Here is a 112735-nt window from a genome sequence, read left to right as displayed (position 1 = left end):
GGCCTGACCCAGATCCCCGGCAGCCTCTACGAGGCGGCGACGCTCGACGGCGCCAACCGTACCGAGCAGTTCCGCTTCATCACGCTGCCGCTCTTGCGCCGCACGCTGCTGTTTAGCGCCGTCATCGCCATCATCAATGCCGTGCAGGTGTTCGAACCTGTGGCGCTGATCACGCAGGGCGGTCCTGTCGGCTCCACCAATGTGCTGACCTATCATATCCGCCGTGTCGGCATCGAGCGCGCCCAGGGCGGATTGGGTTCGGCGATGGCGGTGATGCTGATGCTCTCGCTCATCGTCGTGGTGTGTGCGCTGTTTGCATTCATGAACCGGAAGGATGACGAATGAGCGTGGCTGCCGGATCGTCGAGCACCTTGCCGCGTCGCCGCCCCAGCGGGCGCAAGGCGCTGCTTGCCACGCTGATGCTGCTGGTGGCGGTCGCTTCCGCATTCCCACTGCTGTGGATGGTGCTGTCCAGCCTGAAGACGACGGCCGAAAGCATGCAGGTGCCGCCGGTGTGGATCCCGCGCACCCCGACCTTTGATGCCTATGAGAAGGTGGCGGGCGTGGTCAATGTCGGCCGCTCGATGTGGAACTCGCTCGTCATTGCCACCATCACCACCGCCGGCATCCTGGTGACTTCCATGATGGCCGGCTATGCCTTCGCCAAATACAGCTTTCCCGGCCGCACGCTGCTGTTCTCGGCGCTGCTCGCTACCATGTTCCTGCCGCCGATCGTCACGCTCATCCCTCTCTATCGCATGGTGGGGTCGATCGGCCTCAATGCCAGCCTTGCCGGCATCATCGTGCCCAACCTTGCCAACGCGTTCGGCATCTTCCTGATGCGCCAGTTCATTGCCGGGGTGCCGGACGACCTGATCGACGCCGCACGCATGGACGGCGCCTCGGAACTGCTCATCCTGTTCAAGATCGTGGCGCCCACCGTCGCGCCGGCCATCGCGGCGCTCGCCCTATTCGCCTTCGTCTACCACTGGAACAGCTATCTGTGGCCGCTCACCGTGCTGCAGGGCAATGCCGACAGCTATCCGATCGTCATCAGCCTCAGCCGGCTGCTGAGCTACAATCGCGGCGCGATGAACACAGGGTTGGTCATGGCCGGCGCCACGCTTGCCGTGCTGCCGCCGCTGATCCTGTTTGTCTTCCTGCAGCGCTTCTTCGTCGACTCGATCGTGAGTTCGGCGGTCAAGGGCTAACGGCCAGCCAACCGTCTGCTTGCCCGGTTTTTTCGAGCATTCACGATCTTGTGTTCGCTTTTCGGCTTCGGCTGAAATCTTCGGTCACAATGCCGACACACGCCTGAAAATAGGAGTTGCGCGAAAGCTGCGTCGATGAGACGGAGCCTTCGTTCACAATCATCCATTTCCCCTTCCTGTCGGGGGTGCGTCATGCCGGTCCAGAAATACGTTCCGCTGGCCATCCGGCGCTCGGTGCTGCCGAGTGCATGGGATATCATGGCGCTTCTCCTGGTGGTTGGTGCCATCGTGCTGATTGCCTATGGCGCGGAAGTCACCACCGAGCCGCTGTCGTCGCTCGATGCGACCCCGCTTTCGCTCGATCCCGCCAACCTGCCCGTCTATGCGCTGCGCACCACGCTGCGCATGCTGCTGGCGATCGTTCTGTCCACGGTCTTCACCTTCGTCTACGCTGCTGCAGCCGCGAAAAGCCGGCGCGCCGAAATGGTGCTGGTGCCGATGCTGGACATTCTGCAATCGGTGCCGATCCTCGGCTTCCTCACCTTCACCGTCACCTTCTTCCTCAACCTGTTTCCCGGCTCTGTGCTGGGGGCCGAGCTGGCCTCGGTGTTTGCCATCTTTACCAGCCAGGCATGGAACATGACTTTTTCCATGTACCAGTCGATGCGCAATGTACCGGCTGATCTCGAGGAGGCGACCCGCAGCTTCCATCTGACCGGCTGGCAGCGCTTCTGGCGCCTCGATGTGCCCTTCGCCATGCCGGGCCTGGTCTGGAACGCCATGATGTCGATGTCGGGTGGCTGGTTCTTCGTGGTCGCCTCCGAGGCCATCACCGTCGGCAACACCACCGTGACCTTGCCGGGCGTCGGCTCCTATGTGGCGCTGGCCATCCAGCAGCAGAACATCGCCGCTATCGTCTATGCCGTCATCACCATGCTGGTGGTCATCATCCTCTACGACCAGCTGCTGTTTCGCCCGCTGGTGGCCTGGGCCGACAAGTTCCGTTTCGAGACCACGGCCTCAGTGGAGGCACCGCAGTCCTGGATGCTGGATCTGCTCCGCCGCGCCCGGCTGGTGCGTGTCCTCGTCACGCCGCTTGCCTGGCTGGCGCGTGCGGTATGGACCCTGCGCCTGCCCGCAATGCCGACCTTTGGAGTGGCCAAGGGCGGAAACGGCGCGGTGCGCTCGCGCCTGCTCGACGGGCTGTGGGTCGGGCTGATTGCGCTGGGTGCTGCCTATGGCGCCTATGTCAGCATTGCCTATCTCGAGACCAACGTCGGTTGGCCGGATGTCGCTACCGTGCTCACCGATGCCTTGATCACCCTGGCGCGCGTCATCGTGCTGATGGCGCTGGCGACGCTGCTGTGGGTGCCGGTCGGTGTCTGGATCGGCCTGCGTCCGAAGCTTGCCGAGAAGGTGCAGCCGCTGGTGCAGTTCCTGGCCGCCTTTCCGGCCAACATCGCCTTTCCGGTGTTCGTGGTACTGATCGTTCATTACGACCTCAACCCGAACATCTGGCTGAGCCCGCTGATGATCCTGGGCACGCAATGGTACATCCTGTTTAACGTCATCGCCGGCGCCTCGGCCTTTCCGAGCGACCTCAAGGAGGCGGCGCGCAGCTTCCACATTGCCGGCTGGCGCTGGTGGTTCAAGGTGATCCTGCCTGGCATTTTCCCGTATTACGTCACCGGCGCCATCACGGCATCGGGCGGTTCGTGGAACGCATCGATCGTCGCCGAGGTGGCAAGCTGGGGCAACGAGCAGCTCACCGCGCGCGGCCTGGGCGCCTACATCGCCAAGGCGACGTCCGCCGGCGATTTCCCGCGTGTCGTGCTGGGCATCGTCGTCATGTGCCTGTTCGTCACCTTGTTCAACCGTCTGGTCTGGCGCCCGCTCTATGCTTTCGGCGAGCGCCGGCTGCGCCTTGCCTGAGCCAACAGAGATGATTGCCATGCTGGATCAAGTCGCCAAGAAGCCGCTCATCGACATCCGTCAGGTCTCCCGCTCCTTTCCGAAGGGCAGCGGCAAGGATGTGACGGTGCTGGAGAATGTCGACCTGAGCATCCGCGAGGGCGAGCTGGTCGGCCTGCTCGGCCGCTCCGGCTCTGGCAAGTCGACGCTGTTGCGCATCATCGCCGGCCTCGTCGCGCCGTCGTCGGGCGTAGCCGAGTGCAGGGGTTCGGAAATCCAGGGCCCGCCTTCGGGCGTCGCCATGGTGTTCCAGTCCTTTGCACTGTTTCCATGGCTCACGGTCCTCCAGAACGTCGAACTTGGTCTGGAGGCCCAAGGCATCGATCGTGTCGAGCGCCGCTCTCGGGCACTTGCCGCCATCGATCTCATCGGCCTCGACGGTTTCGAGAATGCTTTTCCAAAAGAGCTTTCGGGCGGCATGCGCCAGCGTGTCGGCTTCGCGCGTGCACTGGTGGTGCATCCCGACCTGCTTTTGATGGACGAGCCGTTCTCGGCGCTCGATGTGCTTACCGCCGAGACGTTGCGCACCGACATGATCGATCTGTGGATGGAGGGCCGCCTGCCGATCAAATCGGTGCTGATCGTCACCCACAACATCGAGGAGGCAGTGCTGATGTGCGACCGCATCCTCGTCTTCTCTTCCAACCCCGGCCGCGTCGCGCGCGAGTTGAAGGTCGACCTGCCGCATCCGCGCAATCGCCTCGATCCGGTCTTCCGGCAACTGGTCGATTCGATCTACGCGATCATGACGCAGCGCGCCGAACCGCGGACCCCTTCCAAGGAAGGCATTCCCGGCGCCGGCATCGGCTTGGTGCTGACCCATGTCTCGACCAACGTGCTGGCGGGTCTGATCGAGGCGCTGGCCGCCGCGCCCTATGAGGGGCGCGCCGACCTGCCGGTGCTGGCGGGTGCCCTGCAGATGGAGGCCGACGAGATCTTCCATCTCGGTGAGACCCTGCAACTGTTGCGCCTGGCCCAGCTCAGCGAAGGCGACATCGAACTGACGGACGCCGGAAAGCGTTTTGCTCATATGGAAACGGACGAACGCAAGCGGCTGTTTGCCGAGCACATCTCGGCCTATGTGCCGCTGATCGGCCTGATCCGTCGGGTGTTGGACGAACGCCCCTCGCATGTCGCGCCGATGGCGCGCTTCCGCAACGAGCTGGAAGACTACATGACCGAAGACTATGCCGATGAAACGCTGAAGACGGTGATCTCCTGGGCACGCTACGCTGAGTTGTTCGCCTATGACGAGCACAGCGAACTGTTCAGCCTGGAGAACCCGCAATAGGCGGCGCGATCCGTCTTGCGACTCAAATCCAGTCTTGCAACCATTTGAGGCCGAAAGCCCCGGGCGCGAGTATGCTGGCGGCCCACAGCATGGCTGATGTCACATTGGCAAGCTGGAAGGCGACGGGTGACATCTCGCAGATGCCCGCAACCAGTGGCATGGAGGCGCGCAGCGGCCCGGAGAAGCGACCGACGAACACGCCGAGCGTGCCCCAGCGTTCGAAGAAACGATGGCCCCGCTCGAGCAGGCCCGGATTGCGCGACAACGGCCAGTAGCGCACCGCGTCATGCTTCAGTCTCTGGCCGATCCAGAACGAGAGCCAGTCGCCGAAGAAGGCACCGATTGCCGCTGCGGCCCACAGTGGCCAGAACGAAATCCCGCTCTCTCCGACCAGGAAGCCGATGCCGAGCAGGATGACCGTCGCCGGCACCAGCAGTGAGATGAAGGCCAGGGATTCGCCAAAGGCCAGCGCCATGACGACCAGGAAGCCCCAGCCCTGATTGGCCCGGACAAAGTCGACTGCGGTTTGGGTCAGTGCGTGAAAATCCATGTCCTGCCCATAGAGCGTTTCCGTCTTTCACGGAAACGCGGAAACGCTCTAAAAGCAGGATAGGTTGTCACACCGCCGCGGAGTGGCGTGCGGCACCAGTCGCAAGATAGCTGTCGAAATGCGCCGCGATCGAGCGCACGAAAGGCTTGGCCTGCTCGGCGACGCTGAAGTCGCCGCCATAGGCCGCGAATCCGCTCGCGGGATCGCCGGCAAGGATGTGTGCGTCGCGCAGGACGGGTTTCGCGTCCTCGCCGAACAGCGCCAGAAGGTCGGCGCGCGAGAAGGCATGGTCACACATCAGCCGTTCGATCACCCAGCCGCGAGCCCGGTCCTGTGGCGTGAGTGCTATGCCGCGTACCGTCGCCAATTCGCCCTTCTCGACCAGTTTCTGGTACTCGCCGGTCGCCGGCATGTTCTGGACATAGCCTTGCGGCAGCCGGCCGATCGAGGAAGCGCCCAGCCCGATCAGCGCGTCGGCACCGTCCACGGTATAGCCCTGGAAATTGCGCTTGAGCGATCCGTCCGCCAGAGCCCGCGCCATGCCGTCGCCCGGCCATGCGAAATGGTCCAGCCCGATAGCCACATAGCCGGCGCCCGCGATCAGATCCGCTGCCAGTTGCGATTGGGCGAGGCGCTCGGCGGCATCGGGCAGGGCGGTCTCATCGATCATCTTCTGGTGTTTCTTGAACCACGGCACATGCGCGTAGCCGAACAGGGCGATGCGGTCGGGGCGCAATGAGAGCACCTGTTCGATGGTGCGGGCGACGGTTGTGATCGTCTGGTACGGCAGGCCGTAAAGCACGTCGAGATTGACCGAAGAGACTTCCCGCGCCCTGACGCTTTCGACCACCCAGCGGGTCTGTTCGAAACTCTGCTCACGGTTGATCGCCTGCTGCACTCTTTCGTCGAAGTCCTGTACCCCAAGGCTGGCCCTGGTCATGCCTATCGCCGCCAGCGCGTCGAAACGCCCATCGTCCATGTCGTTGGGGTCGATCTCGACGCTGATTTCTGAATCGGGATCGAACTGGAACGCCGTGCGCAATGCCGTATCCACCAGGATCATGTCTTGCGGGCTGAGCAGTGTTGGCGATCCGCCGCCAAGATGCAGCGCGCTGACTTTGCACTGATCATCGAGCAGCGCACCAACCGTCCTGATTTCCCGTCGCAAGGCATCGACGTAGCGTCGGACCGGCCCGTAGGAGAGCGTGTGTTTCGTGTGGCAGGCGCAGAACCAGCACAGCCGGTCGCAATAGGGTACATGGGCGTAAAGAGACAGCGTGCTGCCGGCTGGCAGTGCCGTCAGCCAATCACGATAGGTTTGCGCCGTGACGCCCTGGTGGAAATGCGGTGCCGTCGGATAGCTGGTGTAGCGTGGCACCGGAGCCGAATACCGGTTGAGAAGAATGTCCTGCATGGCAGCCTTCGAAATCATCGATTTCTCTTGGCGGTGATCATGACCTGCGCGCCGGATCTGGTTCTTGATCCAGGTCAATTGGCGCCGGAGACAAACTGACGCGGGATTTCCTGGACGGGACGGGGTAAAAGGAAAGGGATAAGCAACGCGGGGGCGCGAGCGGCATGAACCTGCGACAGGATGTTCATACGGCGGGGATTCCGGTTCTCTGCCAGGCATGCGAGGCACGCCATCGCGGTGTCTGCGGCGCACTCGACTCCGATCAACTGGTGGCGCTCGCCAAGGCTTCTTCCAAGCAGACTATCGAGCCGGGCGCCGAACTTGTCGGCGACATGGAGACGGTGGATCACTATTCCAATGTGCTCGCCGGAGTGGTGAAACTCACCAAGACCTTGTCCGATGGCCGCCAGCAGATCGTCGGCCTGCAATTCGCTCCCGATTTCCTCGGTCGTCCGTTCAAGACAGAAAGCGCCGTCAATGCCGAGGCTGCGACCAATGTTTCGCTGTGCAGCTTTCCGAAGGCCGCCATCGAGCGGATGATGAAGCAGAGCCCCGAGTTGGAAAACCGCCTGCTGCGCCAGACGCTGAAGGAGCTCGACGAGGCGCGCGACTGGATGCTGACGCTTGGCCGCAAGACGGCTTCGGAGAAGGTCGCGAGTTTCCTGCTGCTGATCGCCAACCACATCGACCCGACATTGGACGAAGGCGAGGAGAAGGTGACGTTCGACCTGCCGCTGACGCGCGCCGACATCGCCGACTTCCTCGGGCTCACCATCGAGACGGTTTCGCGGCAGTTCACCAAGCTGCGCGCCGATGGCGTCATCAGCATCGAGAACAACCGCCATGTCACGGTGGCGCGGCGTGAAAGACTGGAGGCCCGCGCTGGACGCTGAGACGTGTCGATGTGCCGGTATCAGCCGAGGATAGCCGGCAGAACATGCTCCCGCTCGAAGGCGATGTGGCGCCGCAGGGTTTCGAAAAGTCCCCGCAGCATGAAGCCCATGGCTTCGGCATTCGCGATCGGTTCGCCATGGCCGACGGCCAGCAGGATCTCGGTCACTTCGTCGGCAAAGCTCTCATCCTCGACATGCTCGACACGCAGGCGCTGGATGGTCAGATCGGCATCCGGCGCAGCCGCTGCGTACGCCGGAAAGATCACATCGTCCTCGTAAGCATGCGCCTCGCGTAGCAGCGGCACCAGCAGGCTGGCTATGCGCAGACATTCGGCCCGGCATACGCTTTCGGGCAGAGCGTCGGCTACTGCCTCGAGCGCCACGCAGAGCGCGAGCTTGTTTTCATGGACATGCCGCATGACCAGCGCAGGGCGCCTGGCTTCCAGCGGTTTTCTTCCTTCCATGTGCGGCGCAGGTGGCTCGTGGGCCACCTTCGTTCTCAACTGTCGTTCACCCCGCACAGACCGTCCTCCGCACCCTTGTCCAGCCGTCAAGACTGACAAGAAGCGCTTCGCGCGGCTTTGACCTGGATCAAGGCGGGCACTCTCGCTTTGTCGGAAACGGAGGCAGGAAAGACCGCATGGGGATGCAGTCTCGATGGTACCGAGGGATCGCTCGATGAGATATGGAGCCGAAATTGCTTGGATGAGCCTGGCGACGTTCCTGGCGTTGCTCGGCGCGGGCTTCGCTGCCGACGCTCCGTTCCGCGCGCATATGTGGGTGCTGTTCGCCGTGCTGGCCATCGGCACCATCGTGCTCTTGCGCAATGTCAGTTTCGAGCCGGAACAGCCGGTGGATCAGTCCGCCTATATGGATGGCCCCATTCGCTACGGCGCCATCGCGACCGTGTTCTGGGCGGTGGTCGGGCTGTTGGTCGGCGTCGTCATCGCGCTGCAGCTGGCCTTTCCGGACCTCAACCTGGAGCCCTGGTTCAATTTCGGCCGCATGCGGCCACTGCATACTTCGGCGGTCATCTTCGCCTTCGGCGGCAACGCGCTGATCGCGACCTCCTTCTATGTCGTGCAGCGTACCTGCCGTGCGCGCCTCTTCGGTGGCAATCTCGCCTGGTACGTCTTCTGGGGCTATCAGCTCTTCATCGTCATGGCCGCCACCGGCTATCTGCTAGGGATCACCCAGAGCCGCGAATACGCAGAGCCGGAATGGTACATCGACCTGTTCCTCACCGTCGTCTGGGTCGCCTACCTGACAGTCTTCCTCGGCACGATCCTGAAGCGCAAGGAACCGCATATCTACGTCGCCAACTGGTTCTATCTGTCCTTCATCGTGACCATCGCGATGCTGCACGTGGTCAACAATCTGGCGGTGCCGGCCTCATTCGTCGGATCGAAAAGCTACTCGCTGTTCTCCGGCGTGCAGGATGCGCTGACGCAATGGTGGTACGGCCACAACGCCGTCGGTTTCTTCCTCACCGCCGGCTTCCTCGGCATGATGTATTATTTCATCCCCAAGCAGGTGAACCGGCCGGTCTATTCCTACCGGCTGTCGATCATCCACTTCTGGTCCCTGATCTTCATGTACATCTGGGCCGGGCCGCATCACCTGCACTACACCGCGCTGCCCGACTGGGCGCAGACCTTGGGCATGGTGTTCTCGATCATGCTGTGGATGCCGTCCTGGGGCGGCATGATCAACGGCCTGATGACGCTGTCCGGCGCCTGGGACAAGCTGCGCACCGACCCGATCGTCCGCATGATGGTGACGGCGGTGGCCTTCTACGGCATGGCCACTTTCGAGGGGCCGATGATGTCGATCAAGGCCGTCAACTCGCTGTCCCACTATACCGACTGGACCATCGGCCATGTGCATTCCGGCGCGCTCGGCTGGAACGGGCTGATCTCCTTCGGGGCGGTCTATTTCATGGTGCCGCGCCTGTGGAACCGCGAACGCCTCTATTCCGTGCGCATGGTCAACTGGCATTTCTGGCTGGCGACGCTCGGCATCGTCATCTACGCCGCGTCCATGTGGGTGTCGGGCATCATGCAGGGCCTGATGTGGCGCGAATACGATGAGCAAGGCTTCCTGGTCTATTCGTTCGCCGAGTCCGTCGCCGCCATGCACCCCTACTACGTGATGCGCGCCTTCGGCGGGGCACTCTACCTCTCCGGCGTGGTGATCATGGCCTGGAACATCTTCATGACCATCCGCGGTCACCAGCGCGAGGAGGTGCCGACCACCGGCACCGCACCCGCCCTGCAGCCGGCCGAATAGGAGTTCTCACATGGCTTTGATGGACAAACACGCGCTCATCGAGCGCAACGCGACGCTGCTGCTCGTCGGCTCGTTCCTGGTCGTCACCATCGGCGGCATCGTCGAGATCGCGCCCCTGTTCTATCTCGAGAACACCATCGAGAAGGTGGAAGGCATGCGGCCCTACTCGCCGCTGGAACTGGCGGGCCGCAATATCTACATCCGCGAGGGCTGCTATCTCTGCCACAGCCAGATGATCCGGCCTTTCCGTGATGAGGTCGAGCGCTACGGCCACTACAGCCTGGCGGCGGAGTCCATGTACGACCATCCCTTCCAATGGGGCTCGAAGCGTACCGGGCCGGACCTTGCTCGCGTCGGCGACCGCTATTCCAATGAATGGCATGTCCAGCATCTCACCGACCCGCGCTCGGTGGTGCCGGAATCGATCATGCCGCGCTACGCCTTCCTGAAGACCGTGCCGCTGTCGCCGAAGGGCTTCTCCACGCAGCTCGTCGCCAATATCGATGTCGGCGTCCCCTATACGCAGGAGATGATCGACAACGCAGAAGTCGATCTTGTCGCCCAGGCCAACCCCAATGCCGACACCTCGGCTCTCACCAAACGCTATCCGAAGGCCAAAACAGGTGACTTCGATGGCAACCCGCAGCAGGTGAGCGAGATGGATGCGCTGGTCGCCTATCTGCAGATGCTCGGCACGCTGGTCGATTTCTCGACCTATGATGAAGCCGCCGGCTACCGCTGACGGGGGCGCGAGATGGAAACCTACACCGCCATGCGCCACTTCGCCGACAGCTGGGGTCTGCTCGGCATGACCGTCTTCTTTGTCGGCGTGGTGCTCTTCACCCTTCGCCCCGGCAGCAAGACGCACGCCGACGCCGCAGCCAGGATCCCGTTCGAGGACGACAAGCCATGACCGAAAAACACATCGATGAGGTTTCCGGCGTTTCGACCACCGGCCACGAATGGGACGGCATCCGCGAACTCGACAACCCGATGCCGCGCTGGTGGTTGTGGACGTTCTACGCAACGGTGATCTGGGCGATCGGCTACACCGTCGCCTATCCCGCCTGGCCGCTTCTGACATCGGCAACCAGGGGCGTGCTCGACTATTCGAGCCGGGGCGAGGTCAAGCAGGAGCTGGCCGCGGCCAGCGCCGCCCAGGAAAAATACATCGCCGCGATCAAGGCGAAATCGGTGGATGAGATCGAGGCTGACGGCAGCCTGCGCGATTTCGCCACCGCCGCTGGGGCAGCGACCTTCCGCGTCAACTGCGTGCAGTGCCATGGTTCGGGCGCGCAAGGCTCGCCCGGTTTCCCCAACCTCAATGACGACGAATGGCTGTGGGGCGGTTCGGCCGATCAGATCCACAAGACGATCGTTCACGGCATCCGCTTCGTCGACGATCCGGACACTCGCACTTCGGAGATGCCGGCCTTCGCCGAAATGCTCAACCCCGGCCAGATCGGCGATGTCAGCGCCTATGTGGCGAGCCTGTCGGGGCCGGTCAGTGATCCGGCAAAGGTGGAGCCCGGCGCCAAGGTCTTCGCCGACAACTGCGCCGCCTGTCATGGCGCCAACGCCAAGGGCAATCGCGACCTCGGCGCTCCGGACCTGACCGACGCGATCTGGCTCTACGGCTCCGGCGAACGGGCTATCGCCCAGCAGGTGCGAGCGCCGAAAAACGGCGTGATGCCTGCCTGGGGCGCACGCCTGGGCGACGTCAAGGTCAAGGAACTGGCTGTCTATGTGCATTCGCTGGGGGGAGGGGAATAGGGTCCGCCTAAAATCTGTTCCCCTTGGGGCCCAGCGACGGGACCCGCCGAAAGGCGGGTCCCGACAGCACATCGACCACTTGATCTCGGTCAAGGCAAATCCGCCCTGGCAGGCGCATGCAGGGTGAGAAGCGTGGGAATGCGTGATGCTTGATGTTGGAGAGGTCGAACGGCTGGAAGCGGAGGCGGTCAATTCCGCCAGGGTCCGCCAACCTCTCTATGCGGCGCGCAAGAAGATCTTTCCCAAGCGTGCTTCCGGCCAGTTCCGCCGCTTCAAGTGGATCGTCATGGCGATCACGCTGGGCATCTACTATTTGACGCCATGGCTGCGCTGGGATCGCGGCCCCTATGCCCCCGACCAGGCCGTGCTGGTCGATCTCGCCAACCGCCGCTTCTATTTCTTCTTCATCGAGATCTGGCCGCAGGAGTTCTTCTTCGTCGCCGGCCTGCTGGTGATGGCGGGCATCGGCCTGTTCCTGATCACCTCGACGGTGGGCCGCGCCTGGTGCGGCTATACCTGCCCGCAGACGGTCTGGGTGGATCTCTTCCTGGTGGTCGAGCGGGCCATCGAGGGCGACCGCAATGCCCGCATCAAACTGGACGGCGCTCCCTGGTCGGTTAGCAAGATGGTCAAGCGCGCGGCTAAGCACACTGTCTGGCTGCTCATCGCAATCGCGACTGGTGGCGCCTGGATCTTCTATTTCGCCGATGCGCCGACGCTGCTCGGCGAAGTGCTGACCGGACAGGCGGCTGCCATTGCCTATATGACCATAGCCGTGCTGACCGCCACGACCTACGTCTTCGGCGGGCTGATGCGTGAGCAGGTCTGCACCTATATGTGCCCGTGGCCGCGCATCCAGGCCGCGATGCTCGACGAGAATTCGCTCACCGTCACCTACAATGACTGGCGCGGCGAACCGCGCTCGCGTCATGCCAAGAAAGCGGCGGTGGCCGGCGAGAGCGTCGGCGACTGTGTCGACTGCAATGCCTGTGTCGCAGTCTGCCCGATGGGCATCGATATCCGCGATGGCCAGCAGCTCGAATGCATCACCTGTGCGCTCTGCATCGACGCCTGCGACAGCGTCATGGACAAGATCGGCAAGGAGCGTGGCCTCATCGCCTATGCGACGCTGAATGACTACAATGCCAACATGGCGCTCGCTACAGGCAACGGCGCGCATGCCATCGAACCGGCGCTGGTCAGACAGCCGGGCGGTCGCCTTGCGGACAAGGTTGCCCAGTTCCACCTCGGCAAGATCTTCAGGCCGCGCACCTTCGTCTACACCGCTGTGTGGGCGCTGATCGGCCTTGCCATGCTCTATGCCTTGCTGACGCGCGAACGGCTGCAACTCAACGTCCTGCATGATCGCAACCCGCAATTCGTGGTGCTTGCGGATGGCGCCATCCGCAACGGCTATACCGTCAAGCTGCTCAACATGATCCCCGAACCGCGCACCATCCGGATCACGCTGGAAGGTTTGCAGGGGGGCGCCATGAATGCAGTCGGCATCGAGCCGATGGAAGGCGAAACGCTCGCCGTTGAGGTCGAGCCGGACCGGTTGAAGTCGCTCAAGATCTTTGTGCGGCAACCGCGAGACCTGATGCGGCCGGGAAGCACGCCCTTCCGTTTCGTCGCCAAGGACGTCGCGGGCACCGAGACCGCCAGCTACGACGCCAACTTCATCGCTCCGGAGGCATCGAGATGACCATGCGCCGTCGCTCCACCGGCGAGTTCACTGGCCGGCATATGCTGGTGATCACACTCACCTTCTTCGGCGTCATCATCGCCGTCAACATGACGATGGCCACGCTGGCGCGGTCGAGCTGGACCGGGCTTGTCGTCCAGAACAGCTATGTCGCCAGCCAGCAGTTCAACAGGAAGGCGGAGGAGGGACGCGCACAGGCGGCGCTGCATTGGCAAGGCACGCTGACGGTTGCCGATGGTGTGATCCGTTACGCACTAGTCGATGCCGCCGGCAAACCGGTTCTGCCTGCCAGCGTGAAGGTGGCGTTCCGCCATCCCGCTTACGATGCCGAGGATCGCACGATCGACCTTGTGCCGGAACCGGGCGGAGCCTTCAGCGTGCGGCTAGCCGTGCGTGATGGCGCTTGGATCGTTGAGGTCGATGCCGACGTCGGCCGCGCCTTGCCTTATCGGCAGGTGCAGCGTGTGTTCGTTCGCAACGGGGCAGTTCAATGAGCTGTTGCGCACCAGGCGTCGAATCTTCGCTTGAGTTGGACCGCTCGGGCGCTCCATCAGTCGATGAGGTCAGGCTGGCAAGCCGTTCGCTTGGTGGCGGCCTTGCGCAGGTCGACTTCGCCGTCCCCGGCGTCCACTGCGGCGCCTGCATCCGTACCGTCGAGACCGCCCTGCAGAAACTGCCGGGCGTGGTCGGGGCGCGCGTGAACCTCTCGACCAAGCGGGTTTCGGTGCGGCTGCGCGAAGGGGAGTTTCCACCGCTGGTCGCGACGCTCTACGGACTCGGCTACGAGGCGCATCTGTTCGACCGCGAAAACGACAACGGCAAGGATCCTGTACTGGCCGAATTGATCCGGGCCGTTGCGATAGCCGGCTTCGCCGCCACCAACATCATGCTGTTGTCGGTCTCGGTCTGGTCCGGCGCGACGGATGCGACGCGCGACCTGTTCCACTGGGTCTCGGCGCTGATCGCCATCCCCGCGCTCGCCTTCGCCGGCCGCATCTACTTTCGCTCGGCTTGGAGCGCGCTGAGCCACGGCCGCATGAACATGGATGTGCCGATCGCTATCGGCATCACGCTCGCCTACGGTCTCAGCCTCTATGAGACGATCAACCATGGTCCGCATGCTTATTTCGACGCGTCGGTCTCGTTGCTGTTTTTCCTGTTGATCGGCCGCACGCTCGACCACGTCATGCGCGAAAAGGCGCGCACCGCCGTGAGCGGCCTGAGGCGCCTGGCAGCCCGCGGCGCCACCGTTGTTGCCGGCGACGGTACGCCGAGTTACGTGCCGGTCGAGGAGATCGCCAGGGGCGACGTGATCCTCGTCGCCGCCGGGGAGCGCGTACCGGTCGACGCGTTGGTCATGAAGGGGGCTTCCGAAGTCGATCGTTCGCTGGTCAGTGGCGAAAGCGAGCCGGAAACGGTCGACAAGGGCGCGATGCTGCAGGCCGGTACCTTGAACCTCACCGGCGCGCTGACGGTAGAAGCAACTGCCGCGGCAAAAGATTCCTTCCTCGCCGAAATGGTACGCCTGATGGAAGCCGCGGAAGGCGGGCGGGCGCGCTACCGTCGTATCGCCGACAAGGCATCAGCGCTTTATGCGCCGGTCGTGCACCTCACGGCGCTGCTCACCTTCTTCGGCTGGCTGCTCGTTTCGGGCGACTGGCATCGGGCGATGATCATCGCCATTGCCGTTCTCATCATCACCTGTCCCTGCGCGCTTGGCCTGGCCGTGCCGATCGTGCAGGTGGTGGCCGCCCGTCGCCTGTTCGAACAGGGCATCATGGTCAAGGACGGCTCCGCCATGGAGCGGCTCGCCGGCATTGACACGGTCCTCTTTGACAAGACCGGCACCTTGACGCTCGGCGCGCTCAGGCTGGCGAACGTCGAACGGATAAGTCCCGCCGATATGGTGATTGCCGCACAACTGGCCGCGCATTCCAGGCATCCCGTCGCGCGTGCCATCACGGAAACCAATCCCGGCGCGTCGATGCAGCCTCACCTTCTGGATGCGGTCAGCGAAGTGCCGGGTTTCGGACTGGAGGCGTCAATGAATGGTTCTGTCTGGCGGCTGGGCCGCGCGCAATGGGCACTGAAGGATGGCGCCGGGGCGGTGGGTACGGTCCTGTCGCGCGACGGCGTTCTGCGCGCCAGCTTTGTCTGCGAGGATCGATTGCGTGCGGGTGCTGCCGAGACAGTGACCGACCTGGCGGGGCAGGGGCTGGTGGTGGAGATGCTGACCGGCGATCACAGCGCCAACGCAAAGGTAATCGCCGCACAGGCCGGCATCGATGCCTATCGTTCCGGGATGCTGCCGGGTGAAAAGGTGGCGCGCATCGCGGCGTTTGCCGACAAGGGTCGCAAGGTTCTGATGATTGGCGATGGATTGAACGATGCACCTGCCCTGGCTGCCGCCCATGTCTCGATGGCACCGGCGACTGCCGCCGACATCGGCCGCAATGCTGCCGACTTCGTCTTCCTGCGTGAAAACCTCACGGTGATCCCCTTCGCACTGGACATTTCCCGCAAGGCAGGCCGGCTGATCCGGCAGAACCTTGCCTTCGCCATCGCCTATAATTTCGTCGCAGTCCCGATCGCCATCTTCGGCTATGTCACCCCGCTGATTGCAGCGATTGCCATGTCGCTGTCGTCGATCATCGTCATCGCCAACGCCATGCGGCTTGCCGGCGGCCGTTCGGTTGCGGAGGAGGAGCCACGTGTTGCCGTTCCGGCCAGGCTGATCGAAAGGCCGGTGCAATGAGCAATCTCATCGTCCTCATCCCGGTGGCGCTTTTTCTCGGTGCGGCCGGCCTCGTTGCCTTCCTGTGGGCGTTGCGCAGTGGCCAGTACGAGGATCTTGACGGCAGTGCGGAGCGCATCCTCATCGATGATGAGCGCGCCGATCAGACGTGATGCCGTTGGCGTTTCGGGCGTCATGCGGGTTCGGCCTCTTTAGTCTACGAATTTTGTAGGGTTAGCAAAAAATCGCGCCGATCGCGGGGCACGGCACGCGGGATTTTTCGCGTTCCGGTGTCAAAGGGATGGTCGTTCCTTTGATTTTGCCCATGCCGTTGCCACGCTTAGGGACCTGCCAAGAGGGCCTGAAAGTGAGCAAGACGACCGCCATCCAATCCATTCCGGTTCTGGATTTCTCCCTGTTTGAAACCGATCCGACCGCGTTCCTCAGCCAGTTGAAGCGCGCTTCCCGCGATGTCGGCTTCTTCTACCTCTCCGGCCACGGCATCCCGCAAAGCCTGATCGATGACGTGCTGGCGTCCTCGCGCCGCTTCTTCGCGCTGCCGGAAGCCGACAAGCTCGAGATCGAAATGGTCAACTCGCCGCATTTCCGCGGCTACAACCGCGTCGGCCAGGAGCTCACCCAGGGCCATCGCGACTGGCGCGAACAGATAGACATCGGCTCCGAAGCGCCGGCTCTGGCGTTCGGCAAGGACCAGCCGGCATGGACCCGGTTGCAAGGCCCGAACCTGTGGCCGGGTGCGCTGCCGGAATTGAAGCCGATCCTGCTCGAATGGCAGTCCGAGCTGACCAGGCTGGCGACGCGCCTGCTCAAGGCTTTCGCTGTGGCGCTGGAGCAGGACCGCGACGTGTTCGAGGCCATCTATGCCGGCCAGCCCAATCACCTGATCAAGATCATCCGTTATCCCGGCCGCGATGCCACTGGAAGCGAACAGGGTGTCGGCGCGCACAAGGACAGCGGGTTCCTCACCTTGCTGCTCCAGGAAAAGCAGAAAGGCCTGGAAGTTGAAACGGAGGATGGCCGCTGGATCGAAGCCGAGCCGCGCCAGGGCACCTTCGTCGTCAACATCGGCGAGCTGCTGGAACTGGTCACCGACGGCTATTTGAAGGCGACCGTGCATCGCGTCGTCACGCCGCCCGCCGGCACGGATAGGCTGTCGGTCGCCTTCTTCCTCGGTGCGCCGTTCGACGCCGAAGTGCCGCTGCTCGATCTGCCTTCTCACCTCAAGGCGCAGGCCGGCGGCATCACGCGCGATCCGCACAACCCGCTGTTTCGCAACTCGGGCCAGAACACGCTGAAAAGCCGGCTGCGCTCGCATCCTGATGTTGCTGCGCGCCATCACGCCGATCTTCTCGCTGCCCAGGCACGCACTGAGGCCGTGCCCGCCGCCTGAACCGCCAACCTCACGGACCGAAACAAGGAGCAGACGACATGACGCTGGAAAATCTCTCTGCCGAAACGCTCGCACTGCATGGCGGCAGCTGGCGCGCCGATCCCGCGACGGGTGCCGTGGCGGTGCCGATCTACCAGACCACGTCCTACCAGTTCCAGGACACCGATCATGCCGACCGGTTGTTCTCGCTCGATGAGGTTGGCCACATCTACACCCGCGTCTCCAACCCGACGCAGGATGCCTTCGAGCAGCGCATCGCCGCCCTGGAAGGCGGTGCCGCGGCGCTGCTTCTATCGTCGGGGCAGGCCGCGTCTGCCTATTCGGTGCTGAACCTTGCCGGCGCAGGCGACAACATCGTTTCTTCCACTGGCCTCTACGGTGGTACCTGGGCGCTGTTTGCGGCCACGCTCAGGCATTTCGGCGTCGAGGTGCGTTTTGTCGATGCGTCGGATCCGGAGAATTTCCGCCGCGCCACCGATGAGCGCACCCGCGCCTATTACGCGGAATCGCTGCCCAATCCGAAGCTGCAGGTCTTCCCGATCAAGGAGGTTGCGGACATCGGCCGCTCGCTCGGCGTGCCGCTGATCGTCGACAACACGGCTGCTCCCCTGATCATCCGGCCGTTCGAACACGGCGCGGCGGTCGTCGTCTATTCGGCCACCAAATATATTGGCGGCCATGGCACTTCGATCGGCGGTATCGTCATCGACGGTGGCAATTTTCCTTGGGAAGAGCATGCGGGGCGCTTCTCGACGCTGACCCAGCCGGACGCGAGCTATCACGGCAAGATCTGGGTGGAAGCGGCCAAGCCGCTCGGCCCGGTTGCCTATGTGCTGCGCATCCGCACCGTGCTGTTGCGCGATGTCGGTGCCGCGATCAGCCCGTTCAACGCCTTCCAGCTGCTGCAGGGGCTGGAGACCTTGCCGCTGCGCATCCGCCAGCACAATGAGAACGCGCTCAAGGTCGCCGAATATCTGAAGGGCCACCCCAAGGTGGGCTCGGTCATCTTCCCTCGCTACCAGGAGGGCGAGGACAAGCGCCGCGCCGATGCCTATTTCCGGGCTGGCAGCTATGGTGCGCTGGTAGGTTTCGAGCTGAAGGACGGGCGCGAGGCCGGCCGCAGTTTCATCAATGGGTTGAAGCTCTTCTACCATGTCGCCAACATCGGCGATGCCCGTTCACTAGCCATCCATCCTTCCACGACCACGCATTCGCAGCTCTCGGCCGAGGATCAACTCTCCTCCGGCGTGACACCGGGCTACGTGCGGCTGTCGGTCGGCATCGAACATCCCGACGACATCATCCGCGATCTCGAGCAGGCACTCGACGGCGCCGTCGGTGAACAGGAACTGAAAGCCGCCTAAAGCATGTGACTGGGGTACGCGAAATGAGCGTTCAGTCGAGAAGAATGGCCAAGACAGTCTTGCCGTGGCTTGAACTCGCCAGCGTTCTCCTGGTTGCGCTCAGCGTCCTGTGGTGGGCCGTCGTTTATGCGCAGGTGATGGCAAACACGGGCTTTTCCGCTGCGGGCACGCTGCCGTGTCTCCTCTACACGTCGGACCGTTGCTCGCTGGCGATGGCGCTGTGCAAGGATTGGCATTTTCTCGGCATCAAACGGTATTCGGCCGACCTGCTGTGGCTTGGGGTGGCCGCTGCGGCGATCGCAATCTTGGCGGGTGGGTTTTTCGGCAACACGGACAGACCGGAGGAATCCCGAACATGACCAGAATCGTACCTGTGCTCGATCTCAGCCGCCTGGAGCAGGGCGCGTCGGAACGGCGCACCTTCCTGGCGGATCTCAGGTCGGCGGCCCGCGATGTCGGGTTCTTCTATCTGGCCGGCCACGGAATCGCGGTCAGCGAGATCGAAGGGGTGCTCGCTTCGGCGAAGCGTTTCTTCGAACTGCCGGAGGACGAAAAGCTCAAGATCGCCATGGTCAACTCGCCGCAGTTTCGCGGTTACACGCGCACCGGCGGTGAACTGACGCGCGGCAAGGCGGACTGGCGCGAACAGCTCGACATCGGGGTCGAGCGCGAGGCAATCGCGCAGAAGCCGGGCACCGCCGCATGGACGCGCCTGCAGGGGCCGAACCAATGGCCACGGCTCTATCCGGATCTGAAGCCGGCGCTGCTGGCCTGGCAGGCGCAGGTGACCGACGTGGCGATCCGCCTGCTCAAGGCTTTCGCGCTGTCGCTCGAGCAGCCGGAGGATGCCTTCGACGCCATCTATGCCGGTGAACCCAACCACCGCATGAAGATCGTGCGCTATCCCGGCCGCGATCTCACGGGCAGCGAGCAAGGCGTCGGCGCGCACAAGGATGGCGGCTTCCTGACCTTGTTGCTGCAGGACCACAATGAAGGCCTGCAGGTCGAATATGACGAGCGCTGGGTGCCGGTCGATCCGATCGCCGGCACGCTGGTCGTCAACATCGGCGAACTGCTGGAACTGGCTTCAAACGGCTATCTGCGCGCCACGGTGCATCGTGTCGTCACGCCACCCACCGGTGTCGAACGGCTGTCGGTGCCGTTCTTCTTCAGTGCGCGGCTGGATGCTTCCATTCCGCTGCTCGACCTGCCCCCCAATCTGGCGGAGGAAGCGCGAGGACCGGCCAGCGATCCCGAGAATCCGCTGTTCCGCAATGTCGGCACCAATGTGTTGAAGAGCCGCCTGCGTTCGCATCCAGACGTCGCCAAGCGACATTATGCCGACCTGCTCGAAAGCGGCTTCGCTTCGGTAGCCGCCTGACCCGCATCCTACATCTTCTCACCTCGGCCGGGTTCTGCCCGGCCGCTCTTTTTTCGCAAAGGGGAGGCGCGCCGCTTCCACCTCCAAAGCCGCCGTTTTTCGGCAAAGCGCTTCCCGGAACGCCGCAATTTTGGATTGTCGTTCCTTAGTCTACAAATTTTATGGAGTTACCGTTTGTCCGGGTCGGCGAAAGGGGGCTGAGCGCGATCGTTTCGGGTCGGCCTGTTACAGATCAGGAGTTATCGAGATGACATTTTTATCGCAACCCGGCGGCCTGTGGCGCCGTGCGGTGGCGGCGTCGCTGGTCGTGGCTGCGACCGCGTTTTCAAGCGTGGCCGATGCCGGCCCAACGCTGGATAAGATCAAGCAGCGCGGCGCAATCAAGGTCGGCGTCGGCACCACCCCAGGCTTCTTCGCGCCGGGCGACGACGGCCAGTGGAAGGGCTTCTTCGTCGACTATGGCAAGGCGCTTTCCATCACCGTGTTCGGCACGCCGGACAAGGTCGAGTTCACCAACTCCTCGCCGCAGCAGCGCCTGCCGGCACTTCAGGCCGGCGAGTTCGACATTCTGCTGTCGGGTGTGACGGTGACCATCGCCCGTGCCCTGCAACTGGGTTTCCACTTCGGCCCGACCGTATTTTATGACGGGCAGGGCATCCTGGTCCGCAAGGACCTCGGCGTGACCAAGGCAGCGGAACTCGATGGCGCCACCATTGGTGTGCAGAGCGGCACCACCGGCGAGCTGAACATCGCCGACTTCTTCCGCAAGACCGGCAAGAAGTTCACGCCGGTGACCATCGAGGAGACCGGCGAATTCATCAACGCGCTGGAATCCGGCCGCGTCGATGCGATCACGCAGGACAGCTCCGATCTCGTCGGCAAGCGCACCCAGCTCAAGAAGCCGGATGACTACGTCATCCTGCCGGAGCGCCTGTCCAAGGAGCCGCTGGCTCCGGCCATCGCCGGTGGCGACGACCGCTGGCAGGAACTGGTCAACTGGACAGTCAACGTCACCATCCAGGCCGAGGAATGGGGCATCACCTCGAAGAATGTCGACGAGTTCCTGAAGTCGGAGGATCCGGCGATCCAGCGCTTCCTCGGCGTCGATCCCTCGCTGGCGCAGGCCACCAATCTCGACCCGAAATGGGCCTACAACATCATCAAGACGGTGGGCAATTACGGCGAGATCTTCGACCGCAACCTGAAGCCGCTCGGCTGGGAACGCGGCTACAACAATCTGTGGTCGAACGGCGGCTTGCTCTATTCGCCGCCTTTCCGGTGAGCTGACCGAGCTTCCCGAACCATGGCGACGACCGAAATCGTGCTGGGCCGCGATCGGCCCGGCCTGCTGAGCCGGCTGGCCGGCTGGTGGGGGCCGCGGCCCTTCATCCAGCTTGCCGTCTTCGTCGCGGTCGTCGCTTTGTTCTGGCTGCTGGGCGCCAATGTCGCCGACACCATGAGGCGCATCGGCGTCACGCCGGGCTTCGGCTTTCTCGAACGGTCGGCCAATTTCGAGATCGGCGAAAGCGTCATCGCCTTCAAGGCGGGCGATCTCTACGTCTGGGCAATCCTTGCCGGTCTCATCAACACCGTCAAAGTGGCTGTGTTCGGCTGCGTTCTGGCGACCATTCTGGGCGTGGCACTGGGTGTAGCGGGCCTGTCCGGCAATCTGCTGCTGGCGACGCTCGTGCGCTGGTATGTCGAGCTGATCCGCAACACGCCTCTGCTGCTGCAACTGTTCTTCTGGATCGCGCTCGCCAAATCCTTTCCGCCGCCAAGGCAGGCGTTGTCGGCCTTCGATGCGTTGTTCCTGTCCAATCGCGGCGTCTTCGTGCCGGGCATCATCGTAGACGGGTTTTCAAGCCGGACCGTTCTGCTGCTGGTCGCCATCGCCTTGTCCTACGGCCTCTATCTCTACACCGCGTATCGTCGCCGTCGCCTGAGGTCCGGCAACGGTTTGGCCGCGACGTTCGTTCTGCTGGCGGCCGCCGGCGCGGCATTCCCGGCGACGGGTGCGACGCTGTCTCTCGACATGCCTGTGCTTGGTGGTTTCAACATCCGAGGTGGCTACAGCCTGACGCCGGAGTTCGCCGCGCTGCTTGCAGGCCTCACCGTCAAATTCTCGGCAGCGATCGCCGAAATCGTGCGCGCCGGCATCCAGTCGGTCTCGCGCGGCCAGTGGGAGGCGGCGAGGGCGCTCGGCCTGCATCCGGGTCAGATCATGCGTCTCGTCGTGCTGCCGCAGGCGCTGCGCGTGATCACGCCGCTGATCACGTCGAGCTATCTCGACCTCACCAAGGATTCCAGCCTGGCGGTCGCCATCGGTTATCCGGACCTCGTTTCCATCATCAACACCACCGCCAACACCACCGGCCAGTCCTTCGAGGCGCTGGCCATCCTGATCGGCATCTATCTTGTCCTGAACCTGTCGGTGTCGGCGCTGATGAATGTCTATAACCGCAGGGTCGCCCTGCGCGGAGACGTTTCGCGATGAGCCTCGTCAATATCGCTTCCCTGCCGCTGATGCGCCGCTCCTTCGACTGGAAGCCGCTTTGGAATGGCCTGTTCGGCACCAGGCTGAACACGGCGCTGACCGTGCTCACCCTTGCCTTCCTCGCCTGGCTGCTGCCGCCGCTAGCGCACTGGCTGGTGCTCGACGCCACCTGGACCGGCACGGCGCAGGATTGCGCAGCGGCATCAGGCGCCTGCTGGGCCTTCGTGACGGCCAAGCTGCGCTTCATCCTGTTCGCCTTCTACCCGCAGGACCTGCAATGGCGGCCGACCGCGGCGCTCCTGCTTTTGCTCGGCCTGCTCGGCGTCACCGCCCTGCCACGCTTCTGGCGGCGCGAGCTGTTGATCGCCTGGCTGCTGGTCGTCGGTCTCTGCTGGGTGCTGCTCACCGGCACGCTGACCGGATCGCCGGTGCCGTCCAACCAGTGGGGCGGGTTGCCGGTGACCCTGCTGGTCTGGTCGGTCTGTTTCGGGCTCTCCGTTCCGCTGGCGGTCCTTCTGGCGCTGGCGCGGCGTTCGAAGATGGGCGGCCTACGGACGCTGGCGGTGCTGTTCATCGAACTGATGCGCGGCACGCCGATGGTGGCCATCCTCTATGTGGCGATGCTGATCCTGCCGATGGCCATTCCTGGTGGCCAGTTCGTCGACAAGACGGTCAGGGCCATCATCATGATCACCTTGTTCTGGTCGGCCTATGTCGCTGAAGTGGTGCGGGGAGGGTTGCAGACCATTCCGCACGGCCAGGAAGAGGCGGCCAAGGCGCTTGGCTTCGGCTATTGGCGCACCATGCAATTGATCGTGCTGCCGCAGGCGCTGCGTCAGGTCATCCCCGGCATGGTCAATCTCGCTATCGGTTTCCTGCTCGCCACTTCGCTGCTTGCCGTCATCGGCATCTTCGACCTGCTCAACGCGGCAAGGGCCTCAACCACTGACCCGAAGTGGCTTGGCTTCTACGACGAGGCCTATCTGGTCGCGGGCGTCATCTATTTCCTGTTCTGCTTCGGCGGCTCGCGCTACAGCCGCTGGCTTGAGGCACGGCTGAGGGCAGGCCAGCGATCGTAGCGCGTGCCAGTTCTCGCGCGACACGAAGGCTGAGGACGCACTCCGTCCAACCCCCCCTCATCCGACCTCGCCTTCAACGGCGGCTTAGCCGCCGGGTCTCGGCCACTTTCTCCCTCAAGGGGAAAAGGAATGTTTCGTTTACACCGCCAGTGCCTGCGCCAGATCGGCGATCAGGTCGTCGGCGTCTTCGATGCCGGCTGACAGTCTGACCAGAGAATCCGAGATACCGATGGCCGCCCGCTTTTCAGCGGGGATGGAACCATGCGTCATCAATGCCGGATGTTCGATCAGGCTTTCGACGCCGCCGAGGCTTTCGGCCAGTGCGAACAGGCGCGTGTGCTCGAGGAAGCGTTTGGTGCCGGCAAGGTCGCGATCAAGCTCCACGGTGATCATGCCGCCGAAGGCATTCATCTGCGCCTTGGCGACATCGTGCTGCGGATGGCTCTCCAATCCCGGATAGATGACACGGCGGACATCCGGCCGCGCTTCCAGCCAGCGCGCGATCTTCAGGCCGTTGGTCGAATGCCGCTCCATGCGTAGCGCCAGCGTTTTCAGGCCGCGCAGCGCCAGGAAACTGTCGAACGGCCCGGAAATGGCGCCGACCGCATTCTGCAGGAACTTCAACTGGTCGCGCAGTTCGGTATTGTCGCCCACCACGACGACGCCCCCGACCATGTCGGAATGGCCGTTCAGATATTTGGTCACTGAATGCACGACAAGATCGATGCCGAGTTCCAATGGCCGCTGGATGTAGGGGCTGCAGAATGTGTTGTCAGCAACCGCAATCAGCCCTTTGCGACGGGCCAGTGCGGCAACGGCGGCGAGGTCGACCACGCGCAGCAGCGGATTGGTCGGCGTCTCGACCCAGAGCAGCTTGGTCTCCGGCCGGATCGCCGCCTCGACGGCGGCGAGGTCGGTGAAATTGGCGAAGCTCACCTGCAGTCCGGCAGAGCGCTTGCGCACGCGTTCGAGCAGGCGGAACGTGCCGCCATAGATGTCGTCGGTTGCGACGATATGGGCCCCGGTGTCGAGCAGCTCGAAGATGTTGGCGATGGCCGCCAGGCCCGACGCGTAGGCAAAGGCCGCCGAGCCGCTTTCAAGATCCGCCACCGCACGCTCGAAGGCGAAGCGGGTCGGATTCTGGCTGCGGGCATATTCGAAGCCCTTGTGCACGCCGGGCGACTGCTGCGCATAGGTAGAGGTCGCATAGATCGGCACCATGACGGCGCCGGTGGTCGGGTCATGGCTCTGCCCGCCATGGATGGTGCGGGTCGAAAAAGCGAGCCTGTTCTTGCCCTGGATGGTCATCGGGTGCGCCTCAGATGGTTGATGAGATCGATGCGGGTGATGAGGCCGACGAATTCGTCGCCGTCGAAGACGATGGCCACTTCGTTGCGGTCGAAGACGGGCAGCAGCGCGTCCAGCGTCTGGTTGGCCTGCAGCGTGTGGAGTTCAGCGGTCATGGCCGTGTGCACAGGCTGGTCGAAGCGGTGCCAGCGGCCGTCATAAGGGCCATCGACTTTTCCGAGGATGTCGCCTTCGTCGATGATGCCGACCAGCCTGCCGTCTTCCAGCACCGGCAGTTGCGAGACGTCGCCACGCCGCATGCGGCCATAGGCGGTGAGCAGCGTGTCCTGCGGCCCCACGAACACCGTGCCGCCCTCGCGATGCGAACGGGCCACGAGGTCGGAGAGGTCGCCATGCTGCTCGCGCTCGGCAAGGCCTTGTTCGGCCAGCCAGAAATCGTCGAACACCTTGGAGAGATATTTGTTGCCGCTGTCGCACACGAAGGTGACGACGCGTTTCGGCACCTTCTGTTCGCGGCAGTAGCGCAGCGCCGCCGACAGCAGCGTGCCGGATGAGGAGCCGGCCAGGATGCCTTCCTTGGAGAGCAGGTCTCGCACCGCCAGCATCGAATGCCGGTCGGAAACCGAGTACGCCTTCTTGACCAGCGAGAGGTCGCAGTTCGGCGGCACGAAATCCTCGCCGATGCCCTCCACGGTCCAGCTGCCGGCCTCGATCATCTCGCCGGTCTTGACCAGCGGCGCCAGCACCGATCCGACCGGGTCGGCCAGCACCATCTCGGTCTTGGGCGAGACGCCGGCGAAGAAACGGCCGAGCCCGGACAAGGTGCCGCCGGAACCGACGCCGACCACCACGGCATCGACGTCACCGTCGAGCTGCTGCCAGATTTCCGGGCCGGTCGTGCTCTCGTGCGCCAGTGGGTTGGCCGGATTGGAGAACTGGTTGGCGTAGAAGGCGCCGGGAATTTCGGAGGCCAGTTTTTCGGCCATGTCCTGGTAATATTCAGGATGGCCCTTGCCGACATCCGAGCGCGTCAGCCGCACCTCGGCGCCCAGAGCCCTCAAATGCTGCACCTTCTCGCGCGACATCTTGTCGGGCACGATGAGGATGATGCGGTAACCGCGCGGGATGCCGACCTGGGCCAGACCAAGGCCGGTGTTGCCGGCCGTCGCCTCGATGATGACGCCGCCGCGTTTCAACCGCCCGTCCCGTTCGGCCTGATCGATCATGGAGCGGGCGATACGATCCTTGATCGAGCCGCCCGGATTCTGGCTTTCCAGCTTGATGAACAGCCGGCACTTGCCGGTATCGAACTTTTTCAACTCCACGATCGGCGTCTCGCCGATCAGGTCGAGCACCGATGCGACGGGCGGCTGCAGCCGCTTCATTGCACCACCGAATTCTGCCTCAGCCTTCGCGCTCATCGCAACGCTCCCTGAAGCATGATCCCGAAAAGTTGCAGACTTTTCGGATCAAGATCATGCGACAAACCAAACCACGTGACCGGATCGCTGCCGGCATGCGTCCTGATCGCAGAAGCGACCGCTTCTTGTCGAAGGAAAGAATTTCCTTTGATCGGCGATCAGTAGAATGTCGTTTCAGTTCTCCGGAATTTCAGCTTTCTGGCGATGCATCCATTCTCTGCATGAGAATGGTTTTCGCCAACTATATGCGAACAATATGGCGCTGGAGGCATGATTGGCCAGTCCCTTCATGCCTGCTGGCGGAGGGAATTCGGCTTCCTTCAACTCTTGTCGATGCGCACCGTCTCACCATCCGCCGGGATAAGCAGGCGCTCTGCGCCGATGCCGGCGGCTTCGGCTGTCTGACGCAGCGTGGCCCGGTCGATCGTGGCATGGTCGAGCGCCTCCATATGCACGGCAATCACCTTGGCCTGGGGCGCCGAGCGCGCCACTTCCACGGTCTGCTTGTCGTCCATGACGATCAGTTCCCCATCCCAGCGCGCGCCGCAGGAATGGGTGATGATGATGTCGGGCTTCGTCGCTGCCATCGTCTCAGTCACCGGCGGATAGAGCACCGTATCGCCAGCCCAATAGAGCGTCGGCTCGTCTGCCGCCTCCAGCGAAAAGCCGATCACCGGTCCCATCTTCTCGACCACCGGTCCCAGCCCATGGCTGCCGTCACGCCGGGTCAGCTTGATGCCGTTCCAGGTGAGTTCGGAGGCAAGCGTGGTGACGTCCTCGAAGCCGAAGCCTCGGATTTTCTCTTCATTGCCGGGCTGGCAGATCAGCGGGACGTCTTTCGCGATCACTGTCTGCGCCACCGTGTCGAAATGGTCGGCATGCAAATGCGAGACGATCACCAGGTCGACGTCTTCGAGGATTTCTTCGATGCTCACCGGCAGGTCGACCATCGGGTTCGGCGAGCGGCCTGTGAAGGAGGGACGGCTGTGCTTGTCGCCGAGATCCGGGTCGACCAGCAGCGTCTTGCCGGCGACTTCGATCTTCAGAGCGGCGTTTCGGAACAGACGGATTTTCATGATGTCCTCGGCAGGGGTACGATGGCGGTGATGTGTATCTTGCTCCGGGCCTGGGAGAAAGGCTCGGCGTTGGGCGTCGTGAGAAAACACGAATGCAGCAAGACCCCTCTCCGTCTCGCCCTGTGGGCGAGCCACCTCTCCCCGCCTTCGGCAGGGCGAGGAACCGCAGTTGCGGCGACAGCGCCTTTCCAGCTTGGGTTCCTCGCCCCGCAAAACGGGGAGAGGTGGCTCGGCGAAGCCGAGACGGAGAGGGGGCGGTCACGGCGACGAAGAGGAAGAGTTCCGCTTGCCTACCAGCGCACCGAAGGATCGGGTGTCGGAATGGCGTCCAGCAGTTCGCGCGTGTAGGCATGCTGCGGCCGCTCGAACAGATCGACGGTCGCCGCATCCTCGACGATTTCACCCGAGCGCAGCACGATGACGCGGCTGCACAGCCGGCGGATCACCGACAGGTCGTGGCTGATGAAGGCGAGCGTCAGGCCGAGTTCCGCCACCAGTTTCTCGAGCAGCATCAGCACCTGTGCCTGCGAGGAGACGTCGAGACCGGAGACAATCTCGTCGGCGAGGATGAATTCCGGTCGCATGGCAATGGCACGGGCGATGCCGACGCGCTGGCGCTGGCCACCGGAGAGTTCGTGCGGATAGCGCCGCGCGAAATTGGCGGGCAGGCCGACATGTTCGAGCGCCTCGCCGACACGCGGATCGTTCGCCCTGGCATTCAGCGGCGCCGCCACCGTGCGCCCGACCGTCAGGCGCGGGTTGAGCGACGACAGCGGGTCCTGGAAGATCATCTGGATGCGCGGCCTTAGCGGCCGCATCGCGGCATCGGATAGATGCGCGATGTCGTGTCCGTCGAACAGCATCCGGCCGCCACTCGGTTCGGCAAGCCGGACCATTGTGCGCCCCAGCGTCGTCTTGCCCGAGCCTGAACCGCCGACGATGCCGAGCACCGCACCGCGCGGGATGGTGAAGCTGATGCCTTTCAGGATTTCCAGCCGCGGTGCTGGACCAAACAGCGGCTTTCGCGTCATGTCGGCGACATCGACGCGCAGATCCGAAACCTCGAAGATGTTGTCAGCCCTGTTATCAGCCACGGGCGCCTCCGCTCGGACGCCATGCGGCATCGCTGGCAGCCACCTCGGCTGCGACAGCGTCGAGGACTTCACGCGGCACCGGCTTCAGGGAAGATGACGGATCGGTATGACGTGGCGTTGCCGCCAGCAGTGCCGAGCTGTAGCCATGCTGCGGGGCAGCGAAGAAACGCTCCACCGTGGTATCTTCGACCACCTTGCCGGCATAGAGCACCGAAAGCGTGTCGCAGACTTTGGATACGACGCCGAGGTCATGGGTGACGAACAGCAGCGCGGTGCCGTGGCGGGCCTGCAGTTCGGAGATCAGTTTCAGGATCTGCTTCTGCACGGTGACGTCGAGCGCCGTCGTCGGTTCGTCGGCAACGATCAGCTTCGGTTCGGCGGCAAAGGCCGAAGCGATCAGGATGCGCTGGCGCATGCCTCCGGAGAGTTCATGCGGATAGAGCCGCATGATGCGTTCAGGCTCCGGGATGCTGACTTCCGCCAGCACTTCCAGCGCGCGAGTGGCGGCGCGCGCCTTCGTCCAGCCGAGGATGTCGACCAGGCGGTCGGTGATCTGCGGGCCGATGCGCCGCGACGGATTGAGCGCGGTCAGCGGATCCTGCGGGATCAGTGCCGCCTTGGCGCCGATCAGTCGCCGACGCTCGGCAGGAGATACCTTCTGCAGGTCCTGGCCGTCGAGGAGGATCTCGCCTTCGATGACCTCGACGGCCTTGGGCAGCACGCCGAGCACGGCCTTGCCGATCATGCTCTTGCCGGCGCCGCTTTCGCCGACCAGTCCTCGCACGGAGCCGGCCGGCAGGCTGATGTCGACCGAGCGGAGCAGGCGCTGGCCCGTGCCGGCAAGCCGTGCCGAAAGCCCGCGTATCTCCAGGAAGCCGCTCATCGCAGCACCGGATCGAAACGTTCGCGCAGGCCATCGCCGAATTGCGCAAAGGAAAGAACGGTGAGGAAGAGCGCGATGAGCGGAAATACCAGCACCCACCAGGCCTGATGGATACTGGTGCGACCTTCCGCGATCATGCCGCCCCAGGTCGGCTGGTCGGTCGAGATCGACAGGTTCACGAAGGACAGGATCGCCTCGACGATGACGGCAATGCCCATTTCCAGCGTCAGCAGCGCGATGATGGTGGGCAGCACATTGGGCAGGATTTCGGTGGCCAGCGTGCGCAGCCGGGTGAAGCCTGCCACCTTGGCGCTGTGTACATAGTCCATCTTCGACTGGTTCAGCGTTTCGGCGCGGACGACGCGGCAGAAGCGCGTCCAGTCGATGATGACGATGGCAAGGATGACCGAGGTGAGGCCGGTGCCGAGCACCGCGATCAGCAGGATCGCGAACAGCACCGGCGGAAAGGCCATCCAGATGTCGACCAGCCGGCTGATCAGCCGGTCGGCCCAGCCGCGATAGAAGCCGGCGACGAGGCCGAGCACCGAACCGAGCAGGCAGGTGGCCGTGCCGGCGATCAGCGCCACGACCAGCGCGATGCGCGCGCCGTGGATGATGCGCGACAGCACATCGCGGCCGAGGCTGTCAGTGCCCAGCCAGTAGCCGGGCTCGGCGCCTGCGATCCATGCCGGCGGCAGGCGGCCGAGCATCAGGTCCTGCGCCAGCGGATCATGCGGGCTGATCAGCGGCGCGAGCAGCGCCGCCAGCACGAACACGGTCAGCCAGGCGGCCGAGAGCCAAAGTCTTGCGCCGGAACGCCGGCGTATCGAACCACGTCCGTCAAGCATGACGCAGCTTCGGGTTGAGGAAGGCGTAGGTCATGTCGACGGCCAGATTGACGAAGGTGAACAGGATGGCGAACAGGATGACGATGCCCTGGATCAGCGGCAGGTCACGGTTGATGACGGCGTCGATCGCCATGTTGCCGAGCCCCTCATAGGAGAACAGCCGCTCGATGATGACGGTGCCGCCGATCAGGAAAGTGAACTGCACGCCGACCAGGGTCAGCGTCGGCAGGATCGAATTGGGCAGTGCTTCCGACAGGATCACCTTGGTTTCCGAATAGCCCTTGGTGCGGGCGAGCACCGAATAGTCGAGGTTCACCGTCTCCTTGAGCGACTGCTTGAGCAGTTGCGAGATGATCGCCGCCAGCGGCAGCGCCAGCGCCAGCGCCGGCATGAACATATGAGACAGCAGGTCGGCCGTGATGTCGAAGCGCAGCCGCGCCAGGCTTTCGAACAGATAAAACTGGTTGGTGAACGGCAGTTCAAGCCGCGGCGAGACGCGGCCGGAAATCTGGAAGACGGGCCAGAGCACACCGAACAGCAGGATCAGTGCAAGCCCCCACAGGAAATCCGGGATCGACAGGCCGATGCCGTTGGCGACGTCGATGCCGGCCTCCGTCTTGCGTCCCCGGAAACGCGTGCCGAGGACGGCAAGGGCTCCGCCGATCGCCACCGCCATCACCAGTGCCATGATGGATAGCTCCAGCGTTGCCGGCAGGCGGTCGAGCACCAGCGACAGCACCGGCTGGCGTGTCGAGATCGAGGTGCCGAAATCGCCATGCAGCACATTGCCGAACCAGATGACGAACTGCTCGAAGATGGATTTATCCAGCCCGTAAAGCGTTTTCAGCCGTTCGATATCGGTCTCGGAAGCGCCGGGCGGCAGCATCATGGCGATGGGGTTTCCTGGCACCACGCGGATGACGACAAAAACGATCACCGCCACGCCGAACAGGGTGATCAGCGTGGTGATGAGCCGGGAGACGGTCTGGCGAAGAAGCATCATGAGGAAAGGCCCCCGGCCCGGCGAAGACCGGGCCGAGGTTTCAGTTTATGCGCGCTTGATCAGGTGCGGCAGCAGCGCACCCGACTTGTGCGGCGTCACCTTCAGGCCTTCGCGGTGCACGATCGGCTGCGCATATTGCAGCAGCGGGATCACCAGCCCTTCCTCGGCGATGTAACGGTCGACGTCCTTCCAGCCCTGGATGCGCTTGGCCTCGTCCTTCTCGCCCCACAGCGGGATGATGCGGTCGACGAGATCCTTGCCGTCCCAGACCGAGTGCGGGCTCGGGCCGAACATGGCAAAGCCGGTCGACGTCGTCGGATCGCCGACGGCGTTGCCCCAGTTGTAGAAGGCTGCCGGTGCCAGCTTGTCGGCGGCGCGCAGTTCGTAGTGCTGCGCGATCTCGTAGACCTCGATCTCCGCTTCGATGCCGACCTTGCGCCACATACCGACGATCGCCTGGATCATCTCGTAGTCCTTCGGCTTGAAGCCGCGCGTGGTCTGGATCTTGAACTTCACCGGCTTCTCGGGCGAGTAGCCGGAAGCGGCGAGCAGCGTCTTGGCTTCCTCGACATTCGGCTCGACCTTGATCGAGGCGTCATAGGCTGCGTATTCCGGCGTCTCCAGCGTTGACAGCGGCACGCCATAGCCACGCAGCAGGCGGTCGATCAGCAACTGCTTGTCGATGGCCTTGATGGCGCCGAGGCGCACATTCTTGTCCAGCATCGGGTCGACGTCGTTGATGAAGATCATCGCGATGTCGGAGACGGTTTCGCAACTGCCCTTGAGCGTACCGCCGATCAGCCGGTCATACTCCTCATAGGGGATTTCCAGCGTCACGTCGGAATTGCCGGATTCGACTTCGGCGACGCGGCTTGCTGCGTCGGTGACGAACTTGATGGTCACGGTTTCGAAATCCGGCTTGCCGCCCCAATAGTCGGGATTGGCCTTCAACCGCACGAAGGCGTTGCGCTCGTAGCGATCGACCATATAGGGGCCGGTACCGATCGGCTTGGCCTCGAAACCTTCCGCGCCGACCTTTTCATAATAGGCCTTCGGCAGGACATAGCCGGTCAGGAACGACATCCACTTGAAGATCGTGGGCTCGAACTCGATCACGTCTGCCTCGACGCGGTTGCCATCGACCTTGAAGTTGCCGACCTTCGACCAGACGAACTGGATCGGATTGCCGGTCTCGGCCTTGCCGGCGCGCGCCAGAGACCAGGCGACGTCCTCGGCCGTGAAAGGGCTGCCGTCATGCCATTTGACGCCTTCGCGGACGACCAGGAAGATCTTGGAGCGGTCGTCGTTCCAGCCCCATTCGGTGATCAGTCCCGGTGCGAAGGAGAGATCCGGGTTCTGGTGGATGAACATGTCGAAGACGGACTGGTAAAAACCCTGGATGGTCGGGTTCACCGCCGATGGGCCGACCGTCGGATCCCACGAAGGCAGGTTGACGTTGTAGGCGATGGTGAGTTCGTCCTTGCCCTGGGCAAAAACCTTGCCCGGCAGCGCCAGGCTGGCGGCAGCGACACCGGCACCCGCCAGTTTGAGCAGAGTGCGTCTGTTTGGATTTCCGTTCATGGTCATGTTCCCCATTATTTGATGCCCGTTATTGATTGTCGCGCGAGGCGCCGAGCGGCCTGGTCAAAGAGCCGCCGTGGCCTCGATCTCGATGAGAAATTCCGGCATGGCCAGCGTTTGGACACCGATCAGCGTGTTGGCTGCAGGCGTGACGTCGCCGAAGAAGGCCCTGATTTCGGCTTCGATAGGACCAAGCTTGTCGGGTGTGTGGTTGACGACATAGGTCCGCAGCCGGACCACATCGGCCGGCGTGCCGCCCACCTCCGCCAGGACGGTCTTGAGATTGGCCAATGCCTGGCGTGCCTGCGCGGCAAGGTCACCGGGGCCGACGAGTTCGCCGGCGCTGTTCCAGGCCACCTGGCCTGCCATGTGCAGGGTGCGCCCGCTGTTCTGCTCGACGGCATGGGAAAACCCGAACGGCAGCGACTTGTACATGCTGTCGGGGTTGATCGCCTTGCGCTTCATATTGGTCCTCCCACCTCTGGAGCCCGCTCGCCGCGGGCTTTGTTTGCAGATTTTGCTCAGCTGCCTGCCAGTTGCTGCGCGAGCAGAAAGCCCGAACCTGCGCCGACGCCTGCGCCCGGCCAGGTCGCAGCACCGGCCAGATGAAAATTGCGTACCGGCGTGCTCCAGTCGGCCAAACCCGGCGCCGGCCGGAACAGGAAGTTCTGCGAAAGATGATGGCTGCCGCAGATCTGGTCGCCGCCGACCAGATTGGCGTTGCCGCTTTCGAGATCGAGCGGGCTCACCACCGTGCGTTTGATGATCCTGGCGGAAAGGCCCGGCGCGTAACGTTCGATGATGGCGATCGCGCGGTCTGCATAGGCCTCGCGCACCGTTGCCCAGTCGCTGTCCTCAATGATGCCCGCCGCGTCACCCTTGATCTCGGCCGGCACGACGCGTGTCTGCAGCCACAATATGTGCTTGCCGTCCGGGGCGCGGACCGGATCGACCGCTGTCGGCTGGCCGACCACGATCACCGGTTCGGCCGGCAGCAGGCCGGCCTGCGCTTCCTGATAGGCGCGCGCCATGACGTCCAGCGACGGGGCGACATGCACATAGGCGAAGCGCTGCAGGGCAGGGTCGGCCCAGTCCGGCAATGAATCCACCGCCAGGTGGATCATCATGGTGCCGGGCGCATGGCGGAAATTCCGCATCTTCTGGTCGAAGCCGGCATTGCCGGAGCCTTCAGGCAACAGCCCGGCCAGGGCTTTCGGCGAAACAGTTGCGATGACGGCGCGGCTGGCCTCGATGTGACGCCCGTCCGCCAGCACCACACCGGTTGCCCGGCCGCCGGCCGTGACGACGCGCTCGACGCGGGCGTTGCACTCGAGGGTGCCGCCATGGGCTTGGACCATGGCCGTCAGAGCCTTGATGATGGTATCCGCGCCGCCTTTGCCCAGCACCATGCCGAAGCTCTGGTTGGCCATGCCTTCGAGGTAGGGGAAGACGGCGCCGCCGGCGATATCAGGCGCGAAATCCAGGTGCATGCCCCATGCGCCAAGCAGCGCTTTCACTTCACTGCTTTCAAACGTCTCGTCCAGCCAGGCGCGTGGCGAGGAGAGCAGGAAACGGCCGAGATCGAGTGTGCCGGCGAGGCCCTCCTTGCGCAGCAGCGAAAACAGGATACGTGCAAGTGCACGCTTTTTCATCGAGCTGCCGAGGATCGAGAAGATCCGTTCCGCCCGTACTGGAAAGGCCTTGACCAGTGTCTCCCAGGTCTCCCCGTCGCGTGCCGAAAAAGCGCGGATGCGGGCTGCGGTCGTTGCCAGATCGGTGGACACGCCCACCCAGCGGCCGTCCGGGAACACCGAGGCGAAACAGTCTTGCACCGGCGCGAATTCCAGCCCGCGTTGCGCCAGTTCGGCGCCGTAAACCCTATTGAATGCTGAGCCTGCGAACAGGCTGAGGTTCATGGCTGCAAGGTCGTGGCGGAAGCCAGGCTCGGTCAGTTCGAGCGTCTTGACGGCACCGCCAGGACGGTCGGCGGCTTCGAACAGCCCGACCTTCCAGCCGCGTTTGGCGAGATGCGTCGCACAGGCAAGTGCGTTGTGTCCCGCGCCAATGAAAATGGCGTCATATTTGGTCATGGAATTAGTTCACCCTTAAAATGATATTTGCATATGCATCTAAACTCGTCTAGCCTGATCTTCGGGAAAAACCGGAGCCGCCGCGATTGCCTGGTGGCCGGTCAAAAGAATGAAGAACACGCAATCAGGAGGATTGAACATGACCGCTGCAAACGCGCTCGCCAGCCTGGCCGAGCTTCTGGTGAGTGGACAGGTGGACGTCGTCGACCTGTCGGCGCCGCTCGGGCCCGATACCCCGCTTCTCAAGCTGCCGCCGGACTTCGCGGTGGACACGCCCAAGATCGAGATCCACACCATCTCGGAATACGACAAGAATGGTCCGTTCTGGGCCTGGAACTGGCTGAAGATCGGTGAGCATTCCGGCACGCATTTCGATGCGCCGCATCACTGGATCACCGGCAAGGAATATTCAGACGGCTACACGGACACGATTCCGGTTCGTAACTATGTTGCACCGGTCAATGTGATCGACTGCTCGGCCGAGTCCGCTGCCGACAACGACTTTCTGCTCACCGCGGAAGGCGTGAAGGCCTGGGAAGCCAAGCACGGCGCCATCGGCAAGGGCGAGTGGGTGGTGATGCGCAGCGACTGGGACAAGCGCAACGGTTCCGAGGCTTCCTACCTGAACGCCGATGCCAACGGCCCGCATTCGCCGGGACCGACGGTCGACTGCATCGAATACATCATCGAGCGCGGCGCGATCGGCTGGGGCACGCAGTGCATCGGTACCGATGCGGGTGCCGCCGGCGGCATGACCCCGCCATTCCCGGCGCACAACCTGATGCACAAGGCCAACCGTTATGGTCTGGCCAGCCTGTGCAATCTCGACAAGCTGCCGGCCAAGGGCGCCATCCTGATCGCCGCGCCGCTGAAGATCGTCAAGGGCACCGGTAGCCCGGTGCGCGCGATGGCGCTGGTTCCTCGCGCCTGATCGGGAACTGATCACCGTGGCCTACGATCACATCATCATCGGCAGCGGCATCAACGGGCTGGTAGCGGCGGCGATGCTGTCCAAATCGGGCGCGCGGGTGCTGCTCCTGGAGCGCGAGCAGCGTCTCGGCGGCTGCATGTTCAGCGCCGAGGCGACGCTTCCGAGCTTCACGCATGACGTGATGGCGGCCACTTTCGTTCTTTTCCTGACCGGGCCTGCCCACGGCGCGCTCGGTCAGGATCTCGCCCGTCACGGGCTTGAATTCTGTCATACGCCGCATCCGACCGCAGCGCTGCGTCCCGACGGGTCGAGCGTCGTGCTGACCACGGATCGTGGAACCAATGTGAAGACCTTCAACGGTCTGTCGTCGGGCGACGGCGATCGCCATGCCGCCGATGTCGGTTCGATCGAAGCCAGCGCCGAACTGCTATTCGGGCTGCTGGGCGGTCAATTGTGGAGCTTCGCCACCGCGAAATTGCTGGCGCGCGAGGCCTGGCGGCGCGGCCTGCGCGGCCTTGTCGACTATTTCGGCGGCGCCCTGGCGCCCGCACGCGGCTGGCTGGAAACAAGCTACAAGTCGCCGCAGATCCAGGCCTTGCATGCGCCCTGGGCGCTGCATTGCGGGCTGTCGCCGGAAGACACCTATTCCGCCCAGATGGGCAAGGTCATCGCCTTTGCGCTGGAAGCGGCCGGCGCCCCCATCGTCAAGGGCGGTGCCGGCAAGGCGGTCGATGCTTTCCGCGCACTGATTGAAGAACAAGGCGGCACCATCAGGACAAGCGCCGATGTCGAGCGCATCCTGGTTCGTGACGGCAAGGCCGCCGGTGTCCGGCTTGCCGGCGGGGAAGAGGTCGAGGCTTCGAAATCCGTCATCGCTTCCGTTGCGCCGGGCCAGCTTTATGGGCGTCTGCTCGGGCCGGACGCTCCGTCTCCGGCAAAGGATGCGACGCGTGCTTATCGTCACGGCCGTGGCAATTTCCAGCTCCACTACGCGCTCGACCGCGCACCGCGCTGGCGCACCGAGGGCCTGGAGAAGGTGGCGCTCATCCATCTCACCGACGGCATCGACGCCGTCTCCAAATCGCACAATGAAGCGACCCGCGGCATGCTGCCGGCGACACCGACCATGTGCGTCGGGCAGCCGGCCTCGCTCGATCCGTCACGGTGCCCGGAAGGCAAGGCGATCCTCTGGATTCAGGTTCCCGACGCGCCGCGCACGATCAAGGGCGATGCGGCGGGCGAGGTTGCTACGCAAGGCGCATGGGACGAAGCGACGCGCGAGGCATTTGCCGACCGCCTCGAGGCGATCCTGGCCAACCACATCGAAGGGTTCCGCGAGACGGTGCTGGCGCGGCGCGCCTATTCGCCGGCCGATCTCGAAGCGATGAACATCAACCTGGTCGGCGGCGATCCCTATGGCGGCGCCTGCACCATCGACCAGTTCTTCGTTTGGCGGCCATTCGCAGGGTCGGTCAACCACCGCAGCGCGGTCAAATCCCTTTATCATATCGGCGCCTCGACCCATCCGGGTCCAGGCCTCGGCGGCGGGTCGGGCTTCCTCGTGACCAAGGAGTTCCGGTGAACGAACGCACGATCATAGGTGACGATACCGAAGGCCCACGGCTCGGGGAGATCGGGCTGCAGCAATTCGCGCCCTATCTGATGAACCGCATCATGGGGCGCTACAATGCCTCGCTGCGCGAAGACCTCGCCAAGCTCGGCCTGACCACGCCGAAGATGCGGGCGCTGGCCGTGTTGTCGGTGATCGACAACCTCGCCATCAGCCGACTGGCCGTTTACGCCATCACCGAACAGTCGACCTTGAGCCGCGCACTCGACGCGCTGGAAGCGGACGGGCTGGTGCGCCGCACCGCTGATCCGGAAGACAGCCGCGCCACGCGCATCTCCATCACCGAGGCTGGCCGCGCCGCTTTCGAGACGCTGTGGCCGACCATGCGCCATACCTACAATCACATGTTCGCGGGCATCGACGCGGCCGAGCACGCTGCCTTCGTGGCGACCTTGCAGAAGATCCTGCTCAACGTGCGCAAGCATGAGTTCTGACCAAGCCAACCACATGATTTGAAGCCATAAAATTCCAGCCAAGCGTCGATCCGAGGACCGAGATGAGCAAGAATTTCCTGATCGCAACCGCCTTCGCCGCCGTGCTCTGGCCGGCGCATGTCATGGCCGAGCCGATGCCCGGGGTTCGCGGCATCAATCACATCGGCCTGACAGTACCGGACATCAAGGTGGCCGAAAGCTTCTTCGTCGACGTGATGGGGTGCCAGAAGGCGACGAGCTTCGGTCCGTTTCGTGACGACAAGGGCGACTTCATGAAGGATCTTGTCGACGTGGACCCCCGCGCTGTGATCAACGAGATCACCCTGCTGCGCTGCCAGTCCGGTTCGAACATCGAGCTGTTCGACTACAGCGCGCCCGACAAGAAGGATGTACGGCCACGCAATTCCGACAATGGCGGCCATCACATCGCCTTCTATGTCGACGACATTGATGCGGCGGCGAAATATCTGACCGCCAAGGGCATCCGCACGCTCAAGGGCCCGATGCCGGTCAATGAAGGTCCGGCCGCCGGCCAGTCTATCCTCTACTTCTTCGCGCCGTGGGGCCTGCAACTCGAGGCCATCTCGTTCCCGAAAGGCATGGCCTACGAGAAGAACGGCGGCACGGTGTTGTGGTCGAACACGGACCCATCGAAATAAGGAAAGCTCGCCATGGCAGAACGGTCATTCGCCAAGGAGGTGAAGAAGCTGAAACTCGGAGCCGGTGAGGAGTTCACCGGGGAAGGGATTCTGGCCATCACCAAGGCGCTGCTGCAATGCGGCGTCGGATATGTCGGCGGCTACCAGGGCGCGCCGATCAGTCATCTGATGGACGTGCTGGCGGACTCGCAGGAAATCCTGGCCGAGCTCGGCGTGCATTTCGAGGCGAGCGCCTCGGAAGCCACCGCCACCGCCATGCTGGCCGCCTCCGTGCATTACCCGATCCGAGGTGCCGCCACCTTCAAATCGACGGTCGGCACCAACGTCGCCTCCGACGCTTTGGCTAATCTTGCTTCCGGCGGCGTCACCGGCGGGGCCCTGATCATCGTCGGCGAGGACTACGGCGAAGGTTCCTCCATCATGCAGGAGCGCAGCCACGCCTTCGCGATGAAGAGCCAGGTCTGGCTGCTCGATCCGCGTCCGAACCTGCCGTCGATTGTTGCCGCAGTCGAACATGGTTTCGAACTGTCGGAAGCTTCCAACACGCCGGTCATGCTGCAGGTGCGTATCCGCTGCTGCCATGTGCACGGTTCCTTCATCGCCAAGGACAATGTCCGCCCTGCGATGACCGTGGCGGATGCGCTGGAAAATCCGCGCCGCGACACGCAGCGCATCGTGCTGCCGCCCGCATCGTTCCTGCACGAGAAGGAAAAGATTTCCAAACGCCTGCCGGCGGCGATCGACTACATCAAGCGTCACCAGCTCAATGAGACCTTCGGCGGCTCCGGCAAGGTCGGCATCATCATGCAGGGCGGCATGTACAACGGTGTCATCCGCGCACTGCAGCGGCTCGGCCTTGCCGATGTCTATGGCGAAACGGAAGTGCCGCTGCACGTGCTCAACGTCACCTATCCTCTGGTCGAGGACGACCTTGTCGCCTTCTGCGCCGACAAGGATGCGGTGCTGATCGTGGAAGAAGGTCAGCCCGACTACATCGAGCAGGCGCTGGGATCGATGCTCTACAAGGCCGGCGCTTCGGTGAAGCTGGAAGGCAAGGGCGTGCTGCCGATGGCCGGTGAGTATTCCGGCGACGTCATGCTGTCCGGCATCGGCGCCTTCATGCGCAAGCATGGCAGCGACCTGCTGGCGCCGGAAATCCGCGCGCCCAACGTGCCGGCCCCGCCGATCTTCGACGATCTCGCCAAGACGGTGCCGATGCGCCCGCCGGGCTTCTGCATCGGCTGCCCGGAACGGCCGATCTTCGCCGCGACCAAACTGGCCGAGCAGGAGCTCGGCAAACACCACATCGCATCCGACATCGGCTGCCATCTGTTCTCGATCATGCCGCCCTTCGAATTGGGCGCCACGACGATGGGGTATGGCCTCGGCCCGGCTTCGGCTTCCGCCTTCAATTCACCGGAGGCCAAGCGACGGTCCATCTCCTTCGTCGGCGATGGCGGTTTCTGGCACAACGGCCTGACTTCCTCGATCGGCAACGCTGTCTTCAACAAGAACGACGGCGTGATCGTGGTCGTGGACAACTACTATTCGGCGGCGACCGGCGGTCAGGACATCCTGTCTTCGCGGGCCTCCAACCGCACCAAGTCGACCAAACATCCGATCACCGATGCCATCAAGGGCATGGGGGTGAACTGGGTGCGTCACATCGAGCGCACCTATGATGTCGGCACGATGCGCGACGCGCTGAAAGAGGCGCTGACGACGGAGGAGAAGGGACCAAAGGTCATCGTCGCTTCGTCCGAATGCATGCTCAACCGCCAGCGCCGCGAGGCGCCGCTGAAGAAGAAGGCGATTGCCGAAGGCAAGCGCATGGTGAAGACCAAGTTCGGCGTCGACGAGGATGTCTGCACCGGCGATCACGCCTGCATGCGCCTCTCCGGCTGTCCGTCGCTGACGGTCAAGCATCTCGACGATCCGCTGCGTGACGATCCGGTGGCAGCGATCGACGAGAATTGCGTCGGCTGCGGCAATTGCGGCGAGGTGGCCGATGCCGCCGTGCTGTGCCCGTCCTTCTACCAGGCCGATGTGATTTCCAACCCGACGGGCTGGGATCGTTTCTGGTTCGGCCTGCGCCAGCGCGTCATCGCCGCGCTGCAGGGCTGGCGTGAACGCGGCCGGCCGGTGTTTGGAGACGTCGCGGCATGAAATTCGGTCTGCCGGAAGGGCCGGATACGACCGGCCGTATCATCAAGATCTGTATCCTGGCCGTGGGCGGGCAGGGCGGCGGCGTGCTGAGCGGTTGGGTGACCGATGTCGCGCAGCGCGCAGGCTGGCACGTTCAGTCGACTTCCGTGGCCGGCGTCGCCCAACGCACCGGCGCCACGATCTACTATGTCGAGATGCTGCCGCGTGACCCGAAGCGGCCGAATGACAGTCCTGTGCTCTCGCTCAGCCCTTCACCGGGTGACGTCGACATCCTTGTCGCCGCCGAACTCGCGGAAGCCGGCCGTGCTGTGCTGCGCGGTTTCGTGACGCCCGATCGCACCACGCTGATCGCTTCCAGCCACCGCATGCTGGCGGTGTCGGAAAAGATCGTGCCGGGCGACGGCCGCGCCGATTCCGACACGGTATCACGTCGTGCCGGCGAGGCCGCCAAACGGCTGATCCACTTCGACATGGAGACAATGGCCAAGAAGGCCGGCAGCGTGGTCTCCGCAAGCCTGTTCGGCGCGCTGGCCGGCTCTGGCGAGCTTCCTTTCTCGCGCGAGCAGTTCGAAGCGACCATCAGGGCAGGTGGCAAGGGAACCGAGGCCAGCCTTGCCGCCTTCGCGCTCGCTTATGATCGGGCTGCCGGTGCCGAAGCACCTGTTGCTGCGTCCGACACGAAAGCAAAGCAGACCAGGGACACGGTTCTGCCGAAGTCGCTGCAGCGCGGATGGGAAGCCCTGTCTGCCCGCACTGCCGCACTGCCGCAGCCGGTTCGCGAGCTGGCCGAGCCCGGTCTGCGCAAGGTGGTCGACTTCCTCGATCTCGCCTATGGCGAAGACTACCTGTCGGAGCTGGAGCGCCTCGTGGCTGCGGACAAGGAGGCCGAAGGCTACGCCTTCTCGCGGGAGGCCGCGAAATATGTCGCCAACGCCATGGTCTATGACGACATCATCCGGGTCGCCGACCTGAAGACCCGGCCGGGACGCTCGCAGCGCGTTCGCGACGAAGTGCATCTCGGCAAGAGCCAGACCCTTGCGACCACTGAATATTTCCACCCGCGCATGGAGGAGATGGTCGGCCTGATGCCGGCCGGTCTCGGGGCTGCCTTGGAGGCACGGCCCAATATGATGAAGGCGTTCAACCGCTTCATCGATCGTGGCCGCCGCATCCGCACCGATACGATCTTCGGCTTCGGCATGTTGTGGACGATCGGCGGCCTGCGCCGTTGGCGCCGCGGCCTGCTGCGGCACAAGGTCGAGGCGGCGCATATGCGCGAATGGCTGCAGCTTGCGGAAGCCGAACACGCGCGGGACTACGCGCTCGGGGTCGAGGTGCTGAAATGCCGGCGCCTGATCAAGGGCTATTCCGACACACATGCGCGCGGCCATTCCAAATTCGACAAGGTGCTGGCCTGCCTGCCCATGCTGCGCGGTCGTGGCGATGCGGCGGACTGGGTGAGGCGCCTGCGCGACGCCGCTCTTGCCGATGCTGACGGTGTCGCCTTGGACGGCGCCATCAAGACGGTACGCTCCTTTGTGGATGATCCCGGCACGTTGGCGGGCTGATTTGGCCGGGTCCGTTTCGATTGACGGACCCAGCAGTTACTTTATGCTTTGACCATCACGGATGGAGTCGAGGCCATCTGCGAGCCGTGCCGGGGGGCACGGAGTGTTTGGTGGGGCGCCCGCGAGATGCGGCAGGGGTGGGTTCATCGATGGCAGAAACAGATATCGAAGGCTGGCTCGACAGCGAGACCAAGGTAGTCGAAGCGCCGGCCGATCATGGCGACGAGACGCGGCTGTGGCTGCGCCTGCTCACCTGCACAACGCTGATTGAAGCGGAAGTCCGTCGCCAGCTGCGCGAGGAATTCGACTTCACCTTGCCGCGTTTCGATCTGCTGGCTCAGCTCGAGCGGGCGGAAGACGGCATGGTGCTGGGCGAAGTTTCGCGTCGCATGATGGTGTCGGCCGGTAATCTCACCGCGCTGGTGGAGCGCCTTGTCGAGAGCGGCCATATCAGCCGTACCACGTCGCCGACGGATCGCCGCGTGCAGATCGTGGCGCTTACGGCCTTTGGGCGCAAGGAATTCCGCAAGATGGCCGACCGCCATGGCGATTGGATTGGCGCGCTGTTCCAGGGGCTGTCATCCCGCGACCGCGAAGTGTTGATGAAGGAACTCGGCAAGCTGAAAGGCTCTATCCGCGGCGCGCTTGTGGACAACGCCTGACAGCGAATCGAACGGCGATCTAGAATCAAACCATCTTTTCCCGAATTGAAGAGGCCGCGCACCGCGCGGCCTCTTTGTTGTCACTCCCGCATCACCTCGCGAGCGGCACCAGGTGCCCGACCGCGCTTCAGGCTGGGCAGCGCCAGCATCAGGAGCACGAACAGGCCCGTGGCCAGCTTCAAGTCGGGCGGCGGCATGCCGGCGGCCAGACACAGCGAGACGAGCTGATAGTAGACGACGGCGCCGACGAAAGGCGCCGCCAGTTGGCGTAGCACTGTCTGCTTGCCGGTGATCGCCTCACCGATCATCAGCGCTGCGAGGCCGTTGATGAGGATGCCGAGCCCCATATTGACGTCGGCGAAGCCCTGCGACTGCACCATCAGCGAGCCGCTGAGCGCCGAGAAAGCGCTGGCCAGGCCAACGCCGCCGATCGTCGCCGTCCAGACATTGATGCCCTGCGCTTCGGCCATGTCCGGATTGGAGCCGACGGCCCGCACGCCGGTGCCGCGCTCGGTCTTGAAGTAGAGATAAAGCAGCACGAGCACGAGCAGGCCGATGGCGCCGGCGATGACGATCTTGGTGCTCGGGAAACCCGGCTGGCCGAAGGGCGACCAGTTGAACAGCGATTCCATGCCGAACACCGACAGGTTCGAACGGCCCATGATTCGCAGGTTGATCGAATAGAGCATCGTCATCATCAGGATGCCGGCCAGCAGTGTGTGAATCCGGAAGCGCAGATGGATGTAGGCGGTGCAGCAGCCGGCGGCGAAGCCGGCGATGAGCGCGGCCGCGATGGCCGTCAGCGGCGATTGGCCTGCGGCCAGCAGCACACCGGCGACACAGCCGCCCAGCGGGAAGGCACCCTCGCTGGTCAGGTCCGGGAAGGAGAGCATCCTGAACGGGATCATGATGCCCAGCACGACGAAAGCGAGGATGAGGCTCTGCGCCAGCGTGACGGGAACGAGCGCGACGAAGCTCGAGAAGATATCCTGGATCATGGCCATGGCGGTCAACTCGCGAGCAGCATGCGGTCGGTCTTGACGGCGAAATGGCCGATCAGGTCCGCGACGGAGGTCTGTTTCTTCTCTTCGCCGCCGATTTCGAGGCGAACCTTGCCGGCGTCGAGCATGAGGATGCGGTTTCCGTAGTCGACGGCATGCTGCATGTTGTGCGTCACCATCAGCGTGGTGAGCTTCAGCGCCTCGACTGCCCGCACCGTCGCCTTCATGACGATGTCGGCTGTGCGCGGATCGAGTGCTGCGGTGTGTTCGTCCAGCAGAAGCAGTTCCGGTTCGCCACCCACGGCCATGATCAGCGAAAGCGATTGACGCTGGCCGCCCGAAAGCAGTTCGACACGCGTATCCAGCCGGTTCTCGAGGCCAAGGCCGAGCAGCGCCAGCCGTTCCTTGTAGGCGGCAAGCCGCGTGGCGTTGAGGCCCTGGCGCAGCCGGCGCTTCTGGCTGCGCAGGTCGGCCAGCAGCATATTTTCGGCCACCGTCATCGAGGCGGCGGTGCCTTTCATCGGATCCTGGAAGACACGGGCGAGCTTGGCGGCTCGCTTGTATACCGGCATGCCGGTCACGTCGGTCTCGTTGATCTGCACTTTGCCCGAGTCGAGGATCAACGCGCCGGAAATGGCGTTGAGCATGCTGCTCTTGCCGGCGCCGTTGGAGCCGATGACGACGCCGAAGTCACCCGTTTTGAGCGACAGGCTCAGACCGTCGAGCGCGATCTTCTCGTCGGCTTGTCCTTTGAAGAATACCTTGCGTGCCGATTTGATTTCCAGCATCCGCACCTCCTGGCGCAACAATCCGGTGGCGAGCCTCGCCTGCCACGACGTGCGCTGACCCAATTTAAGAAAAAACGGCGCCCGAGTTGCAGTTCCGGGCGCCGCCACGCAATCCTCAGTCCAGCCAGCTCAGTCGGCGAAGCACTTGCAATCGTCGAGTGCTGCCGGGATCTTCAGGCCGAAGTCAGCGGCGACCTTCTTCGAGATCAGCGGGCTGTGATCGGCGTAGGCCGGACGGAACGGCGGGATTTCCTTAGGGTCCTTGCCCTTCAGGATCTCGGCAGCGATCTTGCCGGCGGCGAGGCCGACCTGGTCATAGTTGACCGCGAAGCTGGCCGGAACCACACCCTTGCGCACGGCACCGTCGTCGGAGTTGACGATCGGGATGCCGGCCTGGCGGGCAGCGGCCGAAACCGCGGCGATCGCCGGCTGCAGCAGGTTCGAAGCCGGCGTGTAGATCACGTCCGCCTTGCCCTTGAGCGAAGCGATGCGCTGCTGGATGTCGTTGACGTTGTCGACGCCGACGGCGACGACTTCAAAACCGGCCTTCGGAGCGGCTTCCTTGATCTTGTCCAGCACGGCCACGTCATTGGCTTCGCCAGGGTTGTAGGGCACGCCGAAGCGCTTGGCTTCCGGCAGCAGCTTCTTGGTGAATTCCATCACCGCCGACACGTCCTGCAAATCGGACGAACCGGTGATGCCGGTGTCGCCGGCTTCCCACGACGGGACCAGCTTGGCGGCGACCGGGTCGGTCACAGCGGTGAAGACGATGTTGATGCCGCTGCCGGCGAGCTGCTGCTTGGCAATCTGCGAGACCGGGGTCGTCACGGTGTAGATCAGCTTCGGGTTCTCGGCCTTCAGCTTCTCGATCATCTGCGGAACCAGCGTGGCGTCGAAATTGGTGTGGCTTTCGGTGAAGACCACATCCTTGCCTTCGACGAAGCCGCTCTCGGCCAGGCCCTTCTTGAAGCCGGCGATCGAGGCGTTGAGCTGCGGATGCTCGCCGAAATTGGCGATGCCGATGCGGATCGGATCTGCGGCGGCGCTGACGACGCTGGCGATCAGCGAACCTGCAAGTACTATTCCGGACAGCCATCCGGCCTTAGACGAAATCATGTTTTCCTCCCAGATTAGGCAAGCGGCCGTCTCTCCCCGGCGCCCCAGATTGCATCATAGCGGGTCGGCAAACCTTGTCAAAAGGTTTATATATAAAATATCTGCTGTGGATGTTTGATATATTATTTTGCCGATAGGCCCGTCAAATATATGATCCTTGCGTGGAGGAGAAGTGTGATGCGGGACGAGGAACCCTCGACCAAGACGGAAGCGGCCTATTTGCGGCTGCGGCGTGACATTCTGACCACGCGGCTGGAGCCGGGTACGCCGCTGAAGCTGGGTGCGCTGAACCAGATCTATGGTTTCGGCTGGACACCGCTGCGCGAGGCATTGTCACGGCTGGAGGCGGAAAAACTGGTCACCGCGGTGAGCAACCGTGGCTTTGCCGTCGCGCCGGTTTCGCGCGCAGAGCTGGAAGACCTCATCCGGGCCCGTGAAGTCGTCGAGTTGCCGTTGCTGGAAGAATCCATCCGCAAGGGCGGAGCCGAGTGGGAATCGGCGGTGGTGACCGCGCACTATCGACTGTCGCGCTGCAAGTTCTCACCGGAAGATCCATCCGAAGCCGCGGTTGAGGAATGGGACGAGCGCCACGCCGCCTTTCACGCCGCGCTCGTCAGTGCCTCAAGTTCTGCCTGGCTGCTGCGTTTCCAGGCGATGGTCTACGATCAGCTTCGCCGTCACCAGCATTTCCTGAGCCTTGCGCCGATGTTGCGCGCCGCGCGCGGACGCGGCGGCAACTTCGAGAAGGCGGTTGCGGCGCTGCATGACGCCATGGGCATCGATCACCACACTGCCTTGATGGACGCTGCCTTCGATCGCGACATAGAGCGTGCGCGCGTGCTGATGACGGAGCATATTTCCTTTACTCTGCAGGCCTTCGTCACGTTCGAAGGTGTCGATGCCGGCGAGGCGGCCTAGCAGTGGTGCGTTAGCTCTCTTCCGGAACGGTGCGGAAAATAGGCGGTTATGCAACCGGCGGCTCCTGATTGAGACGCGGCGGGCGGCGAAGCTTTAATCGTCGGCCGAAAGATCGTTGTCTCCAATCATTTTAAGCTTGAAATATCTGCCGATAGGCCCCACTATCGTTTCATGGTTCACGCATGGCCCCGACCGGCCGTGAGCAGAGCGGAGATGACCATGAAGATTGTGTGCATCGGCGGCGGACCGGCTGGGCTCTATTTTGCCTTGCTGATGAAGAAGCAGAACCCGGAACATCATGTCACCGTGGTCGAGCGCAACCGCCCCTACGACACCTTCGGCTGGGGTGTCGTGTTCTCCGACGCCACCATGCAATCGATGCGCAAATGGGATCCGGAAACGGCGGCCACCATCGAGGACGCCTTCAACCACTGGGACGACATCGAGCTGGTGTTCAAAGGCCGCAAGATCCGCACCACCGGCCACGGCTTCGTCGGCATCGGCCGAAAGAAGATGCTGAACATCCTGCAGGACCGTTGCGTCGAACTCGGTGTCGAGTTGGTGTTCGAGCGGGAAGTGACGGGCGACGAGGAGTTCCCCGACGCCGATCTCATCATCTCCTCCGACGGCGTCAATTCGCGCGTCCGCAACAAATACGCCGACATCTTCCAGCCCGACATGGTGGTTCGCCCGAACCGTTTCATCTGGCTCGGCACCACCAAGGCTTTCGACGCTTTCACCTTCGATTTCCAGCGCACCGAGCATGGCTGGTTCCAGGCCCATATCTACCGTTTCGACGACAACACCTCGACCTTCATCGTCGAGACCACTGACGAAGTGTTCCAGGCGCATGGCCTCGACAAGATGGATCAGGACCAGTCCATCGCCTTCTGCGAAAAGCTGTTCGCCGAGACGCTGGACGGCCACAGTCTGATGACCAACGCGCGCCATATGCGCGGCTCGGCCTGGCTGAACTTCGGCCGTCTGATCTGCGGCAAGTGGAGCCATTTCAACGGCAACAGCCACGTCGTGCTGATGGGCGACAGTGCCCATACCGCGCATTTCGCCATCGGTTCAGGCACCAAGCTCGCCATCGATGACGCGATCGAACTGACCAATCAGTTCAACATCGCGGGCCACGACGCCAGGAACATCCCGGCCGTGCTGGAGGCTTACGAGGAAGTGCGCCGCGTCGATGTCGCGCGCATCCAGAACGCGGCGCGCAACGCCATGGAATGGTTCGAGGTGGTGGGCACGCGTTATGCCGACACGCTGGAACCGGAGCAGTTCATGTATTCGATGCTGACGCGCTCACAGCGCATCAGCCACGAGAATCTGCGCCTGCGCGACAAGGACTGGCTGGAGGGCTATGAGCGCTGGTTCGCCGAGCGTGCAGGTGCGCCAGCCCAGCCGAACGGCAAACCGATCCCGCCCATGTTCACACCCTATAGGGCGCGTGGCCTGACGTTGGCGAACCGCGTCATCGTCTCGCCTATGGCGATGTATTCCGCCAAGGACGGCATGCCGAACGACTTCCATCTGGTCCATCTCGGCTCCCGCGCCATGGGTGGCGCTTCGCTGGTGTTCCCGGAAATGATCTGCGTGTCGCCAGACGCGCGCATCACGCCAGGCTGCCTCGGCCTGTGGAACGAAGAACAGAAGGAAGGCTATCGCCGCCTTGTCGATTTCGTGCACAACGACACGCCGGCCAAGATCGGCATCCAGCTCGGTCATGCCGGCCGCAAGGGCGCGACCAAGGTTGCCTGGGAAGGGACCGACCAACCGGTGGAGCAGGGCGGCTGGCCGCTGATCTCAGCCTCCGCGATTCCCTATCTTCCGCATTCGGACGTGCCGCGCGCCGCCACGAAGGAGGATCTGGAAAGGATCAAGGCCGATTTCGTGCAGGCCGCGAAATGGGCCGACGAAGTCGGGTTCGATATCCTCGAACTGCACTGCGCGCACGGCTATCTGCTCTCCGCCTTCCTGTCGCCGCTGACCAATCATCGCGACGATGAATATGGTGGCGACCATGCGGCGCGCGCCAGATATCCGCTCGAGGTCTTCCATGCGATCCGTGCCGTCTGGCCTGAAGACAAGCCGATCTCGGTGCGTCTCTCGACCAACGACTGGTATGAGGGTGGCAACACGCCGGAGGATGCCGCAATCTTCGCGGCCATGTTCAAGGAAGCCGGCGCCGACCTGATCGATTGTTCGTCGGGGCAGGTGGTGAAGCAGGAAAAGCAGGTGTTTGGCCGCATGTGGCAGACGCCTTTCTCCGACAAGATCCGCAACGAGGTCCAGGTGCCGACCATCGCGGTCGGTGCGATCTCGGAGGCTGACCACGCCAATTCTGTGATCGCAGCCGGCCGGGCCGATCTCTGCGCCATTGCCCGCCCGCACCTCGCCGACCCGTCCTTCGTCATGCACGAGGCCGCGAAGGTCGGTTATTCCGGCCAGGTCTGGCCGAAGCAATATTATGCGAGCCGGCAGCAGTATGAAGCCAACCTGGCCCGCGCCGCAGCGGAAGCGGCGGGCCGCAAATGAGCGCTGTGCGCCATGCTCTCATCACCGGTGCCGGCAGCGGCATCGGCCGTGCCATCGCGCTCGCTTTGGCAAAGAGCGGCCATGTCGTCTCGCTGACTGGGCGCCGCGCCGGGCCGCTGGAAGAGGTCGCCAGGGAGATCGTGGCTGGCGGTGGCCAATCTGTCGTGATCGATGGGTTTGACGTCACGGATGCCTCGGCGATCGCGGCGGGAAGCGCAAGGGCTATTGCCGCCTCCGGCGAGGTCTCGGTTCTGGTCAATTGTGCCGGCGAGGCGCCTTCGGCTCCGTTCGAGCGCACGGATGCAGCACTTTGGGGCCGCGTCATCAGCATCAATCTTACCGGCACCTTCCTCGTCACCCAGGCGTTGCTACCGTCGATCCGCAAGGCCGGCAAAGGCCGTATCGTCAATGTGGCCAGCACCGCGGGCCTGACCGGATACGCTTACGTTTCGGCCTATTGCGCCTCCAAGCATGGCGTCGTCGGCTTGACCCGGGCGCTGGCGCTGGAGTTGGCGCGCAGCGACATTACCGTCAACGCGGTCTGCCCCGGTTTCACCGACACGCCGCTGCTCGACGGCGCGGTCGACACCATTGTTGGCAAAACCGGCCGTACCGCCGATGAGGCACGCGCCAGCCTTGCGCGCGCCAATCCGCAGGGCCGTCTGGTGACGCCGCAGGAGGTTGCCGATGCAGTGTTGTGGCTGGTGTCCGAGGGGGCGGGCGCCATCACCGGCCAGGCGATCGCGGTCGCCGGCGGCGAAGTCATGGCCGGTTGAGAACATTAAAAAGGGAGGAACGCATGACTGAGAAAGCACTGGAAAAGGGCATCACTGAAAACGGCACCGGCTACGAAGCGACCGAGTGGAATATCCTCGGCCAGCGCTACTTTCCGAAGGCCACCTGTGCATCGAGCTTTGCCTTCGAGACCAACAGCGATGCAGGCCAGTTCGTGCCGGTGCACATTCATCCGACGCAGGAGGAGTTCATTCTCGTGCAGGAGGGACAGCTGGAACTGAAGCTCGATGGCAAGTGGTTCACCGCCAGGGCAGGCGACCTGGTGCGCATGCCGCGCGGTGTCCCGCACGGCTATTTCAACAAGTCCGACAAGCCGGCGCGTGCGCTGTTCTGGGTGTCGCCGGCCGGCCGGCTCGAGGACCTGTTCAAGAAACTGCACAACCTCACCGATGTCGAGGAAGTGGTGCGGCTCTCGGCTGAGCATGACGTGGATTTCCTGCCGCCGTCGGCCAACGACTGACGAACGGCCGCATGACAAGACGACAGACCGGCACGCCGATGGCGTGCTGGGAGCAAGCAAGGCCTGCACGCCGATAGGCGTGCTGGAATCAAGCAAGGATAGAATGAGCGATGACCGACGCGATGCTGGACAAGAAGCGCCCCTTCAAGGGCCACAAGGCCAAGCACTTCCTGTTCGAGACCGATGCGGACGGCCGTGTCGCCACGATCACGCTCAACCGGCCAGAGCGCAAGAACCCGCTGACCTTCGAGAGCTATGAGGAACTGGGCGACCTGTTCCGTTCGCTGCACAGGGCGAGCGACGTACGCGCCATCGTGCTGACCGGCGCCGGCGACAATTTCTGCTCCGGTGGCGACGTGTTCGAGATCATCGAGCCGCTGACCAAGATGGCGATGCCGGAGCTCCTGGCCTTCACCCGCATGACCGGCGATCTGGTCCGCCAGATCCGCGCCTGCCCGCAGCCGATCATAGCTGCGGTCGACGGTATCTGCGCCGGCGCCGGAGCGATCCTGGCGATGAGCTCGGACTATCGCGTCGCCACCCCGGAAGCAAAGACCGCCTTCCTGTTCACCCGCGTCGGTCTGGCTGGTGCCGACATGGGCGCTTGCGGCATCCTTCCGCGTATCATCGGCCAGGGCCGCGCCGCCGAGCTGTTGTTCACCGGCCGCTCGATGTCGGCGGCCGAAGGACACGCCTGGGGCTTCTACAACGCGCTGCACGAGCGCCCCGTGTTGCTGGCCGAGGCGCAGCGTTTCGCCCGCAATCTCGCCGATGGACCGTGGTTTGCGCATTCGATGACCAAGAAGATGCTCGACCAGGAATGGTCGATGGGGATTGAGGAACTGATCGAATCCGAGGCCCAGGCGCAGGCCATCTGCATGGCGACGGGCGACTTCCGTCGCGCTTTCGAGGCCTTCGCCGCCAAGGCGAAGCCGGTTTTCGAAGGAAACTGACGATGGACCATCCGCAACGCTCCAGCGGCCCGACGCGGGATCATCTCGACTGGCCGTTTTTTGCCGAGAACCACAAGAAGCTTGCCGCCGACCTGGATCATTTCATTGCGAGCGGCAGTCTTGGTCATATCGACCATCACGATGCCGACGGCGCCTGCAAGGGGCTGGTTCGCAAGCTGGGCGCGGGTGGTTTCCTGCGCCACTGCGTGCCATCGGAATTCGGTGGCGCGGCTGCGGAAATCGACAGCCGTTCGCTCTGCCTGATCCGCGAAACACTCGCCTATGCCGATGGGCTGGCCGATTTCGCCTTTGCCATGCAAGGGTTGGGGACTGGCGCCATCAGCCTTTCAGGCTCGCCCGAGATCAAGCAGAGCATTTTGCCCAGGATCGCAAAGGGCGAACTGATCTCGGCCTTCGCACTGACCGAACCAGAAGCGGGCTCGGACGTCGCCGCGATGAGCACCTCGGCTGAGCGCCAGGGCGACGCGTTCGTGCTCAACGGCGAGAAGGTCTTCATCTCCAACGGCGGCATTGCCGACGTCTATACCGTCTTTGCCCGCACCGGCGAGGCTCCCGGCACGCGCGGCATCTCCGCCTTTGTCGTCCATGCCGATACGCCGGGTTTCCACATCGCAGAGCGCATCGAGACGATCGCGCCGCATCCGCTGGCTCGTATCCGCTTCGAAAACTGTCGCGTGCCGGCGGCGAACCTGCTCGGTCAGCCGGGTGAGGGCTTCAAGATCGCCATGCGCACGTTGGACATCTTCCGCCCATCCGTCGCCGCTGCTGCGCTCGGCTTTGCACGCCGCGCCCTGGACGAGGCGGTGGCACACGCCAAGTCGCGAAAAATGTTCGGCGCCACGCTTGCCGACCTGCCGACCGCGCAGAGCACGCTGGGCGAGATGGCAACGGCGATCGATGCCGCATCGCTCCTGACCGTGCGCACCGCCTGGCGGCGCGACGTGCAGAAACTGCCGATCACCCGCGAGGCGGCGATGGCCAAGATGACGGCCACGGAAAACGCGCAATGGGTGATCGACCAGGCGTTGCAGATGTTCGGTGGTCGTGGCGTGCGTGTCGGCGAGATTACCGAGACGCTGTACCGCGAGATCCGCGCACTGCGCATCTACGAGGGCGCCACCGAAGTTCAGAAGCTGATTATCGGCCGTGAGCTGATGAAGAGTGCTTAGAGAATCTTTGTTTCTACGCATCGTGCTTTCCGAAAATCGATCCCGATTTTCGGGCCGATGCGCTAAATGACTGGAGTAGACATGAACGTGACTGCCATGCCCGAACAGAAGACCGCCACGACGCCGCATCGGGTATTGCAGCCCGAGGGCTGGGCGAAACCGATCGGCTATGCCAACGGCATGGAAGCGCGCGGCCGTACCATCTTCGTGGGTGGCCAGATTGGCTGGAATGGCCAGTGCAAGTTCGAGGTTCACGATCTGCCGGGCCAGATCAGGCAGACGCTGGAGAACGTCATCGCGATCCTGCGCGAGGGCGGCGCCGGTCCAGAGCACATCACGACCATGACCTGGTATGTGCTCGACCGCAAAGCCTACTCCGCTTCGCTGAAGGAGATCGGTGCGGCGTGGAAAGCCACCATGGGCCGCAACTTCCCGGCCATGGCGGTGGTCCAGGTCTCGGGCCTGATCGAGGACGAGGCGCTGGTGGAGATCCAGGCGACGGCTGTCGTCCCGGATTAAGGGCCATTTGCCTTCTCCCTCAGGGGGAGAAGGCAAAGCCCGCGACAAGAGCGCTACAGCACCGTGCGGACGGTCCACAATTCCGGGAACAGCACCACTTCCAGCATCTTGCGCAGATAGGAAACGCCGCCGGTGCCGCCGGTACCGCGCTTCAGGCCGATGATGCGTTCCACGGTGGTGACGTGGTTGAAACGCCAGCGCCGGAAATAGTCCTCGAAATCGACGAGCTTTTCGGCGAGTTCGTAGAGATCCCAGTATTTCTGCGGCGCGGCGTAGACCGCCTTCCAGGCCTCGAGCACTTGCGGGTTCTCCTCGCGCGTCTCACGCCAGCTGGTGCGGCTGGCGTCGGCGCCGATGTCGAAGCCGTTGCGCGAGAGGAGCAGCAACGCCTCGTCGTAGAGGCTGGGTTCGGCCAGGATTTCCTCGAGTTTGGCGATCAGGTCCGGCTGGTGCGCATGTGGCCCGAGCATGGCGGTGTTGCGATTGCCAACCAGGAACTCCACTGCGCGATACTGATAGGACTGGAACCCTGACGACTGGCCGAGCGAGTTACGGAACTCGGTGTATTCGCTGGGGGTCATGGTGCGCAGCACGTCCCAGGAATTGTTCAGCTGCTCGAAGATGCGCGCCACGCGCGTCAGCATCTTGAATGCCGGTTGCGGCCTATCGGAACGGATTTCGCGCATGGCCGAGCGGATCTCGTGGATCGCCAGCTTCATCCACAGCTCGGATGTCTGGTGCTGCACGATGAACAGCAATTCGTCATGCGCGCTGGAAAGCGGCTCCTGCGCATCGAGCACGCGCTCGAGATGCAGATAGTCGCCATAGGACATGCGTTCCTTGAACGACATCTGCGCGCCTTCCTTGGAAGGATCGTAGGGTTTGCTCATGTCACCAGGGCTTTCTTGCGGTATTGCGGCTCGTCCCAGCGCCGGTTGTTCATGATGTCTTCCAGCACGCCGACCGCGCCGAGCACTTCCTGCTCGCCGATATAGAGCGGTGTGAAGCCGAAACGAACGGCGTCAGGGGCACGGAAGTCGCCGATGACGCCGCGCGCGATCAGTGCCTGCATGATGGCGTAGCCTTCCGGATGGCGGAACGAAACCTGGCTGCCGCGCTCGGTGCCATTGCGCGGCGAGGCGAGCGTCAGTTCCGGGCAGCATGCTTCGACTTCGCGGATGAAGAGGTCGGCGAGCGCGATCGACTGCTTGCGCACATCGGCCATGGAGACGCCTTCCCAGGCGTCCATCGCCGCATCGAGCGCCGCCATGGCGATGACCGCCGGCGTGCCGACACGCATGCGATCGATGCCGGCGCCCGAGCGGTAATCGAGGTCGAAAGCGAAGGGGCTTTCATGGCCGAGCCAGCCGGACAGGGCAGGGCGCACCTTGCCGGCATGTTTCGGCGCGACATAGATGAACGCCGGGGCACCTGGGCCGCCATTGAGATATTTATAGGTGCAACCGACGGCGAAATCCGCCCTGGCGCCTTCAAGGTCGACGGCGAGCGCGCCAGCCGAATGCGCGAGATCCCACACGGTCAGCACGCCGGCGGCATGTGCCTTGGCTGTCAGCTTCTTCATGTCATGCAAGCGGCCGGTGCGGTAGTCCACCTCGGTGATCATCAGCACGGCGACGCTTTCGTCGATCGCGGCTTCGACCTCTTCCGGATCGACCACCTTCAACTCGTAGCCCTTGTCGAGCGAGCCCAACAAACCCTGTGCCATGTAGAGGTCGGATGGGAAGTTGCCGTTGTCGGAAAGCACGACACGTCGCGACGGGTTGAGGTCCAGTGCGGAAGCGAGCGCCTGGTAGACCTTGATCGACAGCGTGTCACCAACGACGACGGTGCCTTCCGGCGCGCCGATCAGCTTGCCAATGCGATCGCCGAGCTTGCGCGGCTGCATCATCCAGCCGGAGGCATTCCAGCCGCGGATCAGCTGCTCGCCCCACTGGGCTGTCATCATCTCCTGCACGCGTTGGGTGGCGCTTTTCGGCAGCGGACCCAGCGAATTGCCGTCGAGATAGAACACGCCGTCCGGCATGTGGAAGAGGCTGCGTGTTCTTGCGAAGTCGGTCATGATCAGTGGGTGTCTTTCAAGCGGAAGCGTTGGATCTTCCCGGTCTGGGTTTTCGGCAGCGCATCGATGAACTGGATCGAGCGCGGATATTTGTACGGTGCGATGGTCGCCTTGACATGGTCCTGCAGGCGCTTGCGGGTCAGGTCATCGGCCGCCACGCCCTCTATCAACACGACATGCGCCTGAACGATCTGGCCACGCTCCTCATCGGGTGCACCGATGACGGCGCATTCCTTGACATCGGCGTGCGACAGCAGTGCGGCCTCAACCTCCGGCCCGGCGATGTTGTAGCCGGCCGAGATGATCATGTCGTCGGAGCGCGCGGCGAAATGCAGATAGCCATCCTCGTCCTGGAAGAAGGAGTCGCCGGTCAGGTTCCAGCCCTTGCTCACATATTTCAGCTGACGGTCGTCTGCCAGATACCGGCAGCCGGTCGGACCCCGCACGGCGAGCCGGCCGACTTCGCCACGGGGCAATTCATTCATGTCCTCATCGACGATCTTCGCCTCATAACCGCCGACAGGCTTGCCGGTGCAGGCCGGTTTGGAATCGCCGAAACGGTTGGAGATGAAGATATGCAGCATCTCGGTGGCGCCGATGCCGTCGAGCATCGGCTTGCCGGTCTTTTCCATCCATTCTTCATAGACCGGGGCCGGCAGCGTCTCACCCGCGGAGACCGCAGCGCGTAGCGAAGAGAGATCGGCGCCTTTGTCCATCGCCGCCAGCATGGCGCGATAGGCGGTCGGGGCCGTGAAACAGACGGTGGCGCGATAGGTCTGGATGATCTCGACCATGTTGGGTGGTGAGGCATTTTCCAGCAAGGTCGCTGCTGCGCCGAACCGCAGCGGGAAGATCGCCAGCCCCCCAAGACCGAAAGTAAAGGCCAGCGGTGGCGAGCCGATGAAGATGTCGTCCGGCGTCACGCTAAGCACCTCGCGGGCGTAACCGTCGGCGATGATGAGAAGATCGCGATGGAAATGCATCGTCGCCTTCGGCATGCCGGTGGTGCCGGAAGTGAAGCCGAGCAGGGCGACATCGTCGCGGCCTGTCTTGACCGCGTCGAAGCGCACGGATTTGTCGAGTGCGACGCGGTCGAGCTCGGCATCGTGATTGGCGGTGCCGTCGAAGCCGATGACCTGCTTCAGGAAGCTGCTCTGCTTGGCGCAGGCCACCATTTCTTCCATCAGCCTGGTGTCGCAGAGCGCCAGCGTGATTTCAGCCTTGTCGACGATCTGAGCAAGTTCACCGGCGCGCAGCATCGGCATGGTGTTGACCACCACAGCACCTGCCTTGGTTGCGGCAAGCCAGCAGGCGACCATGGCGGGATTGTTGGCCGATCGGATCAGTACGCGATTGCCTGGCTTGACGCCGTAGTTTTCGACGAGTGCATGTGCCAGCCGGCTGGTCCAGTCGGCCAGTTCCTTGTAGGTGCGGCGGCGGCCGTTGCCGATCAATGCAGTGTGGTCGCCGAAGCCTTTTTCGACCATGCGGTCGGTGAGCTCGACACCGGCATTGAGGTGATCGGGATAGTCGAAACCGTCGAGCAGGAAATCGGGCCAAAGGTCCGGAGGTGGGAGATTGTCTCGTGCAAACGTATCGGTATGCGCCGTCGGCCCAAGCATCTCGTTCGATCTCCCAGCTTCCGTAAGGTTTGCGCCAGCCGTCTTGGTGCAGCTTGTTTGTCGGCGGTGCCGGCTCGTGGACTGCGTGACTGCACGCCCACCCGTTCCGCTGGCAGAAACGCTCGCATAGCGCCGGAGTTATTTCAAGCATAAAGTTTATCGTTGCGCTGGCCCGACGCTTGCCTATTGTAGGCTGGCCAGAACAGGCGAGGGAGAGGTAGCGAACATGGTCGTTCACAAGATCGTCGACTGGGACAACGCCTACACCAATGGCGCCAACATCGCCGGAGGCGATCGCTGGCCCGAGGCCTGGGTCGCGCCGGCGGCAGCATACCGTGATGAACTGGCGGCGTCAGGCCGCGCGCAACTCGACATCGCCTATGGCGAGGGTACACGTAACCGGCTCGACCTGTTCCTGCCCACCGGTACACCGAAGGGGCTCCTCGTCTTCGTGCATGGCGGCTACTGGATGGCGCTCGACAAGAGCTTCTGGTCGCACCTGGCGCGTGGCGCCGTCGAAAGCGGCCATGCGGTAGCGATGCCGTCCTATACGCTGGCACCCGAGGCGCGCATCAGTCAGATTTCCGCCGAAATCGGCGCGGCCGTAACGAAGGCGGCCGAACTGGTCGCCGGTGACATCCGCCTGACGGGCCATTCGGCCGGTGGCCATCTCGTCACGCGCATGATTTCAGCGACATCGCCGCTGCCGGAGGCTGTGCGTCGCCGTGTCGTCAACACGGTCTCGCTGTCAGGCGTGCATGACCTGCGGCCGATCATGAACACAGGCATGAACAAGACGCTCAAGATCGACACCTCCGAGGCTGCCGCAGAGAGCCCGGTTCTGCTGCCGCCGATGGATGGTGCCAGGCTGGTGTGCTGGGTGGGCGGCGGCGAACGCTCGGAATTCATCCGCCAGTCGGATCTCCTTGCCAATATCTGGACCGGCTTGGGAGCCTCGACCGGCTTCTACGCCGAGCCGGACCGGCATCATTTCAGCGTCATCGATGGGCTGGCGGATGCCACACATCCGCTGACCCGAACCCTGCTGGAAGGCTAGCCAGCGTCAGATCTGACGCGCCTCGAAGCGGCAGGCCGGGGCACCGCAGGCGGCGCATTCGGTTTCGCGCGCGACGATATCGTCACTGTCCAGCACCATCCGGCTGACCGCCGTTACCATGCCTGCAATGGCATGGCAGACGGGTTGCGATGCGGAGCCATAACCAGCCGCAAAGGGGCTGTTCCGGACCGTGAGTTCGATGCCGGACGAAACTCTGGCAAAGGACCAGGCGCCCCAGCCGAGATCTGGCGCGGTGCCGGCCACGGTCGACAGCAGGGCGTCGGCATTGCCGCCGCCATGCGCCTTGTAGGCACGCGCGCTGTCGCCGCCCATTTCGATCACAGAGGCCGCGAGCGCATCCAGTGCCTTCAGCCGGGTTTCGTCATCAAGCCGGCGGAACAGGCCCATCAGCGCCTCGGGCCGCATCAGCATGTAGCGACGGCTTTCATCCAGTACCTGGCCGCTGCCGCTGTCGAAATCGAGCCGCTCGCGAAAAGGTGCTTTCATCATGCCGCCCCGGCGAAATCGCGCACCACGCCGTTGAAGGCATCACGCACCACCTCGACATCGGAAGCGAGCACCACGAGATGATAACCTTCGGCGCGCCGTTCGAGCGCCTTGTCGACATTGCCGGTGAAGATGCCGCAAGGAATGCCGGCTTTGGCGCAGGCTTCCTTCACGCGCAGGCAACCCTTTTCCGTAGCGTCGCTGTCTTCGCCGCGTGCCGCATAGGAAATGCCGAGATCGCCGGTGCCGATCAGCACGAAATCCAGTCCGGGAGCGGCAACGATGGCCTCCGCATATTCGACACCGGCGGCGGTCTCGATCATCAGGCCGACGGCCACATGGCCTGCCCGTTCGAGATAGGTGCCGAAACCCATGGCCAGCGGCCGCACGCCGCCGCCGGAGCGATGGCCGTGCGGCGGAAAACGGGCGGCAGATATTGCCTGCTCGGCCTGTTCGCGGCTTTCGATCAGGGGCACCAGCACGCCGTCGCAGCCGGCATCCAGCGCATTGCCGATCGCCGTCGTCGAACTGTCCGCCACGCGCGCGATCACCGGAGCCGTGCCCGCGGCGATGCCGACGGTCGTTTCCAGCGAGCGGCGATCCCACAGCCCGTGCTGCAGGTCGATGACAAGTGCGTCGGCGCCGGAATGCGCTGCCATTTCGGTGATCGAGGCATGGCCGAGCGTCAGCCAGACCAGGCCGAGCTGTTCGTTGGCGGCAAGCCGGGTTTTCAGCCGGCCGGACAGGACAGGGGACATCGGCTGATCTCCGTTATTGACCGTTTACAGTGATAAAGCGCCCGTGGGCATAGAAGATCGGCTCGCGCTCGACACGGTCGAGCGTCACCTTGGTCACCAGGCCGATCAGGATCAGGTGCGAGGCGCGTGCGATGATCTCGCCAACCTGGCACTCGAACACCGCGCGGGCGCTGACCAGCAGGGGCGCGCCGGCCTCGCCGCGAACCCACGAGCCTGCCGAGAAACGCGCCACGCCCTTGGCCGTCGTCATGCCACCGAAGACACGCGCGACATTCTCCTGGTCTGCCGCCGGCAGGTTGACCGAAAAGGCCATGTCCTGCCGGGTCAATGAAGCGAAGGTGCTGTTCTTGTGCACGCAGGCGAGCAGCGAAGGCGGCTCAGCGCTGAACGAACAGACGGCGGTTGCCGTCAGCCCGAAGCAGCCATGCCCGGCGTCCTCGGCGGCCAGGATCGCGACAGCGCCAGCCATCGCGCGCATGCCTTGCTTGAAGCCGCGCGGGTCGACCGTGCCGTGCGCGGGCAGCGCGCCGGTTGCAGCGTCCATCAGTTCATCCTCAGCCCGGCTTTCCGCATCAACGGCAGCACGCGGTCGCAGAAGAACGGCAGGTCATAGGTGTAGTTGACGAAGGAGAGTGCCGCGCCTGCATAGCCCTGTTCCATGATGCGGATCAGGTCGTCGACGATCTTCTCCGGCGTGCCAACCAACGGATAGGTGCCCGCGCCGCCGGCGAAGCGCTGGCGATATTCAGTGAACGCCTTGTCGTCGTGGGAATGCGCGAATTCCTTCTTTTTCTTCATATGCTCGTCGACGGCGCCCTTGTCTGCGAGTTCGAGCGCGTAGCGGCGGTAGTAGTCCTCCGCCTCCTGCTGCGTTTCGCGGCAGACCACGTGGCAGACCGTGTAGACGCCGACGTCGCGGCCGACTTCTGCGGCGCGGTTGGCGATGTCCACGACATGGGCGCGGCCTTCCGAAATCTCGGAGAAGGTCGAGAACAGATAGTCGCAATGCCGCGCCGCGTAGTTGCGGCCGGGTGCACCGAAGGCGGCGTTCATCGTCACCGGGCGCGGTGCCTGCAGGCTGGCAGGCCGGCTCACCACACCCTTGAGGTCATAGAATTCGCCGGCGAAGTCGAACGGCTCGCGTGACTTGTAGGCGCGTTCGATGATGGTGATCCATTCCTCGGCCTGGTCATAGGTGCGCTCGCCGACCGTCTGGCCGAACATGGCGAACTCGTCCGGGTTCCAGCCGCAGACGATGTTGAGGCCGGCGCGGCCGCCGGAAATATGATCGACCGTGGCAAGCGCCTTGGCGGCCTGCAGCGGATGGACCAGGGGCACATGCACGGTCATGAACAGGGCGATGTTTTCCGTCGCGGTCGCCAGCCCTGCCGCCCAGGTGAAGGTCTCGAACGACCATTCGCGTGCATGGGTGACGCCGCCGAAACCGCGCCAGCGTGCGATCGGCAGCAGGAATTCGAGCCCTGCACTGTCGGCGATGCGGGCGGCGTTGAGATTGTCGTCCCAGCGGGCACGCCAGCGCTCGGGCGCCGTCGTCATCGCCAGGCCGCCGTCGGCGTTCATGGAGAACACGCCGAGCTTGAACTTGTTCGGGCCTTTGAGTGGATGCGGCTTGATCATTGCGATTGTCCCTGAGAGCGACGACCTTCGTCGCTGGCGGTCTCCAGCGCCCTGGTGAGCGTGACGAAGCGCTCCTCCGCATGCTGGATGAAGGTGGTCATGTGGTCGAAAGCGGCCATCGAGTCGCGGCTGGTGAAGGCGTCGTAGAGCTTGCGCATGCCGGCGAGCACGATGGCCTGTGTCGGTTGGTGCGTCAGCGTGCCGAGGCGCACGACCTGCACGTGGTCGGCGAAGCGGGCGATGGCCGAAGCAAGCCGGTCGTTGTCGACGGCCTCCAGCCAGGACCGGCGGAAGCGGACATTGGCCTGGAACAGGAGCTCGGCGTCGGCTGTTTCTACAGCTTCTTCAGCGTCTTTCAGCGCTTCAGCTAGGCGCTCCATACCTGCCGCATCAAGCGTACGGGCAGCGTGGGCGGCAGCACGCGGCTCCAGGCAGCGCCGTACTTCGAAGATGTTGGCGACATCGGTCGGCGTCAGTGTCGGCAGCATGAATCCCCGCGTCGTGCCGACGAGGTAGCCTTCGTGGGTGAGCTGCAGCAGGGCCTCACGCACAGGCATGCGCGATACGCCGAGATTGCCGGCGATCTCCACGTCGACCAGCCGGTCGCTGGCCCCGAATGCGCCGCGATGTATGCGGTCGCGGATGTCTTCATAGATCTGCGCGCGCAGGCTGCCGCCGGAGCCTCTGAATGGCCTCTCGTCAGACATCAAATCCTCCGCAAATCAGTATACAGTTGTTGCCGTTTTCTTGTCGCGCAAGGTTTTGATTTTTAACATGCGCGCTTCAAGAAGAGATCAAAACGCCGAATTTTGCGGAAGCTAACGCGCATTTTGACAGAAGCGCAAGCGGTTCAGTAAAAAATTTTAGGCTTGAACAGTATACTGTTTCGTGCGTTATTGAATGGAATTGACGAGGCGAAGTCTGAGCGTCGCGGCTTCGTTCTGGCGTGTTGTCGCCGGTGTGTCTTTGGGAGGAACTGCCATATGACCTTGAGCAGAAGTCGCGCATCCGCCTATCCGGCGAATGTCCGGCCTTTTCCGCCGCTCGAGGGCATTCGACCGCAGATCCAGGACCTGCGCACCGAAAATATCGCGCAGTTGGCCGCCAAGGCGCAGAGCCTCGGAGATGTCATTCCTCTCTGGTATGGCGAAGGCGACATGGTTACGCCGGGCTTTATCATCGATGCTGCCAAAGCGTCTCTCGATAACGGCCAGACCTTCTATATCCCCAATATGCGTGGTCTCGGTTCCCTGACGACCGCGCTGTCCGAATATCAGAGCAGGTTGCATGGTCGCCCGATCGCCGTCGACCGCTCGACGATAACCCCCGGCGGCATGCACGCCGTGATGCTGGCGATGGAACTGCTGGTCGATGTCGGCACCAATGTTGTCTACATCGAGCCGCAATGGCCCAACATCCACAACGCCATCCATCTGGTCGGCGGCGAACCGCGGCCGGTGGCGCTCGCCTTTGACGGTGAATGGCGGCTCGATCTCGATGCGGTGTTCGCGCGTTGCGACGCCCGCACCCGCGCCATTTTCCTGTCGACACCGAGCAACCCGCTGGGCTGGACGGCGACGCGTGAGGAATTGCAGGCATTGCTCGACTTTTCACGACGCACCGGCATCTGGATCGTTTCCGACGAGGTCTATGGCCGGCTCTACTTCGAAGGCGAGGTCGCGCCCTCCATCCTGCAGATCGCCGAGGACGACGACCGTGTCCTGGTGGTCAATTCCTTCTCCAAGGCCTGGGCGATGACCGGCTGGCGTATCGGCTGGCTGTCGCATCCGACCGGTGTCGCCGACCAGCTTGCTGCCATGACCCAATATGCCAACAGCGGTACCGCGGCCTTCGTGCAGGCCGGTGCCGAGGCAGCCTTGCGGCAAGGGGAGCCGCTGGTGGCTGAAATCCGTGAACGAGCAAGGCTCGGCCTGGACATCGCCTATGACGCTTTGGCCAAGCTGGACGGCATCATACTTCCATCCAAGCCGAAAGGCGGCATGTATGCCTTCTTCGCCTTCGAAGGACAGGAGGATTCGCGTGAAGCCTGCGCCCGCGTCATTGAGAAGGCGCGCGTCGGCCTCTCACCGGGCTACCTGTTCGGCAACGCGTCGCGATCTTTCCTGAGAATGTGCGTGCTGCGCGACCCGGACCAGATCCGGGAAGCCTCCGCGCGCTTGGTGTCGGCACTTTCATGACGAAGGGTCGCGTCCGGACAGACCCATCCCGCGGCAACGAACCGGCGGGCAATAGAAGGGGAACCAAAATGCTTTTCAATCGCCGCAATCTGATCGGTACCTTTGCTGCGTTGACGATGGGCTTCGGCGCCGCGTCGCTGGCGCATGCCGAAACGCTGCTGGTGGGTGCCTATCCGGCCAACCCGCCGTGGGAAAACAAGCTCGAAAGCGGCCAGTTCGAAGGCTTCGAGGTCGATCTCGTCAAGGAGATTGGCAAACGCATCGGCTCGGACGTCGAAATCCAGGACCTTGGCTTCCAGGCGCTGTTTTCGGCGACCGTTTCCGGCCGCATCGATCTCGCCATCTCATCGATCACCATCAACAATGATCGCTTGCAGAACCAGGCTTTCACGCAAGGCTATTACGACAGCGACATCGCCCTGGTGGCCAAGAAGGACACCCCGCTGAAGACGCTGGAAGACATGAAGGGCAAGACGGTCGGCGCCATCTCGGCTTCGGTCGGTGAAGCCTGGATCAAGGCCAACACCGAAAAGTACGGCATCAAGGAATATCGCGGTTACGACACGCAGCAGAATCTCATCCTCGACGTGCAGTCCGGCCGTCTCGACGGCGCCATCGGTGACATCGCCGGATTCCAGTTCGCGTTCACCAAGATGCCCGACATGGCCGTGGTGACGGCAATCCCGACAGGCGACAAGTTCGGCATCATGATGAAGAAGGGTTCGCCGCTGCTCGAAAAGGTCAACGGCGCTATCGATGCCATGAAGAAGGACGGCACCATGGCCGCGCTCCACAAGAAGTGGCTGGGTGCGGACGCTGCCGCGGAGTCCTCGACCAACAAGATCCTGCCCATTCCACAGGCTCAGTAAGCCCGGCTGGGGGCTTGGCCGATGCCGGCGGCGACACGTTGGACGCCGCCGGCATCGTGTCGTTCGGGAGGCTGCCAAAGGGCAGATCGCTGGGCTACAACCATGACCGGGAGCCGCAGGATTGCCGGAGACCCGGCATGCGACCGTAACGACGCAGACGGATCGTCACGATGGGATTGTTAGAAACCTTCTTCAACTGGGACGTTCTTGTCCGCGCCTTCCCGATGCTGCTGCGTGGGCTTGGCAACACGCTGCTGCTCGGTTGCGCTGCGATTGTCTTCGGCGGATTGCTCGGCCTGGGCGTGTGCCTGATGCGGCTCTATGCGCCGAAGCCGCTACGCCTGCTGGCGATCGGCTTCATCGATATCTTCCGCGCGACGCCGATCCTGGTCGTGCTGATCATGATTTATTACGCGCTGCCCTTTGTCGGCATCCGGTTGTCGGCCTTCACGTCGGCCACGCTCGCCCTGTCCATGGTGCTGGGAGCGTTCACGGCGGAAGTCTGCCGCGCCGGCATCGAGAATATCCCCAAGGGCCAGTTCGAGGCCGCTGCCGCGCTCGGCCTGCCGTTCTGGACCGCCATGCGCAAGGTGATCCTGCCGCAGGCGCTTCGTATCGTCGTGCCGCCCTTGACGAGCAATGCGGTCTCCATCTTCAAGGACACCGCGCTGGCTTCGGTGGTGGCGATGCCGGACCTGCTCAAACAGGCGACGGACGCGCAGGCGCTGATGGCCAACCCGACACCGCTGGTTGGCGCGGCGCTGATCTACCTTCTGTTCCTGTGGCCGTTGGTGCGGCTGGTCAGCTGGCTGGAGCAGCGCTCGAAGGCCGATCCCCGCGCATGACCTTCGAAGGCCGGCCAGGCAAAGCTGGCCGGCTGGAGGCATGAGGATCAGCCCATCCGCGAGAGCACCGCGACCGGACGGCCACGCCTGTCCAGCAAGGTGAGCTTGCGGCGACGCTGGTCGATGCGCCAGCTGCGCGCTTCGCCAAGCGCTGCGTGGAACTTGCTCTCCTGATCCATTATGGCCGGCGCGCAAGCCATCTGCGTGCTCATCAGGGAACCGAAGCGGATGCGGTTTCCGGTGATCTTGGCGCTGCCACCATAGCCGTTGCAGCCGCCCTTGCCGGATACGGCGCCGTTGGCGTCGATCTTGAGCGTGGTCTGCAGATTGTCGATCACGCCGCGACCATTGATGTCTTCGGCCAGCCATTCGCCGGCAATGCCAAGTTCGGCGCTCGGCTCACCGGCAACACGCTCGACACGGATCTCGGTGTTGTTCGGCCCGCCGTCGAAAACCGTATGGCGCGTCGTGTTGATGAACAGCAGCTGCTTGCCCTGGGTGATGCGGGCCTGCAGCGCATAGGTACGGCCTTTGCGAATCTGGCTGGAATCGAACGCCAACTTGTAGCGGATCGGGCTCGCTCTGGCGCGCCGGATGACATGGCGGGCAATTGTCTTGGAAGGCGCATCGGCCAGGGAAACATCGACTAGTGAGACCTCGACCGTGGAGTTTGGCGGCAGCATCATCCGCTCGCGATAGGTCACCGTTCCGGTCAGCGTCATGGTCCGCGCTTCGGCCTGCACTGCCGGCAAGGCAAAGGCGGCAGCCATCAGGCCGATCATGTGGCGGCGGTTGAGGTTCATCGTGGCAATCCTTTCCGTGGTTGGCCGGTCCTGCTTAAGGATGTGGATCGGCCGGACTGTCTCCCTGTGGTGCTCTTAAGAAGCAAGGTATGAACCCTTGCTGAACAGCTGTCGGTTGCAGCTTTGTCGGCATCGATAATTCAGGTTATCGTCTGACCGGGCCTGTGCACACCCTTGGCGTTATAAGCTTGTTTGACTTTTGTCAGTCGCCGTGAATAATGTCGAAAACGAGATTTCGACCTATGGCGATCCGGGCGGCAGATCAGATCATTCACAAGGCGGCGTGGCTTTATTACACGCATGGATTTCGCCAGGACGAGGTGGCGAAGAAGCTCGATATTTCGCGTGCTTCCGTTGCCACCTATCTGCGCAAGGCGCGCGAGACGGGTATCGTCAACATCTCCACATCCACCCAGCTTTTCACCGAGGATACGCTGGCGCGGGAGGTGGAGGATGCGTTCGGGCTCACCACCGTCTGGATCGCGCCGCAGGACCGCCAGGCGCTCGATGCCAGCGTGGAGGTACCGGCTCTCGCGGCAGGCGTCTTCCTCGATCTCGTCAATCGCGGCGATCGCGTCGGCGTTGCCTGGGGCCGCACCGTCTATGCCGTCGCCGATGTCATGTCATTTGCTGACCTGCAGGATGTCACCGTCGTGCAGCTCTGCGGCAATCTCGGGGCACCCTATTCGCAGCGCCCAGACCAGTGCACCATGGAGATCGCACGGCGGCTCAACGCCAAGGGCCTCAACTTCTACGCGCCACTGTCGCTCAGTTCCGAAAGACTGGCGCGCGAGCTGCGCGACGAACCGGTCATCAAGGAACAGCTGGCGCTGGTTGCGCATTGCGACCTGGCACTATTCTCGGTCGGCACCATCGATGCCGAAAGCCACATCGTCAAATGTGGTGCGCTGACCCCTGCGGAAATGTTCGCGCTGCGCGATCGGGGCGCTGCGGGCGTCATCGCCGGCCAGCTCATAGACACAACCGGCAACCTGCTCGACTGTGATTACAACCGCCGTGTCATCTCCGCCGACCTTGCCTCGATGCGCGCCATCCCCAAGCGCATGATGGTGGTGCAGGAGGACAACAAGCTGGAGCCGCTGCAGGCCGCATTGGCCGGCGGCCTCTGCTCGCACCTCGTGCTTCCCGCCGGCATGGCGCGGCGCCTGCTTGAGGCACAAGGTTCGCACCTGTCGCAAAAGCAAGATCGGCCTGACCTATAAGAACCCGACAGCCAACCCGGCAGGCCGAAACGCTTGCAGGATGACCGGCGCATGCACCCAACCCCCTCTATTCCAATTGAAAACGTGGACGACCCGATGAAAAATCTCTGGAACGACGCCGAAGCCGAAAACGTGGTGAAGGCCTACGCGGCAAAGGGCGTAGGGCGCGATCTGGCGTTGCGGGTCTACACGACACGGCTGCTCGGCGGCGAGCCGAGGCTTGTCCTGCATGGCGGCGGCAACACGTCGGTCAAGACCAAGGTCACCGATTTCATCGGTGACGAATGGGATGTGCTCTGCGTGAAGGGCAGCGGCTGGGACATGGCTGTCATCGAACCGCAGGGCTTGCCGGCAGTGAAACTTGGCACGCTGCTCAAGGCGCGCAAGCTGGACAGTCTCTCGGATGAGGACATGGTCGCCCTGCAGCGCGCCAACCTGATCGATCCGTCCTCGCCGAACCCGTCGGTGGAAACGCTGCTGCATGCCTTCCTGCCGCACAAATTCGTCGACCATACCCACTCCACCGCGATCCTCGCGATTGTCGACCAGGGCGGCGACAGCGAAGCGCTGTCGAAGAAGGTGTTCGGCGACAAGATGGGCTTCGTGCCCTACATCAAGCCGGGTTTCGATCTCGCCAAGGTCGCGGCCGATGTCTACGACGCCGATCCGAGCGTCGAAGGACTGATCCTCGACAAGCATGGCATCTTCACGTTCGGCGACGACGCCAGGCAGGCCTATGACCGCATGATCCACTATGTGACGGTGGCCGAGGATTATGTCGCCAGGAACGGCAGCAACCCGCTGAAGCCAGCGTCGCTGCCGGCCAGGCTGGCGAGGCCGGAAGAGGTTGCCTCCATGCTGCGTGGCGCTGTCGCCGTCGCCAGGGGCGAGGGCCGCTTCGACCGCATGGTCAGCGATTTCCGGACCTCGGATGCCATCCTGGAATTCGTCAATTCAGCGGCCATTGCCGACTACGCCGCTGCCGGTGTTTCGACGCCGGACCTGTCGATCCGCATCAAGACCGGACCGATGGCGCTGCCGGCGCCGGATGCCGCCGACCTTGCCGGCTACAAGGCCGAGATCGGTAAGCGTGTTGCCGCCTACATGGCTGAATACACCCGCTATTTCGAAGAGAACGATGCGCTGGACGATGTCAAGCGCACCATGCTCGACCCGATGCCACGCCTGTCGCTGGTGCCTGGGCTCGGCATGTTCGGTCACGGCCGCACGTTGAAGGACGCCAGGATCGCTTCCGACGTCGGCGAGATGTGGATCGAGGCGGTCAAGGGCGCGGCCAGCGTCGGCACCTTCCGTCCGCTCGCCAAGTCCGATCTGTTCCCGCTCGAATACTGGTCACTCGAGCAGGCCAAGCTCGCTTCCAACAAGCCGAAGCCTCTCACCGGCCAGATCGTGCTGGTCACCGGTGGTGCGGGCGCAATTGGTGCAGCCACGGCCAAGGCTTTCGCTCGTGAAGGCGCGCATGTCGTGGCGGTCGACCTCGATGCCGTCAAGGCTGCGGAAGCGGCCAAGGCTGCCGGCAACCATTCGATCGGCGTCGGCGCGGATATCACCAACCCGGCCGAGGTACGCGCAGCCTTCGATCAGGCCGTGAAGGTGTTCGGCGGCATCGACATCGTTGTTTCCAATGCAGGTGCAGCCTGGGAAGGCATGATCGCCGATATCGACGACGCGCTGCTGCGCAAGAGCTTCGAACTCAACTTCTTTTCTCACCAGAGCGTTGCGCAGAATGCGGTGCGCATTATGCGCGAGCAGGGCACCGGCGGTGTGCTTCTGTTCAATGCGTCCAAGCAGGCGGTGAACCCGGGCGCCAAGTTCGGTGCCTATGGCCTGCCCAAGGCTGCGACGCTGTTCCTGTCGCGCCAGTACGCGCTGGAATATGGCCCGATCGGTATCCGTTCGAACGCCGTCAACGCCGACCGTATCCGTTCCGGCCTGCTGACCGATGCCATGATCGCCAGCCGCTCCACGGCGCGTGGCCTTTCGGAGAAGGACTACATGTCCGGCAACCTGCTCGGCCAGGAAGTCACGGCCGACGACGTCGCCCAGGCCTTCCTGCATCAGGCACTGGCCGAGCGCACCACCGCGGATGTGACGACCGTCGACGGCGGCAACATCGCAGCGGCGCTGAGGTGATGTGAACAGCTTTGTGCTCTCTGCCTTTGCAAAGAGTTCAAGGACGCGACTTCTGACGGAATGATGGGCGCCCTGTGGGCGCCCATTGAATGCCGACAGCTGTCTCATTCCGCCGGAGCATGTTTCGAAAAGATACGACTGACAACGCAGGCATGCCGTCGCGCAATAAAAAAGCAGCCCGCCGAAGCGGGCTGCTCCCATGCTGTCGTTTGTCGTTGACGCCTATTTGGCGTTCGGATTCGGCATCCACTTCGGCATGGCGACATCGGCATGAGCGAACTGCGGCAGCTTGGCCGACAATTCTTCCATGTTCTTGATGTCCTTTTCGACCAGTTCCTTCTGGGTGATCAGCGTCGGCGGCACGATCACGCTCTTGCCTGGGTCTTCACCAGCCAGCAGCTGAGCCAGCGCGCGCACCGAGACCTGGCCGACGACAGCCGGGTTGGTGGCGGCGGTTGCTGCCCAGGCGCTGTCAGGTTCGCGCATTGCCGCAATGTCGGAGGTCGAGATATCGGCCGAATAGATCTTGATGTCCTTCGACAGGCCGGCCTCGTCCACCGCGATCTTCACACCCTTGGCGAATTCGTCATAGGGCGCGAACATCACCTTGATGTCGGGGTTCGCCGACAGCACCGAACGGGCCTGGTTGGCGACCGAGTTGGCGATCGGGTTGTCGAGAGTGCCGAATTGGGCGGCTTCGTTGATGCCCGAATACTTCTTCTTGAATTCCACCCAGGTCTCGTTGCGGCGGTCGAGCGGCGCGATGCCGGCGACATAGACGTAGCCGGATTTCCAGCTTTCGCCATTGTCCTTGATCGCCTGTTCCAGCGCGAGGCGGGCAAGGTCGCGATCCGACTGCTCGATCTGCGGGATCTTCGGGTTCTCGACATTGACGTCGAAGGCAACCACCTTGATGCCGGCGTCCACAGCGCGCTGGGCGGCGTCCTTCATCGATTCCGTCAGGCCGTGCTGGATGATGATGCCGTTGACGCCAAGCGCGATCGCCTGGTCGACCATGTCGGCCTGCAGGGCTGCATCCTGCTTGGAATCCAGCACGCGAAGGTCAACGCCGAGCGCCTTGGCCTGCGATTCCACGCCGGCCAGATAGGCCTGGAAGAAGTCGCCGGTGGAAAGATAGCGCACCAGCGCGATCTTGACCTGGCCAGGCTTGTCGAACGGTGCCGGCTTGTCCTGCGCCAGCGCGGGCGAAAAGCCCAGCGCCGTCGCGCCGAGCAGGCCGACGGCCAGCTTGGCGAATGTTCTGCGATCGAATTTCATCTAAGTCCTCCGCTTGGTTTTTTAGTCGTTGATTGCCGCAATTACCTTTTGGCCCTGGTCGACAGGGCAAATGTGAAGACGAGCGCCACCACGAGCACGGCGCCCTTGACGAAATCCTGGGTGTAGTAAGGTGCGTTCATCATGGTCAGTCCCTGCAGGAGCACGCCGACGAACAGCGCACCGACTGCAGTACCGAAGGCATTGGGCTTTGAGGCGCCCAGCACGGCGAAACCGATCAGCGCCGCCGCCACCGCGTCGAGCAGCAGATTATTACCCGAGGCGATGTCGCCGCGTCCAAGCCGGGCGGCAAGCAAAATCCCGCCGATTGAGGCGAATATGCCGGAAATGACATAGGCCCAGATCTTGTATGCCTTGACAGGCGCGCCGGCGAGTTCGGCCGCGCGCTCGTTGGAGCCGACGGCATACATCATGCGCCCGAAGCGCGTGTATTCGAGGAAGAACCAGATCGCGATCGCCAGCACAACCAGCACCACCACGGAAACCGGCACCAGGTTCGGCGCAAAGAAATCGAAGCGGTGGCGACCAAGCGCCAGGAAGGCGCTGCTGAATTTGCCTGGCGCGACCGAGCCGTCGGGCATCGTCATGCCGGCCGCGATCGAGCGGCCTTCGGTCGGGATGCGCTGCAGCCCGAGCAGCAGGAACATCATGCCAAGCGTGGCCAAAAGATCCGGCACGCGCATATAAACGATGAGGAAGCCGTTGATCAGGCCAATCAGCACACCGATGGCCAGGCAGACGAGAACCGCAACCAGCGCATTCTGGTCCAGAACCACCATGACATAGGCCGCGGCCATCATGGCGCTGGTCGCGACCGAGCCGATGGAAAGGTCAAAGCCGCCAACCACCAGCGTCGCCGTCACGCCGAGCGCCAGGATACCGGTGATCGCCACCGACTGGAAGATGAACACCGCACTCTGCGGCGACACGAAGCCGTCGGCGGTGGAGGCAAAATAGGCAACCAGTGCCGCGAACAGCACGAGGAAGCCGTAACGCACGGCGATATCACGCATTTAGGCGCAGACCTCGTTGCTCATAAAGTCTCCGGATAGCTGCGCCATTCGTGCCCCCTTTATCGCTCTCATTTTCAGGCCGCGCCCCGCGCCGTCTGGCCGGCGACTTCCGCCAGCAGGCGGTCCATGTCGATGCGCTCGTTCCTGTGCTCACCGACGATCGTATGCTCGGACATGACCAGGATACGATCGGCGGTCTCAACGGCCTCGTCGATCTCGGTGACGAAAATCAGCGTCGCGCGCCCGGCGGCATTTGCCCTGAGCTTGGCGGCGATGTCGCGCCGCGCGGCGATGTCCACGCCCTGGAATGGCTCGTCCAGCATGAACAGCGAGGATGGCTGCGCCATCCAGCGTGCCACCATCACCTTTTGCTGGTTGCCGCCCGACAGCGTCGACATCTCGTCCTTCTCGGATCGGCAGACGATGCCCAGTTCGCCAATCTGACGACGGGCAATCGCGCGTTCGGCGCGGCGACGCAGCACGCCGAAGGCCGAGATCCGCTTCAGGAAAGGCAGGCTCATGTTCTCGTAGATGTTGAAGGCGCCGACGATGCCGCTTTCGCTGCGATCCTTGGCAACAAGGAAGGCGCCGGCGCCGATCGCTTCGGCCGGTGTCCGGGGGCTATAGCTGCACCCGTTCAGGGTCATCGAACCGCCGAGCGGTTGACGCATTCCGAAGAGTGTTTCGGCGAGCGCCGTCTTGCCGACGCCGACCAGGCCGGTGATCGCGACGATCTCGCCGTCACCCAGGGACAGGGAGATCGGCTTGGCGCCGTCGGCGATCACCAGATTGTCGGCAGTGAAGATCGTGTTGCCGCCCGGTCTGGCGTCGAAGGCGCTCTGGTGAACCTTGCGGCCCAGCATGGCATTGACCGCGCCTTCATAATCGAGCGGCTTCTTATCGAACGTGCCGACGATCTGGCCGTCGCGCAGCGAGACGATGCGGTCTGCCAGGCGGCGGATGTCCGACATGCGGTGCGAGATGTAGAGGATGGCGACGCCGTGCGACTTCAGCCGGTCGACGAGCGCAAACAGCCTGTTGGCCTCGGCGCTGGAGAGCGAGGAGGTCGGCTCGTCGAGGATCAGCACCTTCGGCTCATGTGCCATGGCGCGTGCGATCGCCACCATCTGGCGGTCGGCCAGCGTGAGATCCCCGATCGAAGCGGCAAGGTCGATGTCGAGCCCCATGCGTTCGGCAACGGCACGCGCCTCTCGCTTTATGCGGCGCGGGTTGAGGAAGACAGGCTGGCCTTTGCCGCTCAATCGGTCGAGTGTGAGATTGGTGCCGACGTCGAGAGCGGCGACAACGCCGTCATTGATATTCTGATGCACGGTGACGACGCCGGCGCGAATGGCCTCCGCCGGGGTTTTCGGTGCGAAGTCGGCGGCGCCCAAGGTCATGGCGCCGCCATCACGCGAATGGACGCCACTGATGACCTTCACCAGCGTCGACTTGCCCGCTCCATTGGCGCCCATCAGCACGGTCACCTCGCCTGGATGCAGGTCGAGGCTGACGCCGCCAAGAACTTGGATCGAGCCGAAGGACTTCTTCAGATCCGCGATGCGGAACACGGCTTCTGCGGCCATTTTCTCCTCCTTGGCCCCGACGCTAGGAACAATCTCGTCATTTGTCAACACGATTGACAAATGACAGAATGGTTCCTAGCCTTTTACCTGTCATGACCGTTCGCTAACAGAAACGGGGACGCGGATCGGGAGGCCGACATGGCAAGAAATGCTTCATTCGAGGCGCTGACGGTTCAAACTTTGCCCGCGCGGCTTGGCGCTTTGGCGGCATTGACCGATCATCTCGGTGACGATGTCTCAGCCTGGCATGTACGCGAGGTCGGCGACGGCAATTTGAATCTCGTGTTTATCGTTGAAGGCCCGGCGGGCTCGGTTGTCGTCAAGCAGGCGTTGCCCTATGTCCGGTTGGTGGGCGAAAGCTGGCCGCTGCCACTGAAGCGCTCTTTCTTCGAATATCATGCGCTGATCAGGCAGGAAGCCCGCGCAGGCGAGGGCACGGTGCCGGCAGTGCTGTATTTCGACGAAGCGCAGGCGCTGATCGTCATGGAATATCTGACGCCGCATATCATCCTTCGCAAGGAACTGATCGCGGGCCGTGAACTACCGCGCATCGGCGTGGACCTTGGCCTGTTCGTGGCGCGCACGCTGTTCCGCGGTTCGGACCTGCATATGGCGGCGCGCGATCGCAAGGCTGACCTCGCCCTCTTCGCCGACAATGTCGAACTGTGCGACATCACCGAGAACCTGGTTTTCACCGATCCTTATTTCGAAGCGAAGCTGAATCACTACACGCCGGCGCTCGACCCGCTTGTTGCCGAACTGCGTGCCGACCGCGACCTCAAGGTGGAAGCGCAGCGCCTGAAGCATCTGTTCGCGGCAAACGCCGAAACGCTGCTGCATGGCGATCTCCACACCGGCTCCGTCATGGTGACGGAGACGGACACAAGGGTCATCGATCCCGAATTCGCTTTCTATGGGCCGATGGCGTTCGACGTCGGCATGCTGCTGGCCAATTTCTGGATGTCTTACTTCTCGCAAAGCGGGCACGAGCAGAACGGCTCGCGCGAAAGCATGCGCGCCTATCTCCTTGAGACCGTCACCTCGATCTGGGCTGTCTTCCGCACCGAGTTCTCGCGCCTTTGGCGCAGCGAGCGCACTGGCATGCTCTATGCCCGCAGCCTGTTCGAGGACCGCGGCGATCCGCTCGGCGCCGAGCAGGCGCTTGACCGCATTCTGAACGACATCTGGCAGGATCTCTTGGGATTCGCGGGCGTCGAATGCCACCGCCGCATCCTCGGTCTCGCTCACAATGCCGATTTCGAGACCATCGAGGACGAAGCCAGGCGCGCCGTCTGCGAGGCCAAGGCGCTGCGTTTCGGCCGCCATGTCGCGGTCAACCGCCGCGCCATCCACAGCATTGAAGAGGTCAACGCGTTCGCCGCGCTGATCGAAAAAGGAGCATACGCGTGAACGTCGGCGGCAAGCATTTTCGCACCATCTGGCTGAACGAGGACGGCCGTTCCGTCGACATCATCGACCAGCGTTGGCTGCCGCACGAATTCCGTGTCGTCACACTGTCGACGGTGGAGGATGTAGCTGTCGCCATCCGTGACATGTGGGTGCGTGGTGCGCCGCTGATCGGCGTCACCGCAGCCTACGGCATGGCGATCCAGATGTTGGCCGACGCATCGGATGCTGCCCTCGATGCCGCCTGGGAACAGCTCCACGAGACGCGCCCGACAGCGATCAACCTGCGCTGGGCACTCGACGAGATGCGCAAGCTCCTGAAGCCGCTGCCGGTTTCCGAGCGCGTCGCAGCCGCCTACAAGCGCGCCGCCGAAATCGCCGACGAGGATGTCGAACTCAACCGCTCGATCGGCGGCAACGGCCTCGCCATCATCAAGGAGATCGCCGCCAGGAAGAAGCCGGGCGAGCGCGTCAACATCCTCACCCATTGCAACGCCGGCTGGCTGGCGACGGTCGACTACGGCACCGCCACTGCCCCGATCTATCTGGCGGTCGAGGCAGGTATTCCGGTTCACGTCTATGTCGATGAGACACGCCCGCGCAACCAGGGTGCCCAGCTCACCGCCTGGGAGATGGCCGGACATGGCGTGCCGCATACCTTGATCGTCGACAATGCCGGCGGTCATTTGATGCAGCATGGCGATGTCGACATGGTCATCGTCGGCACCGACCGCACCACCGCCAATGGGGATGTCTGTAACAAGATCGGCACCTACCTGAAGGCGCTCGCCGCGAAGGACAACGACATTCCCTTCTATGTCGCCTTGCCGTCGCCGACCATCGACTGGACCGTTTCCGATGGGCTGGCCGAAATCCCGATCGAAGAGCGCTCCGGCGAAGAGGTCTCCTATGTCCAGGGCAAGACCGAAAGCGGCGAGATCGCCCGCGTGCGGGTATCGCCTGAGGCGTCGCCAGCCGGCAATCCGGCCTTCGATGTGACGCCGGCGCGTCTCGTCACCGGCCTGATTACGGAACGTGGTGTCGCCAACGCTTCCCGCGATGGACTGGCTGCCTTGTTTCCGGAGCGCAAGCAAGGCTAACGCCGCACCTCGGCAGTCTCCCGCTTCCATTCAACTCTGACCTGTCGTGAGCCCGCCTTGGCTGATTGAGCCTTGGCGGGCCTCACGATTCGCGCAATATGGACGTTTCGGCGCGGTCGTCCTCTTGCTGTCACCGTCCGGGCGTATGGGAGGTGTGAGATGAATGTCGTCGACAAACACAGGGGTGGCCAGGCCGCCGGCGCTGCCGCCTTCGCCAACCAGCCGCACCCATACAACCCGCCGATCCCGTTTTCACTGGACCCGATCGAGGCTGTCCGCGTCAACCTGAGCGCAGCCGAACGCCGCACGTCGTCACTCGGCGGCCGCCGCACAGTGAAGAAGGAATGGCAGGCTGCCTGGCTGGTGCGTGCGCTTCAGTGCATCGACCTCACCACGCTGAACGGCGACGACACCGCCGGCCGCGTGCGCCGGCTCTGCGCCAAGGCGCGCCAGCCGCTGCGCACTGATCTGCAGGAAGCGCTCGGCCTCGGCGACCGCACCATCACCACCGGCGCAATCTGTGTTTATCACCGTTTCGTCGCCACGGCAGTCGATGCGCTTCAGGGCTCGGGAATTCCCGTCGCCGCCGTCTCCACCGGTTTCCCTGCAGGCCTTTCGCCGCTCGATACACGGCTGAAGGAAATCGAAGCTTCCGTCGCCGACGGCGCCGAGGAGATCGACATCGTCATCACCCGCGAACATGTGCTGACCGGCAACTGGCAGGCCCTCTACGATGAGGTGAGGGCTTGCAAGGAGGCCTGCGGGCCAGCGCATATGAAGACGATCCTGGCCACCGGCGACCTGCAGACCTTGCGCAATGTCGCCCGTGCCTCCTGGGTGTCGATGATGGCCGGTTCCGATTTCATCAAGACCTCGACCGGCAAGGAGGCGATCAACGCCACGCTGCCGGTCACGCTGGTGATGATCCGCGCCATCCGCGACTATCGCGAGATGACCGGCCATGTCGTCGGCTACAAGCCGGCCGGCGGCATCTCCACCGCCAAGGACGCGATGGCCTATCTGGCGCTGATGAAGGAAGAGCTCGGCAACGACTGGCTGCAGCCCAATTTGTTCCGTTTCGGCGCGTCGTCCTTGCTCGCCGACATCGAGCGCCAGCTCGAACATTATGTCACCGGTCGTTACGCGGCCTTCAGCCACCACGCGATTGCGTAACGGGGGTCTCCATGTCGATCGCAGAAATCCTGGACACGATGGAATACGGCCCGGCGCCCGAGAGCGACAAGGAAGCCCGCGCCTGGATCAAGGGGCTTGGCGGCGAAACCAGGCTGTTCATCGGCGGCGCCTGGAAAAAGGCCAAGTCGGGCGAAAGCTTCGAGACCATGTCGCCGTCGAACGGCGAGGTCCTGACCAGGCTGGCGCAGGCGAATGCCGCGGACGTCGATGCCGCGGTCAAGGCCGCTGCCAAGTCGCAGCCCGGCTGGGCTGCACTTCCCGGCCATGTCCGGGCCCGTTACCTCTATGCGATCGCCCGGCTGATCCAGCGCCACAGCCGCCTGTTCGCGGTGGTGGAGACGCTCGACAACGGCAAGCCGATCCGCGAAACCCGCGACATCGACATTCCGCTGGTCGCCCGCCATTTTTATCATCATGCCGGCTGGGCCCAACTGATGGATGGCGAACTGGCCGACAGGGAACCCCTCGGCGTCTGCGGCCAGATCATTCCCTGGAATTTCCCGCTTTTGATGCTGGCCTGGAAGATCGCGCCGGCGATCGCGCTCGGAAACACGGTGGTGCTGAAGCCGGCCGAATACACATCGCTCACTGCGCTTCTGTTCGCCGAAATCTGCCAGAAGGCCGGCCTGCCGGAAGGCGTGGTGAACATCATCACCGGCGACGGTGCGACCGGCGAGGCCATCGTCAATCATCTGGGCATCGCCAAGATCGCCTTCACCGGTTCGACCGAGGTCGGGCGCCGCATCCGCGAGGCGACTGCCGGTTCGGGCAAGAGCCTGACCCTGGAGCTCGGCGGCAAGTCGCCGTTTATCGTCTTCGACGATGCTGACCTCGACGCTGCGGTCGAAGGCGTTGTCGACGCCATCTGGTTCAACCAGGGCCAGGTCTGCTGCGCCGGTTCGCGCCTGCTGGTGCAGGAGAGCGTGCAGGAGCGTTTCATCGCGAAGCTGGTTGCGCGCATGGAGACGCTGCGTGTTGGCGACCCGCTCGACAAGGCAATCGACATCGGTGCCATCGTGCACCCGGTGCAGTTGGCGCGCATCCGCGAGCTGGTCGATGTCGGCGTCAAGGAAGGTGCCGTTCTGCATCAGCCCAAATCAGGCGTGCCGACAAAGGGGTGTTTCTACCCACCGACGCTGCTTATCGGCGTGCACCCGGCCGCCACCGTTTCGCGCGTCGAGATCTTCGGGCCGGTGCTTGTCGCCACCACCTTCCGCACCCCGGCTGAAGCGGTCGAACTCGCCAACAACACCGAATATGGCCTGGCCGCCTCGGTCTGGTCGGAGACGCTGTCGCTGGCGCTGGACATTGCGCCCAAGCTGAAATGCGGCGTCGTCTGGGTCAACGGCACCAACATGTTCGACGCCGGCGTCGGCTTCGGCGGTTACAAGGAATCCGGCTATGGCCGCGAGGGCGGTCGCGAAGGCCTGGCCGCCTATTGCAAGCCGAAATGGCTGGCCAAGGCCAAGCCGATTGCCGCTACGCCGGCCATCGAGCCCAATGGCGATGTGGTATCCACCGGCTTCATCGACCGCACCGCCAAACTCTATGTCGGCGGCAAGCAGGCCAGGCCGGATGGTGGTTATTCGCGCCCGATCGTCTCGCCTTCCGGTGCCCTGGTCGGCGAGGTCGGCGACGGCAATCGCAAGGATATCCGCAACGCCGTGGAGGCCGCGCGCAAGGCGACCGGCTGGGCGACGACCGCCGAGCACAGCCGCGCACAGATCCTCTATTACATCGCCGAAAATCTCGACGCGCGCTCGGGCGAGTTCGCCGACCGCCTTGCCGCAATGACCGGCAAGCGCAAGCAGGATGCGGCCAAAGAGGTTGCCGCTTCCGTGTCGCGGCTGTTCTCCTACGGCGCCTGGGCCGACAAATTCGAAGGCGCGGTACATAAGCCGCCGCTGCGCGGCGTGGCGCTCGCCATGAACGAGCCGGTCGGTGTCCTGGGCATCGCGTGCCCGGAAGACCATGGCCTGCTCGGTTTCGTCTCGACCTTTGCGCCGGCGATCGCCATGGGCAACCGGGTTGTCGTTCTGCCATCATCGCGACAGGCGCTTGCCGCCACCGATTTCTACCAGGTGCTGGAGACGTCCGATGTACCGGACGGCGTCGTCAACATCGTCACCGGCGATCGTGACGCGCTGGCGCTCGAATTGGCCAAGCACGAGGAAGTCGACGGCATCTGGTATTTCGGTGGCCGCGATGCGGCGGCCAAGATCGAAAAGGCCTCGACTGGCAACCTCAAGCAGGTCTGGACCGAGACGGTTCAGCGTGACTGGTATGACGGACGCCAGGGCGAGGGCAGGGAACTGCTTTCCCGCGCCGTTCAGGTGAAAAACATCTGGGTGCCGTACGGCGAGTAGCGCCCTTTCCGCCTCCCCGTTCACGGGGGTCCGAAGGACGGGCGAGACGCGTGGCTCGCTCCGGTAAAAGTGCCCGAAGGGCGGATGAGGGGCGGCACCAAGCGGATGGAAGTCGGCTCTGCCCCTCACTGTCCTGCCGGACATCTCTCCCCGCAACGGGGAGAGAGTAGCAGCTTCGACGTGGTGGCATGAGAGCGGCGCCAGCGCTACGAATCGGCTACTCGCTACCTGACGAACCGAACCGAGGAACCCAGCTTTGACCATCACCATGTACGGCATCCCGAACTGCGATACGATCAAAAAGGCGCGCGTCTGGCTGGACGGCCACAAGGTCGGCTACGCTTTCCATGACTATCGCGCCTCGGGCATCGAGCCTGATCGCCTGCAGGGCTGGATCGAAAAGCTTGGCTGGGAAGTGCTGCTCAACAAGGCGAGCACCACGTTCAGAGAGTTGCCGGATGACAAGAAACAAGGCATCGACGCCAAGAAAGCCAAGGCGCTGATGCTGGCCAGCCCGACCATGATCAAGCGTCCCGTACTCGAAGCAGGCGACCGGCTGCTGGTCGGCTTCAAGCCGGATATCTACGAACGCGAACTCGGCTAGAGCGCCGCGCGTCCATTCGGACGCGCAAAGGACGCTCTAACGCTTTTAAGCTGCGCATCGTGCTTTCCGAAAATCGAGTCCGATTTTCGGGCCGATGCGCTAAGCCTGTTCGCGAAGATAGCCCGCCAGTGCCACCGCGTTGTTGTAGCGTTCTTCATGCGCGCCGTAGAGCAAGGTGACGCGGCCGTGCTCCAGCAGGCTGGCCAGTTCGCGCAGCGGCTCCTGCTTGCCGGCCAGTTCTCCCTGATATCGTTTCTGGAATTCTTCCCAGCGCTCAGGCTGGTGATCGAACCATTTGCGCAGGGCATCGCTCGGCGCGATCTCCTTCAGCCATAGGCTCAACGCCGCCTTTTCCTTCGTCAGGCCGCGCGGCCAGACCCGGTCGACCAGCACGCGCTGGCCGTCTGAAGCCGCGGCCGGCTCGTAGACGCGTTTGACCACGATGTCGAAAGCCATGGGCGCCTCCATGATGTCGGGCGGGACAGCCCGCCCGACCGTGTTAGAGCGAGGTCAGGCCCACTCGCCCTGGCGCATCACCGGAACGGTGCTGCCGTCCTTGTTGACGCCGTCGATGTCGACCTTGTTCGAGCCGATCATCCAGTCGATGTGGATGAAGCTCTTATTGCCGCCGCGCGCCGCGATCTCGTCCTGCGAAAGCTTGTCGCCACCGACGAAACATTTCGAATAGCACTGGCCGAGCGCGATGTGGCACGAGGCGTTCTCATCGAACAGCGTGTTGTAGAACAGGATGCCGCTCGCCGAGATCGGCGAGGAGTGCGGCACCAGCGCCACTTCGCCCAGCCGGCGCGCGCCCTCATCGGTGTCCAGCACCTTCTGCAGCACGTCCTCGCCCTTGGCGGCCTTCGCTTCCACGATGCGGCCCTCCTCGAAACGCACCGAGATCTCGTCGATCAGCGTGCCCTGGTAGGACAGCGGCTTGGTTGAAGAAACATGGCCGGTCACGCGCCGCGCATGCGGCGTGGTGAAGACTTCCTCGGTCGGGATGTTCGGGTTGCAGGTGATGCCGTTCTTGGCGGTGGAAGCGCCGCCCATCCACTCGTGCCCGTCGGCAAGGCCGACGGTCAGGTCGGTGCCCGGACCCTTGAAATGCAGGGCGTGGAAATTGTGCCCGTTCAGCCATTTCGTGCGTTCGGCCAGCGCGGCGTTGTGCGCCCTCCAGGCCCCGATCGGATCGTTATTGTTCACGCGGCTGGCCGCGAATATCGCGTCCGCCAGCTTGGCGACTGCGACGTCGTCGGTTTCGCCCGGGAACACCTGCTTCGCCCAGGCGAGTTCCGGATAGGCGACGATGTTCCAGTTGATGTCGAAGCCGGTGATCTTTTCCAGCGCCGGCTGGTAAGCGACGGAGTTCGCCTTGTTGGCGCGCGAGACCTTGGCCGGGTCCTGGGCCGACAACAGCGACGGGTCGTCGCCCCGCACGGCTAGCCGCGCGGCATTGTTGGAGAAGGCCTTGGCCATGCCTTCGTAAAGCCAGCCGGCGGCGCGGTCGAATCCGGCGTCGGCGCCATAGCGGAAGCGGGCCAGTGTGATCTCGTCGTCGTTGAAGATCGGAGTCACCAGCCCGGCGCCTGCCTTGTAGGCATGCTCGACGATCTTGCGTGTCAGTGGCAGCGCGGCAATCGAGGAGGTCAGTACCAGATCCTGGCCAGGCTGCAGCTGCAAACCAACCTTGACCACCACTTCGGCCAGGCGTTCGAGCTTCACCGGATCGATGGCAGCGGAAAAATCGCGGGCGTGGGATGTCATGGTCTGGCCTCGGCTGTTGGTGATGTCATTCTACATAGACCGCCGGGGCGTCGCTTTCCACATCGCATCGACCCGAAAATCGGCCATCGATCTTCGGAAAGCACGATGCGCAGCAAAGAGACGATTGGTCCTCGGGGTCAGGCGGCTGCGGGCTCGCTCGGCGTGGCAAAGGTTGCCATGGTCACTTCGATCTCCTCGCGCAGCCATGCCTTGAAGTCGCGCACCTTGCGGCTTTCCGGTTCCGGGTCCGTCACCATCCAATAGCCGAGCCCGCTTGGCGCACGCACGCCGAAGGGCGCAACCAGGCGACCGTCGGCCAGGGCATCGGCGCATAGCAATTGCCAGCCCAGCATGACGCCATGGCCGGCAATCGTCGATTCCAGGCACAGCATCGGGTCGGTGAAGGAAGCGCCCTTGAGCAGCGTCACCGGCTCGGCGCCGGCGGCCCTGAACCAGTTCTCCCAGGCGATCATCGTGCGCTCGTCGGTGATCGCATAGGCATTGGCCAGATCGGCGGGGGTCTTCAGTTTTGCTGCGATCGACGGCGCGCAAACCGGGAAGATCTCCTGCGCCAGAAGCAGTTCCGCATGCAGGCCCGGCCATTTGCCGTTGCCGAGCCGGATTCCGATATCGATTTCGGAATTGCCGGGATCGACCAGCCTGACAGAAGCGTCGATGCGCAGGAGAACATTGGGGTAACGCGTGAAATGCCGCGAAAGCCTCGGCATCAGCCATTTCGAGGCGAAAGCCGGCGCCACCGATACCACCAGCGTACAGCGCGATGCGTCGTCGGCGAGCGCCACGGCTTGCGTCAGTTCGCGAAAACCCCTGGCCAAGCGGGTCGCGAACTGGCTGCCGAAATCTGTCAGCACAAGGCCGGACGTCGTGCGCTCGAACAGCGCGAGTCCAAGCTGCCTCTCGGTACGGTTGATCTGCTGGCTGACCGCGCTCGGCGAAACGCCAAGCTCGCCGGCCGCAGCTGACAGCGAGCCCAGACGTGCGACGGCCTCTACGGCACGCAGGCCATTGAGATGGATTCGGTTCAACGGAGCCATGAAGTTTTTCTAAACCCGCGCCGCGCAAATCTCAATTGAATCCACGCAGTTTGGTGGCAGAATCCCGACTGAGAAAGAGGAGCTGCCGCCATGACGCTTTTCTCCTTGCTGAACCCGTTCAGGGAATTCTTGCCGTCTCGTCCAACCGAAGGGGATATCGCCGGCTGGGTGCGCGACCCGCTTTCGCATCCGGTGCTCGATTCCATGTCGGAGCGTGAACTGGGCGACATGCCGTTCAGGCTGACCGCGCGGCGGACGGCTTTCGAGACGGCAAGATGCGGCGCATGACGCAAACGGCGCGACTGGCCTAAGCGAAACGCATTGCCTCGCAGGCGCACGCTTTTATTGTGCACTGCAATGAACGCGACCTCGGCCTCACCGCTACGCTTTGCCTTTGCCGGCCTGATCGCAATGGCGGTCGCCATGGGTATCGGTCGTTTCGTCTATACGCCGATCCTGCCTGGCATGATGGAGGAACTCCATCTGTCCGCAGGCGATGCCGGCCTGATCGCCTCACTCAACTATCTCGGCTACCTGCTCGGTGCGTTCGCCGCCGCCGGCGGCTGGGCGCATGGCCGCGAGCGCCCGATCATGCTGGCTTCGCTGGCTGCGAGCGGCATCCTGGCTGGCCTGATGGGTTTCACGGATTCGACGCTGGCCTTCCTCGTGATCCGCTTCCTTGCCGGTGTCGCCAGCGCTTTCGTCATCGTATTCCTGGCGGCGATCGTCTTCAGCCATCTTGCCGTGGCCGGGCGCAACGGGCTGCAGGCACTGCATTTCAGCGGCGTCGGCCTTGGCATTGCCGTCTCTTCCCTGATGATGGCCCTGCTGGTGAGTAGCCACGCCACCTGGGTAGCCGGTTGGATGATGGCTGCGTCGCTTTCCCTCGTGGGTTTCGTCGCGACGGTTTTGATGATCGATCGTGGCCCGGCGCTGGCCAGCGGTTCGGGACGGGAGCCAGCTTTGAAGTGGAGTGCGCCGCTGGTGAAGGTCACCATCGCCTACGGCCTGTTCGGCTTCGGTTACATCATCACCGCCACCTTCCTGGTTGCCATTGTGCGTCAGGGCGGTGGCAGCCGCACCTTTGAGGCGATGGTCTGGATGGTGACGGGACTTGCCGGCATGCCTTCGATCTGGCTGTGGCAGAAGATCGCCGGCAGGACCGGGCTGTATATCGCCTATGCCCTGGCGTCCCTGGTCGAGGCAGTGGGCGTGACCGCCAGCGTGGCGATGAGCTTGCCCATCGGACCCTTGCTTGGCGGGTTCTTCCTCGGTTGCACCTTCATCGCCATCACCGCGCTAGGCCTCCAGGCGGGCAGGGTGCTGTCACCGCAGTCGCCGCGCCGCGCCTTCGCGCTGATGACTGCTAGTTTCGGCATCGGTCAGTTGATCGGCCCGCTGGTTGCGGGGGTGCTAGCCGAACGTTCGGACGGCAGTTTCTTTGTCCCCTCGATCGCCGCAGCCGTCATTCTCGTCATCTCAGCGGTGATTGTCTGGTCGGCTGGCCGGAACGCCAAACAGCAAGCGCAAGAAGAAGCGCGCTCGCCAACGTGACGAAAATGTAATTCGCCGGCGAGCCGCCGCACCATTTCTTTGCCGCAAAAACTGTGACTTGATGCTTGCGAATCGCAACCGCGCATCATCTGGGGGTAGGCAAACCGTGTTCGTATCTTTCTTCCCGAGGCCGAAGCTGTTTTTCATCTCGGCTGCGGCGTGGTCGCTTTTCCTGATCTTGTTGTGGTTTTTCGGCGGACAGCAATTTGGCTCGGTGCTTGGACTTGGACCTGCTGATCCTGCCACTCCGCCGATCATCGGCATCAGCGTGTTCTGGTCCAAGCCATTTCTATGGTTCTACATTTATTATGCCGTAAGCGTCCTTGTATTTTATGTATTCTGGGCCTGGTTTGCGCCTCACCCGTGGCAGAACTGGTCAATCCTGGTCACGTCGCTGATCCTGTTCCTGATCTATTTCACCGTGCAGGTCAGCGTGGCGGTAAACAACTGGTACGGGCCGTTTTACGACTACGTCCAAGGCCTGATGTCGGGGACAAGGCAGTCCACCAATGCGGAATATTATTGGGGGATGGCCAGTTTCGCCTGGTTGGCGCTGGTCGGCATGAATGTGCAGGTCATCAATATCTTCATCGTCCAGCACTGGATCTTCCGCTGGCGCACCGCCATGAATGACTATTTCATGGCGAATTGGGACAAGCTGCGTCACATCGAGGGTGCTGCGCAGCGCGTTCAGGAAGACACCATGCGCTTTTCCCAGATCATGGAAGACCTGGGTTCTTCATTCGTGCAGTCGATCATGACACTGATCGCCTTCCTGCCTGTCCTGATCCAGCTACAGCAGCACATCACGGAAATGCCGCTTGTCGGCGCCATTCCCCAACCGCTTGTCTTTGCGGCCTTGGCCTGGTGTTTTTTCGGTACCATTGCCGTCATGGTGGCGGGCATCAAACTGCCAGGCCTGCAATTCCGCAACCAGCGCGTTGAAGCCGCCTATCGCAAGGAACTCGTCTATGGCGAGGATCATGCCGACAGGGCGCAGCCTGTCACGACCAGGGAATTGTTTGCCAACGTTCGCCGCAACTATTTCCGGCTCTATGGGCACTACGTCTATTTCAACATCGTTCGCTACACGTATCTCCAGGCGGACAATATCTATTCCGGTCTGATCCTGGGCCCGTCGCTGGTCGCGCATAAGATAACGTTTGGCGTGTTCAGCCAGATCTCCAATGCTTTCGGACGGGTTACCAACTCGCTGCAGTTCTTGCTCAATTCCTGGTCGACCATCGTCGAGCTTCAGTCGATCCACAAGCGCCTGCGCGCCTTCGAAGCGACGCTCGCGGGCGAACCTCTGCCGGATATCGATCAGCACTATCTGGACCGTCAGGGCGATGGCATGCGGCCCGAAGACCAGCCGGCCTCCTGATCGGAAGCGGGAAATGATGTGGGCGGTTCAGCCGCCCACCGTCGCCGGCTTTGTTGGTTTGCCGCGAGCCAGATAGTCGCGATAGCTGATGCATTCGACGTCGGCTTTCACGCAGACCTCCCCGGCGAAACGCTCTAGAGCGTTCCAGTAGGTGCCGTCGTTCATCAGCGTAAAGTGGAAGCCGAGCTCGAGCGGAATGCGCTTACCCGTATATTGCTTGTCGAAGGCCGCGCGGAACGCTTCGTAGGTCCGCTCTTCGAATTCCTTGGCCTGGCTTGGCCGTTCGAAACCGCCGGAATGGCGAACGAACAGATTGTAGTCCATGGCAATGACAGGGCGCCGCTTTGGCCCCTCCGGGATCAGCGGCAGCGAAAAACGGGTCATGCCACCGGACGTCGTCGGCAAGGCGGGGCCTTGCGAGACACCGCTGGCATCATAGGTGAAGCCCGCTTGCGGCAACGCCAGATAGAGACCTTTGCCCGTCGACAGATAAGGAGCACGGAAGCCGGTCACCGCTTTGGCCAGCTCGCGCCAGCCGGCAGGCTCGGCGGCGATGCCGTTGATCGTGTAGGCATTCTCCAGGATGCGCCGCGCGGCGCCGAGCTCAGCCAGCCAGTCGCTCTTGCTCCAGTCCTTGCCGTCGAAATGGCCGCAGGCATGGCTGCCGAGATCATGCCCTTCTGCGACCGCAAGATTGATCTGCTCCAGTCGCTCCGCCACTTCTTCCTTGGAGGCGGCAAAGCCGATGTTGGATTTTCCCGTTCCCTTGGGAGGCGTGACATAGTCCTTGCGGGTCTCCTTCGAGAGAAGGAACACACAGGACAGGAAATAGCTGAAATGCGCGCCGGTGCGCTGCGCCAATGCGCGACTGCGTTTCCATTGCGCGATGTCACGCGCATTGTCGAAGGAAATGATGACGACCTGCTTTGGCGCGGCCGGGATTCGCGATCGTGGGGGATCGGCAAACGCCGCCGTCGCAGTGGCGGCGATCAGGCTGGAATACGCAAGCACGCGGAATGGACTGGGCATCGTCGGTACAAAAACTACAATTCGTCCAGATGGATAAGCGATTGGCGGTGCCCGGGCAATGGTGGCACCTCAATCGCCTAATCTTGAAATGTGGCGCCGGTGCGTTTTTTCAAATGTCGAGGACGTGGGCGCGAGCGCCGATTTTCCTGCTCCCCCCTTCCATGCCGACGAAATTCCGCTACAAGGCGGGGCTTATCTTTTGGCTCGGCACTTGTTTGGCTGGGCGGCAATGGTTTGATTGATGTCCGACGACAGTTTTATCCGCGAAGTCAACGAAGAGATCCGCAGCGAACGTGCCAAGGCGTTGTGGGATCGCTTTGGCCCCATCCTGATCGGCGCTGCCGTGCTGATCGTGCTCGGCACCGCCGCCTTCGTCGGCTACCGCTATTGGGATACCAGCCGCGCGAACCGTTCCGGTGACGCTTTCTCCCAGGCGTTGACGCTTGCCAATGACGGCAAGCAGGATGAGGCGCTGACCGCGCTTTCCACGCTGGAGAAGGATGGTTACGGTGCCTATCCGCTCCTCGCCCGTATGCGCGCCGCCACCGTCAAGGCCGACAAGGGTGACTTCGCCGGTGCGGTGAAGGATTTCGACGGTGTCGCCGCCGATGGCTCGATTCCGGCTTCGATCCGCGACATAGCCCGCCTGCGTGCCGGCCTGATTCTGGTTGATCACGGAAGCTTCGCCGACGTCTCCAGCCGCGTTGAGGCGCTGACCGCCGACACCAGCCCGTTGCGCCATACCGCGCGCGAAACGCTTGGTCTGTCGGCTTGGAAGGAAGGCAAGTCGAAGGACGCGCTCAAGCTCTTCGAACAGATCGCCGCGGATGAGGGCGCGCCGGGGAATGCGCGCCAGCGCGCCTCGATGATGGCCGATCTGATCCGCGGTTCCGGCAACGCATCGTGATGGGCAATGAGCTTCAAAGTCGCCATCATCGGCCGGCCTAACGTCGGCAAGTCCACGCTTTTCAACCGCCTTGCCGGTCGAAAGCTGGCCCTTGTCGACGACACGCCTGGTGTCACCCGCGACCGCCGCGTTCATCCTGCCAAGCTCTACGACATCACATTCGATGTGGTGGACACCGCCGGCTTCGAGGACGCGCCGGCATCGACGCTGCCCGGTCGCATGCGCCAGCAGACCGAGATCGCCATCCGCGAGGCCGACCTCATCTTTTTCCTGATGGACGCCAAGGCCGGCCTGATGCCGGACGACCGCACCTTCGCCGAAGTTGTGCGCCGCTCCGGCAAGCCGGTCGTGCTGGTTGCCAACAAGGCAGAAGCGCGGGGTGCCCAGGGTGGCATGCTGGAAGCCTGGGAACTCGGCCTTGGCGAACCCGTACCCGTTTCAGCCGAACACGGCCAGGGCATGCCGGATCTGCGGGATGCAGTCATCGCGGCGCTCGGCGAAGAACGGGTGTTCGGCGAGGACGAGGACGCCGACGACGAGATTGCCGTCTCCGAAGTGCTGATCGGCGAGGACATCGCCGATCCGGACGCGGAAGATGTACCGGCCTATGACGAGGCAAAGCCGCTGCGCATTGCCGTGGTTGGGCGGCCCAATGCCGGCAAGTCGACCCTGATCAACGCGCTGATTGGTGAAGAGCGCCTGCTGACCGGACCGGAGGCAGGCATTACTCGCGATTCCATATCCGTCGATTGGGATTGGCGGGGCCGCCAGATCAAGCTGTTCGATACTGCCGGCATGCGCCGCAAGGCCAAGGTCCAGGAGAAGCTGGAGAAGCTGTCGGTCACCGATGGCCTGCGCGCGATGCGTTTCGCGGAAGTCGTGATCATCGTCCTCGATGCGACGATCCCATTCGAGAAGCAGGATCTACAGATTGCCGACCTGATCATCCGCGAGGGCAGGGCGCCTGTCATCGCCTTCAACAAATGGGATCTGATCGATCATCCGCAGGAAGTGTTGGCGGATCTGCGCGAGAAGACCGAGCGACTGCTGCCGCAAGCGCGCGGCATTCAGGCCGTCACCGTTTCGGCCGAGACCGGGCGTGGCCTCGACAAGCTGATGGATGCCGTCGTGCGCACCCATAAGGTCTGGAACAGCCGCGTCTCCACCGGCAAGCTGAATCGCTGGCTGGAAGGCATCCTGGCGCACCATCCACCGCCCGCGGTCGCCGGGCGCCGGCTCAAGATCAAATATGTCACTCAGGCTAAGACGCGCCCGCCGGGCTTTGTCGTTTCGTGCTCGCGGCCGGACGCTTTGCCGCAATCCTATGTGCGCTATCTGGTCAACAGCCTGCGTGAATCCTTCGACATGCCTGGCGTGCCGATCCGCATGGCGTTGCGTACGTCGGACAATCCTTTCGCCGGCCGCGCCAGAAAGAAGAACTAGAGCCTCAGGTCCGTTGTCAGGCAACGCTGCGCAGGCATGTCTGGCTTAGCCACTTTAGGGGGGCACCGCGCTGTCCGCCACGCTGGTGTTGGCCGGCATCTCCGTCTCGTCATGGTACGGCGTGGCCTATCCTCACGCTGGCCGGTGCCGAACGTGCCGGAAGTGCGCTTGGTCCGGCCAACGCGCTGGTCTTCATCGGCTTTTTCCTGGTGCCGCTTTCCATCCCGCATCTTCTGGCGGCAACATCCTGGGCCGGCATCTGGCTGGCGGCAGCAATGTGCGCCCTCGTTGCCTTGCCAATCCTGCTTAAGCCGGAGCCTCGGGCTTAAGTTGGCGTCCCGTTTTCAGACAGGTTCGCGACGATCATTAACCGACCATCAAGGTTAATGCTTCATTTTGCTTTCCAGTGGGTTTTGATCAGCGTCCTGGAGAGTTCCGTGCATCGACGATTCGCAAAGCGGCTTCTCGCCGCCGCCGGTGACCGCAAGCGTTCTCTCCTCCCTTCACTGGCTGTCGGCCTGGGCATCTGGATCGGTTTTCCGACAGCTGTCGCCTATTCGGACATGACCAGCCTGATTTCGGGTCTCGGATCCTCCAATGCCCGTTGGAATGCCTATGTGCAGAAGGCAGCCGCCGGTTCCATCCATGCTGCCGAACTGCCTTTCGTCGACAAGGATGCCATCACCGGATCGCTTGCAGGTTCCGGTGTCAGCCTGCCTGGTGTCGGCACGGTCGCCTTCAGCGGCAAGGTCGCGAAAACCGGAGAGGTTTCCGACGAAGCCCGTGTTCAGCGCGCTGACAAGAAAGGCCGCATCGTCAAGATCGCGCCGGTGGCGCCGCCGAAGAATTTTTCCGCCGGTTCCATCTTCCAGCGGACCTCTTCGCTGTTGCGCCCAAGCCTTGACAGTGGGCTGAAACTCGCTTTCGCCAAGCCCGATATCAAGGGCAAGGAAGTCCAGATCGCATCGGCCTTCCATCTGCGCGAGGAGAAGAAGAAGGACGACGGCGTGTCATCGATGCTGGCCGGCCTCATCACCAACCAGAATGCCGACGTCCTCGCCACGGCCTATGCGCCAGCCGAGCCGGATTACGCCAAGGCGTCACCTTTCGAAGCTTTGCTGCAGGACGAGAAGCCGAGTGGCGGCCGTTTCATTCCCCCGATGGGCAAGGGCGATCACGCCTGGATGCAGAACCCGTTGCCGGCTTCGGTCTTTTCCAAGCCCGAGCAGAAGTGTCTCGCCAACGGCATCTATTTCGAAGCCCGCAGCGAATCGCTGCGCGGTCAGGCCGCCGTTGCCCAGGTCATCCTCAATCGCGTCCGCAATCCCGCCTATCCGAAGTCGATCTGCGGCGTCGTCTATCAGAACGACGACTGGCTGAACCGTTGCCAGTTCTCCTTCGCTTGTGACGGTCGTCGCAAACGCATCACGGAACCGGAGCATTACAAGGTCGCCCAGGAAATCGGCATGGCCGTCACAGCCGGCAAGATCTTCCTGCCTGAAGTCGGCTCATCGACGCACTATTATGCCGCCTACGTAAGCCCTGGCTGGGCGCGGGCGATGAAGAAGATGACGAAGATCGGCCTGCACATCTTCTACCGCACCTATGGCGGTGGCTGGAGCTGAGCCGGCAAGGCCGGCTTTCAGGGCCGGTCGGAGGGACAGATTCTCTCCCCGTCCTGTCCACTTCATGTCGGGCACGATGTCGCACTTGCTTAAGCATTTGATTTAGCTGCGGAAAATACTTGCCGACAAAGCTTCCCCCTCGGCTTGACGGGGGGAAGGCCTCTAACTATGTTGCCCGCGACTTGAAAGCGGGCGAACGGCGACGTTTTGGCCGGGCAGGGAGGTTGCGATGGCCGATAAGAACAGGCCAAGCGGAACCGGACGGACAGGCGGCGACGCCGAGCCGAGCTTTCACGACGACGATCTTGAGCGCCGGCGGCGCGCACTTGAAGCAGGTCTTGCGACAAGGCGACCGGACCGGGGCCAGGGGGAAGAAGCAAAGAATGCCGGCGGCACCTCCGGGTATGGCCAGGCTTTCAAGCTGTCGAGCGAGTTCATTGCCGGCATAGCCGTCGGCACCGGGCTGGGCTGGATGGTCGATCGTCTGGCGGGTTCATCGCCCTGGGGGTTGATCGTTGGCTTGTTGCTCGGCTTCGGAGCCGGCATATTGAATGTGCTGCGTTCTGCGGGGGCTGTCGCCGAGTTTGGACAGGGCGGTAAGCGTCCGGACGAACCGAAGAAGTAAAGAGCGGCCTCGTTTCGAAGCCGGACTGAATGCAAAAAGCCTGATTTGGCTTTCGAGAGGGTTAGAAAGTGGCAGCAGCTGACAAGGTCGATCCGATCCATCAGTTCCACATCAACAACATCGTTCCGCTGAACATCGGCGGCTACGATGTTTCCTTCACCAATTCCGCGCTGTTCATGGTTGTCACCGTGGTGCTGGCTTCGGGCTTCCTGCTCCTGACCACTTCCGGCCGCGCGCTGATCCCGACCCGTCTGCAGTCGGTGTCGGAGATGTCCTACGAATTCGTCGCCTCGATGCTGCGCGATTCCGCCGGCTCGCATGGCATGAAGTTCTTCCCGTTGGTGTTCTCGCTGTTCATGTTCGTGCTGACTGCGAACCTGCTCGGCCTGTTCCCTTATTTCTTTACGGTCACCACCCACATCATCATCACCTTCGCATTGGCCGCATTGGTGATCGGCACCGTGATCATCTACGGTTTCTACAAGCATGGCTTCGGCTTCCTGAAGCTGTTCGTGCCGAGCGGCGTGCCTGGCATCCTTCTGCCGCTCGTGGTTGCGATCGAGGTCATTTCGTTCCTCTCGCGTCCAATCAGCCTCTCTGTTCGTCTCTTCGCCAACATGCTGGCCGGCCACATCACGCTGAAGGTCTTCGCCGGTTTCGTGGTGACGCTCACCTCAATGGGTGCCGTCGGCATCGCCGGGGCCGTGCTGCCGCTGATCATGACGGTCGCCATCACCGCGCTCGAAGTGCTGGTCGCTTTTCTGCAGGCCTACGTCTTCGCGGTGCTGACCTGCATGTATCTCAACGACGCCGTCCATCCGGGCGGACACTAGCCAATACCCGGCCTAACCGCCGGCCAACCCAACCAATCCAGATTCATCAAGGAGTTAATTAAAATGGACGCTGAAGCCGCAAAGTACATCGGTGCTGGTATCGCTTGCCTGGGCATGGGCGGCGCAGGCATCGGCCTCGGCAACATCTTCGGCAGCTACCTGGCTGGCGCTCTGCGCAACCCGTCGGCTGCCGACGGCCAGTTCGGCCGCCTGATCTTCGGCTTCGCCGTGACCGAAGCTCTGGGCATCTTCTCGCTGCTCATCGCCCTGCTGGCGCTGTTCGGCTGATACAAGCCTGATGCCGGCCGGCGGCGCGAAGCTGCCGGTCCCAGTCTCAGGTCAGAATGACAGGAACCACGAGATGTTCGTGACACCAGCCTATGCTGAAGAGGCCGCGCCTGCCGCTGCCGGCGATCATGCCGCGCAAGGTGAGACGCACGCCGGCACCGAAGTGCCAGCCGAAGGCGGCCATGGCGGAAACACCTTCCCGCCTTTCAACCCAGCCACCTTCTCCTCGCAGCTGTTCTGGCTGGTGATCACCTTTGGCCTGTTCTACATCTTCCTGAAGAAGGTCGTGATGCCGCGTCTCGGCGGCATTCTTGAAGTGCGCTCCAACCGCATTGCTCAGGATCTCGACCAGGCAGCCAAGCTGAAAAGCGAGGCGGACGCTGCGGTTGCTGCGTATGAGCAGGAGCTGGCAGAGGCCAAGGCCAACGCCAACACGATCGGCCAGAAGTCCCGCGACGAAGCCAAGGCGGAAGCCGAGGCTGCACGCAAGGACGTCGAAGCCGGCCTCGAGAAGAAGCTGGCGGAAGCCGAAGAGCGCATCACCGCGATCAAGACAAGCGCCATGAAGGATGTCGGCTCGATTGCCGAGACGACCGCCTCCGCCATTCTCGAAAGCCTGGTCGGCAAGTCCGACAAGGCCGAAGTGGCCGCCGCTGTCAAAGCCGCTCGCTGAGGAGACCCGTCATGGACGCCACATCTCTCGCGACAGTCTGGGCAACGATTTCGCTGTTCATCCTGCTCGGAGCCATGATCTATCTCAAGGTGCCGGGTACGCTGGCGAAGTCACTCGATACCCGCGCCGACAAGATCCGCTCTGAACTGGAAGAAGCCCGCAAGCTGCGCGAAGAGGCGCAGGCGCTGCTGGCTGAATACCAGAAGAAGCGCAAGGAAGCCGAAAAGGAAGCCGCCGACATCGTCGAGGCAGCCAAGCGCGAAGCCAAAGCCTTCGCTGAGGAAGCGCATAAGAAGACCGAGGACTATGTCTCGCGCCGCACCGCGGTTGCCGAGCAGAAGATCGGTCAGGCCGAGCGTGAAGCGATTGCCGAGGTTCGGGCCAGCGCGGTCGATCTGGCGGTCGAGGCTGCCCGCACGGTTCTCGCCGGCAAGGTTGACGCCAAGGCCGCTGCCGATCTCTTCAAGACCTCGTTGCAGGACGTGAAGTCCAAGCTCAACTGAGCCGCTCACTCTTGAGCCTGCACCGTCTAGTGAGACTATGAAAGCCGCTGGTAAATCCTGCGGCTTTTTTCTTTCAGGTTTTGGCCAGGCTGCTTATTGCGCCTTCGAAGAGGCCGGCACTCACTCTTCAACCGTCACCGCGTCGAGACGAAACGGCGCAAACGAGACCCGGTGCAGCCGCTGCAGCGGGCCATGGGTTGCGATGGCGGACCGATGGCGCGCCGTGGCGTAGCCCATATGCAACTCGAAGCCGTAATGCTCGTGGCGATGGCCGCAGCCAGTCATCATGCGGTCGCGCATCACCTTTGCGACGATCGATGCCGCCGCGATCGATTGCGAACGTTGGTCACCTTTGACCAGAGCGCGCCCCTCACACGGCAGGCCCAGTGGAATGTCGCGGCCGTCTGCCAGCGCCAGCTTCGGCTGCACCGAAAGTCCGTTCAGCGCGCGCCGCATCGCTTCCAGGCTTGCCCGCAGGATATTGGAGCCGTCGATGCCCTCGGCACAGATCGAAGCCATGCCGATCGCCTGCGCCTTGGCAAGGATCACTTCGAACAACGCTTCGCGTTGCAGTAGGGTCAGCCGTTTGGAATCGTCCAGCCCCTCTGGAATATCGTTGGGATTGAGCACGACGGCGGCGGCAACGACCGGGCCGGCGAGTGGCCCGCGCCCGGCCTCGTCCATGCCGGCAACCGGCCACAGGCCTTCGGCGATAGCCTTCTTCTCGATCGAGAAGTCCGGCTTTTCGATGATTTCAAACAAAAGCGGAGAATCGGGACGCATGCGAGCCATGATACGGCGAAGACTCGCACCGCTCCCGATTCTCCGCAAGCCCTCAGATCAGCCGGGGTAGCTGTCGGAGGGCACCGTCTGACGGCCGGGGGACAGGGCCGGACGGGATCTTCTGCTCAGGCAATTCATCGACACCTGAGCGGGCAGGGACAGTCCTGCCGGAGTGGTCTAAAGCAACGTCAGCTGTTCGAACGGGCGCGTGGCCGGAACGAATTGGTCCGTCCTCAACTGCCGCCGCTCCAGATTGAGGCCGAGCCGCTTGGCCGCGATCTCGAATCGCCGGCCGATCTGCCAGGCATAGGGGCCAGCGCCTTTCATGCGTTTGCCCCATTCCGAATCGTAATCCTTGCCGTCGCGCATCGAGCGGATCAGCGACATCACGTGCCGGTAGCGGTCCGGATAGTGCCGCAGCAGCCAGTCCTTGAAGATCGGGCTGACTTCCAGCGGCAGGCGCAGCACCACGTAACCCGCCTCACGCGCGCCGGCGGCGTAGGCGGAATCGAGGATGCGTTCGATCTCGGGATCATTGAGGCCGGGAACGATCGGCGCCACCATCACGGAGGCAGGAATGCCGGCGTCCGACAATTGCTGGATCGCCTCCAGCCGTTTGGTCGGCGTCGAGGCGCGCGGCTCCATCGTGCGGGCAAGCATGCGATCCATCGTCGTCACGGACAACGCCACCTTGGCCAGCCCGCGCTCGGCCATGCGGGACAGGATGTCGATGTCACGCGTCACCAGCGCCGATTTGGTGACGATGCCGACGGGGTGGCCGCGCGCCTCCAGCACTTCCAGGATCTCGCGCATGATGCGGTATTGCCGTTCGATCGGCTGGTAGGGATCGGTGTTGGTGCCGATGGCGATGGTGCGTGGCTGGTAGCCTTCCTTGGACAACTCCTTGTCGAGCAGGCGCGCCGCGTCGGGCTTGGCAAACAGCTTGGCTTCGAAATCGAGCCCGGCCGAAAGTCCCATGAAGGCGTGCGTCGGCCTTGCAAAGCAATAGACGCAGCCATGCTCGCAGCCGCGGTAGGGATTGATCGACCGGTCGAAGGAAATGTCGGGCGATTCATTGCGCGTGATGATGGTGCGTGGCTTCTCCACCTGCACCTCGGTTTTGAACGGCGGCAGCTCTTCCAGCGATTCCCAGCCATCGTCGAAGACATGGCGGCTGACCGGTTCGAAGCGGCCAGACGGGTTGATGCCCGCAGAGCGGCCGCGATTGCGCTCGGGGCGCACGCGCATTCCGCTCTGCTCCATGATGGCGTTTGCCATATCGGCCCTTCCAGCGCCGAAAGCGGCAATGTCGGCACGCACGACCTGTTCCATCTTGGCTCTTTCCCAGGGGCTCTCTGCGGGGCGTCGAATCGCTGTTCTCATGAAATTATTCCTATCTGCATTATGAGAACAAATCAAGAACTTCGATAAGCGAAGATGACTGGCGTCCGTCGCGGCTTTCCGCTATTCGGCAGGAATGCTCAGTGTCCTGATCGAAACGCGCAATGACGAGGAGCGGTTGGCGCGCACGCTGGCGTCGCTGGTCGGCGGCGTCGTGGAAGGCATGGTGCGCGAGGTGATCGTCTGCGATCTGGGCTCGACCGACCAGACCGCCAAGGTGGCGGAACACGCCGGCTGCCGTTATCTGACGGCAGGGGGGATCGGCGCCGGCATTGCCGCGGCCAAAGGCGACTGGCTGTTGCTTCTGGAACCTGGCGCCAGACTCGTGGAGGGCTGGGCGGACGTGGTCGCCGACCATGTCGCGCATTCGGAGAAGCCGGCACGATTCTCGCAGGCGCGAGGCGCTCGTGCATCCTGGTTCACAGGGCTGCTTTCGCGGCGACGCACTATTGCGAATGGCCTGATCATCACATGCAAACAGGCGGCCGCATCGCAGCAGATCGCGAACGGCGCGCAGGCGCTCGCCGCCAGCGTGCGGGCCGTGGTGCTGCCGGCAGACATCTGGCCGGTTCCCGGCCGCTGAAGGCCGCAATTCTCAAATCACAAGCCTGTCGTCGGCGCACCTGCGATCGAGCCCCTGACGACAAGGTCGACCGGCCATACCTCACCGCGCGCGCCATCCTCCAGGCCTGACAGCCGTGCAATCAGCCGTTCCGCTACCCTGGCGCCGGCAGCGCGAATAGAGGAGCGGGTGGTCGAAAGCGGGACTGAGAAGTTCTCAGGCTTCAGCCAGGGAAAGACGTCATCATGCGCAATCAGCGACAGGTCTCCGGGAATGGTCAAGCCGAGTTCGCGCACCGCCCGCGCGACACCCAGGGACATGATGAGACTGGAGCACAGGATCGCTGTCGGCGCGGCTCCGCCCTCGAGCAGGCGTCGGGCTGCGCGATAGCCGTTCTCTTCGGTCATGGCCGTCGACCAAACCTGATGATCAGGCAAGACAAGCCCGCTGCCGGACAAGGCACGCCGCACGCCGCGCTCACGGTGGATGGCGAAGGTCTCCCGGTCTTCGCCGTTGATCAACGCGATGCGATGGTGGCCAAGCTGGATCAGCAGGCGCGTTGCATCATGGAAGGCGCCTTCGTTGTCGATGTCGAGGTAAGGGTAATCGAAATCGAAACCGTCGCTTCGCCCGTGCACGATGAAAGGCAGGCCAAGTGTGTCGAGCAAGGCAACCCGGCTGTCCTGCGGGCGCGGCGAGGACACGTAGACGGCGTCTACCTGCTTGTTGGCGACGAGGCGCCGATAGGTGGTCTCCTGGTCCTCCGCGTCTGCGGGGGACAGCACAAGATCGAGCTCATGCGCGCGGGCGTAGTCACCCAGCCCGGACAGGAATTCGACGAAATGTGGGTCGATATCCACGGCCGATCCTGTCGGCAGCACGTAGCCGATCATGCCGGTCTTGCCCGTGGCCAGCCGGCGTGCGGAAGGATTGGGGCGATAGCCATGGCGCTTGGCTGCATCGACGACACGTCGGCGCGTTTCCTCATTGACCTCGGGATAGCCGTTCAGTGCGCGGCTCACCGTGGTTTGTGAGAGTTGCAGCATCTGTGACAGCTGTTTGAGGTTCAATTACGCCTCCCAAAGCGCTTGGAGAGCTATCCCGGCCTTGATTGCCCGGTCGATCGAGAAAGACCACATTAGGTTCAGATGATGTCGCTTTGAAGCAAATTTGCTGCTGCAATGCCGAAAAACGATGCTGCATTGCGATTTTCACGGCATGTTTCAATCATTTAAATCGATTAATTGGGCGTGCACTTGACTCTTTTGGGATTCGATGGCGAGATGAAGCAAGCCAAAGCGCTTTGAACGCCCACTTCGGAAGGTTGCAGACACTTCCGTGCTCGGGCACAGTCAGGTGATGTCGGCGGCGGAATGGAGGTTCCGTCGGTATTCGATCCAGAGGGAGGATTGCAGATGAAGAAGCTTTTGTTGCTGGGCACGGCGTTTGCTGCGCTGGCCCTGGCTGCGCCTGCGCAGGCCGCTGAGCTGAAATTCAAGCCCGGCGAGGATTCCAAATTTCACTGGGCCAATTTCGAAGATCTGAAGAAGGTCGATCTCAAGGGCGAGACGCTGTCGATCTTCGGCCCGTGGCGTGGCGAGGACGAGGCACTGGCCCGTTCCGTCTTCGATTATTTCTCCGAGGCGACGGGTGCCGAAATCAAATATTCGTCGTCCGAGAACTACGAACAGCAGATCGTCATCGACACGCAAGCCGGCAGCCCGCCCAACATTGCGATCCTGCCGCAGCCCGGCCTGATCCAGGATCTTGCCTCCAAGGGGCTGCTGACCCCGCTGGGCGACGATGTCGCTGCCTGGATCAAGGAGAACTACGGTGCCGGCCAGTCCTGGGTGGATCTCGGCACCTTCAAGGACAAGGATGGCAAGTCGGGCTTTTTCGCCTTCCCCTACAAGGCCGACGTGAAGTCGCTGGTCTGGTACTCGCCCGACAATTTCGATGAGGCCGGCTACAAGGTTCCGGCCACGCAGGAAGAACTTGCCGAACTCGAAAAGAAGATCATCGCCGACGGTGGCAAGCCCTGGTGCATCGGTCTCGGCTCCGGCGGTGCCACCGGCTGGCCGGCAACCGACTGGGTCGAAGACATCATGCTGCGCACCCAGACGCCGGAAGTCTACGACCAGTGGACCAAGAACGAGATCAAGTTCAACGATCCCAAGGTTGTCGGCGCGCTCGACATCTTTGCCAAGATCGCGACCGACGACAAAATGGTCGATGGCGGTGCAGCCGCGGTGGCGGCGACCGATTTCCGCGACAGCCCGAAAGGCCTCTTCGCGGTGCCGCCGAAGTGCTACATGCACCATCAGGCTTCGTTCATCCCATCCTTCTTCCCGGAAGGCGTGAAGCTCGGCCAGGATGCGGACTTCTTCTACTATCCGCCTTACGCCTCCAAGCCGGAACTCGGCAAGCCTGTGCTGGGCGCCGGCACACTGGTGATGATCACCAAGGATTCCAAGGCTTCGCGGGAATTCATCAAGTTCCTCGAACTGCCGCTCGCGCATGAGCTTTGGATGGCACAGAAAAGCTTCGTCACTCCGTTCAAGGGTGTCAACAAGGATGCCTATGGTTCCGAGGCGCTGAAGAAGCAGGGCGAGATCCTGTCCGAGGCGACGACGTTCCGCTTTGACGGTTCCGACCTCATGCCCGGCAAGATCGGCGCCGGTGCGTTCTGGACCGGCATGATCGACATGGTCGGCGGCAAGTCGCCGGAAGCGGTCGCGACCGACATCCAGAAGAGCTGGGACGCGATCAAGTAGTCAATCCAGGAGTGCGGCCTCCCAAGGCATGCCGGTCCGGGCAAGTAGGCCCCGGATCGGCCTGGGGAACCCGGAGGCCGGGGGAAGGGAGACTGCAACGGCCAGGTGGCGCAGCTGCGCCGCCCGGCCCAGGCATGGATCAGTAGCGAGGGGAGGAACCCGTGGCGGCTCAGATCTTTTCAGCCATTCTCGTTATTTTCATCGGCGTCGGCGGCTGTGTCGCCTACTTCTGGGGCGCCAACAAAATCGTCGATGTGATCTTTCCGTCGCGCGGCGTCTCCGGCGCGACTGCCGTGGACAATCTGCGCCGGCAGGGGCTGATCAGGCCATGGCTGTTCGTCGGCCCGGCGATGATCATCCTCACCATCTATCTGATCTATCCGGTGGTCGAAACGCTTCGGCTCTCGTTCATGGATCGCGGCAGCACATCCTTCGTCGGGCTTGCCAACTATGACTGGGCGATCGGCGACCGCGAATTCCGCAACTCCATCCTCAACAATGTGCTGTGGCTGGCGGTGGTGCCGGCGGCCTGCACCTTCCTGGGCCTCATAATCGCTGTCCTCACCGACAAGATCTGGTGGGGCACCATCGCCAAGAGCCTGATCTTCCTGCCGCTCGCCATCTCCTTCGTTGGCGCCAGCGTGATCTGGAAGTTCATCTACGAATATCGTGGCGAAGGCCAGGTTCAGATCGGCATCCTCAATGCGCTGATCACGCGGCTCGGTGGCGACCCGCAGGTCTGGATATCGCTGCCTTTCTGGAACAACTTCTTCCTGATGATCATCCTGATCTGGATCCAGACCGGCTTTGCCATGGTCATCCTGTCTTCGGCGCTGCGCGGTATTCCGGAAGAGACGATCGAGGCGGCGGTCATCGATGGCGCCAGCCCCTTCCAGATTTTCTGGAAGATCATGATCCCGCAGATCTGGGGCACGATCGCCGTGGTTTGGACCACCATCACCATCCTGGTACTGAAGGTGTTCGACATCGTGCTGACCATGACCAACGGTCAATGGAACAGCCAGGTGCTCGCCAACCTGATGTTCGATTGGATGTTCCGTGGCGGCGGCGACTTCGGCCGTGGCGCCACCATTGCCATCATCATCATGATTGCGGTGCTGCCGATCATGATCTGGAACATCCGTCAGGCCAACAAGGAAACGGGAGGGCATTGAAATGGCGAGCTCAACCGGAAAATCCTTCATCGGCCGCTTCGGCGTCCACCTGGCCGTTCTGTTCTTCGTCGCGGTGTGGACCGTGCCGACACTGGGCATTCTGATCTCTTCGCTGCGCGACAAGGATCAGATCGTCGCCTCAGGCTGGTGGACGTCGCTGAGCACCTCCAGCCAGACCGCCGCCGGTCGCCTTGGCACTGCCAAGGACCAGGCGGAAAAAGACGGCAAATTCATCATCACCGGCAACCTGCTCGGTGCCGGCGATGCGCGCACCGTGACCGCCTATGGCGTACGCTCGCAGGAACCGACCAAATACAAGGTCGGTGCCGTTGCCGAACTGGACGACGGCGTCACCCTGCAGGTGAACGAGGATGGCTCCTATGTCCTGTCCTCGCCCAAGGCCTTCGAGGGTGAACGTGGCCAGCGCGTCTATTACGAGGCATCGGCGCCGCCCAGGTTCACCACCGACAACTACCGGGCGGTGCTTTTCTCTGAAGGCATCGGCCGGTCGTTCCTGAATTCGCTGACGGTGACGATCCCAGCCACCATCATCCCGATCCTGATCGCAGCCTTCGCCGCCTATGCGCTGGCCTGGATGCGGTTTCCCGGCCGTGCACTGCTGATCGCCGTCATCATTGGGCTGCTCGTCGTGCCGCTGCAGATGTCGCTGATCCCGTTGCTGAAACTCTACAACGGCGTCGGCGCCTTCTTCGGCGTGCCGGCCAAGACGTATCTCGGTATCTGGTTGGCGCATACTGGTTTCGGCCTGCCTTTCGCAATCTATCTGCTGCGCAGCTACATTGCCGGCCTGCCGCGCGAGATCATGGAATCGGCCCGCATCGATGGTGCCAGCGACTTCGAGATCTTCATCAAGATCGTGCTGCCGCTGTCTTTCCCCGTGCTCGCCTCCTTCGCCATCTTCCAGTTCCTATGGGTGTGGAACGATTTGCTGGTGGCGATGGTTTTCCTGGGGACCGAGGCCGACCAGATCGTGCTGACGGCCAAGCTCAACGCGCTGCTGGGTTCCCGTGGCGGCGATTGGGAAATCCTGACGACATCGGCCTTTGTCACCATCATCGTGCCGCTGATCGTCTTCTTCTCGCTGCAGCGTTACTTCGTGCGTGGCCTGCTGGCGGGTTCAGTCAAAGGAGGTTGATGGTGAAGCAAGCAGTGCAGCGCAAGGCCGAGGCAGCCATGCCGGCGGCCGATCGGGACTGGTGGCGCGGCGCGGTGATCTATCAGATCTACCCGCGCTCCTACCAGGACACGAACGGCGACGGCATAGGCGATCTCAAGGGCATCACTGCCCGGCTCGGCTATATCGCTTCACTGGGGGTGGACGCCATCTGGATATCTCCCTTCTTCAAGTCCCCGATGAAAGACTTCGGCTATGACGTCAGCGACTATTGCGACGTCGATCCGATGTTCGGCTCGTTGGCGGATTTCGATGTGCTGGTGGCCGAGGCACATCGGCTCGGCCTCAAGGTGATGATCGACGAGGTGCTGTCGCACACCGCCGATATCCATCCCTGGTTCGCCGAAAGCCGGTCCAGCCGCAACAATCCGAAAGCTGACTGGTATGTGTGGGCCGACGCCATGCCGGATGGCACCCCGCCCAACAACTGGCTGTCGATCTTCGGCGGTTCGGCCTGGCAATGGGATACCCGCCGCCAGCAATATTACATGCACAATTTCCTCTCCGAGCAGCCTGACCTGAACTTCCACAACCAGGAGGTCCAGAACGCGCTGCTCGACGTCACTCGCTTCTGGCTGGAACGTGGCGTCGATGGTTTCCGTCTCGACACCATCAATTTCTACTTCCACAGCGAAGGCCTGGAGAACAATCCGGCGCTGCCGCCGGAAGAGCGCAACGACCAGACTGCGCCGTCGGTCAACCCCTACAATTACCAGGACCACATCTACGACAAGAGCCGGCCTGAAAACCTCGGCTTTCTCGAGCGGTTCCGTGCGCTGCTGGATGAATATCCCGCCGCGGCGGCTGTCGGTGAAGTGGGCGATTCCCAGCGCGGACTGGAAGTCGTCGCGGCCTACACGGCCGCCGGCAAGCGTGTGCACATGTGCTATTCCTTCGATTTCCTGGCGCCGGAAAAGATCAGTGCCGCCAAGGTGCGCGCTGTGCTGGAGGCGTTCGGCCGCGTCGCCAGCGACGGCTGGTCGTGCTGGGCCTTCTCCAACCACGACGTGGTGCGCCATGCCTCGCGCTGGGCTGCCGGCGAGACCGATCCGGCTGCCTATCTCAAGGTTGTATCGGCGTTGCTTCTGTCGCTGCGCGGTTCCGCCTGCATCTATCAGGGCGAAGAGCTCGGCCTCGGTGAGGCCAACCTTGCCTTCGAGGATCTGCAGGATCCTTATGGCATCCGTTTCTGGCCGGAATTCAAGGGGCGTGACGGTTGCCGCACGCCGATGGTGTGGAAAGCAGCGTCGCCCCATGGTGGCTTCTCGAGTGCCAGGCCGTGGCTGCCCGTGCCAGGCGAACATCTGTCCAAGGCAGTCAACGTGCAGGAGAGCGACAGCGCTTCGCTGCTCCAGCACTATCGACGCTTCCTTGCCTTCCGCCGCGCCCATCCCGCGCTGGTGAAGGGGGATATCGAGTTCGTGCAGGGACAGGGCGATGTCGTCGTCTTCTCACGCCAGGAGGGCAATGAGCGCATCGTCTGCGCCTTCAATCTCGGCAGCAGCATCACCGAGGTAGACCTCGGCGGCGGCTTGCAACCTTTGGCAGGACATGGTTTTTCATCGCAGTCGGGGACCGGCAAGCTTCGCCTTGGCGGTTATGGAGCCTGGTTCGGGCGTCTCGCCTGAGCCAATAAAATAAACGGGAGAAAACAATGGCCGATCTGACCCTCAGGCAAGTGAAGAAATCCTACGGCAACATCCACATTCTTCACGGCATCGACCTCGACATCAAATCGGGCGAATTCATCGTCTTTGTCGGCCCGTCCGGTTGTGGCAAGTCCACCCTGTTGCGTTCCATCGCCGGTCTTGAGGAAATCACTTCGGGCGATCTCAACATCGCCGGCGAGCGGGTGAACGACGTGCCACCATCGAAGCGCGGCATCGCCATGGTGTTCCAATCCTATGCGCTCTATCCGCATATGACGGTCTACGACAACATGGCTTTCGGCATGAAGATCGCCGGCGAGAAGAAGGAAGAGATCGATCGCCGCGTCAAACAGGCCGCCGAGATCCTGCAGCTCACCAAATATCTCGACCGTCTGCCCAAGGCGATGTCGGGTGGTCAGCGCCAGCGCGTCGCCATCGGCCGCGCCATCGTACGCAACCCCAAGGTTTTCCTATTCGACGAGCCTCTGTCGAACCTCGACGCGGCGCTTCGCGTCGCCACCCGCATCGAGATCGCCAAGCTGAAGGAATCGATGCCGAACACCACCATGATCTACGTTACCCACGACCAGGTCGAGGCGATGACACTGGCCGACCGCATTGTGGTGCTGAAGGATGGTCATATCGAGCAGGTCGGCACGCCGATGGAACTTTACAAGCGACCGGGCAACTTGTTCGTCGCCCAGTTCATCGGCTCGCCGGCCATGAACATCCTGGCGGGCACGATCGAGCGGGCCGGTGCACCGACAGCGGTGAGACTGCCCGGCGGAGTTGTGGCTCATGCTCCCATTCAGACACCTGAAAGGGCTGCGGGTGCGAGCATCAGCTTCGGGGTCAGGCCTGAAGACCTTCACATCGCCACCGAGGCAGAAGGCGGTGCGCTGTTTGAAGGCACGGTCGACTACATCGAGCAGCTTGGCGAGGTGCAACTCGTCTATCTCGATATCGGTCGCGGCGACGACCAGCCGCTGGTGACCAAGTTGCCGGGCAATCTGGAAATCAAGCGCGGCGCTGTTCTCAAGCTGACCGCGAGCCCAGAGGACCTGCATATCTTTGACGAGAGCGGGCGCTCCTTCGCCCACTACGAGGCCGAAGCCAAGGCAGCCTGACGTCTGATCAGGGTCGGCACAATTGACAAGAGGGCCGCGAGGCCCTCTTTGTTTTCGTTTGATCGACCGGGCTGACGGGCGTCAGATACCCTCACGTACGATGGTCAGGTGTGTCGCCTTCTGGGTCGGCACACGGTCAGTGATCCGGTAGCCGAGTGCGGTAAGATCGATATCCGAGAACAGGTTCTCGCCGGAGCCCAACAGGAAAGGCGAGACGGCCAGATGCAGGTCGTCGACCAGCCGCGCTTTCAGATATTGTTTCAGCGTCTCGACGCCGCCGCCGACGCGGACATCCTTGCCCGCAGCGGCCTGCCTGGCCTGCGCCAGCGCGTCTTCGATGCCGCCGGTGACGAAATGGAAGGTGGTGCCGCCTTCCATGCTGATCGGCGCACGGGCATGGTGCGTCAGCACGAAGACCGGTACGTGATAGGGCGGGTTGTTGCCCCACCAGCCCTTCCAGCTCTCATCTGGCCAGGGTCCGCGCACCGGTCCGAACATATTGCGGCCCAGAATCCAGGCGCCGAGATTGTCGAAGCTGCGCGCGGCGAATTCCTCATCGACATCTTTCAGTCCGCCCTCCTGGCCGAGCATGGTCTTGAAGGTATGTGTTTCGAAAAACCACTCATGCAATTTCTCTCCGTTTTCGCCGAGCGGGTTTTCAAGGCTCTGGTTCGGCCCGGCGCCATAACCATCTTGCGAAATCGAGAATGCGCGAACCACCAGCTTGGACATCTCAGGCTCCTATAAACCAATTGCGATATGCAACCAGTATACAGAATCTGATTGCATAATGCAATCGGTTATGAGGGTGGTTTTTCACGATGGGTATAATCCAGCTGCAGGCGGGGCAGTTTGCTGGCGACACCAAAACGAAAAGCGGCGGGCAAGCCCACCGCTTTTTGCATTCTAGATGAGGCCGCTTCAGCGGCTGCCGAAATGGTCGGCCCGATAATCGATGGCAGCCTGGTCAGCCTTGTCGGCGGAGGTTGCCTTGCCGCCGTCGAGCCACTGCAGCGCAGCGCTGTGCGTGGCAATTGAAGCGGTATGCCCCGTGTCGACGGTCGTCGCATGCGGGTTGGAACCGGCATAGGGATCAAAATTGTCGCTGCCGGCAAAAGCGGCGCCAGAGGCAACCAAAAGGGCAGCAGCGGTAAGAGCAAGGGTTTTCATTTTTAAACTCCAACGTTCGGTTTTTCCGTCCGTCAGCGGCGTGTTTCTTGGGAGGTAATCGCGTCGTTCGGACAAGACAGAAATGGGAATGGCCGACCAAAGGTTCCAATCACAAGAATGTTCATCGCGATGCCCGGATTGTCCCTTGAAATCGTCCGTAGGTGTCATTTTGGTCGAATAAAGCTTTTATTTTCATGCACATAGAGCAGAATGTCGTTTCTGCGTGTGGCGGCGTCTATCCGATGTTCAGGACGCTTGAACGGACAGTTGCCTGATGGTGAACGCATGCAGAATGATCAGGGCCTTTCATTGCCGTGGCATTGTTCGTCAAGATCGCGCTTTCGCCAGGCATTTTGAGGAGGCCGGCAAAAGCCGCGATCCGCACAAGCAAAAAAGCGGTGGGCAAGCCCACCGCTTTTGGTACCGGCTGTCGGTGCGAGCCGACAGCTTGGTCAGCTCTGAATTAGCTGTTGCCGCCCAGGCGCGGAGCACCGTCGGTGATGGTCTTCGCGGTTTCCTGCGAGGAAGCCGAACCGTTCTTGATCGAAGCAGTGTAGGAGCTGTCGACGTTCGAATAGGTGAAGTTCGAGCCATAGTGATCGCTACCAGCGAAAGCAGTGCCAGCGGCAACCAGGAGGGCGGCGGCGGTGAGAGCGATGGTCTTCATTTTCGTATCTCCAAATTTTGCAATGAGTTTGTCTGTCGGTCGATGATTAGCTGTTGCCACCCAGGCGCGGAGCGCCGTCGGTGATCGGCTTCACAGTGGAAACGGCGTCGTGCTTGACTGCATCGGACTTGACCGACGCGGTGTAGGAGCTGTCGACGTTCGAATAGGTGAAGTTCGAGCCGTAGTGGTCGCTACCGTTGGCAAAAGCAGAACCGGCGGCAACGAGGAGGGCAGCAGCAGTAAGAGCAATGGTCTTCATTTTCGTACTCCAAATTTCTTTTTCCGTCCGTCAAGCGGCGTGGTCTCTTGGGAGGCAATCTCGTCGTTCGGACCACACAGAAATGGGAATGCCGTGCGAAAGGTTCCAATCACGAGAATGTTTATCTGCTATGCAAAAATGGTTCTTGAAGTTTGATTTTGATGACACAAGCGTTTGTAAAAAGACTTGTTTTTCAGTATCTTAATTGTGTCGTTGCAGACTGGTATCAAAAACCATACTGAACCATCGTTCAGTAGACTCTGAACGGATTGTCTCTATTCAGTGAACGAGATTGCTGTTTTTGACGTGAAAAAGTTGACGTCACGGAGAGGGATAAGAGGCCATCATCCCTGAAGCTGAACGGACACCGCGCCGGCATGACGGTGTCGGTCGGCCGTGCGGAGAATTTTGTGGTGAGGCAAAACGAAAAAAAGCGGTGGGCAAGCCCACCGCTTTTTCTGTGCCGGCCATGCCGGCAGGCATATCAGCTATGATTAGCTGTTGCCGCCGAGACGCGGGGCGCCATCGGTGATCGGCTTGATCACGGTGTTGCTGGCGTTGTGCGAGCCGCTATTCACCGAAGCGGTGTAGCCGCTGTCGACGGTCGAACCAACAGCCTGCGGGTTCGAACCGGCATAGGCGTCGAAGTTGTCGCTGCCCGCGAAAGCCGAACCAGCGGCAACCAGGAGAGCAGCAGTAGCAAGAGCAATCTTTTTCATTTTCGTACTCCGAATTTCAATGTCTGTCCGTCATGCGGCGTGTTCTTGGGAGGAATTCGCGTCGTTCGGACAGGGCATATCTGGGAGTGCCCCAAACGAGTTTCCAATCACGAAAATGTGCCGATTGGACCATGGAAACGATCCTTGAAACTCCGAAGCAGAGCGCTAGCTTCTGGATTTATCTTAATAATTACAAATAGATAGAGGATTTGGCATCTGGCCGATATGCAAAAGCATACTAAGCCGGCGTTCATGATGTCGTATACGCATCGTCAACTGATGGCGCCCAAAAACTGCTTAAAAGCAGACTTGAAAGCCCGTTTCTTATCTCATCCTCTGGCATCACGCAGGCTCCACGCTGAGGCTTGAGTCAGGCCACGGGGCAAAGCTAGAACACTGCCGCAACGCTAAAAACCATGTCGGTTTCACGCCCGCGCTCGTCGGGCCGGCTGTTAGAACAGTCGCGAACAGGGAGAAGAGAATGCTGCGAAAGACGGATTTCTTCATCGACGGCAAGTGGGTCGCGCCGGTCGCGCCGAAGGAACTCGAAGTCATCAACCCAGCTGACGAGCAACCCTTTGCCGTCATCTCGCTGGGCTCCGCCGCCGATGTCGACAAGGCGGTCGCCGCCGCCCGCCGTGCTTTCGAAAGCTGGAGCCGCACCGGCCGCGAGGAACGCCTGGCAGCGCTGGAGCGCCTGCTTGCGTCCTATAACAAGCGGATGAACGATATGGCCAAGGCCATTTCGGATGAGATGGGCGCGCCGATCAAACTGGCACTCGAAGCCCAGGCTGCCTGCGGTGCCGGCCATATCAAGGCCTTCATCCGCACCCTGAAGGACTTCCATTTCGAAACGCCGCTCAGCGAGCGCAACAAGCAAGAGCATATCGTCTACGAGCCGATCGGCGTCTGCGGTCTGATCACGCCGTGGAATTGGCCGATGAACCAGGTGACGTTGAAGGTGGTGCCGGCGATCGCCGCCGGATGCACGGTGGTGTTGAAGCCGTCCGAGATCGCGCCGGTCTCGTCCATTGTCTTCGCCGAGATGATGGAAGATGCCGGCTTCCCGGCCGGTGTGTTCAATATGGTCAATGGCGATGGCCCGACGGTTGGCGAAGCGCTGTCGCGCCATCCCGGTATCGACATGATGTCTTTCACCGGCTCCACGCGCGCCGGCATCGCGGTGGCAAAGTCTTCCGCCGATGGCATCAAGCGTGTCGCTCTGGAACTTGGCGGCAAGTCGCCCAACATCGTCTTTGCCGACTCGGACCTGCCGGATGCGATCGCCCGCGGTCTGGCGCACTGCTTCGAAAACACCGGTCAGTCCTGCAACGCCCCGACCCGCATGCTCGTCGAACGCCCGGTCTATGACCGCGCCGTCAGCCTGGCTGCGGATTATGCCGCCACCGTCAAGGTCGGCAACCCGGCCGAGGATGGCGACCATATCGGTCCGCTTTCTTCGGAGGTGCAGTTCAACAAGGTGCAGAGCATGATCGAGGCCGGCATCAAGGAAGGTGCGCGCGTCGTTGCAGGTGGCCTCGGCCGTCCGGAGGGCTTCAACCGTGGCTACTATGTCCGCCCGACCGTCTTCGCCGACGTCAACAATGACATGACCATCGCCCGTGAAGAGATATTCGGGCCGGTTCTGGCGATGATCCCCTTCGATACCGAGGAGGATGCCATAGAGATCGCCAACGACACGCCTTATGGCCTGTCGGGTTATGTCCAGACGCAGGACAAGGCCAAGGCGCAGCGCGTGGCGCGACGTATCCGAGCCGGGATGGTGCAGATCAACGGCGCCGACCGGCCCTATGGCAGCCCCTTCGGTGGTTACAAGGCCTCGGGCCTCGGCCGCGAAGGCGGCAAGTGGGGCCTTGAGGACTTCCTTGAAGTCAAGGCGATCTCCGGCTGGGACGAGCAGGTCGGTTGAGTTCGACTGGGTCGATCGGACCGATCGGGTCGATTGAGCCACCGATCATCCCACTACAAATCAGCAAGAAAGGCGTCGCTCCGTGCGGCGCCTTTTTCTTGTAGCGAACGCGACGTCTGCACCACCCGAACCGTTGCTTGCCTCCATGGCCAGCCGCCAGCAGAGGGGCTCATCCTCTTCTCAGATAACCCTGCGCGATATCCTGCATCCGGCCACGATCGAAGCTCGGACCATGGCCGCCATGACCCATGCTGATCGGCAGATCGAGCAGCCGTTGCATGGTGCGGCGATAAATGACGGGGTCGGAATCGGGCAGGTCGTCGAGCAGCGTGTCGTCATAGATTGCATCGCCGCTGAAGAAGAGCCCGTCATGCTCGTCGAAAAGCGCGATCGAATCCGGCGAATGACCAGGCAGATGCAGAACCGTGAAACGCCGGTCGCCGAGATCCACGATGTCGCCTTCGTCAAGCACGCGTGTCAGCGGCGCCGGTTCGATGCGATAGGCTTCGAGACGCCAGCCGGGATAGGGCAGGCGCGACACCGCGCCGTCCAGTTCACGAAATTCTTGTGCATAGGTGGCGGTGTCGCGCATGCGGGCGAATTCGGCCGCACTTTGCGCAGGCCCGGCGCGCTCTGCAAACTCGTGCAGCGAGCCGACATGATCGAGATGAATATGGGTTGCGACCACCAGCAGCGGCTTGCCCACGGGCGTGCCTATCTCCGGCGTCAGTGGGCAGATGCCCATGCCGGTATCGACCAGCAGGTCGACATCACGCCCTTTGAGGTGCCAGATGTTGGCGCTCATATAGGGGTGCACGAAGGGCTCGCTAATGAGCGTCAGCGCCGGGTCGAGTGCCCTCTTGCCGAACCAGCCTGTCATGTCGGCATCCTCACACGAACGGTTTGCCGACCTGGTATTTGGCCGGAACCAGCCGGTGCAGATAGGCAAGACCCGCCTCGGAGAGGCCGTTGGCGTCCTTGAGCATGAAATCGTCAGGCATATGCCTGGTCTTGGCGGCAACGCTGCTCAACGGCACTTTCCTGAACACTGTTTCGCGGCCGTCATATTGTAGCGCCACTGAGCCGCCGCCCTCGGCAGCCACACCCACAGCAAAGGCGCCCGCGTCGAAGGCTTCTTGCGCGTCGACGGGGTTGATCGCGCCGATATAGCCGCGCGGCATATAGCCAAGCGCGTCGACGCGGGCGCGCTTGCCAGGCAGCTTCTCGGCCAGTGCCTGCTCGAAAGCGCGGTTGAGGTCGCTGCCGGACAGCTTGACGTTGCCATGCGCGTCGCGCTCGACCTTGTCGGAGCCGACGATGGTCTCGACCAGCGAGCGACCGTCCGCTGTCGAAACGCCTTCGGACACGGCGACGATGCAACGCTTGTGCTTGGCCATCGTCGCTTTTACGTCTTCGATGAAGTTGTCGACCGAGAAGGCACGTTCGGGCACATAGACAAGGTGCGGTCCGCTGTCTCCGTCCAGTCGCCAGGCAGCGGACGCCGCGGTGAGGAAGCCGGCATGGCGGCCCATGACGATGCCGACATAGATGCCGGGCAGGGCTCGGAAATCGAGATCCACCGACAGGAAGGCGCCGGCAACGAATTCCGCCGCCGAGATGAAGCCTGGCGTGTGGTCGTTTTCGACGAGGTCGTTGTCGATGGTTTTCGGCGCATGCACGAAGGCGATCTTGCCGCCGGCGGCGTCGGTGAGGATCTGCTGCGTGCCGGAGGTGTCGTTACCGCCGATATAGATGAAGGCATCGGCGCCGGCCTTTTGCAGGCCCTTCAGCACCAGTTCGCAATAGGCGGCATCCGGCTTGTCACGGGTGGAGCCGAGTGCGGCCGAAGGGGTGCGGGCAATAAGCCTCAGCTGATCCTCACGCATGTCGCTGAGGTCGACATAGTCGCCGTCGCGAATACCGCGCACGCCGTGACGGGAGCCGAGCACGCGTGCGCCGGGATGTGTCTTGCGGATTTCAAGAACCGCGCCGACCACCGTCTGGTTGATAACGGCGGTAGGGCCACCCCCCTGGGCGATGACGAAAGTTCCGGCCATCCTGCAATCCTCCCGATGCATGTGAGCCGGAATTTTCGCCTGTATTCCGGCCCGACGCAACGGGGAGTTTAATCGATTAGGGGAGTGAGTAGCGAATAGTGAGTAGTGAATGGTGAGGCGAAGGGAGCGGCTCTTCGACTACTCCCTATTCGCTACTCACTATTCCCTGTCCTTAAGCAACCACAATCGGCACCTTCGTCGGCGATGCCTTGACGCGGTTGTAGAGGTCGATGACGTCCTGGTTGATCATGCGAACGCAGCCCGACGAAGCCTGCGTGCCGATGGTCCACCATTCCGGCGAGCCATGGACGCGGTAGCCCGTGTCCTGATCGTCCTTGTAGATATAATGCGCACGCGCTCCGAGCGGGTTGTCGAGACCACCGGGCTGGCCGCTTGCCCATTTCACCAGTTCGGGCTTGCGTGAGATCATCTCCCTGGGCGGCGTCCAGGTAGGCCATTCCTTTGTGTACTGGATGACCGCGCGGCCGCTCCATTCGAAGCCGGCCTTGCCGATGCCAACACCATAGCGGATCGCCTCGCCACCTTCCTGAACCCAGTAGAGATGACGCTCATTGAGCCTGACGACGATGGTGCCGGGCGCTTCGCCGGTCGGATCGACAACGATCTGGCGGCGGAACTCCGGCTTGACCTTCTGGAAAGGGATGGCCGGGATGACGAAGCCGTTGTCGGTCAACGACGCATACATCGCGCTGTTGTCGGTGATGTTCCTGTCGACGCTTATCGGCGGGATCGGGCGGATCGCGCCGGTCGACATGTCATCGAGCGGCGGCATGCCGTTCGACGGACCGATCGGCCCGAGCGATGGAATGTCGAGGGTCTGCGAGCAGCCTGAGGCGCCAAGCAGGGTCATGATGCCGAGGCCGGAAAGCACGGCGCGACGAGAGACGATGGTGTCGGATTCCGGGAAGGCGACGCCAGACGAAGGCGTCAGGTCTTGCGGCTTACGCATGCACACTTTACCCCATACGAACGGCTGGGATCACGTGCCCGCCGGATGCGCGGCATTTTCACGATTCATGGTTTAAAAAGCGTGAAAGCCTTGCGAGACCTGCTTTTGCAGCCTTCTGTCGGAACTGGCGCATCTACGCTGCCGTTCTTCCGGCGGCTCCGGCACCAAAACTCCTTGCTTCCGTCACAATGCCGGCACGGGTCGCGCCTATCTGTTCAATCGATCCTTGAACTCTGATTGTCGAACCTGGAACGGGCCTTCACATGGCGGACCGCGACGACCGATATGGTGCTGCTTTCATAGGCCATCACGGGCATCGCGTGCGTTTTCACGGCCGGTGCGCAATGCGAGCCGATCGGCGCGATCTGACACCTGTTTGCGGCGCCAGAAAGCGCTGCAAAAACCGCTTTACATCCGCCTGAAGTCAGGGATTTATCCTGTTCTTTAACAGGAGAGACCCATGTCCTTCGAGAACTGGGCGGCTTTCGCTGCCGCCTCTTCCATCCTTCTCATCATTCCTGGCCCTACGATCCTGCTCGTCGTCTCCTACGCATTGGGGCAGGGCTGGCGAACGGCGCTGCCGATGGCGGTGGGAGTGGCCTTGGGCGACTTCACCGCCATGACGCTGTCCATGCTGGGGATTGGCGCTTTGCTGGCTGCTTCCGCCACCGTCTTCACGGTGCTGAAGGTGATCGGCGCTGCCTATCTGGTCTATCTCGGTATCAAGCTGTTCCGCGCCGGCGGCACGCTGGAAGCAACACCGCGCCACGATGCCGTCTCGGCCGCGAAGATGATGGCGCATGCGTGGCTCGTCACGGCACTCAACCCCAAGAGCATCACCTTCTTCGTCGCCTTCCTGCCGCAGTTCATCGACCGTCACGGCAATTTCTGGACGCAAATGGCGATCTTCGAGGCAACCTTCCTGACGCTCGCTTTCGCCAATGCCTTTGGATATGCGCTGGTTGCTTCGCGGGCGCGCAACGTCGTGCGCAACCCGAAGGCGATCCGCATTTTCAACCGTACCGGCGGTACGCTTCTGGTTGGCGCAGGCATTGCTACCGTGGCGATGCGGTCTGGCAATTGAGAGGAGGGC

General features: G+C 62.8%; 107 protein-coding genes (1 of these 107 only partly in view). 64 read left to right on the top strand and 43 right to left on the bottom strand.

What is annotated here, in order from left to right; genetic code table 11:
- The 4 genes from AO692_RS07635 to AO692_RS07620 all read left to right on the top strand — a co-directional run.
- A protein-coding gene (locus AO692_RS07635) for a sugar ABC transporter permease (protein ID WP_054309402.1) crosses the window boundary here: on the top strand, positions 1-345 show its end. Its footprint begins 546 nt before the window's first position; the window shows 345 of its 891 coding nt (coding positions 547-891); its start codon lies off the left edge, out of view; it ends in the stop codon at positions 343-345.
- Positions 342-1211: a carbohydrate ABC transporter permease gene (locus AO692_RS07630; protein WP_054309401.1), complete on the top strand. Its 870-nt coding sequence runs from the start codon at positions 342-344 to the stop codon at positions 1209-1211. Before AO692_RS07635 ends, AO692_RS07630 begins: the two co-directional genes overlap by 4 nt.
- Before the next feature lie 192 nt (positions 1212-1403).
- The gene (locus tag AO692_RS07625) at positions 1404-3143 is read left to right on the top strand and encodes an ABC transporter permease subunit (protein ID WP_054309400.1); all 1740 of its coding nucleotides are present in this window, start codon (positions 1404-1406) and stop codon (positions 3141-3143) included.
- Positions 3144-3162: 19 nt separating this feature from the next.
- The gene (locus AO692_RS07620; protein ID WP_054309496.1) at positions 3163-4473 is read left to right on the top strand and encodes a nitrate/sulfonate/bicarbonate ABC transporter ATP-binding protein; all 1311 of its coding nucleotides are present in this window, start codon (positions 3163-3165) and stop codon (positions 4471-4473) included.
- Positions 4474-4495: 22 nt separating this feature from the next.
- Here the strand turns inward: AO692_RS07620 and AO692_RS07615 are convergent, their stop codons facing one another.
- Together AO692_RS07615 and hemN are read right to left on the bottom strand one after the other, a co-directional pair.
- Positions 4496-5023 (bottom strand): DedA family protein, encoded by a 528-nt coding sequence (locus tag AO692_RS07615; protein ID WP_054309399.1) that lies wholly within the window; start codon positions 5021-5023, stop codon positions 4496-4498.
- Between the two features lie 67 nt (positions 5024-5090).
- On the bottom strand, positions 5091-6437 hold the full coding sequence (gene hemN, locus AO692_RS07610; protein ID WP_054309495.1) for an oxygen-independent coproporphyrinogen III oxidase: 1347 nt from the start codon (positions 6435-6437) through the stop codon (positions 5091-5093).
- Positions 6438-6601: 164 nt separating this feature from the next.
- On the opposite strand from hemN, the gene AO692_RS07605 reads away from it, so the two are divergent.
- The gene (locus AO692_RS07605; RefSeq protein ID WP_054309398.1) at positions 6602-7330 is read left to right on the top strand and encodes a Crp/Fnr family transcriptional regulator; all 729 of its coding nucleotides are present in this window, start codon (positions 6602-6604) and stop codon (positions 7328-7330) included.
- A gap of 20 nt (positions 7331-7350) precedes the next feature.
- Here AO692_RS07605 and AO692_RS07600 read toward each other — a convergent pair whose 3' ends face one another.
- The gene (locus AO692_RS07600; protein WP_244483273.1) at positions 7351-7794 is read right to left on the bottom strand and encodes a hemerythrin domain-containing protein; all 444 of its coding nucleotides are present in this window, start codon (positions 7792-7794) and stop codon (positions 7351-7353) included.
- A 214-nt stretch (positions 7795-8008) separates the two neighbouring features.
- Between AO692_RS07600 and ccoN the strand changes: the two genes are divergently transcribed.
- The 15 genes from ccoN (at position 8009) to AO692_RS07525 (ending at position 23560) form a co-directional block, all read left to right on the top strand.
- On the top strand, positions 8009-9619 hold the full coding sequence (ccoN, locus tag AO692_RS07595) for a cytochrome-c oxidase, cbb3-type subunit I (protein ID WP_054309493.1): 1611 nt from the start codon (positions 8009-8011) through the stop codon (positions 9617-9619).
- A gap of 10 nt (positions 9620-9629) precedes the next feature.
- Complete coding sequence (gene ccoO / locus AO692_RS07590; RefSeq protein WP_054309397.1) at positions 9630-10361, top strand: cytochrome-c oxidase, cbb3-type subunit II; 732 nt, start codon at positions 9630-9632, stop codon at positions 10359-10361.
- Between the two features lie 12 nt (positions 10362-10373).
- Positions 10374-10532, top strand: a complete 159-nt coding sequence (locus AO692_RS07585) for a CcoQ/FixQ family Cbb3-type cytochrome c oxidase assembly chaperone (protein WP_054309396.1) — start codon at positions 10374-10376, stop codon at positions 10530-10532.
- Positions 10529-11392, top strand: coding sequence for a cytochrome-c oxidase, cbb3-type subunit III (gene ccoP, locus AO692_RS07580; RefSeq protein ID WP_054309395.1), 864 nt, complete (start codon positions 10529-10531; stop codon positions 11390-11392). Before AO692_RS07585 ends, ccoP begins: the two co-directional genes overlap by 4 nt.
- A gap of 145 nt (positions 11393-11537) precedes the next feature.
- Entirely contained in the window at positions 11538-13097 is a 1560-nt protein-coding gene (gene ccoG, locus AO692_RS07575) for a cytochrome c oxidase accessory protein CcoG (RefSeq protein WP_054309394.1), read from the top strand.
- Positions 13094-13591, top strand: coding sequence for a FixH family protein (locus tag AO692_RS07570; RefSeq protein WP_054309393.1), 498 nt, complete (start codon positions 13094-13096; stop codon positions 13589-13591). The genes ccoG and AO692_RS07570 overlap by 4 nt, the downstream gene beginning before the upstream one ends.
- Entirely contained in the window at positions 13588-15852 is a 2265-nt protein-coding gene (locus AO692_RS07565) for a cation-translocating P-type ATPase (protein WP_054309392.1), read from the top strand. Before AO692_RS07570 ends, AO692_RS07565 begins: the two co-directional genes overlap by 4 nt.
- Positions 15849-16004, top strand: a complete 156-nt coding sequence (gene ccoS, locus AO692_RS07560) for a cbb3-type cytochrome oxidase assembly protein CcoS (protein WP_054309391.1) — start codon at positions 15849-15851, stop codon at positions 16002-16004. Before AO692_RS07565 ends, ccoS begins: the two co-directional genes overlap by 4 nt.
- A gap of 194 nt (positions 16005-16198) precedes the next feature.
- Complete coding sequence (locus AO692_RS07555; RefSeq protein ID WP_244483272.1) at positions 16199-17242, top strand: 2-oxoglutarate and iron-dependent oxygenase domain-containing protein; 1044 nt, start codon at positions 16199-16201, stop codon at positions 17240-17242.
- A gap of 38 nt (positions 17243-17280) precedes the next feature.
- Complete coding sequence (locus AO692_RS07550; protein WP_054309390.1) at positions 17281-18606, top strand: PLP-dependent transferase; 1326 nt, start codon at positions 17281-17283, stop codon at positions 18604-18606.
- Between the two features lie 44 nt (positions 18607-18650).
- Complete coding sequence (locus tag AO692_RS07545; RefSeq protein WP_054309389.1) at positions 18651-18965, top strand: hypothetical protein; 315 nt, start codon at positions 18651-18653, stop codon at positions 18963-18965.
- A complete protein-coding gene (locus AO692_RS07540; RefSeq protein WP_054309388.1) occupies positions 18962-19987 on the top strand; it encodes an isopenicillin N synthase family oxygenase in 1026 nt (341 codons plus the stop codon). The genes AO692_RS07545 and AO692_RS07540 overlap by 4 nt, the downstream gene beginning before the upstream one ends.
- A 247-nt stretch (positions 19988-20234) precedes the next feature.
- Positions 20235-21269 (top strand): amino acid ABC transporter substrate-binding protein, encoded by a 1035-nt coding sequence (locus AO692_RS07535; protein WP_054309387.1) that lies wholly within the window; start codon positions 20235-20237, stop codon positions 21267-21269.
- Between the two features lie 21 nt (positions 21270-21290).
- The gene (locus AO692_RS07530; RefSeq protein ID WP_054309386.1) at positions 21291-22481 is read left to right on the top strand and encodes an ABC transporter permease subunit; all 1191 of its coding nucleotides are present in this window, start codon (positions 21291-21293) and stop codon (positions 22479-22481) included.
- The gene (locus AO692_RS07525; protein ID WP_054309385.1) at positions 22478-23560 is read left to right on the top strand and encodes an amino acid ABC transporter permease; all 1083 of its coding nucleotides are present in this window, start codon (positions 22478-22480) and stop codon (positions 23558-23560) included. The genes AO692_RS07530 and AO692_RS07525 overlap by 4 nt, the downstream gene beginning before the upstream one ends.
- Before the next feature lie 138 nt (positions 23561-23698).
- Here the strand turns inward: AO692_RS07525 and AO692_RS07520 are convergent, their stop codons facing one another.
- From AO692_RS07520 to AO692_RS07475, 10 genes are all read right to left on the bottom strand, one after another.
- Positions 23699-24868 carry a PLP-dependent aspartate aminotransferase family protein gene (locus AO692_RS07520; RefSeq protein WP_054309384.1) on the bottom strand — a complete coding sequence of 390 codons (1170 nt, stop codon included), beginning with the start codon at positions 24866-24868 and terminating at the stop codon, positions 23699-23701.
- Positions 24865-26253, bottom strand: coding sequence for a pyridoxal-phosphate dependent enzyme (locus AO692_RS07515; RefSeq protein ID WP_054309491.1), 1389 nt, complete (start codon positions 26251-26253; stop codon positions 24865-24867). Before AO692_RS07515 ends, AO692_RS07520 begins: the two co-directional genes overlap by 4 nt.
- A 356-nt stretch (positions 26254-26609) precedes the next feature.
- Entirely contained in the window at positions 26610-27365 is a 756-nt protein-coding gene (locus AO692_RS07510) for an MBL fold metallo-hydrolase (protein ID WP_054309383.1), read from the bottom strand.
- 290 nt (positions 27366-27655) lie between these two features.
- Positions 27656-28396: an ATP-binding cassette domain-containing protein gene (locus tag AO692_RS07505; RefSeq protein ID WP_244483284.1), complete on the bottom strand. Its 741-nt coding sequence runs from the start codon at positions 28394-28396 to the stop codon at positions 27656-27658.
- A gap of 55 nt (positions 28397-28451) precedes the next feature.
- The gene (locus tag AO692_RS07500; RefSeq protein ID WP_054309381.1) at positions 28452-29342 is read right to left on the bottom strand and encodes an ABC transporter ATP-binding protein; all 891 of its coding nucleotides are present in this window, start codon (positions 29340-29342) and stop codon (positions 28452-28454) included.
- Positions 29339-30190 (bottom strand): ABC transporter permease, encoded by an 852-nt coding sequence (locus AO692_RS07495; protein ID WP_054309380.1) that lies wholly within the window; start codon positions 30188-30190, stop codon positions 29339-29341. The genes AO692_RS07500 and AO692_RS07495 overlap by 4 nt, the downstream gene beginning before the upstream one ends.
- The gene (locus AO692_RS07490; RefSeq protein ID WP_054309490.1) at positions 30183-31190 is read right to left on the bottom strand and encodes an ABC transporter permease; all 1008 of its coding nucleotides are present in this window, start codon (positions 31188-31190) and stop codon (positions 30183-30185) included. The genes AO692_RS07495 and AO692_RS07490 overlap by 8 nt, the downstream gene beginning before the upstream one ends.
- Positions 31191-31238: 48 nt before the next feature.
- A complete protein-coding gene (locus AO692_RS07485) occupies positions 31239-32780 on the bottom strand; it encodes an ABC transporter substrate-binding protein (RefSeq protein ID WP_054309379.1) in 1542 nt (513 codons plus the stop codon).
- A gap of 57 nt (positions 32781-32837) precedes the next feature.
- Positions 32838-33239, bottom strand: coding sequence for a RidA family protein (locus tag AO692_RS07480; protein ID WP_054309378.1), 402 nt, complete (start codon positions 33237-33239; stop codon positions 32838-32840).
- A 56-nt stretch (positions 33240-33295) separates the two neighbouring features.
- A complete protein-coding gene (locus AO692_RS07475; RefSeq protein ID WP_054309377.1) occupies positions 33296-34864 on the bottom strand; it encodes an NAD(P)/FAD-dependent oxidoreductase in 1569 nt (522 codons plus the stop codon).
- A gap of 139 nt (positions 34865-35003) precedes the next feature.
- Between AO692_RS07475 and AO692_RS07470 the strand changes: the two genes are divergently transcribed.
- The 7 genes from AO692_RS07470 to AO692_RS07440 all read left to right on the top strand — a co-directional run bounded on the left by AO692_RS07470 (position 35004) and on the right by AO692_RS07440 (position 42914).
- Positions 35004-35795: a cyclase family protein gene (locus tag AO692_RS07470; protein WP_054309376.1), complete on the top strand. Its 792-nt coding sequence runs from the start codon at positions 35004-35006 to the stop codon at positions 35793-35795.
- Positions 35796-35811: 16 nt separating this feature from the next.
- Positions 35812-37377, top strand: a complete 1566-nt coding sequence (locus AO692_RS07465) for an NAD(P)/FAD-dependent oxidoreductase (protein WP_082407240.1) — start codon at positions 35812-35814, stop codon at positions 37375-37377.
- Positions 37374-37859 (top strand): MarR family transcriptional regulator, encoded by a 486-nt coding sequence (locus tag AO692_RS07460; protein ID WP_244483271.1) that lies wholly within the window; start codon positions 37374-37376, stop codon positions 37857-37859. Before AO692_RS07465 ends, AO692_RS07460 begins: the two co-directional genes overlap by 4 nt.
- Positions 37860-37981: 122 nt before the next feature.
- Positions 37982-38518 (top strand): VOC family protein, encoded by a 537-nt coding sequence (locus AO692_RS07455; protein WP_244483283.1) that lies wholly within the window; start codon positions 37982-37984, stop codon positions 38516-38518.
- 12 nt (positions 38519-38530) lie between these two features.
- Positions 38531-40684, top strand: coding sequence for an indolepyruvate ferredoxin oxidoreductase subunit alpha (locus AO692_RS07450; RefSeq protein WP_054309374.1), 2154 nt, complete (start codon positions 38531-38533; stop codon positions 40682-40684).
- On the top strand, positions 40681-42252 hold the full coding sequence (locus AO692_RS07445; protein ID WP_054309373.1) for an indolepyruvate oxidoreductase subunit beta family protein: 1572 nt from the start codon (positions 40681-40683) through the stop codon (positions 42250-42252). The genes AO692_RS07450 and AO692_RS07445 overlap by 4 nt, the downstream gene beginning before the upstream one ends.
- 149 nt (positions 42253-42401) lie before the next feature.
- On the top strand, positions 42402-42914 hold the full coding sequence (locus AO692_RS07440) for a MarR family transcriptional regulator (RefSeq protein ID WP_054309372.1): 513 nt from the start codon (positions 42402-42404) through the stop codon (positions 42912-42914).
- 80 nt (positions 42915-42994) lie between these two features.
- On the opposite strand, the gene AO692_RS07435 is transcribed toward AO692_RS07440, so the two are convergent.
- The 3 genes from AO692_RS07435 to AO692_RS07425 form a co-directional block, all read right to left on the bottom strand.
- Positions 42995-43918 (bottom strand): ABC transporter permease, encoded by a 924-nt coding sequence (locus tag AO692_RS07435; RefSeq protein ID WP_054309371.1) that lies wholly within the window; start codon positions 43916-43918, stop codon positions 42995-42997.
- Between the two features lie 5 nt (positions 43919-43923).
- A complete protein-coding gene (locus AO692_RS07430) occupies positions 43924-44703 on the bottom strand; it encodes an ABC transporter ATP-binding protein (RefSeq protein ID WP_054309370.1) in 780 nt (259 codons plus the stop codon).
- Between the two features lie 129 nt (positions 44704-44832).
- Complete coding sequence (locus AO692_RS07425) at positions 44833-45819, bottom strand: ABC transporter substrate-binding protein (RefSeq protein WP_054309369.1); 987 nt, start codon at positions 45817-45819, stop codon at positions 44833-44835.
- A gap of 177 nt (positions 45820-45996) precedes the next feature.
- Here AO692_RS07425 and AO692_RS07420 point away from each other — a divergent pair, with 177 nt between their 5' ends.
- From AO692_RS07420 to AO692_RS07390, 7 genes are all read left to right on the top strand, one after another.
- Positions 45997-46737 (top strand): GntR family transcriptional regulator, encoded by a 741-nt coding sequence (locus tag AO692_RS07420; protein WP_054309368.1) that lies wholly within the window; start codon positions 45997-45999, stop codon positions 46735-46737.
- A 219-nt stretch (positions 46738-46956) separates the two neighbouring features.
- The gene (locus AO692_RS07415) at positions 46957-49281 is read left to right on the top strand and encodes a bifunctional salicylyl-CoA 5-hydroxylase/oxidoreductase (protein WP_054309367.1); all 2325 of its coding nucleotides are present in this window, start codon (positions 46957-46959) and stop codon (positions 49279-49281) included.
- Positions 49278-50057: an SDR family NAD(P)-dependent oxidoreductase gene (locus AO692_RS07410; protein WP_054309366.1), complete on the top strand. Its 780-nt coding sequence runs from the start codon at positions 49278-49280 to the stop codon at positions 50055-50057. Before AO692_RS07415 ends, AO692_RS07410 begins: the two co-directional genes overlap by 4 nt.
- A 23-nt stretch (positions 50058-50080) precedes the next feature.
- Complete coding sequence (locus AO692_RS07405) at positions 50081-50536, top strand: cupin domain-containing protein (protein WP_054309365.1); 456 nt, start codon at positions 50081-50083, stop codon at positions 50534-50536.
- Positions 50537-50646: 110 nt separating this feature from the next.
- Positions 50647-51489, top strand: coding sequence for an enoyl-CoA hydratase family protein (locus AO692_RS07400; protein WP_054309364.1), 843 nt, complete (start codon positions 50647-50649; stop codon positions 51487-51489).
- Between the two features lie 2 nt (positions 51490-51491).
- Positions 51492-52679 carry an acyl-CoA dehydrogenase family protein gene (locus AO692_RS07395; RefSeq protein ID WP_054309363.1) on the top strand — a complete coding sequence of 396 codons (1188 nt, stop codon included), beginning with the start codon at positions 51492-51494 and terminating at the stop codon, positions 52677-52679.
- An 81-nt stretch (positions 52680-52760) separates the two neighbouring features.
- Positions 52761-53198 (top strand): RidA family protein, encoded by a 438-nt coding sequence (locus AO692_RS07390; protein ID WP_244483270.1) that lies wholly within the window; start codon positions 52761-52763, stop codon positions 53196-53198.
- 53 nt (positions 53199-53251) lie between these two features.
- Here the strand turns inward: AO692_RS07390 and kynA are convergent, their stop codons facing one another.
- Genes kynA through AO692_RS07375 form a run of 3 tightly spaced genes read right to left on the bottom strand, consistent with a single transcriptional unit; the run spans position 53252 to position 56900 of the window.
- Positions 53252-54088 carry a tryptophan 2,3-dioxygenase gene (gene kynA / locus AO692_RS07385; RefSeq protein WP_054309362.1) on the bottom strand — a complete coding sequence of 279 codons (837 nt, stop codon included), beginning with the start codon at positions 54086-54088 and terminating at the stop codon, positions 53252-53254.
- Entirely contained in the window at positions 54085-55278 is a 1194-nt protein-coding gene (gene kynU, locus AO692_RS07380; RefSeq protein WP_054309361.1) for a kynureninase, read from the bottom strand. The genes kynA and kynU overlap by 4 nt, the downstream gene beginning before the upstream one ends.
- Before the next feature lie 2 nt (positions 55279-55280).
- Entirely contained in the window at positions 55281-56900 is a 1620-nt protein-coding gene (locus tag AO692_RS07375) for an AMP-binding protein (RefSeq protein ID WP_054309360.1), read from the bottom strand.
- 226 nt (positions 56901-57126) lie between these two features.
- On the opposite strand from AO692_RS07375, the gene AO692_RS07370 reads away from it, so the two are divergent.
- A complete protein-coding gene (locus AO692_RS07370; RefSeq protein ID WP_054309359.1) occupies positions 57127-57957 on the top strand; it encodes an alpha/beta hydrolase in 831 nt (276 codons plus the stop codon).
- Positions 57958-57963: 6 nt separating this feature from the next.
- Here AO692_RS07370 and AO692_RS07365 read toward each other — a convergent pair whose 3' ends face one another.
- The 5 genes from AO692_RS07365 to AO692_RS07345 are packed head-to-tail and all read right to left on the bottom strand — an operon-like array spanning position 57964 to position 61567.
- Positions 57964-58464, bottom strand: a complete 501-nt coding sequence (locus AO692_RS07365; protein ID WP_054309358.1) for a 4-vinyl reductase — start codon at positions 58462-58464, stop codon at positions 57964-57966.
- Positions 58464-59222: an aldolase/citrate lyase family protein gene (locus AO692_RS07360; protein WP_054309357.1), complete on the bottom strand. Its 759-nt coding sequence runs from the start codon at positions 59220-59222 to the stop codon at positions 58464-58466. The genes AO692_RS07365 and AO692_RS07360 overlap by 1 nt, the downstream gene beginning before the upstream one ends.
- 13 nt (positions 59223-59235) lie before the next feature.
- Positions 59236-59766, bottom strand: a complete 531-nt coding sequence (locus AO692_RS07355; RefSeq protein ID WP_054309356.1) for a flavin reductase family protein — start codon at positions 59764-59766, stop codon at positions 59236-59238.
- Entirely contained in the window at positions 59766-60860 is a 1095-nt protein-coding gene (locus AO692_RS07350) for an LLM class flavin-dependent oxidoreductase (protein WP_054309355.1), read from the bottom strand. Before AO692_RS07350 ends, AO692_RS07355 begins: the two co-directional genes overlap by 1 nt.
- The gene (locus tag AO692_RS07345; protein ID WP_054309354.1) at positions 60857-61567 is read right to left on the bottom strand and encodes a GntR family transcriptional regulator; all 711 of its coding nucleotides are present in this window, start codon (positions 61565-61567) and stop codon (positions 60857-60859) included. Before AO692_RS07345 ends, AO692_RS07350 begins: the two co-directional genes overlap by 4 nt.
- Before the next feature lie 276 nt (positions 61568-61843).
- Here AO692_RS07345 and AO692_RS07340 point away from each other — a divergent pair, with 276 nt between their 5' ends.
- The 3 genes from AO692_RS07340 (at position 61844) to AO692_RS07330 (ending at position 64772) form a co-directional block, all read left to right on the top strand.
- Positions 61844-63058, top strand: coding sequence for a pyridoxal phosphate-dependent aminotransferase (locus AO692_RS07340; protein WP_082407238.1), 1215 nt, complete (start codon positions 61844-61846; stop codon positions 63056-63058).
- 68 nt (positions 63059-63126) lie between these two features.
- Entirely contained in the window at positions 63127-63927 is an 801-nt protein-coding gene (locus AO692_RS07335; protein WP_054309353.1) for an ABC transporter substrate-binding protein, read from the top strand.
- A 170-nt stretch (positions 63928-64097) separates the two neighbouring features.
- Positions 64098-64772 carry an amino acid ABC transporter permease gene (locus AO692_RS07330; RefSeq protein WP_054309352.1) on the top strand — a complete coding sequence of 225 codons (675 nt, stop codon included), beginning with the start codon at positions 64098-64100 and terminating at the stop codon, positions 64770-64772.
- Between the two features lie 47 nt (positions 64773-64819).
- Here AO692_RS07330 and AO692_RS07325 read toward each other — a convergent pair whose 3' ends face one another.
- Positions 64820-65575 (bottom strand): YbaY family lipoprotein, encoded by a 756-nt coding sequence (locus tag AO692_RS07325; protein WP_054309351.1) that lies wholly within the window; start codon positions 65573-65575, stop codon positions 64820-64822.
- Between the two features lie 242 nt (positions 65576-65817).
- On the opposite strand from AO692_RS07325, the gene AO692_RS07320 reads away from it, so the two are divergent.
- On the top strand, positions 65818-66798 hold the full coding sequence (locus AO692_RS07320) for a sugar-binding transcriptional regulator (RefSeq protein ID WP_054309350.1): 981 nt from the start codon (positions 65818-65820) through the stop codon (positions 66796-66798).
- A 96-nt stretch (positions 66799-66894) separates the two neighbouring features.
- Positions 66895-68952, top strand: coding sequence for a bifunctional aldolase/short-chain dehydrogenase (locus AO692_RS07315; RefSeq protein WP_054309349.1), 2058 nt, complete (start codon positions 66895-66897; stop codon positions 68950-68952).
- A gap of 222 nt (positions 68953-69174) precedes the next feature.
- Here AO692_RS07315 and AO692_RS07310 read toward each other — a convergent pair whose 3' ends face one another.
- The 3 genes from AO692_RS07310 to AO692_RS07300 all read right to left on the bottom strand — a co-directional run bounded on the left by AO692_RS07310 (position 69175) and on the right by AO692_RS07300 (position 72847).
- A complete protein-coding gene (locus AO692_RS07310; protein ID WP_054309348.1) occupies positions 69175-70230 on the bottom strand; it encodes a substrate-binding domain-containing protein in 1056 nt (351 codons plus the stop codon).
- Positions 70231-70271: 41 nt separating this feature from the next.
- Positions 70272-71261, bottom strand: coding sequence for an ABC transporter permease (locus tag AO692_RS07305; RefSeq protein ID WP_054309347.1), 990 nt, complete (start codon positions 71259-71261; stop codon positions 70272-70274).
- Positions 71262-71335: 74 nt separating this feature from the next.
- Positions 71336-72847: a sugar ABC transporter ATP-binding protein gene (locus AO692_RS07300; protein ID WP_054309346.1), complete on the bottom strand. Its 1512-nt coding sequence runs from the start codon at positions 72845-72847 to the stop codon at positions 71336-71338.
- 138 nt (positions 72848-72985) lie between these two features.
- On the opposite strand from AO692_RS07300, the gene mtnK reads away from it, so the two are divergent.
- The 5 genes from mtnK (at position 72986) to AO692_RS07275 (ending at position 79518) form a co-directional block, all read left to right on the top strand.
- On the top strand, positions 72986-74257 hold the full coding sequence (gene mtnK / locus AO692_RS07295; protein ID WP_054309345.1) for an S-methyl-5-thioribose kinase: 1272 nt from the start codon (positions 72986-72988) through the stop codon (positions 74255-74257).
- Positions 74254-75354, top strand: a complete 1101-nt coding sequence (gene mtnA, locus AO692_RS07290) for an S-methyl-5-thioribose-1-phosphate isomerase (RefSeq protein ID WP_054309344.1) — start codon at positions 74254-74256, stop codon at positions 75352-75354. Before mtnK ends, mtnA begins: the two co-directional genes overlap by 4 nt.
- Before the next feature lie 159 nt (positions 75355-75513).
- Positions 75514-76527, top strand: coding sequence for a deoxyribose-phosphate aldolase (gene deoC / locus AO692_RS07285; protein ID WP_082407237.1), 1014 nt, complete (start codon positions 75514-75516; stop codon positions 76525-76527).
- A gap of 11 nt (positions 76528-76538) precedes the next feature.
- Positions 76539-78914: an aldehyde dehydrogenase family protein gene (locus AO692_RS07280; protein ID WP_054309343.1), complete on the top strand. Its 2376-nt coding sequence runs from the start codon at positions 76539-76541 to the stop codon at positions 78912-78914.
- 256 nt (positions 78915-79170) lie between these two features.
- Positions 79171-79518 carry an ArsC family reductase gene (locus AO692_RS07275; RefSeq protein WP_054309342.1) on the top strand — a complete coding sequence of 116 codons (348 nt, stop codon included), beginning with the start codon at positions 79171-79173 and terminating at the stop codon, positions 79516-79518.
- A 99-nt stretch (positions 79519-79617) separates the two neighbouring features.
- On the opposite strand, the gene AO692_RS07270 is transcribed toward AO692_RS07275, so the two are convergent.
- The 3 genes from AO692_RS07270 to AO692_RS07260 all read right to left on the bottom strand — a co-directional run bounded on the left by AO692_RS07270 (position 79618) and on the right by AO692_RS07260 (position 82340).
- The gene (locus AO692_RS07270; protein WP_054309341.1) at positions 79618-79974 is read right to left on the bottom strand and encodes a DUF488 domain-containing protein; all 357 of its coding nucleotides are present in this window, start codon (positions 79972-79974) and stop codon (positions 79618-79620) included.
- A gap of 54 nt (positions 79975-80028) precedes the next feature.
- The gene (locus AO692_RS07265) at positions 80029-81285 is read right to left on the bottom strand and encodes an aminopeptidase (RefSeq protein ID WP_054309340.1); all 1257 of its coding nucleotides are present in this window, start codon (positions 81283-81285) and stop codon (positions 80029-80031) included.
- Between the two features lie 137 nt (positions 81286-81422).
- A complete protein-coding gene (locus AO692_RS07260) occupies positions 81423-82340 on the bottom strand; it encodes a LysR substrate-binding domain-containing protein (RefSeq protein ID WP_054309339.1) in 918 nt (305 codons plus the stop codon).
- 90 nt (positions 82341-82430) lie between these two features.
- Here AO692_RS07260 and AO692_RS07255 point away from each other — a divergent pair, with 90 nt between their 5' ends.
- From AO692_RS07255 to sbmA, 3 genes are all read left to right on the top strand, one after another.
- Complete coding sequence (locus tag AO692_RS07255) at positions 82431-82628, top strand: hypothetical protein (protein ID WP_152979739.1); 198 nt, start codon at positions 82431-82433, stop codon at positions 82626-82628.
- Positions 82629-82697: 69 nt separating this feature from the next.
- On the top strand, positions 82698-83894 hold the full coding sequence (locus tag AO692_RS07250; protein ID WP_054309338.1) for a YbfB/YjiJ family MFS transporter: 1197 nt from the start codon (positions 82698-82700) through the stop codon (positions 83892-83894).
- A 106-nt stretch (positions 83895-84000) separates the two neighbouring features.
- Positions 84001-85278 (top strand): peptide antibiotic transporter SbmA, encoded by a 1278-nt coding sequence (gene sbmA, locus AO692_RS07245; protein WP_054309337.1) that lies wholly within the window; start codon positions 84001-84003, stop codon positions 85276-85278.
- Positions 85279-85305: 27 nt separating this feature from the next.
- Here the strand turns inward: sbmA and AO692_RS07240 are convergent, their stop codons facing one another.
- On the bottom strand, positions 85306-86307 hold the full coding sequence (locus tag AO692_RS07240; protein WP_054309336.1) for a hypothetical protein: 1002 nt from the start codon (positions 86305-86307) through the stop codon (positions 85306-85308).
- A gap of 241 nt (positions 86308-86548) precedes the next feature.
- Here AO692_RS07240 and AO692_RS07235 point away from each other — a divergent pair, with 241 nt between their 5' ends.
- The 8 genes from AO692_RS07235 to AO692_RS07200 all read left to right on the top strand — a co-directional run bounded on the left by AO692_RS07235 (position 86549) and on the right by AO692_RS07200 (position 93204).
- The gene (locus tag AO692_RS07235; protein WP_054309335.1) at positions 86549-87214 is read left to right on the top strand and encodes a tetratricopeptide repeat protein; all 666 of its coding nucleotides are present in this window, start codon (positions 86549-86551) and stop codon (positions 87212-87214) included.
- A 6-nt stretch (positions 87215-87220) separates the two neighbouring features.
- Positions 87221-88657 (top strand): ribosome biogenesis GTPase Der, encoded by a 1437-nt coding sequence (der, locus tag AO692_RS07230; protein WP_054309334.1) that lies wholly within the window; start codon positions 87221-87223, stop codon positions 88655-88657.
- 437 nt (positions 88658-89094) lie between these two features.
- Entirely contained in the window at positions 89095-90282 is a 1188-nt protein-coding gene (locus AO692_RS07225) for a cell wall hydrolase (protein WP_054309484.1), read from the top strand.
- A gap of 229 nt (positions 90283-90511) precedes the next feature.
- On the top strand, positions 90512-90907 hold the full coding sequence (locus tag AO692_RS07220) for an AtpZ/AtpI family protein (protein WP_054309333.1): 396 nt from the start codon (positions 90512-90514) through the stop codon (positions 90905-90907).
- A 68-nt stretch (positions 90908-90975) separates the two neighbouring features.
- Positions 90976-91740 carry a F0F1 ATP synthase subunit A gene (locus AO692_RS07215; RefSeq protein ID WP_054309332.1) on the top strand — a complete coding sequence of 255 codons (765 nt, stop codon included), beginning with the start codon at positions 90976-90978 and terminating at the stop codon, positions 91738-91740.
- A gap of 63 nt (positions 91741-91803) precedes the next feature.
- On the top strand, positions 91804-92028 hold the full coding sequence (locus AO692_RS07210; protein WP_006206606.1) for a F0F1 ATP synthase subunit C: 225 nt from the start codon (positions 91804-91806) through the stop codon (positions 92026-92028).
- Between the two features lie 73 nt (positions 92029-92101).
- Positions 92102-92701, top strand: coding sequence for a F0F1 ATP synthase subunit B (locus AO692_RS07205; RefSeq protein ID WP_054309483.1), 600 nt, complete (start codon positions 92102-92104; stop codon positions 92699-92701).
- An 11-nt stretch (positions 92702-92712) separates the two neighbouring features.
- Complete coding sequence (locus AO692_RS07200) at positions 92713-93204, top strand: F0F1 ATP synthase subunit B (RefSeq protein WP_054309331.1); 492 nt, start codon at positions 92713-92715, stop codon at positions 93202-93204.
- A 120-nt stretch (positions 93205-93324) separates the two neighbouring features.
- Here AO692_RS07200 and AO692_RS07195 read toward each other — a convergent pair whose 3' ends face one another.
- Complete coding sequence (locus AO692_RS07195; RefSeq protein ID WP_054309330.1) at positions 93325-93996, bottom strand: ribonuclease HII; 672 nt, start codon at positions 93994-93996, stop codon at positions 93325-93327.
- 168 nt (positions 93997-94164) lie between these two features.
- Positions 94165-95319, bottom strand: a complete 1155-nt coding sequence (locus AO692_RS07190) for a PA0069 family radical SAM protein (RefSeq protein ID WP_054309329.1) — start codon at positions 95317-95319, stop codon at positions 94165-94167.
- Positions 95320-95464: 145 nt separating this feature from the next.
- Between AO692_RS07190 and AO692_RS07185 the strand changes: the two genes are divergently transcribed.
- Entirely contained in the window at positions 95465-95971 is a 507-nt protein-coding gene (locus AO692_RS07185) for a glycosyltransferase (RefSeq protein ID WP_054309328.1), read from the top strand.
- A gap of 17 nt (positions 95972-95988) precedes the next feature.
- On the opposite strand, the gene AO692_RS07180 is transcribed toward AO692_RS07185, so the two are convergent.
- The gene (locus tag AO692_RS07180) at positions 95989-97020 is read right to left on the bottom strand and encodes a substrate-binding domain-containing protein (protein WP_054309327.1); all 1032 of its coding nucleotides are present in this window, start codon (positions 97018-97020) and stop codon (positions 95989-95991) included.
- Between the two features lie 345 nt (positions 97021-97365).
- Here AO692_RS07180 and AO692_RS07175 point away from each other — a divergent pair, with 345 nt between their 5' ends.
- The 5 genes from AO692_RS07175 to ugpC all read left to right on the top strand — a co-directional run bounded on the left by AO692_RS07175 (position 97366) and on the right by ugpC (position 103870).
- Positions 97366-98724 (top strand): ABC transporter substrate-binding protein, encoded by a 1359-nt coding sequence (locus AO692_RS07175; protein ID WP_054309326.1) that lies wholly within the window; start codon positions 97366-97368, stop codon positions 98722-98724.
- Between the two features lie 161 nt (positions 98725-98885).
- A complete protein-coding gene (locus AO692_RS07170) occupies positions 98886-99899 on the top strand; it encodes a sugar ABC transporter permease (RefSeq protein WP_054309325.1) in 1014 nt (337 codons plus the stop codon).
- Between the two features lies 1 nt (position 99900).
- Positions 99901-101055, top strand: a complete 1155-nt coding sequence (locus AO692_RS07165) for a carbohydrate ABC transporter permease (RefSeq protein ID WP_054309324.1) — start codon at positions 99901-99903, stop codon at positions 101053-101055.
- Entirely contained in the window at positions 101055-102722 is a 1668-nt protein-coding gene (locus tag AO692_RS07160; protein ID WP_244483269.1) for an alpha-amylase family glycosyl hydrolase, read from the top strand. Before AO692_RS07165 ends, AO692_RS07160 begins: the two co-directional genes overlap by 1 nt.
- Before the next feature lie 26 nt (positions 102723-102748).
- Entirely contained in the window at positions 102749-103870 is a 1122-nt protein-coding gene (gene ugpC / locus AO692_RS07155; RefSeq protein ID WP_054309323.1) for a sn-glycerol-3-phosphate ABC transporter ATP-binding protein UgpC, read from the top strand.
- A gap of 81 nt (positions 103871-103951) precedes the next feature.
- On the opposite strand, the gene AO692_RS07150 is transcribed toward ugpC, so the two are convergent.
- The 5 genes from AO692_RS07150 to AO692_RS07130 form a co-directional block, all read right to left on the bottom strand.
- The gene (locus AO692_RS07150; RefSeq protein ID WP_054309322.1) at positions 103952-104602 is read right to left on the bottom strand and encodes a dihydrofolate reductase family protein; all 651 of its coding nucleotides are present in this window, start codon (positions 104600-104602) and stop codon (positions 103952-103954) included.
- A 189-nt stretch (positions 104603-104791) separates the two neighbouring features.
- The gene (locus AO692_RS33275) at positions 104792-105040 is read right to left on the bottom strand and encodes a DUF680 domain-containing protein (protein WP_054309321.1); all 249 of its coding nucleotides are present in this window, start codon (positions 105038-105040) and stop codon (positions 104792-104794) included.
- A 463-nt stretch (positions 105041-105503) separates the two neighbouring features.
- Entirely contained in the window at positions 105504-105707 is a 204-nt protein-coding gene (locus tag AO692_RS07140; RefSeq protein WP_054309320.1) for a DUF680 domain-containing protein, read from the bottom strand.
- Between the two features lie 46 nt (positions 105708-105753).
- Positions 105754-105966 (bottom strand): hypothetical protein, encoded by a 213-nt coding sequence (locus AO692_RS07135; RefSeq protein ID WP_054309319.1) that lies wholly within the window; start codon positions 105964-105966, stop codon positions 105754-105756.
- 494 nt (positions 105967-106460) lie between these two features.
- Complete coding sequence (locus AO692_RS07130) at positions 106461-106685, bottom strand: DUF680 domain-containing protein (protein WP_054309318.1); 225 nt, start codon at positions 106683-106685, stop codon at positions 106461-106463.
- A gap of 481 nt (positions 106686-107166) precedes the next feature.
- Here AO692_RS07130 and AO692_RS07125 point away from each other — a divergent pair, with 481 nt between their 5' ends.
- Complete coding sequence (locus AO692_RS07125; protein WP_054309317.1) at positions 107167-108615, top strand: aldehyde dehydrogenase family protein; 1449 nt, start codon at positions 107167-107169, stop codon at positions 108613-108615.
- Positions 108616-108784: 169 nt separating this feature from the next.
- On the opposite strand, the gene AO692_RS07120 is transcribed toward AO692_RS07125, so the two are convergent.
- From AO692_RS07120 to AO692_RS07110, 3 genes are all read right to left on the bottom strand, one after another.
- A complete protein-coding gene (locus AO692_RS07120) occupies positions 108785-109495 on the bottom strand; it encodes an MBL fold metallo-hydrolase (RefSeq protein WP_054309316.1) in 711 nt (236 codons plus the stop codon).
- 10 nt (positions 109496-109505) lie between these two features.
- Positions 109506-110672 (bottom strand): diphosphate--fructose-6-phosphate 1-phosphotransferase, encoded by a 1167-nt coding sequence (locus AO692_RS07115; protein WP_054309315.1) that lies wholly within the window; start codon positions 110670-110672, stop codon positions 109506-109508.
- Positions 110673-110844: 172 nt separating this feature from the next.
- A complete protein-coding gene (locus AO692_RS07110) occupies positions 110845-111642 on the bottom strand; it encodes a L,D-transpeptidase (protein WP_054309314.1) in 798 nt (265 codons plus the stop codon).
- 460 nt (positions 111643-112102) lie between these two features.
- On the opposite strand from AO692_RS07110, the gene AO692_RS07105 reads away from it, so the two are divergent.
- On the top strand, positions 112103-112726 hold the full coding sequence (locus AO692_RS07105; protein ID WP_054309313.1) for a LysE family translocator: 624 nt from the start codon (positions 112103-112105) through the stop codon (positions 112724-112726).
- Positions 112727-112735 lie beyond the last annotated feature (9 nt).

Origin of the sequence: Mesorhizobium sp. 1M-11 (genome assembly GCF_001303895.1) — a bacterium.
In the GTDB taxonomy this organism is placed as follows: Bacteria; Pseudomonadota; Alphaproteobacteria; order Rhizobiales; family Rhizobiaceae; genus Mesorhizobium.
Note: the sequence above shows the minus strand (reverse complement) of the source record. Positions and strands in the feature narration are given on the sequence as shown.

What these genes read in the sequence shown, in the direction of transcription:
- AO692_RS07630 (WP_054309401.1), top strand. Translation starts at nt 342, where the DNA reads ATGAGCGTGGCTGCCGGATCGTCGAGCACCTTGCCGCGTCGCCGCCCC.
- AO692_RS07625 (WP_054309400.1), top strand. Translation starts at nt 1,404, where the DNA reads ATGCCGGTCCAGAAATACGTTCCGCTGGCCATCCGGCGCTCGGTGCTG.
- AO692_RS07620 (WP_054309496.1), top strand. Translation starts at nt 3,163, where the DNA reads ATGCTGGATCAAGTCGCCAAGAAGCCGCTCATCGACATCCGTCAGGTC.
- AO692_RS07615 (WP_054309399.1), bottom strand. Translation starts at nt 5,023, where the DNA reads ATGGATTTTCACGCACTGACCCAAACCGCAGTCGACTTTGTCCGGGCC.
- hemN (WP_054309495.1), bottom strand. Translation starts at nt 6,437, where the DNA reads ATGCAGGACATTCTTCTCAACCGGTATTCGGCTCCGGTGCCACGCTAC.
- AO692_RS07605 (WP_054309398.1), top strand. Translation starts at nt 6,602, where the DNA reads ATGAACCTGCGACAGGATGTTCATACGGCGGGGATTCCGGTTCTCTGC.
- AO692_RS07600 (WP_244483273.1), bottom strand. Translation starts at nt 7,794, where the DNA reads ATGGAAGGAAGAAAACCGCTGGAAGCCAGGCGCCCTGCGCTGGTCATG.
- ccoN (WP_054309493.1), top strand. Translation starts at nt 8,009, where the DNA reads ATGAGATATGGAGCCGAAATTGCTTGGATGAGCCTGGCGACGTTCCTG.
- ccoO (WP_054309397.1), top strand. Translation starts at nt 9,630, where the DNA reads ATGGCTTTGATGGACAAACACGCGCTCATCGAGCGCAACGCGACGCTG.
- AO692_RS07585 (WP_054309396.1), top strand. Translation starts at nt 10,374, where the DNA reads ATGGAAACCTACACCGCCATGCGCCACTTCGCCGACAGCTGGGGTCTG.
- ccoP (WP_054309395.1), top strand. Translation starts at nt 10,529, where the DNA reads ATGACCGAAAAACACATCGATGAGGTTTCCGGCGTTTCGACCACCGGC.
- ccoG (WP_054309394.1), top strand. Translation starts at nt 11,538, where the DNA reads ATGCTTGATGTTGGAGAGGTCGAACGGCTGGAAGCGGAGGCGGTCAAT.
- AO692_RS07570 (WP_054309393.1), top strand. Translation starts at nt 13,094, where the DNA reads ATGACCATGCGCCGTCGCTCCACCGGCGAGTTCACTGGCCGGCATATG.
- AO692_RS07565 (WP_054309392.1), top strand. Translation starts at nt 13,588, where the DNA reads ATGAGCTGTTGCGCACCAGGCGTCGAATCTTCGCTTGAGTTGGACCGC.
- ccoS (WP_054309391.1), top strand. Translation starts at nt 15,849, where the DNA reads ATGAGCAATCTCATCGTCCTCATCCCGGTGGCGCTTTTTCTCGGTGCG.
- AO692_RS07550 (WP_054309390.1), top strand. Translation starts at nt 17,281, where the DNA reads ATGACGCTGGAAAATCTCTCTGCCGAAACGCTCGCACTGCATGGCGGC.
- AO692_RS07545 (WP_054309389.1), top strand. Translation starts at nt 18,651, where the DNA reads ATGGCCAAGACAGTCTTGCCGTGGCTTGAACTCGCCAGCGTTCTCCTG.
- AO692_RS07540 (WP_054309388.1), top strand. Translation starts at nt 18,962, where the DNA reads ATGACCAGAATCGTACCTGTGCTCGATCTCAGCCGCCTGGAGCAGGGC.
- AO692_RS07535 (WP_054309387.1), top strand. Translation starts at nt 20,235, where the DNA reads ATGACATTTTTATCGCAACCCGGCGGCCTGTGGCGCCGTGCGGTGGCG.
- AO692_RS07530 (WP_054309386.1), top strand. Translation starts at nt 21,291, where the DNA reads ATGGCGACGACCGAAATCGTGCTGGGCCGCGATCGGCCCGGCCTGCTG.
- AO692_RS07525 (WP_054309385.1), top strand. Translation starts at nt 22,478, where the DNA reads ATGAGCCTCGTCAATATCGCTTCCCTGCCGCTGATGCGCCGCTCCTTC.
- AO692_RS07520 (WP_054309384.1), bottom strand. Translation starts at nt 24,868, where the DNA reads ATGACCATCCAGGGCAAGAACAGGCTCGCTTTTTCGACCCGCACCATC.
- AO692_RS07515 (WP_054309491.1), bottom strand. Translation starts at nt 26,253, where the DNA reads ATGAAGCGGCTGCAGCCGCCCGTCGCATCGGTGCTCGACCTGATCGGC.
- AO692_RS07510 (WP_054309383.1), bottom strand. Translation starts at nt 27,365, where the DNA reads ATGAAAATCCGTCTGTTCCGAAACGCCGCTCTGAAGATCGAAGTCGCC.
- AO692_RS07505 (WP_244483284.1), bottom strand. Translation starts at nt 28,396, where the DNA reads ATGACGCGAAAGCCGCTGTTTGGTCCAGCACCGCGGCTGGAAATCCTG.
- AO692_RS07500 (WP_054309381.1), bottom strand. Translation starts at nt 29,342, where the DNA reads ATGAGCGGCTTCCTGGAGATACGCGGGCTTTCGGCACGGCTTGCCGGC.
- AO692_RS07495 (WP_054309380.1), bottom strand. Translation starts at nt 30,190, where the DNA reads ATGCTTGACGGACGTGGTTCGATACGCCGGCGTTCCGGCGCAAGACTT.
- AO692_RS07490 (WP_054309490.1), bottom strand. Translation starts at nt 31,190, where the DNA reads ATGCTTCTTCGCCAGACCGTCTCCCGGCTCATCACCACGCTGATCACC.
- AO692_RS07485 (WP_054309379.1), bottom strand. Translation starts at nt 32,780, where the DNA reads ATGACCATGAACGGAAATCCAAACAGACGCACTCTGCTCAAACTGGCG.
- AO692_RS07480 (WP_054309378.1), bottom strand. Translation starts at nt 33,239, where the DNA reads ATGAAGCGCAAGGCGATCAACCCCGACAGCATGTACAAGTCGCTGCCG.
- AO692_RS07475 (WP_054309377.1), bottom strand. Translation starts at nt 34,864, where the DNA reads ATGACCAAATATGACGCCATTTTCATTGGCGCGGGACACAACGCACTT.
- AO692_RS07470 (WP_054309376.1), top strand. Translation starts at nt 35,004, where the DNA reads ATGACCGCTGCAAACGCGCTCGCCAGCCTGGCCGAGCTTCTGGTGAGT.
- AO692_RS07455 (WP_244483283.1), top strand. Translation starts at nt 37,982, where the DNA reads ATGGCCGAGCCGATGCCCGGGGTTCGCGGCATCAATCACATCGGCCTG.
- AO692_RS07450 (WP_054309374.1), top strand. Translation starts at nt 38,531, where the DNA reads ATGGCAGAACGGTCATTCGCCAAGGAGGTGAAGAAGCTGAAACTCGGA.
- AO692_RS07445 (WP_054309373.1), top strand. Translation starts at nt 40,681, where the DNA reads ATGAAATTCGGTCTGCCGGAAGGGCCGGATACGACCGGCCGTATCATC.
- AO692_RS07440 (WP_054309372.1), top strand. Translation starts at nt 42,402, where the DNA reads ATGGCAGAAACAGATATCGAAGGCTGGCTCGACAGCGAGACCAAGGTA.
- AO692_RS07435 (WP_054309371.1), bottom strand. Translation starts at nt 43,918, where the DNA reads ATGGCCATGATCCAGGATATCTTCTCGAGCTTCGTCGCGCTCGTTCCC.
- AO692_RS07430 (WP_054309370.1), bottom strand. Translation starts at nt 44,703, where the DNA reads ATGCTGGAAATCAAATCGGCACGCAAGGTATTCTTCAAAGGACAAGCC.
- AO692_RS07425 (WP_054309369.1), bottom strand. Translation starts at nt 45,819, where the DNA reads ATGATTTCGTCTAAGGCCGGATGGCTGTCCGGAATAGTACTTGCAGGT.
- AO692_RS07420 (WP_054309368.1), top strand. Translation starts at nt 45,997, where the DNA reads ATGCGGGACGAGGAACCCTCGACCAAGACGGAAGCGGCCTATTTGCGG.
- AO692_RS07415 (WP_054309367.1), top strand. Translation starts at nt 46,957, where the DNA reads ATGAAGATTGTGTGCATCGGCGGCGGACCGGCTGGGCTCTATTTTGCC.
- AO692_RS07410 (WP_054309366.1), top strand. Translation starts at nt 49,278, where the DNA reads ATGAGCGCTGTGCGCCATGCTCTCATCACCGGTGCCGGCAGCGGCATC.
- AO692_RS07405 (WP_054309365.1), top strand. Translation starts at nt 50,081, where the DNA reads ATGACTGAGAAAGCACTGGAAAAGGGCATCACTGAAAACGGCACCGGC.
- AO692_RS07400 (WP_054309364.1), top strand. Translation starts at nt 50,647, where the DNA reads ATGACCGACGCGATGCTGGACAAGAAGCGCCCCTTCAAGGGCCACAAG.
- AO692_RS07395 (WP_054309363.1), top strand. Translation starts at nt 51,492, where the DNA reads ATGGACCATCCGCAACGCTCCAGCGGCCCGACGCGGGATCATCTCGAC.
- AO692_RS07390 (WP_244483270.1), top strand. Translation starts at nt 52,761, where the DNA reads ATGAACGTGACTGCCATGCCCGAACAGAAGACCGCCACGACGCCGCAT.
- kynA (WP_054309362.1), bottom strand. Translation starts at nt 54,088, where the DNA reads ATGAGCAAACCCTACGATCCTTCCAAGGAAGGCGCGCAGATGTCGTTC.
- kynU (WP_054309361.1), bottom strand. Translation starts at nt 55,278, where the DNA reads ATGACCGACTTCGCAAGAACACGCAGCCTCTTCCACATGCCGGACGGC.
- AO692_RS07375 (WP_054309360.1), bottom strand. Translation starts at nt 56,900, where the DNA reads ATGCTTGGGCCGACGGCGCATACCGATACGTTTGCACGAGACAATCTC.
- AO692_RS07370 (WP_054309359.1), top strand. Translation starts at nt 57,127, where the DNA reads ATGGTCGTTCACAAGATCGTCGACTGGGACAACGCCTACACCAATGGC.
- AO692_RS07365 (WP_054309358.1), bottom strand. Translation starts at nt 58,464, where the DNA reads ATGAAAGCACCTTTTCGCGAGCGGCTCGATTTCGACAGCGGCAGCGGC.
- AO692_RS07360 (WP_054309357.1), bottom strand. Translation starts at nt 59,222, where the DNA reads ATGTCCCCTGTCCTGTCCGGCCGGCTGAAAACCCGGCTTGCCGCCAAC.
- AO692_RS07355 (WP_054309356.1), bottom strand. Translation starts at nt 59,766, where the DNA reads ATGGACGCTGCAACCGGCGCGCTGCCCGCGCACGGCACGGTCGACCCG.
- AO692_RS07350 (WP_054309355.1), bottom strand. Translation starts at nt 60,860, where the DNA reads ATGATCAAGCCGCATCCACTCAAAGGCCCGAACAAGTTCAAGCTCGGC.
- AO692_RS07345 (WP_054309354.1), bottom strand. Translation starts at nt 61,567, where the DNA reads ATGTCTGACGAGAGGCCATTCAGAGGCTCCGGCGGCAGCCTGCGCGCG.
- AO692_RS07340 (WP_082407238.1), top strand. Translation starts at nt 61,844, where the DNA reads ATGACCTTGAGCAGAAGTCGCGCATCCGCCTATCCGGCGAATGTCCGG.
- AO692_RS07335 (WP_054309353.1), top strand. Translation starts at nt 63,127, where the DNA reads ATGCTTTTCAATCGCCGCAATCTGATCGGTACCTTTGCTGCGTTGACG.
- AO692_RS07330 (WP_054309352.1), top strand. Translation starts at nt 64,098, where the DNA reads ATGGGATTGTTAGAAACCTTCTTCAACTGGGACGTTCTTGTCCGCGCC.
- AO692_RS07325 (WP_054309351.1), bottom strand. Translation starts at nt 65,575, where the DNA reads ATGAACCTCAACCGCCGCCACATGATCGGCCTGATGGCTGCCGCCTTT.
- AO692_RS07320 (WP_054309350.1), top strand. Translation starts at nt 65,818, where the DNA reads ATGGCGATCCGGGCGGCAGATCAGATCATTCACAAGGCGGCGTGGCTT.
- AO692_RS07315 (WP_054309349.1), top strand. Translation starts at nt 66,895, where the DNA reads ATGAAAAATCTCTGGAACGACGCCGAAGCCGAAAACGTGGTGAAGGCC.
- AO692_RS07310 (WP_054309348.1), bottom strand. Translation starts at nt 70,230, where the DNA reads ATGAAATTCGATCGCAGAACATTCGCCAAGCTGGCCGTCGGCCTGCTC.
- AO692_RS07305 (WP_054309347.1), bottom strand. Translation starts at nt 71,261, where the DNA reads ATGCGTGATATCGCCGTGCGTTACGGCTTCCTCGTGCTGTTCGCGGCA.
- AO692_RS07300 (WP_054309346.1), bottom strand. Translation starts at nt 72,847, where the DNA reads ATGGCCGCAGAAGCCGTGTTCCGCATCGCGGATCTGAAGAAGTCCTTC.
- mtnK (WP_054309345.1), top strand. Translation starts at nt 72,986, where the DNA reads ATGGCAAGAAATGCTTCATTCGAGGCGCTGACGGTTCAAACTTTGCCC.
- deoC (WP_082407237.1), top strand. Translation starts at nt 75,514, where the DNA reads ATGAATGTCGTCGACAAACACAGGGGTGGCCAGGCCGCCGGCGCTGCC.
- AO692_RS07280 (WP_054309343.1), top strand. Translation starts at nt 76,539, where the DNA reads ATGTCGATCGCAGAAATCCTGGACACGATGGAATACGGCCCGGCGCCC.
- AO692_RS07270 (WP_054309341.1), bottom strand. Translation starts at nt 79,974, where the DNA reads ATGGCTTTCGACATCGTGGTCAAACGCGTCTACGAGCCGGCCGCGGCT.
- AO692_RS07265 (WP_054309340.1), bottom strand. Translation starts at nt 81,285, where the DNA reads ATGACATCCCACGCCCGCGATTTTTCCGCTGCCATCGATCCGGTGAAG.
- AO692_RS07260 (WP_054309339.1), bottom strand. Translation starts at nt 82,340, where the DNA reads ATGGCTCCGTTGAACCGAATCCATCTCAATGGCCTGCGTGCCGTAGAG.
- AO692_RS07255 (WP_152979739.1), top strand. Translation starts at nt 82,431, where the DNA reads ATGACGCTTTTCTCCTTGCTGAACCCGTTCAGGGAATTCTTGCCGTCT.
- AO692_RS07250 (WP_054309338.1), top strand. Translation starts at nt 82,698, where the DNA reads ATGAACGCGACCTCGGCCTCACCGCTACGCTTTGCCTTTGCCGGCCTG.
- AO692_RS07240 (WP_054309336.1), bottom strand. Translation starts at nt 86,307, where the DNA reads ATGCCCAGTCCATTCCGCGTGCTTGCGTATTCCAGCCTGATCGCCGCC.
- AO692_RS07235 (WP_054309335.1), top strand. Translation starts at nt 86,549, where the DNA reads ATGTCCGACGACAGTTTTATCCGCGAAGTCAACGAAGAGATCCGCAGC.
- der (WP_054309334.1), top strand. Translation starts at nt 87,221, where the DNA reads ATGAGCTTCAAAGTCGCCATCATCGGCCGGCCTAACGTCGGCAAGTCC.
- AO692_RS07220 (WP_054309333.1), top strand. Translation starts at nt 90,512, where the DNA reads ATGGCCGATAAGAACAGGCCAAGCGGAACCGGACGGACAGGCGGCGAC.
- AO692_RS07210 (WP_006206606.1), top strand. Translation starts at nt 91,804, where the DNA reads ATGGACGCTGAAGCCGCAAAGTACATCGGTGCTGGTATCGCTTGCCTG.
- AO692_RS07205 (WP_054309483.1), top strand. Translation starts at nt 92,102, where the DNA reads ATGTTCGTGACACCAGCCTATGCTGAAGAGGCCGCGCCTGCCGCTGCC.
- AO692_RS07200 (WP_054309331.1), top strand. Translation starts at nt 92,713, where the DNA reads ATGGACGCCACATCTCTCGCGACAGTCTGGGCAACGATTTCGCTGTTC.
- AO692_RS07195 (WP_054309330.1), bottom strand. Translation starts at nt 93,996, where the DNA reads ATGGCTCGCATGCGTCCCGATTCTCCGCTTTTGTTTGAAATCATCGAA.
- AO692_RS07190 (WP_054309329.1), bottom strand. Translation starts at nt 95,319, where the DNA reads ATGGAACAGGTCGTGCGTGCCGACATTGCCGCTTTCGGCGCTGGAAGG.
- AO692_RS07185 (WP_054309328.1), top strand. Translation starts at nt 95,465, where the DNA reads ATGCTCAGTGTCCTGATCGAAACGCGCAATGACGAGGAGCGGTTGGCG.
- AO692_RS07175 (WP_054309326.1), top strand. Translation starts at nt 97,366, where the DNA reads ATGAAGAAGCTTTTGTTGCTGGGCACGGCGTTTGCTGCGCTGGCCCTG.
- AO692_RS07165 (WP_054309324.1), top strand. Translation starts at nt 99,901, where the DNA reads ATGGCGAGCTCAACCGGAAAATCCTTCATCGGCCGCTTCGGCGTCCAC.
- AO692_RS07160 (WP_244483269.1), top strand. Translation starts at nt 101,055, where the DNA reads ATGGTGAAGCAAGCAGTGCAGCGCAAGGCCGAGGCAGCCATGCCGGCG.
- ugpC (WP_054309323.1), top strand. Translation starts at nt 102,749, where the DNA reads ATGGCCGATCTGACCCTCAGGCAAGTGAAGAAATCCTACGGCAACATC.
- AO692_RS07150 (WP_054309322.1), bottom strand. Translation starts at nt 104,602, where the DNA reads ATGTCCAAGCTGGTGGTTCGCGCATTCTCGATTTCGCAAGATGGTTAT.
- AO692_RS33275 (WP_054309321.1), bottom strand. Translation starts at nt 105,040, where the DNA reads ATGAAAACCCTTGCTCTTACCGCTGCTGCCCTTTTGGTTGCCTCTGGC.
- AO692_RS07140 (WP_054309320.1), bottom strand. Translation starts at nt 105,707, where the DNA reads ATGAAGACCATCGCTCTCACCGCCGCCGCCCTCCTGGTTGCCGCTGGC.
- AO692_RS07135 (WP_054309319.1), bottom strand. Translation starts at nt 105,966, where the DNA reads ATGAAGACCATTGCTCTTACTGCTGCTGCCCTCCTCGTTGCCGCCGGT.
- AO692_RS07130 (WP_054309318.1), bottom strand. Translation starts at nt 106,685, where the DNA reads ATGAAAAAGATTGCTCTTGCTACTGCTGCTCTCCTGGTTGCCGCTGGT.
- AO692_RS07125 (WP_054309317.1), top strand. Translation starts at nt 107,167, where the DNA reads ATGCTGCGAAAGACGGATTTCTTCATCGACGGCAAGTGGGTCGCGCCG.
- AO692_RS07120 (WP_054309316.1), bottom strand. Translation starts at nt 109,495, where the DNA reads ATGACAGGCTGGTTCGGCAAGAGGGCACTCGACCCGGCGCTGACGCTC.
- AO692_RS07115 (WP_054309315.1), bottom strand. Translation starts at nt 110,672, where the DNA reads ATGGCCGGAACTTTCGTCATCGCCCAGGGGGGTGGCCCTACCGCCGTT.
- AO692_RS07110 (WP_054309314.1), bottom strand. Translation starts at nt 111,642, where the DNA reads ATGCGTAAGCCGCAAGACCTGACGCCTTCGTCTGGCGTCGCCTTCCCG.
- AO692_RS07105 (WP_054309313.1), top strand. Translation starts at nt 112,103, where the DNA reads ATGTCCTTCGAGAACTGGGCGGCTTTCGCTGCCGCCTCTTCCATCCTT.